The 82,657-nt window shown below is 60.1% G+C and carries 65 protein-coding genes and 1 pseudogene (1 of these 66 cut by a window edge); 25 read left to right on the forward strand and 41 right to left on the reverse strand.

Annotated features, from left to right (window positions below):
* Positions 1-357, reverse strand: the start of a protein-coding gene (argS, locus tag F8N44_RS08620) for an arginine--tRNA ligase (RefSeq protein WP_150650013.1). 1,380 nt of this gene lie to the left of the window's left edge; the window shows 357 of its 1,737 coding nt (coding positions 1-357); it begins with the start codon at positions 355-357; its stop codon lies off the left edge, out of view.
* On the opposite strand from argS, the gene F8N44_RS32035 reads away from it, so the two are divergent.
* Entirely contained in the window at positions 356-478 is a 123-nt protein-coding gene (locus F8N44_RS32035; RefSeq protein ID WP_256579857.1) for a hypothetical protein, read from the forward strand. The genes argS and F8N44_RS32035 overlap by 2 nt on opposite strands.
* A gap of 90 nt (positions 479-568) precedes the next feature.
* Here the strand turns inward: F8N44_RS32035 and F8N44_RS08625 are convergent, their stop codons facing one another.
* Complete coding sequence (locus F8N44_RS08625) at positions 569-2,788, reverse strand: primosomal protein N' (protein WP_150650014.1); 2,220 nt, start codon at positions 2,786-2,788, stop codon at positions 569-571.
* 287 nt (positions 2,789-3,075) lie between these two features.
* On the opposite strand from F8N44_RS08625, the gene rpmE reads away from it, so the two are divergent.
* From rpmE to F8N44_RS08640, 3 genes are all read left to right on the forward strand, one after another.
* Positions 3,076-3,303 carry a 50S ribosomal protein L31 gene (rpmE, locus tag F8N44_RS08630; protein ID WP_016984589.1) on the forward strand — a complete coding sequence of 76 codons (228 nt, stop codon included), beginning with the start codon at positions 3,076-3,078 and terminating at the stop codon, positions 3,301-3,303.
* A gap of 14 nt (positions 3,304-3,317) precedes the next feature.
* Positions 3,318-4,118 (forward strand): thermonuclease family protein, encoded by an 801-nt coding sequence (locus tag F8N44_RS08635; RefSeq protein ID WP_150650015.1) that lies wholly within the window; start codon positions 3,318-3,320, stop codon positions 4,116-4,118.
* Positions 4,119-4,301: 183 nt separating this feature from the next.
* Positions 4,302-5,570, forward strand: coding sequence for a malic enzyme-like NAD(P)-binding protein (locus F8N44_RS08640; RefSeq protein WP_007909407.1), 1,269 nt, complete (start codon positions 4,302-4,304; stop codon positions 5,568-5,570).
* Between the two features lie 645 nt (positions 5,571-6,215).
* Here the strand turns inward: F8N44_RS08640 and F8N44_RS08645 are convergent.
* A complete protein-coding gene (locus F8N44_RS08645; RefSeq protein WP_412071507.1) occupies positions 6,216-8,660 on the reverse strand; it encodes a penicillin-binding protein 1A in 2,445 nt (814 codons plus the stop codon).
* A 219-nt stretch (positions 8,661-8,879) separates the two neighbouring features.
* Here F8N44_RS08645 and F8N44_RS08650 point away from each other — a divergent pair, with 219 nt between their 5' ends.
* The 11 genes from F8N44_RS08650 to hemE all read left to right on the forward strand — a co-directional run bounded on the left by F8N44_RS08650 (position 8,880) and on the right by hemE (position 24,686).
* The gene (locus tag F8N44_RS08650) at positions 8,880-9,944 is read left to right on the forward strand and encodes a pilus assembly protein PilM (protein WP_150650017.1); all 1,065 of its coding nucleotides are present in this window, start codon (positions 8,880-8,882) and stop codon (positions 9,942-9,944) included.
* A complete protein-coding gene (locus F8N44_RS08655; RefSeq protein ID WP_150650018.1) occupies positions 9,944-10,510 on the forward strand; it encodes a PilN domain-containing protein in 567 nt (188 codons plus the stop codon). Before F8N44_RS08650 ends, F8N44_RS08655 begins: the two co-directional genes overlap by 1 nt.
* Complete coding sequence (gene pilO, locus F8N44_RS08660; protein ID WP_150650019.1) at positions 10,507-11,130, forward strand: type 4a pilus biogenesis protein PilO; 624 nt, start codon at positions 10,507-10,509, stop codon at positions 11,128-11,130. Before F8N44_RS08655 ends, pilO begins: the two co-directional genes overlap by 4 nt.
* Positions 11,127-11,654, forward strand: coding sequence for a pilus assembly protein PilP (locus F8N44_RS08665; RefSeq protein ID WP_150650020.1), 528 nt, complete (start codon positions 11,127-11,129; stop codon positions 11,652-11,654). The genes pilO and F8N44_RS08665 overlap by 4 nt, the downstream gene beginning before the upstream one ends.
* A 13-nt stretch (positions 11,655-11,667) precedes the next feature.
* Positions 11,668-13,740, forward strand: a complete 2,073-nt coding sequence (gene pilQ / locus F8N44_RS08670; RefSeq protein WP_150650021.1) for a type IV pilus secretin PilQ — start codon at positions 11,668-11,670, stop codon at positions 13,738-13,740.
* Between the two features lie 4 nt (positions 13,741-13,744).
* A complete protein-coding gene (gene aroK, locus F8N44_RS08675; RefSeq protein ID WP_045122915.1) occupies positions 13,745-14,263 on the forward strand; it encodes a shikimate kinase AroK in 519 nt (172 codons plus the stop codon).
* Between the two features lie 152 nt (positions 14,264-14,415).
* On the forward strand, positions 14,416-15,516 hold the full coding sequence (aroB, locus tag F8N44_RS08680) for a 3-dehydroquinate synthase (protein ID WP_150650022.1): 1,101 nt from the start codon (positions 14,416-14,418) through the stop codon (positions 15,514-15,516).
* 10 nt (positions 15,517-15,526) lie between these two features.
* Complete coding sequence (locus tag F8N44_RS08685) at positions 15,527-17,119, forward strand: AAA family ATPase (RefSeq protein ID WP_150650023.1); 1,593 nt, start codon at positions 15,527-15,529, stop codon at positions 17,117-17,119.
* A 349-nt stretch (positions 17,120-17,468) separates the two neighbouring features.
* Entirely contained in the window at positions 17,469-21,914 is a 4,446-nt protein-coding gene (gene gltB / locus F8N44_RS08695; RefSeq protein WP_150650024.1) for a glutamate synthase large subunit, read from the forward strand.
* A 33-nt stretch (positions 21,915-21,947) separates the two neighbouring features.
* Positions 21,948-23,366, forward strand: coding sequence for an FAD-dependent oxidoreductase (locus tag F8N44_RS08700; RefSeq protein WP_150650025.1), 1,419 nt, complete (start codon positions 21,948-21,950; stop codon positions 23,364-23,366).
* A 252-nt stretch (positions 23,367-23,618) separates the two neighbouring features.
* Complete coding sequence (gene hemE, locus F8N44_RS08705) at positions 23,619-24,686, forward strand: uroporphyrinogen decarboxylase (RefSeq protein WP_008077242.1); 1,068 nt, start codon at positions 23,619-23,621, stop codon at positions 24,684-24,686.
* 138 nt (positions 24,687-24,824) lie between these two features.
* Here hemE and F8N44_RS08710 read toward each other — a convergent pair whose 3' ends face one another.
* A complete protein-coding gene (locus tag F8N44_RS08710) occupies positions 24,825-26,099 on the reverse strand; it encodes an MFS transporter (RefSeq protein ID WP_150650026.1) in 1,275 nt (424 codons plus the stop codon).
* A gap of 118 nt (positions 26,100-26,217) precedes the next feature.
* Here F8N44_RS08710 and F8N44_RS08715 point away from each other — a divergent pair, with 118 nt between their 5' ends.
* Entirely contained in the window at positions 26,218-27,120 is a 903-nt protein-coding gene (locus F8N44_RS08715) for a LysR family transcriptional regulator (protein ID WP_150650027.1), read from the forward strand.
* A gap of 104 nt (positions 27,121-27,224) precedes the next feature.
* Here F8N44_RS08715 and F8N44_RS08720 read toward each other — a convergent pair whose 3' ends face one another.
* Positions 27,225-27,662: an excinuclease gene (locus F8N44_RS08720; RefSeq protein WP_150650028.1), complete on the reverse strand. Its 438-nt coding sequence runs from the start codon at positions 27,660-27,662 to the stop codon at positions 27,225-27,227.
* Between the two features lie 295 nt (positions 27,663-27,957).
* On the opposite strand from F8N44_RS08720, the gene F8N44_RS08725 reads away from it, so the two are divergent.
* Entirely contained in the window at positions 27,958-28,161 is a 204-nt protein-coding gene (locus F8N44_RS08725) for a transcriptional regulator (protein ID WP_224794755.1), read from the forward strand.
* 110 nt (positions 28,162-28,271) lie between these two features.
* Here F8N44_RS08725 and F8N44_RS08730 read toward each other — a convergent pair whose 3' ends face one another.
* From F8N44_RS08730 to F8N44_RS08830, 21 genes are all read right to left on the reverse strand, one after another.
* Positions 28,272-29,075, reverse strand: coding sequence for a hypothetical protein (locus tag F8N44_RS08730; RefSeq protein ID WP_038360091.1), 804 nt, complete (start codon positions 29,073-29,075; stop codon positions 28,272-28,274).
* 25 nt (positions 29,076-29,100) lie between these two features.
* On the reverse strand, positions 29,101-30,327 hold the full coding sequence (locus tag F8N44_RS08735; RefSeq protein ID WP_150650029.1) for a beta-ketoacyl-ACP synthase: 1,227 nt from the start codon (positions 30,325-30,327) through the stop codon (positions 29,101-29,103).
* Complete coding sequence (gene fabG / locus F8N44_RS08740) at positions 30,327-31,055, reverse strand: 3-oxoacyl-ACP reductase FabG (protein ID WP_150650030.1); 729 nt, start codon at positions 31,053-31,055, stop codon at positions 30,327-30,329. Before fabG ends, F8N44_RS08735 begins: the two co-directional genes overlap by 1 nt.
* Positions 31,048-31,512: a hotdog family protein gene (locus F8N44_RS08745; RefSeq protein WP_127925538.1), complete on the reverse strand. Its 465-nt coding sequence runs from the start codon at positions 31,510-31,512 to the stop codon at positions 31,048-31,050. Before F8N44_RS08745 ends, fabG begins: the two co-directional genes overlap by 8 nt.
* Entirely contained in the window at positions 31,509-32,705 is a 1,197-nt protein-coding gene (locus F8N44_RS08750; RefSeq protein ID WP_150650031.1) for a beta-ketoacyl-[acyl-carrier-protein] synthase family protein, read from the reverse strand. Before F8N44_RS08750 ends, F8N44_RS08745 begins: the two co-directional genes overlap by 4 nt.
* Positions 32,702-33,157 (reverse strand): hypothetical protein, encoded by a 456-nt coding sequence (locus F8N44_RS08755; RefSeq protein ID WP_412071505.1) that lies wholly within the window; start codon positions 33,155-33,157, stop codon positions 32,702-32,704. Before F8N44_RS08755 ends, F8N44_RS08750 begins: the two co-directional genes overlap by 4 nt.
* 140 nt (positions 33,158-33,297) lie before the next feature.
* Positions 33,298-34,023 (reverse strand): class I SAM-dependent methyltransferase, encoded by a 726-nt coding sequence (locus F8N44_RS08760; RefSeq protein WP_150650033.1) that lies wholly within the window; start codon positions 34,021-34,023, stop codon positions 33,298-33,300.
* The gene (locus tag F8N44_RS08765; RefSeq protein WP_150650034.1) at positions 34,020-35,267 is read right to left on the reverse strand and encodes an NAD(P)/FAD-dependent oxidoreductase; all 1,248 of its coding nucleotides are present in this window, start codon (positions 35,265-35,267) and stop codon (positions 34,020-34,022) included. The genes F8N44_RS08760 and F8N44_RS08765 overlap by 4 nt, the downstream gene beginning before the upstream one ends.
* Positions 35,254-36,417: a sodium:proton antiporter gene (locus F8N44_RS08770; protein WP_150650035.1), complete on the reverse strand. Its 1,164-nt coding sequence runs from the start codon at positions 36,415-36,417 to the stop codon at positions 35,254-35,256. The genes F8N44_RS08765 and F8N44_RS08770 overlap by 14 nt, the downstream gene beginning before the upstream one ends.
* Positions 36,414-38,753: an MMPL family transporter gene (locus tag F8N44_RS08775; protein WP_150650036.1), complete on the reverse strand. Its 2,340-nt coding sequence runs from the start codon at positions 38,751-38,753 to the stop codon at positions 36,414-36,416. The genes F8N44_RS08770 and F8N44_RS08775 overlap by 4 nt, the downstream gene beginning before the upstream one ends.
* Positions 38,737-39,339, reverse strand: a complete 603-nt coding sequence (locus tag F8N44_RS08780; protein ID WP_150650037.1) for an outer membrane lipoprotein carrier protein LolA — start codon at positions 39,337-39,339, stop codon at positions 38,737-38,739. Before F8N44_RS08780 ends, F8N44_RS08775 begins: the two co-directional genes overlap by 17 nt.
* Entirely contained in the window at positions 39,336-39,761 is a 426-nt protein-coding gene (locus F8N44_RS08785; protein WP_150650038.1) for an acyl-CoA thioesterase, read from the reverse strand. The genes F8N44_RS08780 and F8N44_RS08785 overlap by 4 nt, the downstream gene beginning before the upstream one ends.
* A complete protein-coding gene (locus F8N44_RS08790; protein ID WP_150650039.1) occupies positions 39,754-41,298 on the reverse strand; it encodes an HAL/PAL/TAL family ammonia-lyase in 1,545 nt (514 codons plus the stop codon). Before F8N44_RS08790 ends, F8N44_RS08785 begins: the two co-directional genes overlap by 8 nt.
* Positions 41,279-42,226 (reverse strand): glycosyl transferase, encoded by a 948-nt coding sequence (locus F8N44_RS08795; protein WP_150650040.1) that lies wholly within the window; start codon positions 42,224-42,226, stop codon positions 41,279-41,281. The genes F8N44_RS08790 and F8N44_RS08795 overlap by 20 nt, the downstream gene beginning before the upstream one ends.
* Entirely contained in the window at positions 42,223-42,957 is a 735-nt protein-coding gene (locus F8N44_RS08800; protein ID WP_150650041.1) for a glycosyltransferase family 2 protein, read from the reverse strand. Before F8N44_RS08800 ends, F8N44_RS08795 begins: the two co-directional genes overlap by 4 nt.
* 59 nt (positions 42,958-43,016) lie before the next feature.
* Positions 43,017-44,696 carry an acyl-CoA synthetase family protein gene (locus F8N44_RS08805; RefSeq protein ID WP_150650042.1) on the reverse strand — a complete coding sequence of 560 codons (1,680 nt, stop codon included), beginning with the start codon at positions 44,694-44,696 and terminating at the stop codon, positions 43,017-43,019.
* Positions 44,693-45,238: a hypothetical protein gene (locus F8N44_RS08810; protein WP_093430103.1), complete on the reverse strand. Its 546-nt coding sequence runs from the start codon at positions 45,236-45,238 to the stop codon at positions 44,693-44,695. Before F8N44_RS08810 ends, F8N44_RS08805 begins: the two co-directional genes overlap by 4 nt.
* Positions 45,235-45,489: an acyl carrier protein gene (locus F8N44_RS08815; RefSeq protein WP_064388843.1), complete on the reverse strand. Its 255-nt coding sequence runs from the start codon at positions 45,487-45,489 to the stop codon at positions 45,235-45,237. The genes F8N44_RS08810 and F8N44_RS08815 overlap by 4 nt, the downstream gene beginning before the upstream one ends.
* A 9-nt stretch (positions 45,490-45,498) precedes the next feature.
* Entirely contained in the window at positions 45,499-45,774 is a 276-nt protein-coding gene (locus tag F8N44_RS08820) for a phosphopantetheine-binding protein (protein ID WP_116029224.1), read from the reverse strand.
* Positions 45,752-46,564: a lysophospholipid acyltransferase family protein gene (locus F8N44_RS08825; protein WP_150650043.1), complete on the reverse strand. Its 813-nt coding sequence runs from the start codon at positions 46,562-46,564 to the stop codon at positions 45,752-45,754. Before F8N44_RS08825 ends, F8N44_RS08820 begins: the two co-directional genes overlap by 23 nt.
* A complete protein-coding gene (locus tag F8N44_RS08830; protein ID WP_150650044.1) occupies positions 46,540-47,265 on the reverse strand; it encodes a beta-ketoacyl synthase chain length factor in 726 nt (241 codons plus the stop codon). Before F8N44_RS08830 ends, F8N44_RS08825 begins: the two co-directional genes overlap by 25 nt.
* 356 nt (positions 47,266-47,621) lie before the next feature.
* On the opposite strand from F8N44_RS08830, the gene F8N44_RS08835 reads away from it, so the two are divergent.
* Complete coding sequence (locus F8N44_RS08835) at positions 47,622-48,392, forward strand: ParA family protein (protein WP_038360142.1); 771 nt, start codon at positions 47,622-47,624, stop codon at positions 48,390-48,392.
* A gap of 132 nt (positions 48,393-48,524) precedes the next feature.
* On the opposite strand, the gene trxC is transcribed toward F8N44_RS08835, so the two are convergent.
* From trxC to F8N44_RS32170, 6 genes and pseudogenes are all read right to left on the reverse strand, one after another.
* Positions 48,525-48,959, reverse strand: a complete 435-nt coding sequence (gene trxC, locus F8N44_RS08840) for a thioredoxin TrxC (RefSeq protein WP_150650045.1) — start codon at positions 48,957-48,959, stop codon at positions 48,525-48,527.
* An 80-nt stretch (positions 48,960-49,039) separates the two neighbouring features.
* Positions 49,040-50,503, reverse strand: a complete 1,464-nt coding sequence (gene selO / locus F8N44_RS08845) for a protein adenylyltransferase SelO (protein ID WP_150650046.1) — start codon at positions 50,501-50,503, stop codon at positions 49,040-49,042.
* Positions 50,504-50,551: 48 nt separating this feature from the next.
* Positions 50,552-53,905, reverse strand: coding sequence for a mechanosensitive channel MscK (gene mscK, locus F8N44_RS08850; protein WP_150650047.1), 3,354 nt, complete (start codon positions 53,903-53,905; stop codon positions 50,552-50,554).
* A 34-nt stretch (positions 53,906-53,939) separates the two neighbouring features.
* A complete protein-coding gene (locus F8N44_RS08855) occupies positions 53,940-55,682 on the reverse strand; it encodes a potassium/proton antiporter (RefSeq protein ID WP_016983888.1) in 1,743 nt (580 codons plus the stop codon).
* 662 nt (positions 55,683-56,344) lie between these two features.
* Positions 56,345-57,217: a methyl-accepting chemotaxis protein gene (locus tag F8N44_RS32165; protein WP_371042268.1), complete on the reverse strand. Its 873-nt coding sequence runs from the start codon at positions 57,215-57,217 to the stop codon at positions 56,345-56,347.
* A gap of 30 nt (positions 57,218-57,247) precedes the next feature.
* Positions 57,248-58,039, reverse strand: a pseudogene (locus F8N44_RS32170) (MCP four helix bundle domain-containing protein); the annotation flags it as partial.
* A 210-nt stretch (positions 58,040-58,249) separates the two neighbouring features.
* Between F8N44_RS32170 and F8N44_RS08865 the strand changes: the two are divergent.
* Both F8N44_RS08865 and F8N44_RS08870 read left to right on the forward strand, forming a co-directional pair.
* Positions 58,250-58,480: a hypothetical protein gene (locus F8N44_RS08865; RefSeq protein WP_007909525.1), complete on the forward strand. Its 231-nt coding sequence runs from the start codon at positions 58,250-58,252 to the stop codon at positions 58,478-58,480.
* The gene (locus tag F8N44_RS08870) at positions 58,477-58,779 is read left to right on the forward strand and encodes a cell division protein ZapA (RefSeq protein WP_150650049.1); all 303 of its coding nucleotides are present in this window, start codon (positions 58,477-58,479) and stop codon (positions 58,777-58,779) included. Before F8N44_RS08865 ends, F8N44_RS08870 begins: the two co-directional genes overlap by 4 nt.
* A 32-nt stretch (positions 58,780-58,811) precedes the next feature.
* Here the strand turns inward: F8N44_RS08870 and F8N44_RS08875 are convergent, their stop codons facing one another.
* Positions 58,812-59,144: a hypothetical protein gene (locus F8N44_RS08875; RefSeq protein ID WP_150650050.1), complete on the reverse strand. Its 333-nt coding sequence runs from the start codon at positions 59,142-59,144 to the stop codon at positions 58,812-58,814.
* A 208-nt stretch (positions 59,145-59,352) separates the two neighbouring features.
* Here F8N44_RS08875 and F8N44_RS08880 point away from each other — a divergent pair, with 208 nt between their 5' ends.
* Positions 59,353-61,290, forward strand: a complete 1,938-nt coding sequence (locus tag F8N44_RS08880; protein WP_150650051.1) for a methyl-accepting chemotaxis protein — start codon at positions 59,353-59,355, stop codon at positions 61,288-61,290.
* A 200-nt stretch (positions 61,291-61,490) separates the two neighbouring features.
* Here F8N44_RS08880 and F8N44_RS08885 read toward each other — a convergent pair whose 3' ends face one another.
* Positions 61,491-63,293 (reverse strand): acyl-CoA dehydrogenase, encoded by a 1,803-nt coding sequence (locus F8N44_RS08885; protein ID WP_150650052.1) that lies wholly within the window; start codon positions 63,291-63,293, stop codon positions 61,491-61,493.
* Positions 63,294-63,551: 258 nt separating this feature from the next.
* Entirely contained in the window at positions 63,552-67,505 is a 3,954-nt protein-coding gene (putA, locus tag F8N44_RS08895; protein WP_150650054.1) for a trifunctional transcriptional regulator/proline dehydrogenase/L-glutamate gamma-semialdehyde dehydrogenase, read from the reverse strand.
* Positions 67,506-67,962: 457 nt separating this feature from the next.
* Between putA and putP the strand changes: the two genes are divergently transcribed.
* From putP to F8N44_RS08915, 3 genes are all read left to right on the forward strand, one after another.
* Positions 67,963-69,447 carry a sodium/proline symporter PutP gene (putP, locus tag F8N44_RS08900; protein ID WP_038360175.1) on the forward strand — a complete coding sequence of 495 codons (1,485 nt, stop codon included), beginning with the start codon at positions 67,963-67,965 and terminating at the stop codon, positions 69,445-69,447.
* A 353-nt stretch (positions 69,448-69,800) separates the two neighbouring features.
* Positions 69,801-71,816 carry a type VI secretion system tip protein VgrG gene (locus tag F8N44_RS08910; protein WP_150650055.1) on the forward strand — a complete coding sequence of 672 codons (2,016 nt, stop codon included), beginning with the start codon at positions 69,801-69,803 and terminating at the stop codon, positions 71,814-71,816.
* Positions 71,806-72,519, forward strand: a complete 714-nt coding sequence (locus F8N44_RS08915; protein ID WP_150650056.1) for a DUF4123 domain-containing protein — start codon at positions 71,806-71,808, stop codon at positions 72,517-72,519. The genes F8N44_RS08910 and F8N44_RS08915 overlap by 11 nt, the downstream gene beginning before the upstream one ends.
* Before the next feature lie 167 nt (positions 72,520-72,686).
* Here F8N44_RS08915 and F8N44_RS08920 read toward each other — a convergent pair whose 3' ends face one another.
* Entirely contained in the window at positions 72,687-73,142 is a 456-nt protein-coding gene (locus F8N44_RS08920) for a hypothetical protein (RefSeq protein ID WP_150650057.1), read from the reverse strand.
* Positions 73,143-73,565: 423 nt separating this feature from the next.
* Here F8N44_RS08920 and F8N44_RS08925 point away from each other — a divergent pair, with 423 nt between their 5' ends.
* The gene (locus F8N44_RS08925; protein WP_150650058.1) at positions 73,566-74,405 is read left to right on the forward strand and encodes a 23S rRNA (adenine(2030)-N(6))-methyltransferase RlmJ; all 840 of its coding nucleotides are present in this window, start codon (positions 73,566-73,568) and stop codon (positions 74,403-74,405) included.
* A 126-nt stretch (positions 74,406-74,531) separates the two neighbouring features.
* Here the strand turns inward: F8N44_RS08925 and msrA are convergent, their stop codons facing one another.
* The 5 genes from msrA to F8N44_RS08950 form a co-directional block, all read right to left on the reverse strand.
* Positions 74,532-75,197: a peptide-methionine (S)-S-oxide reductase MsrA gene (msrA, locus tag F8N44_RS08930; protein ID WP_105705958.1), complete on the reverse strand. Its 666-nt coding sequence runs from the start codon at positions 75,195-75,197 to the stop codon at positions 74,532-74,534.
* Between the two features lie 152 nt (positions 75,198-75,349).
* Positions 75,350-78,046 carry a putative bifunctional diguanylate cyclase/phosphodiesterase gene (locus tag F8N44_RS08935; RefSeq protein ID WP_137219306.1) on the reverse strand — a complete coding sequence of 899 codons (2,697 nt, stop codon included), beginning with the start codon at positions 78,044-78,046 and terminating at the stop codon, positions 75,350-75,352.
* 242 nt (positions 78,047-78,288) lie between these two features.
* Entirely contained in the window at positions 78,289-79,686 is a 1,398-nt protein-coding gene (locus F8N44_RS08940; RefSeq protein ID WP_150650059.1) for an alkaline phosphatase D family protein, read from the reverse strand.
* 278 nt (positions 79,687-79,964) lie between these two features.
* A complete protein-coding gene (aceF, locus tag F8N44_RS08945) occupies positions 79,965-81,593 on the reverse strand; it encodes a dihydrolipoyllysine-residue acetyltransferase (protein ID WP_150650060.1) in 1,629 nt (542 codons plus the stop codon).
* Between the two features lie 11 nt (positions 81,594-81,604).
* Positions 81,605-82,657: transketolase-like TK C-terminal-containing protein (locus F8N44_RS08950; RefSeq protein ID WP_412071506.1), on the reverse strand; the 1,053-nt coding region annotated here is incomplete at its 5' end.

Below are 82,657 nucleotides of genomic sequence, written 5' to 3' on the forward strand. Positions count from 1 at the left end.
GCGCTGTACAGGACCAGCCTTGCGCACGCCAATGCGCTCGTCAGCCAAAGCGGCTTCGAGGCGATTGGCCAGCGCCTGAGTGTTCTGGAAGAAATTGATGAAGCCCGGGCCAGCGATTTCGGCTTTGGTGACGTTCTCGTCAGCCGGCAGTGCGGCGATGATTTTTTCCGCCAGATCCCGCGGTTTCATGCCCGCAGGCTTGGCCAGCATCATCGCGATGTTGCTGGCGAAGTCGCCGTGGGTCTTGTCACGGGCGTTCTCCACCTGAATCGCCGGCGACAGGCCTTCAGGCAACACACCTTCGTTGACGAGTTGGGTGAGGGCTTGTTGGATCAGCTGGCGAATGGTGTCTTTCATGGTCTTCTCTTTCGACCGCAAGCGCGGCGGGCGCATCGATGCGCGGGTGGAAAAACTGGGCATTATCCGTTGCGAAGACGGGCTTGCCAACCTTAGCAGGCAGCTTATGGATATGTGGTGACATTAAAGGCAAAAGATCGCAGCCTGCGGCAACTCCTACAGGTAAACGCGATTAACTCTGTAGGAACTGCAGGCTGCGATCTTTTGATCTTCAATACAAATCGACGGGATCGACATCCAGCGACCAGCGCACCGCCCGCCCGCTCGGCATCTGCTCCAGCACCAGCAACCAACTCGCCAGCAACCGATGCAGCGGCGCCCGCGCCGTTGCCTGCAACAAAAGTTGCGCGCGATAGCGTCCGGCGCGGCGTTCCATCGGCGCTGGCACTGGCCCGAGCAATTCAATCCCGTTCAGATTCTGTTCTGCCAACAAGCGCTCGGCCTCGCTGCACGCCTCATCGAGAAAGCCTTCCGCCTGTCCCGGCTTGTGCGCTTCGGCACGCAACAACGCCAGGTGCGCAAACGGCGGTAACCCGGCAGCCCGGCGCTCGCTCAAGGCCTGCTCAGCAAAGGCGAAATAGCCTTGTTCGGTGAGTTGCACCAATAAAGGATGGTCGGCGAGGTGCGTCTGAATGATCACCTTACCCGGCTCTTCCGCTCGCCCGGCACGCCCGGCCACCTGCACGATCAACTGCGCCATGCGCTCGCTGGCGCGGAAGTCACCGGAGAACAAGCCGCCGTCAGCATCGAGGATCGACACCAGTGTCACCCTTGGAAAATGGTGCCCCTTGGCCAACATCTGCGTGCCGACCAGAATGCACGGCTGACCCTTCTGAATCGTCGCGAACAACTGATTCATCGCGTCCTTGCGTGACGTGCTGTCGCGATCGACCCGTAGCACCGGGTAATCAGGGAACAGAATCGCCAGGCGTTCTTCTGCGCGTTCGGTGCCCGCGCCCACGGGGCGCAAATCGACCTTGTTGCACTTCGGACACTGGCGCGGCGTGCGTTCGACGTAGCCACAGTGGTGGCAACGCAGTTCACCGTAACGCTGGTGCACAGTCATCCGCGCATCGCAGCGCGAACACTCGGACATCCAGCCGCAGTCGTGGCAGAGCAACGTCGGTGCGAAACCGCGACGGTTGAGGAACACCAGCACCTGTTGGCCATTGGCGAGGGTCTGGCCGATGGCTTGTTGCATCGGCCCGGAAATACCGCTGTCCAGTGGACGGCTTTTTACGTCCAGACGCAGGAAACGTGGTTGCTTGGCACCGCCGGCACGCTCATTAAGGCGTAGGAGGCCATAACGACCTGTGTAGGCGTTGTGCAGGCTTTCCAGCGAGGGCGTCGCGGAGCCCAGCACGATCGGGATGTTTTCCTGCCGTGCACGCACCAGCGCCAGATCGCGAGCGTGGTAACGCAGGCCTTCCTGCTGTTTATAAGAACCGTCGTGCTCTTCATCAATGATGATCAGTCCGGGGTTTTTCATCGGCGTGAACAGCGCCGAGCGGGTACCGATAATGATGTCGGCCTCGCCATCGCGCGCTGCGAGCCAGGCATCGAGGCGCTCGCGGTCATTAACCGCCGAGTGCAGCAGGGCGATGCGCGCATTGAAACGCTGCTCGAAGCGCGCCAGGGTCTGCGGGCCGAGGTTGATCTCCGGGATCAGTACCAAGGCCTGCTTGCCGGCTTCGAGGGTTTCACGGATCAGCTGCAAATAGACTTCGGTCTTGCCGCTGCCGGTGACGCCGGCCAGCAGGAACGCGTGATAACTGTCGAAACCGGCGCGGATCGCCTCGTACGCGGCGCGTTGTTCGGTGTTGAGCGGTAATTCCGGTTGCGCCAGCCAATGTTCGTGGCGCGCGCCTGGGGCATGGCGGCGGATTTCCACTTGCACCAGGCCTTTGGCCAGCAGCAGATCGAGACTGTCTTTGCTCAATATCAGTTTGCTCAGCAACTGATGGGCGACGCCGTGCGGATGCTGAGCCAGAGTTGCCAGTGCCTCACGCTGGCGCGGTGCGCGGGCGATGCGCGGGTCATCAAGGCTGGCGCCGGGGACGGCTGACCAGAAGCGCTCTTGCCGAGCCTCGGCCAGTTCGCCCTGACGCAGCAGCACCGGCAACGCCCAGCTCAAGGTGTCGCCGAGGCTGTGCTGATAATACTGCGACGTCCACAGGCATAACTTGAACAGCGCTGGTGGCAGCGGCGGGGTGGCATCGAGCAGGGCCAGCGCCGGTTTGAGTTTCTCCACGGGTACTTCGCTGGTGTCGGTGACCTCGACCAGAATCCCGATCATCTCCCGCCGACCGAACGGCACCCGCAGGCGCATGCCCGGCTGCAATTGTTCACGCAGCACGCCGGCCGGGGCTCGATAGTCGAACAGGCGGCGCAAGGGTGAAGGCAGGGCGAGGCGCAGAATGGCGTCGGGCACGCGGGGGGATCTCTTTAAACGCAAGGGAAGGGCTGAGCGCAGATCAATTGTGGGAGCGAGCTTGCTCGCGAAGGCGGTGTATCAGGCGCTTGAACATTGACTGACACAACGCATTCGCGAGCAAGCTCGCTCCCACAGGGGAATGCGTTCAAGGCCGGGAGCCTAGCAGACGGTCGGTCTCGGTGACAGCTTGCGCGTTTGAAAAGGTCTGGTAGAATCCGCGGCCTAATTACGTGCGGTATTCAACAATAGTGTTGGGTGGCGGCACGCTAGCTGAGGAAGACACCATGAAAGCTGATATCCACCCGAATTACCCAGTCATCGCTGTTACCTGCAGCTGTGGCAACAAGTTCGAAACTCGTTCGACTTTCGGCAAAGCTCTGCCAATCGACGTTTGCAACGAATGCCACCCGTTCTACACCGGTAAGCAGAAGACTCTGGACACTGGCGGCCGCGTTCAGCGCTTCGCAGACCGTTTCGGTGCTTTCGGCAAGAAACCTGCTGCTGCAGAGTAAGGTTGAAGGGCCCGGTGGGCTTTTCCTCGTTGCTGAAAAAGGCGTCCCTCGCGGGCGCCTTTTTTGTGTCCGCGATTTGGCTTTCCGGCGCGCAAGCCTTTTGCCCGACGCCTGCTGGCCTGACCAGCGTCGCCGTGCAGCGTGTGGTCGATGGCGACACTTTGCGTTTGAGCGACGGCCGCAGCGTACGCATGATCGGCCTCAACACACCTGAACTGGGCAAGCAGGGCCGCAGCGATGAACCCTTCGCGGTGGCGGCACGCAAACGCCTGCAAGCGCTGGTCGATGCCAGCGGCGGACGTGTCGGTTTGCGCGTCGGCAAGCAAGCCAAAGACCATTACGGGCGTACGCTCGGGCACATTTACAGTGCCAGCGGCGCCAATCTCGAAGCGCAAATGCTCGCCGATGGCCTCGGTTTCCAGGTCGCGGTTGCGCCGAATGTCGATCTTGTTGCCTGCCAGCAAGCCGCCGAGCGCAGTGCAAGAACATCGGGACTGGGCCTCTGGCGGCAATCACCTGTACTGAAAGCGGAGCAGATCCAGCGCTCGGGTTTCGCCGTAGTCAGTGGGCGTGTGAGCAAGGTTCAGCGCAATCGCGGCGGAATCTGGATCGAGTTGCAGGACAAGCTTGTGTTGCGCGTTGCACCCAATTTGGTCGGACAATTCGACAATGCCCGTTTGCAGACTTTGAAAGGCATGCAGATCGAGGCTCGCGGCTGGATCGTTGATCGTTCCCGGCGCGGTGGATTGCAATCCGGTCAGTCACGCTGGCTACTTCCGTTGACGGATCCTTCGATGTTGCAAACACCGCGCTGAAGAAAAATTGTAGACATTTTTTCTGTCGATTGTGAACAGTCCAGCCCTTGTGCGCCGTGGCTCTTGGCCCAAAGTCGTAGGGCAGGGCGCTTGACAGGGGTGACCGCTCAGTCTTGTGGGGACTTTGCGAGGCGCGTATCCTCGCTGACCAGTCTGTCCAACAGTAAAAAGCGGAATGCCAAAATGTCTGATCTGAAAACTGCCGCTCTCGAATATCATGCCAATCCTCGTCCAGGGAAGCTGAGTGTCGAGCTCACCAAGGCCACTGCTACCGCTCGCGACTTGTCGCTGGCCTACAGCCCCGGCGTAGCTGAACCAGTGCGTGAGATCGCTCGCGATCCTGAACTGGCCTACAAATACACCGGCAAGGGCAACCTGGTTGCAGTCATTTCCGATGGCACCGCGATTCTCGGTCTGGGCAACCTCGGCCCATTGGCTTCCAAGCCAGTGATGGAAGGTAAAGGCGTACTGTTCAAGCGCTTCGCCGGCATCGACGTTTTCGACATCGAAGTCGACTCCGAAAGCCCGCAAGCCTTCATCGACACCGTAAAACGCATCTCCATCACCTTCGGTGGCATCAACCTGGAAGACATCAAGGCACCAGAGTGCTTTGAGATCGAACGTGCTCTGATCGAGCAGTGCGACATTCCAGTGTTCCACGATGACCAGCACGGCACTGCGATCGTGACCGCTGCGGGCATGATCAACGCCCTGGAAATCGCTGGCAAAACCCTGCCTGACGCGAAAATCGTCTGCCTGGGCGCCGGCGCTGCTGCCATCTCCTGCATGAAATTGCTGGTGAGCATGGGCGCACGCATCGAAAACATCTTCATGGTTGACCGTACCGGCGTGATCCACTCCGGCCGTGACGACCTGAACCAGTACAAAGCCGTGTTCGCTCACGCCACCGACAAGCGCACTCTGGCTGACGCACTGGCAGGCGCTGACGTGTTCGTCGGTCTGTCCGGCCCGAACCTGCTGAGCGCTGAAGGTCTGCTGTCGATGGCGGCCAACCCGATCGTGTTCGCGTGCTCGAACCCGGATCCGGAAATCTCCCCGGAACTGGCGCACGCCACCCGTAGCGATGTGATCATGGCTACCGGCCGTTCGGACTACCCGAACCAGGTCAACAACGTACTGGGCTTCCCGTTCATCTTCCGTGGTGCCCTGGACGTTCGCGCCAAGCGCATCAACGAAGAAATGAAAGTGGCTGCGGCCAACGCCCTGCGTGAACTGGCCAAACTGCCTGTTCCACAGGACGTGTGCGATGCCTACGGTGGCGCGCCGCTGGAATTCGGCCGTGAGTACATCATTCCGAAGCCAATGGACAAGCGTCTGATCACCCTGATCTCCGACGCTGTGGCCAAAGCCGCGATCGAGACTGGTGTGGCGACCCTGCCGTATCCGAAGAACTACCCGCTGAAGAGCGTGGATGACGTGTTCAACGGCTAAGCTGTTGTAGCGCTTCAAACAGAAGCCCCGGCTCGTGAGAGTCGGGGCTTTTTTTGTTTTCGGGAATTCTCAGGATCGCATTTCATATCAACAAAGGCCCTCACCCTAACCCTCTCCCAGGGGGAGAGGGGACTGATTGGGGGATGCTTGAGAGTTACGCCGACCTGAACTTATCGTGTTGAATCCATAGGCGCTGATGCACTTTCAGGTCGGTGTATCTCGTGAATTTTCTACGGTCAGTCCCCTCTCCCTACGGGCGGTCCGACGTTTCGGGAGGGCTAGGGTGAGGGGCTCTTGATCTTCAAACAAAAGCCCCGGCTCGTGAGAGTTGGGGCTTTTTTGTTTTCGGGAATTCTCAGGATCGCATTTCATATCGACAAGGGCCCTCACCCTAACCCTCTCCCAGGGGGAGAGGGGACTGATTGGGGGATGCTTGCGAGCTACGCCGACCTGAACGTATTGTTTTGAACCCATAATCGACCCCACACTTTCAGGTCGGTGCATGACCCCAGACAACTCGGTCAGTCCCCTCTCCCTACGGGCGGTCCGACGTTTCGGGAGGGCTAGGGTGAGGGGCTCTTGATCATCAGCCATAAAAAAGCCCCGCTCTTCTCACGAAGGCGGGGCTTTTTTTATGGCGCTGGATCAGAACAAGTCGATCGGCGCCTGCTCATCCGCCGGCAGCGGACTGCCCGGCGCTGTGCCATTGCCCAGTTCATTCACCGAAGGCGGTGTGTCTTCAGACTTGAACAGTTCGAAGTACGCGCCCGGCGTGCTCGGTGTCGCCGCGCGACCACTGACCGGATCCACGCGCAGGCTCAGCAAACCTTCCGGCTCAGGCTGAACATGCGGCGGCTTGTCCTTCAGCGCGGCCGACATGTAATTCATCCAGATCGGCAGCGCCACGGTGCCACCGAACTCGCGACGACCGAGGCTTTCCGGCTGGTCGAAGCCGGTCCACACCGTGGTCACGTAATCGGCGTTGTAACCGGAGAACCACGCATCTTTCGATTCGTTGGTGGTACCGGTTTTACCGGCGATATCGCTACGACCCATGGCCAGCGCCCGGCGACCAGTGCCGAGCTTGATCACGTCCTGCAACATGCTGTTGAGGATGTAGGTGGTACGACCGTCGACAATTCGCTCGGCCACGGCCGGTGCTTGCGGTACGGTAGCGTTGCCCGGCGCTTCACCCGGAACCGGCGCGGCATTGACCGTGAACGACTCAGTGCTCGGCGCAGCGATACCGTCCGTCGCCGAACCACCCTGAGGCACAGTCGGCGGGTTGGCGACGAACAGCGTGTCGCCGTTGCGGCTTTCGATCTTGTCGATGATGTACGGGGTGATCTTGTAGCCGCCGTTGGCGAACGTGCTCCAACCGGTGGCGATCTCCATCGGCGTCAGCGTTGCGGTGCCCAGCGCCAGCGACAGGTTCGGCGGCAGGTCCTGCTTGTTGAAGCCGAAACGGGTGATGTAGTCGATGGTCTTGCCCACGCCCATCGCCTGCAGCAAGCGGATCGATACGAGGTTGCGCGACTTGTACAGCGCCTCACGCAAGCGGATCGGGCCGAGGAAGGTGTTGGTGTCGTTCTTCGGGCGCCAGACCTTGTCCAGGTACTCGTCGACGAACACGATCGGCGCGTCATTGACCAAGGTGGCGGCGGTATAACCACTGTCCAGCGCAGCGCTGTAAACGAACGGCTTGAAGCTCGAACCCGGTTGACGCTTGGCCTGCATCGCGCGGTTGTAGTTGCTCTGCTCGAAGGCAAAACCGCCGACCAGCGAGCGAATCGCCCCGTTCTGCGGATCCAGCGACACCAGCGCACCTTGCGCTTGTGGGATCTGGCTGAATTTCAGCGAATTGTCTTTCTGACGCTGCACGCGAACCAGATCACCGACCGCCGCGACATCCGACGGCTGGCGCGGGTTGGCGCCCATGCTGTTGGTGTTGAGGAACGGACGCGCCCATTTCATGGTGTCCCAGGCAACGTGTTCCTCGCCAGTGCGGGTCAGCACTTGCAGGCCGTTTTTGTCGACCTGGGTGACGATGGCTGGCTCCAGGCTGCTGATCGTGCGTTGTTTGGTCAGCTCGCTGGCCCAGGCTTCGCGGGTCTTGCCCGGCAGGCGCGACTCGGGGCCGCGGTAGCCGTGACGCTGGTCATAGGTCATCAGGCCTTCGTGCAGTGCGGTGTTGGCCATTTCCTGCAGGTTGCTCGGCACCGTGGTGGTGACGCGGAAACCTTCCGTATAGGCATCGCTGCCATAGCGGCCGACCATTTCGGCGCGGGCCATCTCGGCGATGTATGGCGCGTTCACTTCCGGCGTCGGTACGTGGTAGCTGGCGTTCAGCGGTTCGTTGATCGCGGCGGTGTAGTCCGCTTCGGTGATCTTGCCGAGCTTGTACATGCGCCCGAGGATCCAGTCGCGGCGTTCTTTACTGCGCGCCGGGTTGGCCAGCGGGTTGAAGCGCGACGGGGCTTTCGGCAGGCCGGCGATCATCGCCATCTGCGCCAGGCTGACATCGCGGATCGACTTGCCGTAATACACCTGCGCCGCCGCTTCGATGCCGTAGGCGCGGTTGCCCAGATAGATCTTGTTCACGTACAGCTCAAGGATTTCGTCCTTGGTCAGCTGCCGTTCGATCTGCAGGGCCAGAAGAATTTCGGTGGTTTTGCGCGAGAAGCTGCGTTCGCTGGTCAGAAAGAAGTTCTTCGCCACCTGCATGGTGATGGTGCTGCCGCCGGACTGAATGTGTCCGCTTTTGACCAATTGGGTCGCGGCGCGCATCAGGCTGCTCGGATCGACGCCGTAGTGGTTGGCGAAATTGTCGTCTTCAGCACTTAGTAACGCATTAATGAAATTGGGGGGAATGTCGGCGAAACGGATCGGTGTACGGCGCATTTCGCCAAATTCTGCGATCAACTTGTTGTCGCTGGAGTAGACCCGCAGCGGAATCTGCAACTGAATGCTTCGCAGAGCCTCCACAGACGGCAAACCCGGACTAAGGTAAAGAAACGCGCCGCTGAGACCTAAAAGCAGTCCGCAGAAAACGGCGACGATGGACCAACCGAAAAATTTCAGCAGACGAATCAAGGCGTTTGGACATCCAGGGCAAAGAATGAATTTGGCGACGGGGCTCCGGCTACACACAGAACCATCCGCGCTTGCAGTAAAAAGCAGAAAAAAACGCTGGGCATTATAAGCACTTTTCTGCTGGGGGCGTCATTTGCGCTTCTGTCAAGACGGGGTGAAGGAACGCAATGCGTATTACAGAGTCCGTAACTCACGGAAAGTCATAGGGAATTGGTAGTGCTGGGACTCTTCAATAAAAAGGCCAATACGTTACTGGGGATCGACATCAGTTCCACGTCAGTGAAGCTGCTGGAACTGAGTCGCCAGGGTGATCGCTACCGGGTCGAGGCGTACGCGGTCGAGCCATTGCCGGCCAACGCCGTGGTCGAAAAGAACATCGCCGAACTCGAAGGCGTTGGCCAGGCCCTGAGCCGGGTGCTGGTCAAGGCGCGCACCGGGCTCAAGGGCGTGGCAGTTGCAGTGGCCGGTTCGGCGGTGATTACCAAAATCATCGAAATGGATGCCGGGCTGTCCGATGACGAACTGGAAAACCAGCTCAAGATCGAGGCCGACCAATACATTCCCTATCCATTGGACGAAGTTGCCATCGACTTCGAAGTCCAGGGCGTTTCGCCGCGCAACCCTGAACGGGTCAACGTGCTGCTGGCCGCCTGTCGCAAGGAAAACGTCGAAGTCCGTGAAGCGGCGCTGGCACTCGCCGGGCTGACTGCGCGGGTCGTCGATGTCGAAGCCTATGCGCTGGAACGCTCTTTCGGGTTGCTCGCCACGCAACTGGCGGCCACGCAAGAGCGGCTCACTGTCGCCGTCGTCGATATCGGCGCGACCATGACCACCCTCAGCGTTCTGCACAACGGCAAGATCATCTACACCCGCGAGCAATTGTTCGGCGGCCGGCAACTGACCGAAGAAATCCAGCGTCGTTATGGCCTGACCATCGAGCAGGCGGGGCTGGCGAAAAAGCAGGGCGGTTTGCCCGATGATTACATCAGCGAGGTCTTGCAGCCGTTTCGCGAGGCATTGGTGCAGCAGGTGTCGCGCTCGTTGCAGTTCTTCTTCGCCTCAGGGCAATACAACGCGGTCGACCACATTCTGCTGGCCGGTGGTACGGCGTCGGTGCCCGGGCTGGATCGGTTGATCGAGCAGCGCCTGAACACGCCGACGCAAGTGGCCAATCCGTTTTCCAATATGGCCTTGAGCAGCAAGGTCAATGCCGGTGCACTGGCCAGTGACGCGCCGGCCCTGATGATTGCCTGCGGGCTCGCGCTCAGGAGTTTCGACTGATGGCGCGGATCAACCTCCTGCCCTGGCGTGAAGAGCGCCGCGAAGAACGGCGCAAACGCTTCCTGCTGGCGTTGATCGGTGTCGTCGTCGGCTCGGTCGGTGCGGTGTTGATTGCCGATCAGGTCATCAGCACCGCCATTGCACGACAAGTGGCACGCAATGATTACATCGGCAAGCAGATTGCCGTGGTCGACGAACGGATCAAACAGATCAGCGATCTCAAGGCGCGTCGCCAGCAACTGGTCGAACGCATGCGCATCATCCAGGACTTGCAGGGCAACCGGCAGATCAGCGGACGAATCTTCGATCAACTGGCGCGTACGCTGCCGGACGGTGTGTATTTCACCGACGTGAAAATGGCTGGCAAAACCCTGTCGATCAGCGGTGCCGCTGAATCGAACAACCGGATTTCCGAGTTGATGCGCAATCTGGATGCCTCCGACTGGTTCGATGCCCCGGGCCTCAACGAGGTGAAGGCGACGACCGAGGGCCAGGTGGATCAGGCCAATACCTTTGAGCTGACGGTACGGCAGACCCAGCCCCGAACCGTGGAGGACGAGCAATGAAGCCGTCCGAATGGCTGGAAAGCTTGCGCGACATCGATTTCAACGACCTCGATACCAGCAATATCGGCTCGTGGCCGGGGGCAGTGAAAGCCATCGCCGGGGCGCTGTTGATGTTGCTGGTGTTGGCGCTTGGCTATAACTTTTTCATCAGTGATCTGGAAAGCCAGCTGGATGCCAAGCGCGAAGAGGAGGCCACGCTCAAGGAACAATTTGCCAGCAAGGCGCGCCTGTCAGCCAATCTTGAGCTGTACACCCAGCAAATGAAGGAGATGGAAAATACCTTCGGCGTATTGCTGCGGCAATTGCCCAGTGACACCGAAGTGCCGGGCCTGCTGGAAGACATCACTCGCACGGGTCTGGGCAGCGGCCTGGAGTTTGAAGAGATCAAACTGCTGCCGGAGGTCACACAGCAGTTTTATATAGAGCTGCCGATCCAGATCACCGTCACTGGTGCTTACCACGACCTCGCCACGTTCGTCAGTGGCGTGGCCGGGCTACCGCGCATCGTCACCCTGCATGATTTCGAACTCGCTCCCGCCAATAAAGACGGCGGGCCGAAGCTACGCATGAGCATCCTTGCCAAGACCTACCGGTACAACGACAAGGGGCTGCAGAAATGAGCCCGATTCGTTACATCGCGTTGGCGATGACGCTGCTCGCGCTGAACGGTTGTGGTGGCAGCAATGACTTCAGCGATCTCGACGCTTACATGAACGAAGTGCGCCTGCGCCCGGCGGGCAAGATTGAACCAACCCCGACATTCCGGTCTTACCCCACATTCACTTACAGCGCGGCCAACCTGCGCAGTCCGTTCTCGCGCCAGGTGCGGGTTGATCTGGCGGGGCAGAAACATGGTTCGCGCAACGTCAAACCCGACCCCAACCGGGTCAAGCAATACCTCGAAGGTTTCAACATCGAGCAGTTCGAGATGGTCGGCACGATCTCCAATGTTTCCGGCTCCTTTGCGCTGTTGCGCGGGGCGGGCGGGGTGCATCGGCTGAAAGTCGGCGATTACCTGGGGCGCAATGACGGTCGCATCGTTGCCATCAGCGCCACCCAGGTCGATGTCGTCGAAATCGTCCCCGACGGCGAAGGCGCCTGGCTGGAGCGTCCGCGCACCATTCCTTTGAAAGAGCACTCATAGTGGAAGTCGAACAATGAACAGGATTTTCTCCACCCTCGGTTTTTCGCTATGGATAGCGCTGATGTCGCCGATGGTACTCGCGGCCAATCTGAAGACGCTTGATGTGGCGGCGTTGCCGGGTGATCGCGTCGAGCTGAAGCTGTCGTTCGACGGCCCACCGCCACAGCCCAAGGGCTACACCACCGAATCACCGGCACGCATCGCCCTCGATTTGCCCGGTGTCGCCAGTCAATTGGCCAGCAAGAACCTTGATCTGGGCAGCGGCAATGCACGCACCGCTACGGTGGTCGAGGCCAAGGATCGCACGCGGCTGATCGTCAGTCTCACGCAACTGGCGCCTTACACCACGCGGGTCGCGGGCAACAATCTGTTCGTGGTGGTCGGGCAGGGCGCGCCGGCGGCAGCGCCGCGATCTGCTGTCGTTGCGCCACGCCCTGCGGCTGCGGCGTCGGCCAAGGCAGTTGTGCCGAAAAGCCGGGCTATTCGCGGCGTAGATTTCCAGCGGGGTACGGCAGGTGAAGGCAATGTAGTCATTGACCTGTCCGACCCGACCATCGCTCCGGATATCCAGGAGCATGACGGCAAGATCATCCTCAGCTTTTCCCGCACACAACTCCCGGAAAATTTGCGGGTACGCCTCGACGTGAAGGATTTCGCCACCCCGGTGCAGTTCGTCAATGCCGGAGTGACCGCTGATCGCACGGTTATTACCGTTGAACCCAGCGGCACTTATGAGTACTCGACCTTCCAGACCGACAACAAACTGACCATCAGCGTCCGCCCGATGACGGTCGATGACCTGCAAAAGCGTAATGCCGATCGTCAGGCTTACGTCGGCGAAAAGCTCTCGCTGAATTTTCAGGACATTGATGTGCGTTCAGTGCTGCAACTGATCGCCGACTTCACCAACCTCAACCTGGTCGCCAGCGACACGGTGCAGGGTGGTATCACCTTGCGCCTGCAGAACGTGCCGTGGGATCAGGCGCTGGATCTGGTGCTGAAAACCAAGGGCCTGGATAAACGCAAGATCGGCAATGTGCTGCTGGTTGCCCCGGCCGATGAAATCGCTGCCCGCGAACGTCAGGAACTGGAATCGCAGAAGCAGATCGCCGAACTGGCACCGCTGCGTCGCGAACTGTTGCAAGTGAACTACGCGAAGGCAGCGGACATAGCCAAGTTGTTCCAGTCGGTGACCAGTGCCGAGGCGAAAATCGACGAGCGCGGTTCGATTACGGTGGATGAGCGGACCAACAACATCATTGCCTATCAGACTCAGGATCGTCTCGACGAACTGCGGCGGATCGTGGCACAGCTGGATATTCCCGTGCGTCAGGTGATGATCGAGGCACGGATCGTCGAGGCCAACGTCGATTACGACAAAAGCCTGGGCGTGCGCTGGGGCGGTTCGATCCAGAACAAGGGCAACTGGAACGCCTCCGGGGTCAACGGTTCGTCGACCACCATTGGTACTCCCGGCAGCACCAGCACCAACTCGCCGTTCGTCGACATGGGCACCGTCAACAATACTTCAGGAATCGGCATCGCTTTCATCACCGACAACGTCTTGCTCGATCTTGAACTGACGGCGATGGAGAAAACCGGCAACGGTGAAATCGTCTCGCAGCCCAAGGTCGTCACTTCCGACAAGGAGACCGCGAAAATCCTCAAAGGCACCGAGATTCCGTATCAGGAAGCCAGCTCCAGTGGCGCCACGTCGGTGTCGTTCAAGGAGGCTTCGCTGTCGCTGGAAGTCACCCCGCAGATCACCCCAGACAATCGCATCATCATGGAGGTCAAGGTCACCAAGGACGAACCGGATTACCTGAACAAAGTGCAGGATGTACCGCCAATCAAGAAAAACGAGGTCAACGCCAAGGTGCTGGTCAACGACGGCGAAACCATCGTGATTGGGGGCGTTTTCTCAAATACTCAAAGCAAGGTCGTAGATAAGGTGCCATTTCTTGGCGATGTGCCGTATCTTGGCCGCCTTTTCCGGCGTGATGTGGTTTCGGAGAAAAAATCCGAGCTGCTGGTATTTCTCACACCACGTATCATGAATAACCAGGCGATTGCTGTGAGTCGTTGATTCTGTGCGAAATTTGATTCTTGTAGGACCGATGGGCGCTGGCAAAAGCACCATCGGCCGGTTGCTGGCCAAAGAGCTGCGTCTGCCGTTCAAAGATTCCGACAAGGAAATTGAACTGCGCACGGGCGCCAATATCCCGTGGATCTTCGACAAGGAAGGCGAGCCCGGCTTTCGTGATCGTGAGCAGGCGATGATTGCCGAGTTGTGCGCGTTCGACGGCGTGGTGTTGGCGACCGGCGGTGGCGCCGTCATGCGCGATGCCAATCGCAAGGCGCTGTATGAGGGTGGGCGAGTGGTGTATCTGCACGCCTCCGTTGAACAGCAGGTCGGCCGCACGTCGCGCGACCGCAATCGGCCGTTGCTGCGCACCGCCAATCCGGAGAAAACCCTGCGCGACCTGCTGGCGATTCGTGATCCGCTCTATCGGGAAATTGCCGATCTGGTGGTGGAAACCGACGAACGGCCGCCACGCATGGTCGTGCTCGATATTCTCGATCGTCTGGCGCAGCTGCCTCCCCGTTAAAGCATCGCTCGAAATGCGCTATCCTCGGCGTCCTGTCACCGCCCGCCGAGGTTGTGGCGGATGGCGGGCGAGCGGCGTCATACCCGCTATAGGCCGCAGATAACCAATAATTCAGGGCAGGACGCCTGCTTCCATCTTCACTGTGGGGACACATGCAGACACTCAAGGTCGATCTAGGCGAGCGCAGCTACCCGATTCATATTGGCGAAGGTTTGTTGGATCAGCCCGAGCTGCTGGCTCCGCATATCCATGGGCGGCAAGTGGCAATCATCTCCAACGAGACCGTTGCGCCGCTCTATCTAGAACGTCTGACCCGCAGCCTGGCGCAGTTCTCGGTTATCTCGGTGGTTTTGCCGGACGGCGAAGCCTTCAAGAACTGGGAAACCCTGCAACTGATCTTCGACGGTCTGCTGACCGCCCGTCATGACCGCCGCACCACCGTGATCGCCCTCGGCGGCGGTGTGATCGGCGACATGGCCGGTTTCGCTGCAGCCTGCTACCAGCGTGGCGTCGACTTCATCCAGATCCCTACAACATTGCTGTCCCAGGTCGATTCGTCGGTGGGCGGCAAGACCGGCATCAACCATCCGTTGGGCAAAAACATGGTCGGCGCGTTCTATCAGCCGAACGTCGTGCTGATCGATACCGCGTCCCTGAAAACCCTGCCAGAGCGCGAGCTGTCCGCCGGTCTGGCCGAAGTCATCAAGTACGGTCTGATCTGTGACGAGCCGTTCCTGACCTGGCTCGAAGACAACGTCGACGCCCTGCGCGCGCTGGATCAGAAAGCCCTGACTTATGCAATCGAGCGCTCCTGCGCAGCCAAGGCTGCGGTGGTGGGTGCCGATGAGAAAGAAACCGGCGTACGCGCCACGCTCAACCTCGGCCACACCTTCGGCCACGCCATCGAGACCCACATGGGCTATGGTGTCTGGTTGCACGGGGAAGCGGTTGCCGCTGGCACGGTGATGGCGCTGGAGATGTCCGCGCGTCTCGGCTGGATCAGTGACGCGGAGCGTGATCGCGGCATTCGGCTGTTCCAGCGCGCCGGTCTGCCGGTGGTGCCACCGACTGAAATGACCGAGGCCGATTTTCTTCAACACATGGCAATCGACAAAAAAGTGATCGACGGTCGTCTGCGCCTGGTGCTGCTGCGCCGGATGGGCGAAGCGGTAGTGACCGCCGATTATCCGAAAGAGGTTCTACAGGCCACGCTGGGAGCGGATTACCGCGCCCTGGCTCAGCTTAAAGGTTAATAAGATTCCGATGACTAGTTTGCATGCCGACGAGGCGTTCCTCGGCCATTTCCAGTTAAGTCACGACCCGTTCGCGCCACGCGTACCGGGCTTCAAGTTCTTTCCGGCCCAGCGCAAACCGGTGCTGGGTCAACTGCATCATCTGGCACGCTACAGCCAGTTGCTGCTGGTGGTCACTGGCCCGCAGGGCAGCGGCAAGACGCTGCTGCGTCAGGCGCTGGTCGCCAGCACCAACAAGCAGTCGGTACAGAGCGTGGTGGTTTCCGCCCGTGGCGCCGGCGATGCTGCCGGTGTGCTGCGTCAGGTCGCTCAGGCGTTGAACGTCGCTCAGGCCGACGTTGGCGCGATTCTGGATCAAGTCGTGCAGCTCGCGCTGACCGGCCAGGAAGTCTATCTGCTGGTGGATGACGCCGAGCAACTTGACGAATCCGCCCTCGAAGCGCTGATGGCGCTGGGTGCCGGCGCACCGGAAGGTCGCCCGCACGTGTTCCTGTTTGGCGAATCGTCGCTGATCGCGCAGCTTGAGGCCTTGCACCTTGAGGAAGAGCGCTTTCACGTCATCGAGTTGCAGCCGTACACCGAAGAAGAGACTCGCGAATATCTCGACCAGCGGCTTGAGGGCGCAGGCCGGGGTGTCGAACTTTTCACCGCAGATCAGATCTCTGATATTCACGAAAGTGCCGAGGGTTGGCCGGGCAACATCAACCAGGTCGCTCGCGATGCTCTGATCGAAGTCATGATTGCCAGCCGCTCAGCGGTCAAGCGTCCAAGTATGGGGTTCAACATGCCGAAGAAACACGTATTGGCGATTTCCGCCGTCGTTGTGGTCGCGGTCGCTGCCGCCTGGCTGATGCCGGGTCGCAACAAGGCGCCGACTACCGGTGCACCGGCCAATGAACAGGCGCAGTTGCCGTTGGGCCAGGGCGCAGCCAATGGCGGCGCACCGAACGTCGAGTTCGCCGGTAATACACAACCGATGCCGCTGCCGCTGGTCGGCAACTCGCAACCGGTGATGCGCGGCCCGCTGGCCGAGGCGGCCGGTGGCATTACCGAAGGCGACGATGGCGTGCCGCTGGAAGGTTCCAGCGATACCCCGCCGACCGTCACCACTTCCGCACCGCCTGCGGGCGTTCCCGCCGGCCCTGCGCCAACACCGGTTCCGTTGCCAGCGGCCAAGCCGACTCCGGCGCCGACGCAAGTGGCTACCGCCAAGCCTGCACCGGCAGCGCCAGTTGCCAAACCGGCCCCAGCGCCGGCCAAGCCTGTGGCTGCCGCCAAACCGGCCGAGAAGCCTGTTACCGTCGCCAAAGCCGCCGGTGGCAGCTGGTACGCGGGTCAACCGACCGGCAACTACGTGGTGCAGATCCTCGGCACCAGCTCCGAAACTGCCGCGCAAAACTTCGTCAAGGAGCAGGGTGGCGAGTACCGTTATTTCAAGAAAGTCCTCAACGGCAAGCCTCTCTACGTGATCACCTACGGCAACTTCGCCAATCGTGATGCGGCCGTTTCTGCCATCAAGGCCTTGCCAGCGAAGGTTCAGGCTGGTAAACCTTGGCCTCGCACTGTCGCCAGCGTCCAACAGGAACTGGCAACAACTCGCTGAAGATTCGGCGGCCTTACCCAGGCCGCCTCTCCAAGCACCTCAAAATTTCTACGAGTGCGCGCTTCCTTCCAGGTCGCGTGCCTTGTGGTGTCTGCGTCACAGTAGTCTTTGAGTCGTTGCGGTCAAAATTAAAAAAGTTTTGACTAGCACAGCAGATCGCTTTAAACCTTTCACAAATGCGACATGAATTTGCGACATTTCGTCGTCAAATTTGTGAGCCTCTGTGTCGCTGTGTACAATGACCACCCTTTTGCCCCTGCTAAGCTGGCGTACGTTCGGCGCGGGATGCAAGTGGTTGAATTGAAAAGAAATTTGCCTCGAAAAGAGGCAGCCTGGTGAGAAAGTGTCTATGAAAGCAGGTCTGTACCAACCAGATGAATTCAAGGATAACTGCGGTTTCGGCCTGATAGCCCATATGCAGGGCGAGCCCAGTCATACCCTTTTGCAAACGGCCATTGAGGCCCTGACCTGCATGACCCACCGCGGTGGGATTAATGCCGACGGCAAGACCGGTGACGGTTGCGGTCTGCTGATTCAGAAGCCTGACGCGTTCCTGCGAGCCATTGCCCAGGAAACCTTCAGCGTCGAGTTGCCCAAGCAATATGCGGTGGGCATGGTTTTCTTCAACCAGGACCCGGTCAAGGCCGAAGCCGCTCGCGAGAACATGAACCGCGAGATCCTCGCTGAAGGCCTGCAACTGATCGGCTGGCGCAAAGTGCCAATCGACACCAGCGTCCTCGGCCGCCTGGCCCTTGAGCGCCTGCCACAGATCGAGCAGGTGTACATCGGCGGCGAAGGCCTGAGCGATCAGGACATGGCCGTGAAGCTGTTCAGCGCACGTCGTCGTTCGTCGGTGACCAACGCCGTCGACTCCGACCACTACATCTGCAGCTTCTCGCACAAGACCATCATCTATAAAGGCCTGATGATGCCGGCCGACCTGGCCGCGTTCTATCCAGACCTGAGTGACGAGCGCCTGCAAACCGCGATCTGCGTGTTCCACCAGCGCTTCTCCACCAACACCCTGCCGAAATGGCCGCTGGCGCAGCCATTCCGCTTCCTCGCCCACAACGGCGAGATCAACACCATCACCGGCAACCGTAACTGGGCACAGGCCCGACGGACCAAGTTCAGCAACGATCTGATGGATCTGGAGGAACTCGGCCCGCTGGTCAACCGTGTTGGTTCCGACTCCTCGAGCATGGACAACATGCTCGAGCTGATGGTCACCGGTGGCATCGACCTGTTCCGTGGCGTGCGGATGATCATTCCGCCGGCGTGGCAGAACGTCGAAACCATGGACCCGGATCTGCGTGCGTTCTACGAGTACAACTCGATGCACATGGAGCCGTGGGACGGCCCGGCTGGTGTGGTGATGACTGATGGTCGTTACGCGGTGTGCCTGCTTGACCGTAACGGTCTGCGCCCGGCGCGCTGGGTCACCACCACCAACGGTTTCATCACCCTCGCCTCGGAAATCGGCGTGTGGGACTACAAGCCGGAAGACGTGATTGCCAAGGGCCGTGTCGGCCCTGGCCAGATCTTCGCGGTGGACACCGAAACCGGGCAGATCCTCGACACCGATGCGATCGACAACCGTCTGAAATCCCGTCATCCGTACAAGCAATGGCTGCGCAAGAATGCCCTGCGCATTCAGGCGACCATGGAAGACAACGACCACGGTTCGGCGTTCTACGACGTCGATCAGCTCAAGCAATACATGAAGATGTATCAGGTCACGTTCGAAGAGCGCGATCAGGTCCTGCGTCCGCTCGGCGAGCAAGGCTACGAAGCCGTTGGCTCGATGGGCGACGACACGCCGATGGCCGTGCTCTCGCAGCGCGTGCGCACGCCGTACGACTATTTCCGTCAGCAGTTCGCGCAGGTCACCAACCCGCCGATCGACCCGCTGCGTGAAGCGATCGTGATGTCGCTGGAAATCTGCCTCGGTGCCGAGCGCAACATTTTCCAGGAGTCGCCGGAACACGCCTCGCGCGTGATCCTCAGCTCGCCGGTCATCTCCCCGGCCAAGTGGCGCTCGCTGATGAACCTCGACCGTCCGGGTTTCGAACGGGCGATCATCGACCTCAACTACGACGAAAGCGTTGGCCTCGAAGCGGCGATCCGCAACGTTGCCGATCAGGCTGAAGAAGCCGTGCGCGCCGGTCGTACCCAGATCGTTCTGAGCGACCGTCATATCGCCCCGGGCAAGCTGCCGATCCACGCCTCGCTGGCGACCGGCGCGGTACACCACCGCCTGACCGAAAAAGGCCTGCGTTGCGATTCCAACATCCTCGTTGAAACCGCGACCGCCCGTGACCCGCATCACTTCGCCGTGCTGATCGGTTTCGGCGCCTCGGCGGTCTATCCGTTCCTGGCCTACGAAGTGCTGGGCGACCTGATCCGTACCGGGGAAGTGCTGGGCGACCTCTATGAGGTGTTCAAGAACTACCGCAAAGGCATCACCAAAGGTCTGCTGAAGATCCTCTCGAAGATGGGTATCTCGACCATCGCTTCGTACCGTGGCGCGCAGCTGTTCGAAGCCATCGGCCTGTCCGAAGAAGTCTGCGACTTGAGCTTCCGTGGCGTGCCGAGCCGCATCAAGGGCGCGCGTTTCGTCGACATCGAAGCCGAGCAGAAAGCGCTGGCTACCGAAGCCTGGAGTCCGCGCAAGCCGATCCAGCAGGGCGGTCTGCTGAAGTTCGTCCACGGTGGCGAATATCACGCGTACAACCCGGACGTGGTCAACACCCTGCAAGCCGCTGTGCAGCAGGGCGACTACGCCAAGTTCAAGGAATACACCTCGCTGGTGGACAACCGTCCGGTGTCGATGATCCGCGACCTGTTCAAGGTCAAGACCCTCGACAAGCCGCTGGACATCAGTGAAATCGAACCGCTGGAATCGGTGCTCAAGCGCTTCGACTCCGCCGGTATCTCGCTGGGCGCACTGTCGCCGGAAGCTCACGAAGCCTTGGCTGAAGCCATGAACCGCCTCGGTGCGCGCTCGAACTCCGGCGAAGGTGGTGAAGACCCGGCGCGTTACGGCACCATCAAGAGCTCGAAAATCAAGCAGGTCGCGACTGGCCGTTTCGGCGTGACCCCGGAATACCTGGTCAACGCCGAAGTGCTGCAGATCAAGGTCGCGCAAGGCGCCAAGCCGGGCGAGGGCGGGCAACTGCCGGGCGGTAAAGTCAACGGTCTGATCGCCAAGCTGCGTTATGCAGTGCCGGGCGTAACCCTGATTTCGCCGCCGCCGCACCACGACATCTATTCGATCGAAGACTTGTCGCAGCTGATTTTCGACCTGAAACAAGTCAATCCAAAAGCACTGGTTTCGGTGAAACTGGTAGCTGAAGCAGGCGTCGGTACCATCGCCGCCGGTGTGGCCAAGGCCTATGCGGATTTGATCACCATCTCCGGCTATGACGGTGGTACCGGTGCTTCGCCGCTGACCTCGATCAAATACGCCGGCGCACCGTGGGAACTCGGCCTCGCCGAAACCCACCAGACCCTGCGCGGCAACGACCTGCGCGGCAAAGTCCGGGTGCAGACCGACGGCGGCCTGAAAACCGGCCTCGACGTGATCAAGGCTGCGATTCTCGGCGCCGAAAGTTTCGGCTTCGGTACTGCGCCGATGATCGCGCTGGGCTGCAAATACCTGCGCATCTGCCACCTGAACAACTGCGCCACCGGCGTCGCGACCCAGAACGAGAAGCTGCGCAAGGATCACTACATCGGCACCGTCGACATGGTGGTGAATTTCTTCACCTACGTCGCCGAAGAAACCCGTGAGTGGCTGGCCAAGCTCGGCGTGCGCTCCCTCGAAGAGCTGATCGGTCGCACCGATCTGCTGGAAATCCTCGAAGGCCAGACCGCCAAGCAAAACCACCTGGACCTGACGCCGCTGTTGGGCAGTGATCACATCCCGGCGGACAAGCCACAGTTCTGCGGTGTTGAGCGCAACCCGCCGTTCGACCAAGGCCTGCTGGCCGAGAAAATGGTCGAGATGGCTTCGGCGGCGATCAACGACATGAGCGGCGCCGAGTTCGATCTGGACATCTGCAACTGCGACCGTTCGATCGGCGCGCGGATCTCCGGCGAAATCGCCCGCAAGCACGGCAACCAGGGCATGGCGAAAGCGCCAATCACCTTCCGCTTCAAAGGCACTGCCGGTCAGAGCTTCGGCGTGTGGAACGCTGGCGGTCTGAACATGTACCTCGAAGGCGACGCCAACGACTACGTCGGCAAGGGCATGACCGGTGGCAAGCTGACCATCGTGCCGCCGAAGGGCAGCGTTTACAAAACTCAGGACAGCGCCATCATCGGCAACACCTGCCTGTATGGCGCGACCGGCGGCAAGCTGTTCGCCGCCGGTACCGCAGGCGAGCGTTTCGCCGTGCGTAACTCCGGTGCCCACACGGTTGTGGAAGGCACTGGCGATCACTGCTGTGAGTACATGACCGGTGGTTTTGTCTGCGTTCTGGGCAAGACCGGTTACAACTTCGGCTCTGGCATGACCGGTGGTTTCGCCTACGTGCTCGATCAGGACAACACCTTCGTTGACCGGGTCAACCACGAACTGGTGGAAATCCAGCGGATCAGCGGCGAGGCGATGGAAGCCTATCGCAGCCACCTGCAAAACGTGCTGAACGAGTACGTCGCGGAAACCGACAGCGAGTGGGGTCGTGAACTCGCCGAAAACCTCGATGACTATCTGCGTCGTTTCTGGCTGGTCAAGCCCAAGGCTGCCAACCTGAAATCGTTGCTTTCCAGCACTCGTGCCAACCCGCAGTGATATGCGCCTGAAGAGTTTGATGAGGTTTTAACAATGGCTGAACGTCTGAATAACGACTTCCAGTTCATCGATGTCGGGCGCAAAGATCCGAAGAAGAAACTGTTGCGTCAACGCAAGAAAGAGTTCGTCGAGATCTACGAACCGTTCAAACCCCAGCAGTCGGCCGATCAGGCCCACCGCTGCCTGGGTTGCGGCAACCCGTATTGCGAATGGAAGTGCCCGGTGCACAACTTCATTCCCAACTGGCTCAAATTGGTGGCCGAAGGCAACATCCTTCAGGCCGCCGAGCTGTCGCACCAGACCAACACCTTGCCGGAAGTCTGCGGCCGGGTTTGTCCCCAGGATCGTCTGTGCGAGGGTGCCTGCACCCTTAACGACGGCTTTGGCGCGGTGACTATCGGTTCGGTCGAGAAATACATCACCGACACCGCGTTCGCCATGGGCTGGCGCCCGGACATGTCCAAGGTCAAATCGACCGGCAAACGTGTCGCGATCATCGGCGCGGGCCCGGCAGGTCTGGGCTGTGCCGACGTGCTGGTACGCGGCGGCGTGACCCCGGTGGTGTTCGACAAGAACCCGGAAATCGGTGGTTTGCTGACCTTCGGCATTCCCGAGTTCAAGCTTGAGAAGACCGTGCTGAGCAATCGTCGCGAAGTTTTCACCGGCATGGGCATCGAGTTCCGTCTGAATACCGAAGTCGGCAAAGACGTGACCATGGAGCAACTGCTCGCCGAATACGATGCGGTGTTCATGGGCATGGGCACTTACACCTACATGAAGGGCGGTTTTGCCGGTGAGGATCTGCCAGGCGTGTATGACGCACTGGATTTCCTCATCGCCAACGTCAATCGCAACCTGGGCTTTGAAAAGTCGCCGGAAGATTTCGTCGACATGAAAGGCAAGAAGGTCGTGGTGCTCGGCGGCGGCGACACGGCGATGGACTGCAACCGCACGTCGATTCGCCAGGGCGCGAAGTCGGTGACCTGCGCCTATCGTCGTGACGAAGCGAACATGCCCGGCTCGCGCAAAGAGGTGAAGAACGCCAAGGAAGAAGGCGTGAAATTCCTCTACAACCGCCAGCCGATCGCTATCGTCGGTGAGGACAAGGTCGAAGGCGTCAAAGTGGTCGAGACCCGTCTCGGCGAACCGGACGCCCGTGGCCGTCGCAGCCCCGAGCCGATCCCGGGTTCCGAAGAGATCATCCCGGCCGACGCCGTGGTTATCGCGTTCGGTTTCCGCCCGAGCCCGGCGCCGTGGTTCGAACAGTTCGAAATCCAGACCGACAGCCAGGGCCGCGTTGTTGCGCCTGAGCAAGGTCAGTACAAGCACCAGACCAGCAACCCGAAAATCTTTGCCGGTGGCGACATGGTGCGCGGTTCCGACCTGGTGGTGACGGCAATCTTCGAAGGCCGCAATGCTGCCGAAGGGATCCTTGATTACCTGGGCGTCTGATTACATTTCAAGCTGAAATGCGATCAAAAATGTGGGAGCGAGCTTGCTCGCGAAAGCGGTCTGTCAGCCAACTTAAATGTTGGATGTGCCGGCCTCTTCGCGAGCAGGCTCGCTCCCACAGTTGTTTTTGGGGGCTGCAAATTCTGCATTCCAGCGCAATAAATTGACCCGATAGACAAAAGGCTGACCTGCATCCGTGCCTTTTGCGTCGCGCTCTGAGAAAATGCCCGCACTTTTTTTCCGGATGCCGACATGACTGCCCTGAAGAACGACCGTTTCCTCCGCGCCCTGCTCAAGCAACCCGTTGACGTCACCCCGGTGTGGATGATGCGCCAGGCCGGCCGCTACCTGCCGGAATACCGCGCCAGCCGCGCCCAGGCCGGTGATTTCATGAGCCTGTGCATGAATCCGGAGTTCGCCTGTGAAGTCACGATGCAACCGCTCGACCGTTATCCACAACTGGACGCGGCGATCCTGTTTTCCGACATCCTCACCATCCCCGATGCCATGGGCCAAGGCTTGTACTTCGAGACCGGTGAAGGTCCGCGCTTCAAGAAAGTCGTCAGCACCCTAGCCGATATCGAGGCCCTGCCGATCCCGGATCCGCACAAAGACCTCGGCTACGTGATGGACGCGGTCAGCACCATCCGTCGCGAGCTGAACGGTCGTGTGCCGCTGATCGGCTTCTCCGGTAGCCCGTGGACCCTCGCAACCTACATGGTCGAAGGTGGCTCGTCGAAAGACTTCCGCAAGACCAAAGCGATGCTCTACGACAACCCTCAGGCCATGCACCTGCTGCTGGATAAACTGGCGCAGTCGGTGACCTCATACCTCAACGGCCAGATCATGGCTGGCGCGCAAGCGGTGCAGATCTTCGATACCTGGGGTGGCAACCTGTCGGCGGCGGCGTATCAGGAATTCTCGCTGGCCTACATGAAGAAAATCGTCAGCGGCTTGATCCGCGAGCACGACGGTCGCAAAGTGCCGGTGATCCTCTTCACCAAGAACGGCGGCCTGTGGCTGGAAAGCATCGCCGAGGCGGGTGCCGACGCCCTGGGTCTGGACTGGACTTGCGACATCGGCAACGCCCGCGCCCGTGTCGGCGACAAGGTTGCCCTGCAAGGCAACATGGATCCGACCGTGCTCTACGCCAAACCGGAAGCGATCCGCACCGAAGTCGGGCGCATTCTGGCCAGCTACGGCAAGGGCAGCGGTCATGTGTTCAACCTCGGCCATGGCATCACCCCTGAGGTTGATCCGGAGCACGCTGGCGCTTTCCTGCGTGCGGTGCATGAGTTGTCGGCGCAGTATCACGAGTGATCGCCACACAGCTCTAATAACAGAAAACAAAACGCCCGGCTTTTGCCGGGCTTTTTTTCAAGATCAAAAGATCGCAGCCTTCGGCAGCTCCTACATGGGATTAATGTAGGAGCTGCCGAAGGCTGCGATCTTTTGCTTTCAGGCTCTGACACCGCTGAGAGGCGGCAACTTCGCCAGTTTCAATGCGACCAGCAGCGCGATCAGCAACAGCGCGCCAATAAACAGACCGATGCCATTCCACCCGCCGAGATGCCAGAACACCCCACCCGCCGTGCCGGCAATGCTCGACCCGGCGTAATAGCTGAACAGATACAACGACGACGCTTGCCCCTTGGCTTTGGTCGCGCGACGGCCGATCCAGCTGCTCGCCACCGAATGCGCGCCGAAAAAACCAAAAGTGAAAATCAGCATGCCGACAATCACCAGCAACAGCGGCGTAAACATCGTCAACGCAAGACCGGCAAACATCAGCGCAATGGTCGCCCACAGCACTTTGCGTCGCCCTAGCTTGTCCGCCAGTGACCCAATCTTCGCCGAGCTGTAGATCCCCGACAGGTACACCACCGACAGCAGACCGACGAACACCTGATCGAGGTTGTACGGCGCTGCGAGCAAGCGATAACCGATGTAGTTGAACAGCGTGACGAACGCGCCCATCAGCACGAACGCTTCAAGAAACAGCAACGGTAGACCGGCGTCGCGAAAGTGCATGGTGAAACCGTCGAGCAGGCTGCGCGGGTGCAGTGAGCGCGAGCGGAAGTTGCGTGATTCCGGAAGGATCTTCCAGAACACCGCGGCGGCAATCATCGCCAGACCGCCGATCACCAGCATCGCCGTGTGCCAGCTGACAAAATCGATCAGCACACCGGTGATCAAGCGCCCGCTCATCCCGCCAATCGCGTTGCCGCCGATGTACAAACCCATCGCCAGACCAATGTGTTGCGGATGAATTTCTTCGCTCAGGTAAGTCATTGCCACCGCTGCCAGACCGCTCAGCGACAGCCCGATCAGCGCACGCATGATCAGCACACCCTCCCAGCTCGGCATCATTGCACTGGCCATCGTGCACAGCGCTGCCGCGAACAGCGCGGTCACCATCACCGGTTTGCGCCCGACCCGATCGGAAATCGGCCCGGTGATCAGCAGGCCGATGGCGAGCATGCCGGTGGCCACCGAGAGAATCAGGCTGCTCTGCGCCGCGTTGATTCCGTACTCGTGGGACAGCAGCGGCATCATCGGCTGTACGCAGTAGAGCAGGGCAAACGTCGCGAAGCCGCCGCTGAACAGCGCCAATACAGTGCGCATGAACATCGGCGTGCCTTTTTCGATGTAGATCTCTTTTAGCTCGGCGACGACATCGTCCGCTGCGGCGGGCGGGACTTCATGGGCTAGGGGCGCGACAGCAGTTTTCACTTCAGACCTCGGAGGGCACGGCCAGGCAGGCAATGAAAAAATCATATAGCTGGCTAATGTTTCTATCCAATATATTGTTCGACCTGTTTGATAGCTTTAACGACCTAATGGGGTTTCCATGGAATTGCGTCATCTGCGCTACTTCATCGCCGTCGCCGAGGAACTGCACTTCGGCCGCGCCGCACAAGTGCTGGGGATTTCTCAGCCACCGCTGAGCCAGCAGATTCAGGCGCTTGAGCAAGAGGTGGGCGCGCGGCTATTCGAGCGGACCAATCGTCGGGTCGAGCTGAGTGAGGCCGGGCGGTTGTTTCTGGAGGAGGCGCGGCTGGTGCTGGCGCAGGTTGATAAAGCGGCGGACGTCGCCCGGCGTGCGCAGCTCGGTGAATTGGGCGAGTTGAAGATTGGTTTCACCTCTTCGGCGCCGTTCAACTCGACCATTCCGCAGGCGATCTTTTCCTTCCGTCAGCGTTTTCCGGCGGTGCACCTCAACCTTCGCGAGATGAGTAGCACGCAGGTTGCCGAGGGCCTGGTGGACGAGTCGATCGAGGTCGGCATCATGCGTCCGTTGGGTTTGCCCGATTCGCTGAGTGTGGTTGAGTTGATGCGCGAGCCGCTGGTCGCCGTGCTCGGTTCCAAGCATCCATTGGCGCAGGGCAGTAAAGAAGGGCTGTTCCTCTCGGCGCTGGCGCTGGAGCCGTTCGTGTTCTTTCCGCGCAGTTACGGCAGCGGGCTGTATGCGCAATTGCTGAGTCTGGCGCGCGATGCCGGGTTCAGCCCGCACTTCGCCCAAGAGGCGGGGGAGGCGATGACCATCATCGGTCTGGTCGCAGCGGGGTTGGGGGTTTCGGTACTGCCAGCGTCTTATCAGCGGATGCGCATCGACGGCGTGGTCTATCGCCCGTTGCTCGATCCGGAGGCGGTGTCGGCGGTGTGGCTGGTGCAGCGCAAGGATCAGAAATCGCCGATGGCCAAGGCTTTCGTAGATTTGCTCACGCGCAAGGTCGAACCTTCAAAGGCGTGATTGCTGCGCAATCAAATCGGGAGCAGGCTCGCTCTCACAGGGGAACGCATTCCAAGGTGGGAGCGAGCCTGCTCGCGAAGGCGTCCGCTCAATCAACACAATGTTCAGGGCAACCGCACCAAATCCCCCTTCAACGCCACCCGCGTGACAAAAATCCCCGCCCGGCATTCATATGTATTCAAATCCTTGCGCACATGCTGGTCGTAGTAACTGACGATATTGACCACCGCATTCGCTCCGACCCGTTTGGCATCGGCCTGCAACTTGATCAGATTCGACTGCAATACCCACTCGCAGGAATCGTGGTCGCTCTTGTTGAAGCCGTTGGTCTTCAAATCACTGACCACCCCTCGGCGCAACAGCTGCTGCGTCCCCTGCGGGCTATTACCGAGCAGATAGAACTTCACACTGCCATCCAGCCGTCCGGCGCGAATCGCGTCCGACAGCACGGTTTCGAACGGCATGTACATCAGATTGGTGGCGTGGCTGGCGCTGGGCAGTAGCGCGAAAACCGCAGCGGCGATCAGGGCTTTCACTTGCATGGTCATCTCCTTGACGGTGAAAGAGAACCGCGAGTGGAGGGCTGATGGGCTCGCCGTTCCACCAGGCGCGGTGCGACGGCCTGTCCGGACGAGTGTAGAGCGGAAATGAGCAGGGCGCCGAATGGTGCCCTTGTGGCGAGAAAATTTATCCTCGCGTTATCGCGGATTTAAGGTGATTGCGATCTGGACTACGCAAGGTCAGTGCATTCCCTACGAAAACTTCAGAAGTGAGTGCCTTGTATGAATAACCTAAGGAAGCTAATTTTCTTAACGCCAGAAAACATCAAGAAAAAACATGATCGAAAAATTTACGAAATGGGACTCTATCGATTATTTGAAAACTGATGAGGGCTTGGTGACCTATCTTGAGGTTTGCCTGGATGAGGCAGGGGAAGATCTTCGGTTCATCGCCAAAGTGCACGGGACGCTTGCCCGTGCCCGCCTCAGGATGTTGGGCGACGCCCAAAAATGCTCCCGCAAGGGGCTTGTGAGACTCTGAGGATCCTGGGTGACCAGCCATCGCAGAGCCAGACAGGTAATCGGCGATGACACGCCAACCTGTTTGTGAAAGGGCGCCGAATGGCGCCCTTTGTCGTTTCTACAATCTCATCAATCCACGTGCGCCAGATCCCCGCGCAACGCCACGCTCGACACCACCAGTCCGGCACGGCACTGGAATTTTTCGGTGTCTTTGTACAGGTCACGCTGGTCGACGCTGGCGATGTTGATCACCGCGTTGGCGTCGGCTTTTTTTGCGGCGTTCTGCAGAGTCGCCAAGGCCGATTGCAGGGCCCAGAAGCAGGCGTCTTCGTCGGATTTGTTCGAGCCGTTGGTCTTGCGGCTGCTGCTCACGGTGTCGAGTTTGCGCACCTGTTTCGGCAGGGTTTCGCCGGCCAGATAGAACTTCACGCTGCCGTCGAGCAGGCCGGCGTCGGTGGCGCGTTTGACGCCTTCACGGAAGCTCAGGTAAGTCGGCTCGTCGGCACCTTGTTTGATGATGCCGAGGTTGTTGACGGCTTCGATGTCCGGGTTGATCGACAGTTCTTTGAGCACATTGTCGCGCAGACGGTTGACCCAGCGGTTGTAGTTGCCGTGGATCTTGCCGTCCTTGGCGTCGAGGCCGTAGCTGCTGCGGTAGTCGATTTCGAACGAGGTCGGGGTGAACGGGATGTCGACTTCGGCGTGATGACGACCGCGCACGGTGATCGCCGCTTTGATCATGCCCGGACGTACCGACTGCACGACCCACTGGCGATCGTTCAGCGCAGTGACGATCGCGCGGCTCATCTGTTGCTGGGTGAAGCCGAGGTTGGGCGAGAACTCTTCCTTGGCGTTGTAAACCGGTTTGCTGGTGCAACCGCCGAGCACAAAAGCCAGTGCCAACAGAGCGGCGATGCGGTGAAACTGAGTCATTCCCTTCACTCCAAAGGTGTTGCGGTCAGTGCCAGCGGCGGAAAATCAACGAGGTGTTGACGCCACCAAAAGCGAAATTGTTGTTCATCACGAAGTCGTGATGCATCTGGCGGAATTCGCCGCGCAGGTAATCGAGTTTGCCGCAGTGCGGATCGACCTCGTCGAGGTTGAACGTGTGCACGTACTGATCGCGGTTGAGCATCTCGATGCTGAACCACGACTCCAGTGCGCCGCAGGCCCCAAGGGTATGGCCGAGGAAACTCTTCTGCGAGCTGATCGGCATGCGTTCGCCAAACAAACTGCTGGTTGCCAGTGTTTCGGCAATGTCGCCCTGTTCTGTAGCGGTGCCGTGGCCATTTACATAGCCGATGGCATCCGGCGTCAGGCCGGCGTCTTCCAGCGCCAGTTCCATCGCGCGGCGCATGGTCACTTGTTCCGGGCGCGTGGTGTGCTGGCCGTCGGCGTTGCTGCCGAAGCCGACGATCTCGGCGTGGATGTGCGCACCGCGAGCGAGGGCGTGTTCCAGCTCTTCGAGCACGAGCATGCCGCCACCTTCACCGATCACCAAGCCATCGCGGCCCTTGTCGTATGGGCGCGGGCTGGTCTGCGGCGCATCGTTTTTCAGGCTGGTGGCGTAGAGCGCGTCGAAGACCATGGCTTCGGTCGGGCACAGCTCTTCGGCGCCGCCGGCGAGCATCAACGGCAGACGGCCGAACTTGATCGCCTCGTAGGCGTAACCGATGCCCTGGCTGCCGCTGGTGCAGGCGCTGGACGTCGGGATCAGCCGCCCGGTCAGGCCAAAGAAGATGCTGATGTTGGCGGCGGTAGTGTGCGGCATCATCCGCACGTAGGAGTTGGCGTTAAGGCCCTCGGCCACCGAGTTGAGCAGCATGTTGCCGAACGCTTTGATCTCATCGGTGCTGCCAGTGGACGAGCCGCACGCGACGCCCATGCGTCCGTCCTTGATCGACTCGTCACCGAGCAAACCGGCGTCAGCCAAGGCTTTTTCCGCCGCACGAACCGCCAGCCGTGACACCCGGCCCATGCTGCGCAGTTGTTTGCGCGTCCAGTGTGCGGGTACTTCGAAATCATCGATCGGCCCTGCCAGGCGCGTGTTGAGTTCGCTGAAACGATCCCACTCGTCCATCCGGCGAATGCCGCTGCGATTGGCCGCGAAGTTGCCGGCGATGGTCTCCCAGTCGCTGCCCAGTGAGGTGATGCCGGCCATGCCGGTGACGACGACGCGCTTCATCAGCACAAGCCTCCGTTGACCGCCAGCACTTGGCGGGTGATGTACGAGGCTTCCGCCGACATCAGGAAATTCACCGCACTGGCCACCTCTTCCGGGGTGCCCATGCGTTGCGCGGGGATCATTTTCATCAATTCTTCCACCGGCACGTTTTCATCGAGCATCGCGGTGTCGATCAGGCCCGGTGCGACGCAGTTAACCGTGATTTTGCGCTTGCCCAGCTCGATCGCCAACGCCTTTGCCGCGCCGATTACACCGGCCTTGGAAGCGCTGTAGTTGACCTGGCCACGGTTGCCGATCAGCCCCGACACCGAGGTGATGCAGACAATGCGACCAGCAGCACGGCGGCGGATCATCGGCATCATCACCGGGTGCAGAACGTTGTAGAAACCGTCGAGGTTGGTGCGCAACACCACGTCCCAATCGTCGTCAGTCAGAGCCGGGAACGCACCGTCGCGGGTCAGGCCAGCATTAAGCACCACGCCGTAATAGGCGCCGTGGCTTTCGACGTCGGCTTCCAGAATGGTTTTGCAGGTTGCGCGATCGGCAACGTCGAATTGCAGGATGCGCGCCTTGCGCCCCAAGGCTTCGATTTCAGCCTGAACGCCTTGCGCCTCAGTCACGCCGCTGCGGCAATGCAGGACGATATCGTGCCCGGCCTGCGCCAGACGCAAAGCAATGGCGCGGCCGATGCCACGGCTGGAGCCGGTGACCAGTACGGATTCAGTCATGGTTCGACTCCTGTGTCTGTTGCAGATATTGGGATGGCTGGGGCGGGCGGAACACGTTCAGCCGCGCGCTGGCATGGATGCCGGCGCCGTGGATATGACATTCGAATACGCCCATGCCGTTGTCGTCTTCCAGCGAGCGCAGACCATGAATGGTCAGATCGCTACCGGCGGGAAACGCTTCGACGTTGCATTCGAACTTGCGCGTGCCGAGCAGGAACCCCAGCTCCACCGGATTGCCTTTGAGTCGCGCGTGGCAACCGGCAAACGCCGCAACACTCTGTGCCATCAGTTCGACGCCGACCCACGCCGGCAGGCTGCCGTCGGGCAGGCTGAACAAGCCTTCGGGCTTGACCGTCAGGCGGGTGAAAATCTGCTCCTCGTCAAAGCTGAGGATGCTGTCGATCAGAATCATGTCGCCCGCATGGGGCAGCAGTTCGGCGAGCGGCCAGGCCGTCATGGGGCGTCTCCGATAATCAGGCTGACGTTGTTGCCGCCGAAGGCAAACGAGTTGCTCATCAGATAGCGGGGTGCAATGGACGTCAGGCGCTCGCTTGCGGTCACCCAGTTCAGTGGCGGCAGTGTGGGATCGGCCTGACCGTCCCAGACGTGCGGTGGCAAGGCGTTTTCGGGATTGTCGACGCTCAGGCTCAACCAGCAAAACGCCGCTTCCAGCGCACCGGCCGCGCCAAGGGTGTGACCGGTCATCGGTTTGGTCGATGAACAAGCCACGCCTTCAGGGAACAGCGTCGCAACCGCCAGGCTTTCCATGGCGTCATTGTGTTGGGTGGCGGTGCCGTGCAGGTTCAGGTAGTTGATCTGCGCTGCTTGCAGATGTGCGCGGCTCAAGGCTTTCTGCATGGCTTGCAGGGCACCGCGCCCGGTCGGCTCAGGGGCGGAAATGTGATGGGCGTCGGAACTGGCGCCGGCGCCGAGCAAGGCAATGGCCGGGCCGTCGCCCTGTTGTTTGCTCATCACGAATAGCACCGCCGCTTCGCCGATATTGATACCGCTGCGGTTGGCCGAGAACGGATTGCAGCGTTCGTCGGATATCGCTTCGAGTGACGAGAAACCGTTGAGGGTCAGTTTGCACAGGCTGTCGACGCCACCGCACAGCACCGCGTCGCACAGGCCTAGATCGAGCAAACGCTGAGCGCTCATCAGCGCCCGGGCGCTGGAGGTGCACGCCGTGGAGATCACATACGCCGGGCCGCTCAGTTGCAGCCAATCGGCGAGGAAGTTCGCCGGCGCGCCGAGTTCCTGTTGCCGATAGTCGTACTCGGCGGGGAACTGCTGCTCACGAATGTAATGCGCCAGACCCCGGCTGGCCTCGTCGATGCCCGAAGTGCTGGTGCCCAGCACCACGCCGATGCGCTCGCGGCCAAAGGTCTGGATGGCTTGTTCGATGTCATTGCGAATCTGCAACGCCGCTTCCAGCAACAGCTGATTATTACGGCTGCGCTGATCGGCGAGTTCTGCCGGGATCGGCGCCAGTTCGCCTTGCACGGCAGCGACTGGTAACACACGCTCGGGCACCCAACCGGACTCATGGCGCATGCCCGAGCAGTCGCCAGCGAACAAATTGCGCGCCACTTGTTGTTTGTCGCGACCCAGTGAACAGATCACGCCGAGGGCATTCAGGTAGGCGGTCATGGCGTCGGTTCACCCAGCGGTGCAACCCGATAGTGCGGGCCTTGGGGCAGGTTCAATTGAAAGCTCAACGGTTGTGAATAGTGAATATCCCAGCGCGCCGGCAGGGCGCGTTGCTGACCCTGTTGTTGCGCGGCAGGGTAATTGCGCAGCAGCTCACCGGACGGGGTCAGGGCGAATAACAGCGCGGCAAACAATTCCCGGGCTTCCGGGTTCGGCGGCAGCAGACCATCGGCTTGCCAGTGGCCGTCGATCAGTTGCTGACGCGCCTGGGGAATGCCCAGCGGGTCCATCATCGACCAGCGGATGCCGGGGCCTTCGCGCTGGATCACCAGCAGCCAGTCCTGGCGTTGTTCGGCTTGTTGGCGTTCGATGTGCAGTTGCAGCGGCAGGGGCAGCGTCGGGTTGCTCGCCGGTAGCGGCGCTTGGCTGGCGCAGGCACTCAACAGAAGCATCACGCCGACCACAAAAAGTCGCCACACCGCGGACCTTGTGGGAGCGAGCCTGCTCGCGAAGACGCCGGCACATTCAACAAAGAGGCTGGCTGACCCACCGCTTTCGCGAGCAGGCTCGCTCCCACAGGTTATGTGTCGCATCAACGATCACCTTCAAGCGGCTTGCGCGCGACAACGTTCACCAACGTCTCTTCGCGCTCACCAAACGGTTTCGGCTTGCGCACCCCAAACCGCTCCAGCAAACCGAAATCCTTCGACCGGCTCCACCACAGATACGGGTACGAGACATTCTTCTCGGCAAACTCGAAACCCTGCCCGCGAATCATCTGCAGATACTGCGCCGCACTCTTCTGCACATGCATCGGATGGCGGAACAACCAGCGAATCACCCACGTATCAATGTAAGCCTCGGTCGACTCGGCGAACAGCAGGTAGCCGCCCGGTTTGAGCACCCGATAAAACTCGGCCAGGGCCTTTTCCTGCTCGACCAGATGATGAAAAGTCTGATGGCAGAACAGCAGATCAACACTGGCGTCCGCCACCTTGAGCGTCGCGCAATCGCTGCCGATCAGTTCCACGTCCAGATCCAAACGCGCCGCTTCTGCGCCGCTCAATTCAAGGCTGTGCGGGTCGGCATCAACGCCGATCAAACGCTGTGGGGCGAAGGTCTGGCGCAGATGCCCGAACGACTTGCCCTGGCCGCAACCGGCGTCCAGCAGCACCGGATTTTCCGGCAGCGCGTCACTGAACAAACCGCGCAAATCATTGATCGCCACACGCAACACATGGTGCTGCCAGGTGTGGCTGCGCAGAAACCAGAAACCGAAGCGGGTTTCCTCGACGTAGCTGTCGCTCAGATAATTCATGTGGCGTCCTTTGCACAGAGTTCGGAAATCATCTTCAAGCGGCGACGCGCTTCGCTGACGAACGGATTGCGCTCATCCCAGGCGTAACCGGCGAGGATCGAGCAGATCATCCGACGGATTTCCGCCTGACTGTCTTCATAAAAAATCACGTCTTGAAAAGTGCCGGCGTACCAGCCTTCGACGTAGCAGCGGAAGGTGTCAACGCCGCGCTTGAGTGGCTCGGCAAATTCGCTTTGCCAGTCAACCGTTTCACCCAGCAACTGACGGTGCAGAACGGCAGCGGCCATGCTTGCCGAGCGCATGGCGATGGTCACGCCGGAGGAGAACACCGGGTCGAGAAATTCCGCCGCGTTGCCGAGCAGCGCGAAACCCGGACCGTGCAGGGTTTTCACATTGGCCGCGTAGCCGCCGAGGGTGCGCGCCGGGGTGTCCCACACGGCATTGTTCAGCACGCCGGCAAGGCTTGGGGTTTCGGCGATAAAGCTGCGCAGGCAGGCATCAAGATCGCTGTCACGACCCTTGAAATGTTCCTCGGCCGCGACCACACCCACCGAGCAGCGACCATTGCTGAACGGGATCGTCCAGAACCAGATATCGCGATGCTCAGGATGGGTGGTGACGAGGATCTTTTCGCGGTCGAACGCCGGGTTGTCGATGTGATCTTCGACGTGGGTGAACACCGCCTGACGCACCGGGAAATTCGACGGTGCTTCCAGGTCCAGCAAGCGTGACAGCACACGACCATAGCCGCTGGCATCCAGCACGAAATCGGCTTCGACTCGGTATTCGCTGCCGTCCTCGCGGCGCACGTCGAGCAAAGGTTTCGTCCGCTCGAAATCGACGCTGACGATGGCATCGCCGTAGCGGATTTCCGCGCCTTGCAGCGCCGCTTGATCGGCCAGCAATTTGTCGAAATCGGCGCGTTGCACCTGAAACGTGGTCGGTTTGCCGCCGGTAAAGGTCTCAGCGAAATCGAAGGCGCTGTAACGCTCGCCCCAGGCGAATGCGGCGCCGGTCTTGCGCTGGAATCCGGCGGCATTGACGGCGTCGAGCATGCCGGCCTCTTCGACGAAATCGAGGCAATGGCTGAGCAGGCTTTCACCGATCGAAAAGCGCGGAAAGTGCTGGCGCTCGATCACCAGCACATCGTGGCCCTTGCGCTTGAGCAACGCCGCAGCGATAGCGCCGGACGGGCCGGCGCCGATGATCACGACCTGACGGGATTCCATTTCAACGATTGGCACGTGAACTCCGGGGCAAAGGATGTTGCAGATTCAATGGCGCGCGATGCAGGCCGATCAGGGCCGGTAGCAGCGTCGCGATCAGGCCCATCAGCATCAGCGCGAAGTACAGCGCCGGGGTGATGAGTTGTTGTTGCAAGAGCAGATTGAGAAAGACGATTTCGCTGAGGCCGCGAATGTTCAGCAGCACACTTTCACGCCAGCGGCTGGCGCCTTCGAACGAAGCGCCGGCCCAGCCGAGGCCGAGCCAGTTGCCGAGCAGTTTACTGGCAATCGGCAACAGCAGCAGCGCCGCCCATTGCACCGCGCCGAGGCTGGCTAGGGCGCTGTGCACGTCGATCTGCACAATGCCGAAAGTGAGGATCAGCGGAATCGCCAGCCACGTCTGCAAACGGCTCATCCAGCGCGCCGGCAACGGCAGCACCAGTGGCACTTTCAATGCGGCCATGCACAGCAGATAACCGATGCCGAAGATCAACGCGTTGAGTTTGTAATGCTCGGCCATCACCAGCAACGCGAAAAAACCGAGGCTGTAGGTCAGTGGTCGGCGTACGCCGATGACGCGTAACAACAGCGGCACACACGCGAGTCCCAGTGGCAGCAGCAGACTGCTCAGATGCAGACTGCCCTGGGCGAGGCCGAATAGCGTCCAGCAGGTCAGATCGATGAGGATCGCGGTCTGCACCAATCGGCGCGTGGCGGCGGGCGGATAATCGATGTGGCGCAGATACAGGTACAGCACCGGGATCGCGGTAATCGCGAACACCAGGCCGATGGCCAGCGAGTTGAGCCACGGTTGCGCCGGCAGTAGCCAATAAGCCGCGGCAAGACCACAGGCGAACGGCACGGCGAAACTCGGCACGGCGATTTTCACGCTCTGGCGATCGAGTTTCAGATCGATCACGTCACTGAGGATATGCCCGAGCAGCAGGGCGAAACTCAGGCTGTAGAGGCTCATCAGCCAGCCTGGTGCGATCAGTTCTGCGCCGCTGAGCTGCCAGCCTGGCTCGATCCAGAAGTACATCAGCAACGGCAAGCCGAAGCTCGCCAGCAGCAACTGGCTGACAATCGGAATCAGACCGAAGTGGCGTCCGACGCGGGTGGCCACGGCAAACAACGCCAGCGCCATGAGCCAGAAGGCGAGGACCATCATGCTGCCGGCTCCGTGGCTGTCGCGGTGTGTTCGTGGCGTCCGGCCCACGGTGCGAGCATGAAGCTAAAGGCCAGACCGAGGCTTACCGACAGACCGAAATTGCTCACCGCCGGCGTGCTGGAAACCGCCAGCAAACCGAACGACAGCCACGTCGTCACCGCCGCCAGCAAGGTACCGAGCAGGCTCACCGCCGCGCCGCCGACTTGTTCACGCATGAGAATCGCGTAATCAACGCTGATCGCCGTGACCAGCAGCAGGCCGAACAGGCTGAACAGCGTCAGTGGCTGACCGAGCCAGCCAAGGCTGGCCAGACTGCACAGCGCAGCGAGCAACGGCAGGGCAACGATACGCAGCGCCCCGCCGAGACCGAACGGCAGCATCAGCACCAGTACGATCAGCGCGCAGGAGGCTAGTTTCAGTTCGGCAGCGCTGATCTGCGTCGCCGCAAACACTTCATTCAATTCACCGAGGCGATCGACCAGTATTACCCCCGGCAAGTCCAGCGCTTGTACGCGCAACAGCGCCGGGTTGTTCAAACCTTGCAGACTGGTCATTGCCGCTACGCCGTCTTCGCTCGGGCCGAGCCAGAGTGTGCGATATGGTTCGCCGAGCGGGCCGGCCAATGCCGCGTCGATGTCTTCAGCGGGCACGGTTTGCAGCTGCTGCAGTTCGCTTTGCAGCGCCGCGAGCGGTACGCCGAGGTCAAGCAGTGGCTGCCAGTATTGCGGCAGTTTGTTCAGCGCCTCGCGCACTTGCTCTTGCTGATTCGGCGGGCTGACCAGTTGATCGAGGGCCAGATAGCCTTGCAGCTTGTCGAGGTTGACCAGTTGCTGCAGACGCTCGCTCAGCGCGGCCTGACGTTCGAGCAATTGCTGCTGATTGTCGGCGCGTACGAGGAAAAACTGGCTGGTGGGCTGATAGCCGGTGATGCGCGCGATGGCCTGCGCTTCGTCAGTCAGATGTTGCGGTGCGCCGACCCATTGGCGGATGTCATTCTTGCTTTGCAGCTGTACCAGACCGCCAACGCAGAACGCGATCAGCAGCGCCAGCAACACCGGTGTGCGCACGCGCTCGAGAAGTTTTTCGCGCAGGTTGACCATGCGCTCGGCCAAATGCAGCGGCCACTGCGCGGGGCGCAGTTCGACGTTTTTCAACAGCGCCGGCAACAGGCATACCGCCGACAAATAGGCACCGAGCAATCCAGCGGCAGAGAACACGGCGATTTGCGTCAGTGCCGGGAACGGCGTCCACGCCAGCGCCAGATAACCGATAGCGCTGGTGATCAGACTCAGGGTCAATCCGGACAAGGTCAGGCGCAAGGCTGGCCAACTGCGCCACGGCTTCAGGCTCCAGCTCTTTGACAGATAATGCAGCGGATAATCCACGGCCACGCCGATCAGGCTGGAGCCGAGCACCAGCGTCATTACATGCATGTGGCCGAACAGCGCCACGCAGGCCACCGCCCCGAAGAGCATGCCGACCAGTACCGGCACGAACGCCAGCAGCACGCGCCAGCGGCGAAAAGCGAGCAACAGCAGCAACAGAATGCCGACCGTTGCACCACCGCCAACCCAGGTCATTTCGCGAGTCGCTTGCTGCTGACCGTTGGCCGCGTACAACAAACCGCTGGCAGCCAGCAGTTGCACGTCGGATTTCGCTGCCTGCTCACGGCTGGCTTCCAGCAGCGCGGCGACTTGCAGCGGCAAGTTCATGTCGAAGGCGTTGCCGGTGGTGCGCGCGCGAAGCAGCACCCAGCTCTTGCCGTCGGCATCGGCAATCAGCGCGCCGCTGCCGATGTCCAGTTGCACCGAACCGTGCTGCGGCTGGCTGTTCTGGATGCGCCCGGTCAGGCCGAGCCAGTCGTCCTGGCTCGGCACCAGAGTGAAACCGTTGAATGGGTCGAACAGGGCTTGTACGCGTTGCTGAATGAAGGCGTCGGGGTGTTCGACTAGCAGTTGCCGATCATCTGCTGACAACATCGCCAGCCGTCCTTGCAGCAGTTGCGTGCGCAGCGCTGGCAGGTCTGCTTGCAGGTTCCACTGCACTTTTTCGAACAGGCCGCTGGCCTGCCATTGTTCGCCCAGCGTCTGCGCCATGGCCACCGCTTGCTGGCGATCGGCGTGGCCGACCAGCACCAGCATTTCTCGGTTGAGCGGTTCCTGCATACGCTGCTCGGCGCGCAGTTCAAGGGCGTCAGGGTTGGTGCCGGGCACCAGCTCCATCAGGTTCGCCGACAGCGGCGCACCGTCGCGCCATTGCCAACCGGCCAGCGCGACGACCGCCAGCAGCAGGATCAGGAAAAACCAGGGCAGCCTGCGTTCACTCGGCAAAGTCATGTTGCTCCGCGTCGCTCAACGGTTGGCCAGCAGTGCTGTCCTGCATGCGCAGCACGGTGCTGTCGCCTTGGGTTTCCAGCAGTTCGATGGTTTGCACCAGCGCGCCGCCGTCGATGTTGATCTGGTTGAACACTTGCTTGAGCAACAGCGAGCGCGGGGTCAGCGTGAGTTTCCACTGTTGTGCATCGCCGCTCAGCGCCAATTCGAAATCCCGTTGCAGTCCGCTGCTGTCACCTTGCAGCACGGCGAGGAACAAGCGGTTCTGCTCGGCCCCGGCGCTCTTGTTCGGCAGCAACTGCCAGCCATTATCGTCGCGGCGGGAAATGCCTTTGCCGGTGATGCGGTAATCCTGTTTCAGCGGGGTTTTCAGCAGCCAGAGCAGACCGTGATTCTTCGCCAGAACGAAACTGCCCTTGCTGATCAGCGGCTGGGGCAGGGCGCGCAGGTGTTTTTCCTGGATAAACTGACCGTGGATCACGTCCGGTTTTGCCAGTTGTGCGCTGAGTTGTTGCAGGTCGAAGGCGTTGGCCAGCGCTGACAGCGTCAGCAGCGCCAATACGCTCAGGCTTTTAACCAAAACATTCATCGCAGCATCCTTTCCACGGCATCGGTGAAGACCTTCGGCGAAGCCAGTTGCATCTCGCGACTGCTGACTTCGACGGCGACCTGCACCGAGCTGGCGCGGGTCAGGCGTTCGCCGCTTTGCAGGTCGGTGATCAGGTAATTGATCTTCAGACGGTTTTCCCATTCGACCAGACTGGCGCGCACGTTCAGACGCTGACCGAATATCGCGCCGCGCACATAGCGCAGTTGCAGGTCGATGATCGGCCAGGCGAAGCCGGACTCGGCCATCTGCGTGTAGTTGTGGCCGATCATGTCCAGCAGCGCACAACGGGCGACTTCGAGGTATTTGACGTAATGGCCGTGCCAGACGACGTGCATGGTGTCGATGTCGAAGAACGGCACGAGGATTTCCGTGTCGGCGTGAAGCACTCCTGCGCTACGCATGCAGCCTCCAGTGTTGCGCGGCGATGCGTTGCAGGCACAGGCGCAATTCGCCTTCCAGTGCGCGGTCTTCGATCACCGGCGGGAAGTCCTTGGCCAATTCTTCGTGCATCGCCGCCAGCGATGGCGGCAACGGTCGGGCGTCTTCGGCCTGGGCGCGCAGCCACACGCCTTGGTTGGCGGCGAGCAGGGTGGCGGCGGCGACCTGTTCGGTCAGCTCCAGCACACGGATCGCATCGCGGGCGGCGATGGTGCCCATGCTCACTTTGTCCTGGTTGTGGCATTCGGTGGAGCGCGAGAACACGCTGGCCGGCATGGTGTTTTTCAGCGCTTCGGCGGTCCAGGCGCTGGTGCCGATCTGCACGGCTTTGAAGCCGTGATTGATCATCGCGCGATCCGCCGGCGAGCCGGAGAGATTGCTCGGCAGGCCGTGGTTGTAGCGCTCGTCGACCAGCAGCGCGAGTTGCCGGTCGAGCAGGTCGGCAACGTTGGCCACCAGGTTTTTCAGGCTGTCCATGGCAAACGCGATGTGCCCGCCATAGAAGTGCCCGCCGTGCAAAACGCGCTCGGCTTCGGCGTCGATGATCGGGTTGTCGTTGGCGCTGTTCAGTTCGGTTTCGATGTACGAACGCAGCCAGTTCAGGCTGTCGGCCAGTACGCCGAGCACGTGCGGGGCGCAACGCAACGAGTAGCGATCCTGCAGGCGATGCAGCGGAGCGGTCGGCGCGTCGATCGCCAGATCCTTGCGCAGCCACGCGGCGACCTGCATTTGCCCCGGATGCGGTTTGGCGGCGAACAGGCGCTCGTCGAAGTGCTCCGGGTTGCCTTGCAGTGCGACCACATTGAGCGCGGTGATGCGCGTGGCCAGTTGCAGCAAGTAATCAGCGCGAGCGAAAGCGAGGCAGGCCAAGCCAGTCATCACGGCCGTGCCGTTCATCAACGCCAGTGCTTCTTTCGGGCGCAACACCAAAGGCGTCCAACCGAGTTCGCGATGCACGTCAGCAGCCTGCCGGCGCTCACCACGGAACATCACTTCACGTTCGCCGGACAAGGTCGCGGCGACGTAAGACAGCGGCGTCAGATCGCCGCTGGCACCGACCGATCCTTCTTCGGGAATCAGCGGCAGGATGTCGTATTCGAGAAACGCGTGCAGGCGCTCCAGCAATTCCACGCGTACCCCGGACACGCCGTGGCACAACGACTGCAAACGTGCCGCGAGCACCGCGCGAGTGGCTTGCGCGTCGAGCAGTTTGCCCAGTCCGCAACCGTGGAAAGTGTAGAGGTGACGCGGCAACGCTTCGACGTGATGCAGCGGCACCGCGACCACGCAGGAGTCGCCGTAACCGGTGGTCACGCCGTAGATCACGCCTTCCTTGTCCAGCAGCGAATCGAGAAACCGCGCGCCTTTGGCGATGCGCTCGCGATAGTCGGCGTCGCTCTGCAACTGCACGGGCGCCTGACGGTTGGCCAGGGCCAGCACGTCTTCGATGCGCAAAGGGCGTTCGCCGAAGGTTACCGGCTCATGGGTTGGCGTCGTCATCGGTCTTCCAGAAAGGGTAAAAGTTGAACCATTGTTGCGGCGCTTCGAGGCAATAGTGACTCAGGCGCTGCGCATAGCGGGTGGCCCACTGATGAATGACCTGCTCGCGCTCGCTGCGCTTCCACACCACGGCGTCGGCGAAGGGCTCGAGGGTCAGGCGATAGTGACCGTCCGGTTGCTTGAGGCACATCAGCAGGTTGACCGGGCATTTCAGCAGACCGGCGAGCAGCCATGGGCCTTGCGGGAATGGCGCCGGGTGGCCGAGGAAGTCGACGGTGACGCTACGGCCGCCATGCAGCGGCACGCGGTCGCCGGCAATCGCCAGCCACTCGCCGCGCTCCAGCCGTTCGTGCAGTTGCAGCATGATCACCGGGTCGAGTTCGCTGACCTGAATCAGGCGCAGATTGGTCGCCCCGGCTTCACCGAGCAAACGGTTGAATTGTTCGGCGTGCTTGGTGTGCACCAGCACGTTCATGGTGACCTTTTCGCCGATCTCCGCCAGTGCGCGGCAGACTTCGAGATTGCCCAGGTGTGCACCGACCAGCAATTGCCCGCGACTGCCGCGTAACTGATTGCGCAGCAGCGCCGGGTCGATGATTTCGATTTGTTCGATACGCAGCTTGCCGTTCCATACGTCGAGCTTGTCGAGCATCGAATCGGCGAACGCCATGAACTGGCCGAACACCCGCCAATGCGTCGGGCGCAAATCGGCGCGCTGACTCCAGTCGGCAAGGCGCTGCTGGTATTGCCAGGCACTGCGCCGCGCGGTGCGGCCAAACAGGAAGAAGTACAGGACGATGCCATACAGCAACGGGCTGAGCAGGCGTCGCCCGAGGACCTTGGCGGCGAACGCGGTGAATTTCATCAGCAGGAAACTGCCGCGCTCTTCGCGGTCGGCCCAGTGCTTCTTGTCGGTCTCGCTGGTCATGCTCGCCACCGCCGCCAGAGGATCAGCGGAAAGCGCAGCAACATGCCGAGAAACAGCCGCGTATGCATGCTGGAAATCAGCGCGTTGTCGTGCAACAGACGGAAGTGCGACACACCGTCCAGCGGGTAATGCACGCTGGTTTGCAGCCAGCGCATCGGCTGGTTGCGCCACGACAGGCGTACGAGAATGTCCGAGTCGAAATCCATGCGTTTGCCGACTTTCGCCGAATCGATCACCGCCAGCGTCGGGGCCAGCGGATAGACGCGAAACCCGCACATCGAATCGCGGATCTGCAGCGACAGCGTGTTGATCCAGACCATCACGTGGGTCAGGTAGCGCGCGTACAAACGGCCTTTCGGCACGCTCTCGTCGAACAGCGGATAACCGCAGATCATCGCTTCGGGATGGGCGCGGGATTCCTCGACGAAACGCGCCACGTCGTGCAAGTCGTGCTGACCGTCGGCATCGACCTGCAATGCGTGGGTGAAGCCCAGCAGCGCGGCCTCGCGCAGGCCCGTCATCACCGCGCCGCCCTTGCCTTGGTTAGCGGTGAGGCGTACCAGATGCACGTTTTCGCGCTCGGCCAGAGTGTCGAGGACCCTGGCGCAAGATGGCGTGCTGGCGTCGTCCACCAGAATGCACGGCAGACCTTCCTCGAGCAGGGCGTCGACCACAGTGCCGATGGCAGTTTCGTGGTTATAAACCGGAATCACGGCGCAGGGGTTATGCATACCGACGATCCCTGTAGGAGTGAGCCTGCTCGCGATTGAGTGCGCAGCACTCACCAAGGTCAATCATGATCAACACCCAAAAGAATCCGCCCACTGGAGCAGGTCGCCGTGTCATTGCGATAGGCAAAATACAACTTGCGCCGCTCCGGGTCGAAACGCAGGTGCAACTGGATTTCATCACCGGGCCGAACCAGCTGCTGGAATTTCAGCACTTCCATCCCGGCAAACGGGCCGGTCAGGTTGAGCAATTGGCGACCCAGGTTCAGCGCCCATTCCACCTGCACCACACCCGGCAATACTGGGGCTTTGGGAAAGTGACCACTGAAATAAGCCAGATCCGGTGGCACGCTCAGTTGCAGACTCCATTCACCCTCGGTCTCGACCTGCGACAGCACTTGCGGCGCTTTCGCTCGCGGGGCAATCAGCAAGGCTTCGACATCGGCCTGCGGCAGCTTGCCTTGGCTGTTCAACGGCAATTGCCGCACCAGTCGCCAGCGGCGGGGCAAGGCCAGAGCTTCGCAGTGTTGGCGCAAATGCTGGCGCAGGGTTTCGGTCAGACTGCGGCGGCCGTGTTCACGCAAGGCAAACAGACCTGACTCGCTGAGCACCAGCAGAGCTCCGAGAGAGGCACGATTTTCCTGGACTACGCCCAAGCGCGCTTCGGCGACCCAAGCGTGGGCGACCAAGGCCTGTTCGAGCATCGGCAGAGAGATGCGTTTTTCTTCAAGTTTGACGATGCGATCCAGCCGCCCCAACAACTCAAATCGACCATCGGCGGCAATGCGCGCGGCATCGGCGGTGTGTTCGACATGGCCGGCAGGCAAATAAGGCGATGCGATCATCAGCGCGCCTTCGCTGTCCTGGCTCAATTCAACACCGGCGAACGGTTGCCACAGCTGTTCGCCCTGACGCCAGGCAATGCCGCCGGTTTCCGAGCTGCCGAGGATTTCCGTCGGCCATTGTTGCAAGCGTTGTTGCAGACTCTGCGCCGCTTCGAGCGGTAAGGCGCCGCCGGAGGAAAACACTCGCCGCACAGCGCTCAGGGCAGGCCAGTCGAGGTTGTCGCCCATACGCTTGAGCAGCGCCGGACTAGCGACCCAGGCAAAGGCCTGATGTTCGCGGCTGGCACGCTGCAAGTCTTCGGGGAACGCCAGTTGCTTGCGCACAAACGGGCGCCCGGCGCACAGCGGCCAGAGAACGCGAAAGAGCAAACCGTAAATATGTTGGGTAGCGACGCTGCCGATGATGCAGGCTTCACCGAGGTCCGCGCCCCACAGTTGCTCCAGCGCTTGGACTTCGTTGGCCAGTTGGCGCAGGGTCTTGTCGATGCGCTTGGGCTCGCCGCTGGAGCCGGACGTGCACAGGCTCAGACGGCATTGGTCGAGATCCAGTTCGGCGCCGGGCAGCGGCGACTGCTGAAAGTCGTTCAGATGCGCGTCATCGGCTTGATCCGTCAGCCACAGATCGACTTCAGCGGACCAGCGCTGGCGGGTTTGTGGTTGCAGATCCGAGGGCAGCAGCACACTGACGCCGGCACGCCATGCGCCCAGCAAGGCGATGGCCAGTTCGGCGGCATCTTCCAAGTGCACAGCCAGGCGCTTCACGCCTTGCGCTTGCAGACCGGCGGCGACGCTCAATGCCTGCTCGCACAGTTGCGCGTGTTCGAGGGCCGGTGCGTGGCTGATTGCCCGCGCCGGCACAGGCTTGAGCAACAGCTGCTCAAGTTTTATCCAGTTCATGTACGGCCTCTTACCCGTTGTCGTATCAGCCATTCAATGGCAAACATCAGGCCGATCAATCCATAGGAGATCAGGCCGGTGTACAACATCCACCAATTCAGCGGCGCCCACAGGGTCAGGAGAGCGGCGCACAAACCGTTGCAGAAGAAAAACACGCTCCAGGCCACCGTGACCTTGCGCGTATAGCGAATCGCGATGTCCGGTAGTTCTGGCTCACGCAAGCGTGCCAGGCGCTCGACCATCGGCGGGCCGTATTTCAGGCTCAGGCTGAACAGCACCAACATGAAGCCGCTGATCAGCACCGGGTACCAGCGCAGCAACAGCGGACTGTCGAACAGTGCGAGCAACAGGCAAAAGGCGATCGCTACACAGGCCATCCACAGACTGCCGGGCTTGCGTTCGCCGGTCAGCGCTCGCGCCAGCCACAGACTGCCCAACAGCAGGCCGAACTGCCACGGGGCAAAGTGCTCCATGCCGAAATACACCGCAAAGGGGTACAGCAGACCGGCCAGCAGCAGGCCGAGGCCGATCAGTCGGCTCATGCGGCCGGTTGAACCAGACGGTAGACCGCCTCGACCACGTCGCCGACCGTGCGCACCGATTTGAATTCTTCGGCGGCGATTTTCTTGCCAGTCTGGCGCTTGATGTGATCGATCAGATCGACTGCGTCGATGCTGTCGATTTCCAGATCCTGATACAGGTTGGAGTCCAGGCTTACACGGGCCGGATCCAGTTCGAACAGCTCGACCAAGGCATCGCGCAGGGTGTTGAAAATATCGTCACGAGTTTGCATGGTCCGGTCTCAAGCTGCCTGTTTTGCCGTGACGAAAGCCGCAAGGCTGGCCACGTTGGTGAAATGGTTGCGGGTGTCTTTGGCGTCGGCGTCGATTTTGATGCCGTACTTTTTCTGGATCGCCAGACCCAGTTCCAGCGCGTCGACGGAATCCAGGCCGAGGCCTTCGCCGAACAGGGTCTGCTCGTCGCCGATGTCGTCGGCGCTGATGTCTTCAAGGCCGAGGGCGTCGATGATCAGCAGTTTGATGTCACGCACCAGGCTAGGGGTGTTCAGATCGCTCATCTTCGGCGAGCTCCTTAATAAAGTAGGTGTGCAAATAATCGTTGAGCTTGCGCGAGGCTTGCGGGGCTGGCCCCTGCGCGGCGAAGGCTTGTGGGTCTATATCGGCCCCGACGCGAAAACTGAAGTGCACGCGGCGGCTGGGGATCCGATACCAGGGTTCGGCTTTGGTCAGCGTGGTCGGGCTGACCTTGATGATCACCGGCGTGACTATTTTCGCACCGCGCAGGGCAATTGCTGCCGCCCCGCGATGAAAGGCCGGCGCTTGACCTGGCTGGGTGCGGGTGCCTTCGGGAAAAATGATCAGGGTCTGGCCGTTTTGCAGCGACTGGGCGGCGGCATCGAGCATGTCCATGCTGCCGTCGTTGCTGATGTATTCGGTGCTGCGCAGCGGGCCACGGGTGAAGGGGTTTTCCCACAGGCTTTTCTTCACCACGCAATTGGCCTGGCGCACCAGGCCGATCAGAAACACCACGTCGATCAGCGACGGGTGGTTGGCAATGATCATCTGCCCAGGACGGCCAAGACGTTCGGCCCCTTGAATGTCATACGTCAGCACGCCGGTGCGGGCCATGAATCGCACGAAAAACCAGAACAGGCGGCTGACCGTCTGCCGCGCGCGCTGCCGATGTTTTAGCGCATCACCCGGCAGGCATCCGAGTAACGGAAATACCAGTACGCGCAGGCACAGCCCGCCCAGCCCGAACAGGGTGAAGCTTGCAGCGGTGGCCAGCAAGCGCCAGTAATAGGCGTCGCGGTTTTTTTCGGTCACGGGTTGCGTTGCCAGGTCCATACACGATTTTTCCAGGCATGTTGGCAATGGGGTTGCTGGCCGAGCAGGGTTCGCAGCAGATTCAGCGCGTGGGGCCAGTGCGTTTTTGACCGTGTTTCTGTGGTGCTGTTCAGGCTCAGCCGCCAGTCGGTACCGGGGGTCAGCAAAAGACCGACTGCGTAGGGAAACGGCACATCGTCGATCCACGCTGAATACGCTTCGGGCGGTTGTTCTTCGGTAATGATCAGCAGCACCGCCGGTGCGCCTTCATCGAGCAGCGCCGCGGCTTCGAGCATGCCGTGTTCGAGGCCGTCGCCGGCAGCGGCGAGGGCAGTCATTTCGCTGGTCTCGTCACGCATGATCGACCACAGGCCGATGATCGCGTTGTGCACCGAGAGGCTGAACTGGGTCGGTGACAACGGCTGCTCGCTCGCCAGATCGCTGAGAATCTCGTAAGTACGTGGGGTTTCGCCGTGTCGCGAGACAAACACCAGCGGCAGATTCTCCCGTCCGTCGGCCAGGGGCCAGCCCACGCTGAACGCCATGCGCGCAAGTCGACTGAGGCGGCGGCGCTGCATGGCCGGCAAAAACGACACATCGGGCGCGGCATCACTGCTCTGGAGCACGACCGGTTGTCGGCTCCAGGCCTGCCAGGCGTCCACGCTGTCGAGGCCAGGGGCCCACGCGCGCCATTGGGCGATGTTGAAGTTGATCACGGACATTCATCCCGCCCCTGCGGGCTTTCGTTGACGCGTTTAGTGGCCAAAGCCGCAGCAGACTTGACGTGGCGCTTGGCGCCGGGTGGCGCGCATTATCCCGGTGCGACGAGTGTGTAGCAAATGCTGGTTACATTTTGTGCAATGAAATGTACCGAGTGGTTCGCAAGAAAACTGTCACTTGGCCATTATCCAGATTGTGAGCGGCTTGTCTGTCGGGTTTCTCGCCGATCAGTGGTGGTTATCGCACTGTCTGTCCGCAGATATTTGCACCTGACTCTGTAGTCCATGTCCATGAAGGTAGCGAAGCGAGCGCGCGCGCATCTACACTCGGTCATTCTTTGATACACGGAGGTTTTGTCATGCGGCGCGTGGTGTTCAATCAGAAAGGTGGCGTAGGCAAGTCCAGTATTGCCTGCAATCTGGCGGCGGTCAGTGCCAGCGAGGGTTATCGCACGCTGTTGGTGGACCTCGATGCCCAGGCCAACTCCACTCAGTATCTGACCGGGCTCACCGGCAACGACATCCCGATGGGCATTGCCGACTTCTTCAAGCAGACGCTGTCCTCGGGGCCGTTCTCAAAGAAGAATCAGGCCGATATCTACGAAACCCCGTTCGACAACCTGCACATCATCACCGCGACCGCCGAGCTGGCCGATTTGCAGCCTAAGCTTGAGGCCAAACACAAGATCAACAAGCTGCGTAAGTTGCTCGATGAGCTGTCCGAGGATTACGACCGGATTTACCTCGATACGCCGCCGGCGTTGAATTTCTATGCGGTATCGGCGCTGATTGCCGCTGATCGTGTGCTGATCCCTTTCGATTGCGACAGCTTCTCGCGCCAGGCCCTGTATGGGCTGATTGCTGAAATCGAAGAGTTGAAGGATGACCACAATGAAGGCCTGGAAGTCGAAGGCATCGTGGTCAACCAGTTTCAGGCCCGGGCGAGCCTGCCACAGCAGATCCTTGATGAGTTGATTGCCGAAGGTCTGCCGGTATTGCCGGTGTACTTGACCAGTTCGGTGCGCATGCGCGAATCGCACCAGGCCAGCATGCCGCTGATCCACCTCGACCCGCGACATAAGCTGACCCAGCAATTCGTCGAACTGCACAATCTGCTCGAAGATCACTGATCTCCCGGATTGCACCCAACCTACCTGTGGGAGCGAGCCTGCTCGCGAAGAGGCCAGTACATTCAACATCTGTGTTGACTGACCGGACGCCTTCGCGAGCAGGCTCGCTCCCACAATTGGATTTGTGTGGTGTCAGATGCCTTGGCTACGCAGCCACGCCATCAACTGCGGCAACGGCAACGCGCCACTCTGCCGCGCCACTTCCTTGCCGTTCCTGAACAGAATCAGACTCGGAATCGAGCGAATCCCCAACTGCGCCGACAACTGCTGATTCGCCTCGCTATCAAGCTTGGCCAAGCGGCACTTGCCCGCCAACTGCGCCGCCGCCTGCTCGAATACCGGCGCAAACGACTTGCACGGCCCACACCAGTCCGCCCAGACATCCACCAGCAACGGCAGATCACCCTTGATCTGACTGGCGTAATCGCCTTGCTTGAGATCGAACGGCTTGTTCAGCAGCACGGCAGATTTGCAGCGCCCGCATTTTGGCTGGTCCGCGAGGCGCTCGGCGGGGATGCGGTTGAGGCCGTTGCAGGAGGGGCAGGGGATGAGGAGTGGTTCGGTCATATTCGGCTCGTTGGCGTTCAGCGTTTCGTACGACTTATCTGGAGCCGTACGAACTGTTTATCAAGATGAGGCATTGGCACTCAGGAAGAACAACTGATCTCCAAATGCTTGCCCCACTCCGGCGGCCGCTCGGCATAAGCCTCCATCCCCGGCTGCTGCTCAAACGGTTTGCTCAACACCGCGTGCAGCCGGCGTACCTCCGAGTAATCGCCTTGCTCAGCCGCATCGATGGCTTTTTGCGCCAGGTAATTGCGCAGGATGTACAGCGGATTGACTGCATGCATCCGCGCGCGGCGCTGCGTTTGATCAGCATCGCCGTCACGGGCAGCCCGGGCGACGTAGCGTTCGCCCCAAGCGTCGAAACCCTTGATGTCGACGAAGTCATCACGCAACTGGGCGACGGCCTGCTCGGCTGATCCTTCACCGAGTCGACGGAAGAACAGCGTGTAGTCGACGCCACTGTTCTGCATCAGTTGCAGCAGGTTTTCCAGCAGTGTTTGGTCGTCATCTTCAGCTGTGGTGAAGCCTAAACGGCGGCGCATCAGGTCGAGGTAGTGCGCCTGAAACAAGGGCAAATACAAGCCGAGGGTTTCGCGCAGGGCTTCGACGCTGATGAACGGTGTCAGTGCCTGAGCCAGCGCGCTGAGGTTCCACTGGCCTACCGGCACCTGATTGCTGAACGAGTAGCGGCCCTGATCATCGGAATGGTTGCAGATGAAGTTGGCGTCGAAATCGTCGAGAAAGGCGAACGGGCCGAAGTCGAAGGTGATGCCGAGGATCGACATGTTGTCGGTGTTCATCACACCGTGGCAGAAGCCGTAAGCCTGCCACTTGGCAATCAGTTCGGCGTTGCGCTCGACGATTTCGCGGAACATCGCCAGATACGGTTCCGGCTGCTCCAGGCACTCAGGGAAATGCATCGCCAGCACGTGTTCGCCGAGCTGCTTATGCTGTTCTGGGCGTTTTGTGTAGTAGAAATATTCGAAGTGGCCGAAGCGGATGTGGCTCGGCGCCAGACGCAGGACCATTGCTGCGCGTTCCTGCTTTTCGCGCCAGACCGGGGTGTCGGAACCGATCACGCACGCCGCGCGCGACGAGGGGATGTTCAGCGCGTATAGCGCCTCGGAAGCAAGGAACTCGCGGATCGACGAACGCAACACCGCACGACCATCACCCATGCGCGAAAACGGCGTTTGCCCGGCACCCTTGAGGTGCAAGTCCCAGTGCTCGCCGGCCGCGTTGTACACCTCACCCAGCAGCAGGCCGCGACCATCGCCCAGTTGCGGCGTGTAGCCGCCGAACTGATGCCCGGAATAGACCATCGCCCGCGGTTCCGCATCGGCCCACAGCTTGTGGCCGCCGAACAGTTCGGCAAATTCCTGGGTTTCAGCGGTCGCCGGGTCGAGATCGAGCAAGGCCAGGGCCGCCGGGCTGGCGACGACCAGACGCGGATTGTCGATCGGCTCGGGCAGCACGTGAGCAGAGAACGCATCGCCCAGGCGGGCGAAGCGATTGTCGAAGGTCAGTTCGTCGAGGGCTTTCAAGGGCCGGCTCCAGCAGAATGTCCGAGCATTCTGCTGGGATTAGAACGGTTAGTCGAGTTTGGCCGGCGGCGGCTCTTGCAGCGGTTTCTGATCGTCGGCGACTGGCACGATGGTTTTGGTTTCCGGCTCGATCGGCACCATCTTGTATTCCTGACCGTGAAGGTTCTTCAGGTAGACCTCCATCTGGCGGAACGAGATGTTGATGTGCTGCTTCTTGAACTCGCGGTTGATGAAGCGGTTGACCTCATCGAGCACCGGGTTACGGTCACCGAGGTCGCGCACGTGCATGCGCAACTCGTGGTCGAGGGTGCTTTCGCCGAAGTTGAGGAAGTACACGTGCGGCTCGGGTTCCTTGAGCACGCGCGGGTTCTCGCGGGCAGCCTTGAGCAGCAGTTCCTTGACCAGATCCAGATCGGAGCCGTAATCGACGCCGAGTTTCAGCGTGACGCGGGTGATGGTGTCGGTCAGCGACCAGTTGATCAGTTGCCCGGTGATGAACGTCTTGTTCGGGACAATGATGTCCTTGCGGTCGAAGTCGGTGATGGTCGTGGCGCGGATGCGGATCTTGCTCACCGTGCCCGACAGGTTGCCGATGGTGATGGTGTCACCGATCCGTACCGGGCGTTCGAAGAGGATCATGATGCCGGAGATGAAGTTGGCGAAGATCTCCTGCATGCCGAAACCGAGGCCGACCGACAGCGCCGCCACCAGCCATTGCAACTTGTCCCAACTCACGCCGAGGGTCGACAGGGTCGAGACGAAGCCGACGCCAGCGATCACGTACGACAACAACGTGGTGGTCGCGTAGGCACTGCCCTGAGCCAGATTGAGCTTGGACAGCACAAACACTTCGAGCAAGCCGGGCAAGTTGCGCGCGAGGGCAAAGGTGATGCCGATGATGATCAGCGCGCCGAGCATGTCGCCGATGCTGATCGGCACCATGCTCATGTTGGCGCCGGTGCCGCTGGTGTATTCGTAGAGGGTGATGTTGTCGAGGTACGAGAACACCGAAATCAGGTCCGACCAGACCCAGTACAGCGCGGCGATGAAGCCGCCGAGCAGGGCCAGGCGGATCAGGCGCAGGGACTGTTCGTTGACCTTTTCGATGTCCAGCGTCGGCTCTTCGATCACCGCTTCGCCATCGCCGGCTTCTTTTGCTGCCTGACGTTTGGCCAAGGCACGCTGATAGGCCAGACGCCGTGCGGCAACGCTCAGACCACGGACGAACGTGGCTTCGATCACCAGCCAGAACATCAGCAGGTACAGGGTATTGATCAGTCGGTCGCTGAGTTTCAGCGCGGTGTAGTAGTAGCCGAAGCACACCGCCACGAACAACGCGATCGGCAGCAGGGTGAACATCACGCCGACGGCTTTGCGGAACAGCGAAGTGTTCTCGTGGGCTGGGCTGCTGATCAGCAAACGGCTGAGCAGCCATGCCATCAGGGCGTAGCAGGTCAACACCACCGGCATGCCGAGCACATCATCGGCCAGGGCCGCCGGTTGCAATTCGGCGACGGCAACAATGGTCACCAGCGCCATGACCACCAGACCCAGTCGACGAATCCAGCCTTGCAGGAATTCGACCTGAGGCTTTTCCCAACGGAAGTGCAGTTCCGCCACACCACCCGGCGCGAGAATCCGGTACGCGGTGTAGAACACCAGCCACGCCTGACCCATTTGCAGAAGAGCCGCGCCCATGTTGGCGTTCTGCCCGCGAGCATCGATCTGCAACGCCAGACCACACAAGGCCAGGCCCAACGCGACCGGCATCGCCAGCAGAATATTGATCAGGATTGCCTGCGGCGTGTGCCACTGGCTGTCGCGTTTGAAGTGACCGATGTCCTGGTGAACCTTGTTCAGCCGCGCGTACAGATTCTTGCGCCGCCACAGCAGTGCACCGATCAGCAGCGCCAGCGGCAGGAACAGCAACGGACGCTGGGTCAGGCCGTCGGTCAGTTCGCTGAGGCTGGAGGCCCACGGCAGGGTGTCGACCTGGCGTTTCAGGCGCTCCGGCACCGCGCGCATCCATTCCAGGTCCAGCGGTTTGTTGCTGGGGATCCAGAACATCTGCTCATCGAGCGTCGCACGCAGACCTTGCGCGGTGCTCAGCAGTTGTTTCTGGTTGAGTTGCAGGGTGATCGACTCGTTGAGCATGGCGCTCAGTTCGCGATTCAGACGTTCCAGCAGGTCGGCGCGGGTGTTGGCCAGATCCAGCAGGTTTTTGCGCAATTGCGGCGTGACCTGCTCCGGCGGCTGAGTGGCCAGCAGGTTATCGACATAGGCGGCCGGATTACTCAGTTGCTCACGCTGCTGGCTGACGTCGAATTGCCACAGGCGAATGTCGGCGATCTGATCCGCCAGATCGCGGTCGACCTTGAGCCGCGGCAGGGCTTGTTTCTGTTTATAGAGAATCTTCGACAGCAGCAGGCTGCCCTTGAGCACGCTGATCTGCTCGTCCAGCGCTGAATCGCTTTGGGTCAGGCTGTCGAGCTGTTGTTTGGTCTGCAGATTCTGTTGGGTGACTTCGTTGAGGCGGTCAGTGCTTTTGAGCAGGTAGTCGGAGAGCTTGAGGTTGGCCGTGCTTTCGATGGCCAGCAGACTGCTGCTACCGGCCTTCTGCGCTTCGATCGACTGCTGGGTAACGGTTTCCTGCGACTGTGCCAGACGTTTCTGGTTGATCAGGGTTTGCAGTTCCTGAATCTCGCGGTCGAGGCGGTCGGACTTCTCCGAGAGCAAGTCATGCTGGGCATTGCCCAAGTCCTGCAACTGGCTGTTGCCGGCCAGCTCCTGACGGCGCAGCGGGATCAGCGCATTCAACGCCGCCAGTTCGGCATTCAACTGGTCGCGCTGCTCGGCGGTGACGGTTTTGCCCGCATCCTTGCCGGACTTGAGAATGTTGTTGATCTGCTGGATGCGCGTCTGGCTGGCGGAAATCTCTGCCTGAGCACGTTCGGGGCGCGTCTGTGCGGTGATGATCAGACTGTTGGCTTCGGCCAGCGCTTTTTGCAGATCACTTTGCTGAGTCGAGCGATCGGTGAGGATCTGCTCCAGCTGTTGGATCGACTCTTTGGGAAAGCGCTGTGCCACCGGCACCACGGCCGTAGCCTTGAGGCGCGTCAGTTCGCGGGTGTTTTCAATGGTCTGCTTGGGTGCAGTTGCCAGTTGCTGCTTGAGATCGATCAGTCTCTGTTCGTAATCACGCTGATTGTTCAGCTGAGTCAGCGTGCTCTGCAAGGTGGTTTGCAGGGCCTTTTTATCGGCATCCGGCAGTTTGCTGTCGGCGAGCTTGTCGAGGCTGGCCTGCACGGCGTCGCTGGACGGTGGTTCGGCAGCGTACAGCGGGCCGACAGTAAGACTCAGGCCCAGCAGGGCCGCGGCGAAAAAGGAGCGCAGGGTAGGCATAGAGACCGGTCAAGCAAGTGAGAGTGGACGCAGTTTAGAGGAAGAGCCCGGGGCCCGGGCGACTTCCTTCGGGGAATCTGACGCCCACTTTGCCGATCTTGTTCCCGTCCATGACCGCAACCGTCCAGTGGGTGTTGTTCCACTCCACCTGGTCACCGACGATGGGTGCACCACCGACTTTCTGGGCGATGAAGGCGCCCAGGGTCATGTCCGGATCGATGCCCTCGGCCGGCAACCCGTAGAGCGCTGCAACCGCTTTAAGCTGGGCGTCTCCTTCGAGCACGAAGTCACCGAAGAAGCGCAAATCGAGGCCGCGTTGCGGTGCCTGGCTGAACAGTTTTCCGAGGGCGCCGAGGTTGTGTTCATGGCCGATAACGCACAGCAAATCATCGACTTCCAGCACCGTACTACCCGACGGATGGAGCAGTTGCTGGCCACGAAACAGTGCCGCGATACGTGTGCCTTCGGGCATTTTCAGTTCGCGCAGGGGCGAACCGATGCACCACTTCTCTGCACCGAGCTTGTAAACGAACAGCTCCCACTCGCTGGTGACGTGGACTTCCAGCGCCGCCCGGGAAATCGGCGCGGGCTCTGGAGGTACCGTTACTTTCAGCAGCTTGGCCACCCATGGCAGGCTTGTGCCTTGCACTAGCAGCGACACCAGCACGATAAAGAACGCGAGGTTGAAGTACAGCTGCGCATTCGGCAGCCCGGCCATCAGCGGGAACACCGCCAGAATGATCGGTACCGCGCCGCGCAGGCCGACCCAGGAGATAAAGGCTTTCTCGCGGCCATGGAACGCTTTGAACGGCAGCAGGCCGACCATGACCGACAGTGGCCGCGCAAACAGAATCATCCACAGCGCCAGACCGAGGGCGGGCAGGGCGATCGGCAGCAAATCGTGCGGCGTGACCAGCAATCCCAGCACGAGGAACATGCCGATCTGCGCCAGCCACGCCATGCCGTCGAGCATGTGCAGAATGCCGTGGCGGCTGCGCACCGGGCGGTTGCCAATGACCAGACCGCACAGGTAAACGGCGAGGAAGCCGCTGCCGTGCAGGGCGTTGGTCAGGGCGAACACCACCAGACCGCCGGCGATGACCAGAATCGGATACAGACCGGCCGCCAGATTGATCCGGTTGACCAGTTGCAGCATCAGCCAGCCTCCGCCGAGACCGATCACGCCGCCGATGCCGAACTCGCGGATCAGGTGCGTCAGCAGACTCCAGTGCAGACCGGTCTGGCCACTGGCGAGCATGTCGATCAGGGTCACGGTGAGAAACACCGCCATCGGGTCGTTGCTGCCGGATTCGATCTCCAGACTGGCGGTGACCCGTTCGTTCAGGCCTTTGCCGCCGAGCAGCGAGAACACCGCCGCGGCGTCGGTCGAGCCAACGATGGCGCCGATCAACAAGCCTTGAATCAGATTGAGGTCGAACAGCCACGCGGCGGCCATGCCGGTCAGCCCGGTGGTGATCAACACCCCGACCGTGGCCAGCGATAGCGCCGGCCATAACGCCACGCGGAAACTCGACACCCGTGTACGCAAGCCGCCGTCGAGGAGGATCACTGCCAGTGCGAGGTTGCCGACCAGATAGGCCGTCGGGTAGTTATCGAAAATGATCCCGCCGCCATCGACCCCGGCGGCCATGCCGACCGCGAGAATAATGACCAGAATCGGGATGCCGAGACGGGAAGAAAGAGAACTGACAAGAATGCTTGCGCCTACCAGCAACGCGCCGATCAAGAACAGGCTGTTGATGGTCGTCGCATTCAAAGGCAGTACTCCAGAAGCGTAAAGACGGGCACAAACTGACCATGCAGTCTGCGTGCCAGCGATTCTAACCTGTTGAAATGTGATGCTGTCAAAAAGGTTTTTACGCTGGCGTGTTCGGGATTTTGGTTCGGCTGAAGATTGCAGCCCTCACCCTAGCCCTCTCCCAGGGGGAGAGGGGACTGATCGCGGTGTTTGTGCGAGGTACATCGACCTGAAAATTCTGAGTCGAACTCAGGTTTGAAAAGCACAAAGATCTGCTCCCTTTCCCCTCTCCCGAGGGTAGAGGGGACTGATCGCGGTGTTTGTGCGAGGTACATCGACTGAAAATTCTGAATCGAACTCAGCTTTGAAAAGCACAAAGATCTGCTCCCTTTCCCCTCTCCCGAGGGTAGAGGGGACTGATCGCGGTGTTTGTGCGAGGTACGCCGACCTGAAATTCCGAGTCGAACTCAGACTTTGAAAAGCATGAAGATTTGCTCCCTTTCTCCCTCTCCCGGGGTGAGAGGGGGACCGACCGCGGTGTTCGTTCAAGTTACACCGACCTGAAATTCCGAGTCGAACTCAGACTTTGAAAAGCATGAAAATCTGCCCCCTTTCCCCCCTCTCCCTCTGGGAGAGGGCTGGGGTGAGGGCGCTTTTGATCTTGATCTTGATTTACTGAATTACAGGCTGAACCGCCCAACCATGTTGTTCAGGTCCAGTGCCAACCGCGACAGTTCATTACTCGCCGCACTGGTCTGATTCGCCCCGGTCGCCGACTGCACCGACAAATCACGAATATTCACCAGATTACGATCCACTTCCCGCGCCACCTGCGCCTGCTCTTCGGCGGCGCTGGCGATTACCAGGTTGCGCTCGTTGATCTCGACGATGGCGGTGTTGATGGTGTCCAGCGACATGCCGGCACCACGGGCGATGTTCAGGGTCGACTCAGCACGCTCGGTACTGTTGCGCATCGAATCCACGGCGTGTTCGGTGCCGCTCTGAATGCTGCCGATCATCCGCTCGATTTCACTGGTCGACTGCTGAGTGCGATGCGCCAGGGCACGGACTTCATCCGCCACCACGGCAAAACCACGACCGGCTTCACCGGCACGCGCCGCTTCAATCGCTGCGTTCAGTGCCAGCAGATTGGTTTGATCGGCCAGACCACGAATCACATCCAGCACTTTGCCGATATCGCGGGATTCATTGGCCAGATCGCCGATCAGCGACGCAGTGCTCTGCACATCGGCGCTCATGCGTTCGATGGCGCTGACGGTTTCCTGCACCAGATCACGACCGTCACCGGCCGAGGTGGTGGCGTTCTTCGAGGCTTCCGAAGTGCTCACGGCGTTGCGTGCGACTTCTTCCACAGCACTGGTCATCTCGTTGACCGCAGTGGCTGCTTGTTCGATTTCGTTGTTCTGCTGAGTCAGGCCACGCGCGCTTTCGTCGGTGACGCTGTTCAGTTCTTCGGCGGCCGAAGCGAGCTGAGTGGCCGAGCCGGAAATACGCTGCAGAGTGTCACGCAGCTTCGATTGCATCTTGGCCATGGCCGCGAGCAGGCGTCCTGCCTCGTCTTCACCGTCAACGTGGATCGGCTGGGTCAGGTTGCCTTCGGCGATGGTTTCCGCAGCTTCCAATGCTTTGGAGATCGGCTTGGTAATGCTCACGGTCAGCAGCCAGGCGAAGAGGAACGTCAGGCCAGTGGCGATCACCAACAGCGTGACCACAAGGTTGAAAGACATCGAAAACTGATCGCTCGCGCCCTTATCCGTGTCGGCGATTTGCTGGGTGTTGATCTCCAGCAGGCGCGCCAGGGCGCTGTTCACCGCTTCCGAGTTGCTCAGCAAGTCCGAGTTGAGCATCTGCCGCAGTTCATCGATCTGATTGTTGCGCGACAGGGTTTTCATCCGCTCTTCAAGCTGGCGGTACTGCGCGAGCAACTGCACGTATTGATCATAAGCCGCACGTTCTTGCGGGCCGTCGATCAACGGTTCGTAGGCGCGCTGGGCGTCGGCGATCTGCTTGTTGCGCAGCTCGAACAGTTCGACAGTCTTTTGTTGAACGTCCGGTTCACGGTTGATCAGCAACCGATACGACAAAACGCGCAGGCGCAGGGTCAGTTGGGTGAATTCGTCGAGGGCCTTGATCGAAGGCACGCTGGCCGTGGCGATGTCTTCGCCCGCCGCGCGGATTTTGCTCATCTGATTCAGCGCGAACACGCCGAGAATCAGCATCAGGCCGCCGATCAGAGCGAAGCCGGTAAACGCCCGTGGGGCGATATTCATATTGCGAAGGGACATGGGGCGGATACCAAGAGAGGGCCGCTTCCATGCGGGCTGAGACTGCTGTATGGATGACTTATCGGTCATACGACTAAAGTCTTGAGGCGGTGTGCGTATTTGTCGCACAAGGGCTTGGGCGACGAAGTGCAGGAACCAGATCGGCAGATCACAGTCTTTAAAACTCGCGAGAACGGTCGGCCACCAGGAAAATCAAGGCCTTGCGCCGGTTTAACCCTGGCATCCGTGGTGACTTTTCTTTATCGTACGCGCCCTTTGAAAAACGCTTGGAAGATCAAAATGTTGGAAGCATCCCTCAGCCAATTGGAACAGCTCGTCAGCGACCTGGTGCAACAGAACCAGACTCTCGCGCAAACCAACCAGACCCTGTCCACGGAACTGGCTCAGGCCAAGGATGAAAACGAAAGCCTGCAACTGAACCTGATGGAGCAGGAAGAAAAACACGGCGCCACTGCTGCACGCATTCAGGCACTGGTTGATCGCGTCAATGCCGGTCCTGTCAGCGCATGAACCACCACACAGCAGGGGTAAAAGTCGTCTCCATTCTCGGGGAGGACTATTCGATCAAGGCACCGGCCGGGGAAGAACAGACCCTGCTGGACGCGGCAATGATGCTCAAGGTTGCCCTGGACGACACCAAACGCAAATACCCGACGCTGATCGGTGATCGCTTGCTGGTGTTGGCGGCGATGAATCTGTGCTCGCAGCAGATTGAAATGAAAAAGCAACACCAGGAAGAACTCGACCGTTACCAAGAGCAAGTCAGCGCCACGGTCGACACTATCGCCAAGACCATTAACCAAGGCTGACAGCTGGACAATGGGTTATTCAGGTGGCGGCTCTATATCACTGTGATGAAATATCTGTCACCTCCATTGTAAAAATATCCTTTATAAGCAATAGGATAGTCATCTAATAGATCACCGATCTCTACGAACTCTAAGAAATCGTCCCAACTGATCAATTCCTTTGATGGGTAGGTTTTTGTTCCAGTCGTAACTTCGATTCGAAATTTATCATCGACTGAAATGAACGATTTTGAAGTGACGAGCGAATCGTCAGTAAAGCTGTCTCCGATTTGAATGCGCTGCAGCATTTCTTCAAAGGTAAAAAAACGGGTTTGGGGCGATTGTTTTTCACGTTTTGCACGTTCTTGCAAAGCCTTACTGTTCATGGCGGAATCCATTGAGATTGATTGGAGATTAAAACCTTACGCGCCTTTGAATGAGCTGAAACCTGTAATAGTTGACAGTTGACAACAGCATATTGATCTGAGATTTCCATTTTAGTGTATGCAAGTTTTGCTAGATCTTGCGAGATCAATGTATACAGTCGGCACAACAGTTGCAGTGTTTCAGCCTCTTATTCTTTGGGGGTGCTCCATGCAGTTGTGGCGACGCAGTATTCAATGGCAGCTGATTCTCAGCATGGGCACCGCCCTGCTGGTCAGTATCCTGATCGTGGTTGGCATTTATACCCTGGTGGTCAACCGCCTCGCCCAGAGCTATCTGGTCGAACAAGCACTGCCGTCGAGCATCGAAGCGACGCGCAACGATATCGAACGCATCCTTGTGCAACCGCTGACAGCGGCCAAGGATATTGCCAGCAACACGATGGTCCGCGATTGGCTCGCCTCGGGTGAAGACAGCAGCAAAACAGCGGGCTTTGCGCAGTATCTGGAAGGCATCCGCGCCGAACATAAAGCTTTCACCGCTTTGATCATCGGCACCGAATCAAATCACTACATCACCGAAAAAGGTCTGGATCGCACCCTCAGTCGCACCAAACCGGCTGACGCGTGGTTCTATTCTTTCCTCGACAGCAATCAGCCGCGCACCCTCAATATCGACAACGACGGGGCTACGGGAGAGTTGGCGCTGTTCATCGATTTGAAGGTCGAGCAGGCCGGCAAAGTGGTTGGTGTGGCCGGGCTCGGTTTAAGCATGAAAGAGCTGTCGGAGCTGATTCACAACTTCAGCTTTGGTGAGCGCGGCAAGGTCTATCTCGTGCGTTCCGACGGTTTGATCCAGGTGCATCCCGAGGCGCAGTTCAGCGGCAAACGCACCTTGAGCGAGCAGATTGGCGCCAATGCGGCGCAGTCCGTCATGGGCCAGAAAACGGCGATCAGCAGCAGCTTCCAGAGGGATGGCGAAGACTTCCTCGCCTTCAGCCTGCCATTGCGCGATTTGGGCTGGACTCTGGTGGCCGAAGTGCCGCAGTCGCAGATCTACGCCGAAGCCCGTAAAGCAATGTGGATGAGCGGCGGCATTGGTCTGGCCGTGGCACTGGTGTGCCTCGCTTTGGTGGTGTGGCTGGCGCAAGGTTTGGTGCGGCCGATTCGCCAAGTAACAGCTGCGTTGGTAGCAATCGGTAGCGGTGGGGGAGATTTGACCCACCGGTTAGATTCCAGTCGCGCCGATGAGTTGGGCGACCTCGCGCGCGGCTTCAATCGTTTCCTCGACAGCCAGCGCGGCATGATCGCTGAAGTGCTGACCACCAGCGAACGTCTGCGCACGGCTGTGGGGCAAGTGGCGAAAGTGGTGGAAAACACTGCCGAGCGTTCCGGCCGTCAGCAGGAAATGACCGACATGGTTGCGACGGCGGTTCACGAGATGGGCCTGACGGTTCAGGAGATTGCGCAGAACGCCGGTAATGCGGCGCTGGCCTCGCAGACCGCACGAGATGAAGCAATGCAGGCGCGGGAAGTGGTCGGCGGCTCGATTCGGCATATTGAAAGCATGTCGGATGAGATTGGCGTCGCGGCGGGTGCGGTCGGTGAGTTGGCGCATCAAGTGGCGTCGATCGACTCTGTGCTAGCAGTGATTCGCGGCGTTTCCGAACAGACCAATTTGCTGGCACTCAACGCTGCCATCGAAGCGGCGCGCGCCGGCGACATGGGACGCGGCTTTGCAGTTGTCGCCGATGAAGTGCGCACCTTGGCACGACGCACGCAGGCCTCCACCGACGAAATTCAACAGATGATCGGCAGCCTCAAGCAGGGGGCGGAAAACGCCGTGTCGTCGATGCGCACCGGGCAAGCGGCAACCGGCACCGGGGTTGAGTCCAGCCAGCGCACCGGGGCGTCGTTGACGGCGATTACCGGTCAGGTCGAGCGCATCAGTGACATGAACCATCAGGTGGCGACGGCGACGGAAGAGCAGTCGGCGGTGACGGAGGAAATCAACCGTAACGTGCAGGGCATTTCCGATCTGGCGCGGGCGACGGCGGGGGAGGTTCGGGCGTGTCGTGAGGATTGTCAGATGTTGCAGAGGCTGGCGGATGATCTGGCGCGGCAGATGGGTGGGTTCAAGTTGAGCTGAGTGCTGAAGCAGAAAAGCCCCCACCCTAACCCTCTCCCGGAGGGAGAGGGGACTGATCGTGGGATGCTTGAGTAATACGCCGACCTGGGAGTGCAGTACCGAATCCATAATAGACGCGGTGTTTCAGGTCGATGTATAGCGCCAGACATCTCGGTCGGCTCCCTCTCCCTTTGGGAGAGGGCTGGGGTGAGGGTAGCGTTTCAGAACCAGGCATCCTGCATCGCCAGACACGTATCATCCCGCGCCTCCAGCAACGCCAGTTCATGGTGGCACCCCGGCACTTCCCACGTCAGAAAATACCGCGCCGCCTGCAACTTGCCCTTATAGAAGTCGACATCCGCCGCATTACCTTTCAGCAACCCTTCCTCAGCACGAATCGCCTGCTCCAGCCAGCGCCAGCCAATCACTGCGTGTCCGAACACCTTCAGGTACAACGCCGAATTCGCCAGGCTGCTGTTGACCTTGCCCTGTGCCAGATCGGTCAGTAAACCAATGGTCACGGTTTGCAGGCGCGCCACCAGTTTCTCCAATGGCTCACGCAGGGCGGTCAGTGATTCATACGCCGTTGCGCGCTCTGCCGTGGTGGCGATCAGTCGAATCAATTGCTTCAATCCCGCGCCACCGTTCTGCGCCAATTTACGCCCGAGCAAATCCAGCGACTGAATGCCGTGAGTGCCTTCGTGGATCGGGTTCAAGCGGTTATCGCGGTAGTACTGCTCCACCGGGTATTCGCGGGTGTAGCCGTGACCGCCAAGAATCTGGATCGCCAGTTCGTTGGCCTTGAGGCAGAACTCCGACGGCCAGGATTTGACGATTGGTGTCAGCAGATCCAGCAACTCATGCGCCTGCTTGCGCTCGGCTTCGGTCTCAAGCGTCGTGGTGTCATCGAATAGCCGCGCTGCATAGAGGCCGAGGTCAAATGCCCCTTCGACGTAGGATTTTTGCGTCAGCAGCATGCGTCGTACATCCGCGTGCTGAATGATCGCCACTGGTGCCGTTGTCGGATCCTTGCTGTCCGGCACGCGACCCTGCGGACGCTCGCGGGCGTATTCCAGCGAATACAGATACCCGGCATAACCGAGCATCACCGCGCCCATGCCGACGCCGATCCGCGCTTCGTTCATCATCTGGAACATGTAGCTCAAACCGCGATGCGGCTCGCCCACCAGATAGCCGACGCACTCACCGTTATCGCCGAAGTTCAGCGCTGTGGAGGTGGTACCACGCCAGCCCATTTTGTGGAACAGTCCGGCCAGCAGTACGTCATTGCGCTGGCCGAGGCTGCCGTCATCGTTGACCAAAAACTTTGGCACGATAAACAGCGAGATGCCTTTAACGCCCGCAGGCGCGTCCGGCAGTTTGGCCAGGACCATGTGCACGATGTTTTCCGAGAGTGGATGATCGCCGCCGGAGATGAAGATCTTGTTGCCCTTGAGGCGATAGGTGCCGTCGGACGCAGGCTCGGCGCGCGTACGAATATCCGACAGTGACGAACCGGCGTGCGGCTCGGTCAGCGCCATGGTGCCGAAGAAGCGGCCATCGATCATGGGCTGCAGGAAGCGCTGTTTCTGTTCCTCCGTGCCGAAGCTTTCAATCAGGTTCGCCGCGCCCATGGTCAGGAACGGGTATGACGTCGAAGCGGCGTTGGCAGACTGGAAATGCGCGAAGCAGGCTTGAGATAAAAGCGTAGGAAGTTGCATCCCACCAGCGTCGAAACTTCTCGCGGCGTTGAGGAATCCGGCCTCAAGGAAGGCATCCACCGCCGGTTTCACTTCCGGAATCAGAATCGCCTGACCGTCTTCGTAGCGCGGTTCGTTCTCGTCGCCCTTGCGGTTGTGCGGCGCAAAGTACTTCTCGGCGATGCTGCGCGCGGTGCCGATGGCGGCGTCGAAGGTCTCGCGGTTGTGCTCGGCAAAGCGCTCACGCCGGGTCAGGCCCTCGGCATCGAGGACTTCATACAGCTCGAAAGCCAGATTGCGGGAACTGAGCAGCGTCTCGGACATGGCGGCCTACCTGAAATTGGGGTTGGGCCGAGTCTAGGCGTGCTGATAAAGGCTGAACAGGATGATTGATAAGCGTGATGTTGGAGCCGCGCAGCAACTTTGCAAACACCACAAACCACTGTGGGAGCGAGCTTGCTCGCGAAGAGGTCGGCACATTCAACAGATGAGTTGACTGGCAAACCGCTTTCGCGAGCAAGCTCGCTCCCACAGGGATTGTTGCTATGCCGGGCACCTATGCAGGTGCCCGGTTTATCGGTATTAGCCGATAGTCATCAAGCTCGCATTACCACCCGCCGCAGCAGTGTTAACACTCAACGCCCGTTCAATCACCAGACGCTCCAGGGCAATGTTGGTCTCGCCCTGGGACAAGCCCTGAACCCCAACAATCGCGCCGGCACGCTTGGCAATCTGCTGGCAAACGCCGCGCAGCTGGTCGGAATGGCCGTGATGCAGAACCGCATCGAACACCACGTCGTCTTTATTCCAGTCGGCAACCAGTTTGATCCGCGCCTGAATGTCCTTCGGCAGGCGTGCGAACAATGCCTTGCTGATGTCGGATTCCGGCCATACCGCCGAACCGCCCACGGCCAATACCGCAGCCAGTTGCGTCAGCAGATCACCTTCAACTTCCGCCAGGCACAGCACGTGCTCACGCGGCAGGATCGCGTAGCTGTTCTTCTCACCGGTCGGGCCGGCTAGCGTACGGGTAATGCCGCTCTGCGATTGCGCAGCGTACTGCACGCACAGCGTGCTCAGGTCGGCGTACTTGTTGCTTTCAGCCCAGGCTTTCAGCGCGTTCAGCGGTTTGCTCATGGCATCGCGCAGGCGAACGTCCGGGGCGACAACAGCATCACCGCGAGCGAAGGATTGTTCGATGGCGTCGGTAGGACGCGTCGACAGCAAGCGGTACAGGTACAGCGGGCCACCGGCTTTCGGGCCAGTACCCGACAGACCTTCGCCGCCGAATGGCTGCACGCCGACCACGGCACCGACGATGTTGCGGTTAACGTAGACGTTACCGGCGTTGACGTTGTCGATCACCTTGGCGATGGTCTCGTCGATCCGGGTGTGCACGCCCAGCGTCAGGCCGTAGCCGGAAGCGTTGATCTGGCCGATCAGTTGATCGATCTCTTTGCGCTTGTAGCGCACCACGTGCAGCACCGGACCGAAGATCTCGCGTTGCAGTTCGTCGAAGCTTTCCAGCTCGATCAGCGTCGGCATGACGAAGGTGCCGCGTTTGACTTCTTCGGTATCGGCAATCGCCACCTGGTACACATTGCGACCTTTGTCGCGCATGCCCTGAATGTGCTTGTCGATGCCCGCCTTGGCTTCGGCGTCGATCACCGGGCCGATGTCCACGGACAGACGCTCCGGGTTGCCGAGACGGCTTTCGGCCATAGCCCCTTTGAGCATTTCGATGACACGATCGGCGGAATCTTCCTGCAGGCACAGTACGCGCAGCGCCGAGCAACGCTGACCAGCGCTGTCGAAGGCCGAGGAAACGACGTCGATCACCACTTGCTCGGTCAGAGCCGACGAATCGACGATCATCGCGTTCTGGCCACCGGTTTCGGCGATCAGTGGAATCGGACGGCCCTGATTGTCGAGACGGCCGGCGATGTTGCGTTGCAGCAGACGCGCGACCTCGGTGGAACCGGTGAACATCACGCCTTTGACGCGCTCGTCACCCACCAGACCGGCACCAACGGTTTCACCGCGACCCGGCAGCAGTTGCAGCACGCCTTCCGGAATCCCGGCTTCGAGCAGCAAGCGCACGGCTTGCGCGGCGACCAGCGGGGTTTGCTCCGCAGGTTTGGCCAGTACCGGGTTGCCGGCAGCCAATGCCGCAGCGACCTGGCCGCTGAAGATCGCCAGCGGGAAGTTCCACGGGCTGATACATACGACCGGACCCAGTGGGCGGTGGGCGTCGTTGCTGAAATCGTTGCGCGCCTGCACTGCGTAATAACGCAGGAAATCGACCGCTTCGCGGACTTCGGCGATGGCGTTGGCGAAAGTCTTGCCGGCTTCGCGAGCCAGCAGGCCCATCAGCGGCTGGATTTCACCTTCCATCAAGTCAGCGGCACGTTCCAGAATCGCTGCACGTTCGGCCGGCGGCGTGGCCTGCCAGATCGGCGCTGCGTTCAGCGCGCACTGAATGGCGTTGTCGACGTCTTCGACGGTGGCTTCCTGCACGTGACCGACCACATCACGGTGATCGGACGGGTTCAGCACCGCTGCTGGCGTTTCATTGCTGGAAGCGCAACCGAGCATCGGCGCGGCTTTCCAGTCGTTGTGCGCAGTGGCGAGCAGAGCGCAGGACAGCGAAGCCAGACGATGTTCGTTGGCCATGTCGATGCCGCTGGAGTTGGCGCGTTCGGCACCGTACAGGTCACGCGGCAGCGGAATGCGCGGGTGCGGCAGGCCGAAACCACCTTCCACGGTCGCCATCTGCTCGATCTGCGCCACCGGATCGGCCACCAATTCCTGAATCGAAATTGACTGGTCGGCGATGCGGTTGACGAACGAAGTGTTCGCGCCGTTTTCCAGCAGTCGACGTACCAGATACGCCAACAGGGTTTCGTGAGTGCCGACCGGTGCATACACGCGGCACGGACGGTTCAGCTTGCCTTCGGAAACTTTACCTACAACCTGTTCGTAGAGCGGTTCGCCCATGCCGTGCAGACACTGGAATTCGTACTGGCCGGGGTAATAGTTCTGACCGGCAATGTGGTAAATCGCCGACAGGGTGTGGGCGTTGTGTGTGGCGAACTGCGGGTAGATGACTTCCGGCACCGACAGCAGTTTACGTGCGCAAGCAATGTAAGAAACGTCGGTGTACACCTTGCGGGTATAGACCGGATAGCCTTCCAGGCCTTCGACTTGGGCGCGCTTGATTTCGCTGTCCCAGTAGGCGCCCTTCACCAGACGGATCATCAGGCGATGACGGCTGCGACGAGCCAGATCGATCACATAGTCGATCACGTACGGGCAACGCTTCTGGTAGGCCTGGATGACGAAACCGATACCGTTCCAGCCAGTCAGTTGCGGCTCGAAGCACAGGCGCTCAAGCAGATCCAGCGACAGTTCGAGACGGTCGGCTTCTTCGGCGTCGATGTTCAGGCCGATGTCGTATTGCTTGGCCAGCAGGGTCAGTGACAGCAGGCGCGGGTACAGCTCGTCCATCACACGTTCGTACTGCGCACGGCTGTAACGCGGGTGCAGTGCCGACAGCTTGATCGAGATGCCCGGGCCTTCATAAATCCCACGGCCGTGGGACGCTTTGCCGATCGAGTGGATCGCTTGTTCGTACGACGCCAGGTACTTCTGCGCGTCGTGTTCGGTGAGGGCCGCTTCACCGAGCATGTCGTAGGAATAGCGGAAGCCCTTGGCTTCGAACTTGCTCGCATTGGCGAGCGCTTCGGCGATGGTTTCGCCGGTGACGAACTGCTCGCCCATCAGGCGCATGGCCATGTCGACGCCCTTGCGGATCATCGGTTCGCCGCTCTTGCCGATGATGCGGCTCAACGACGAGGTCAGGCCGGCTTCGTTGTGGGTCGAGACCAGTTTGCCGGTCAGCAGCAAGCCCCAAGTGGCGGCGTTGACGAACAGCGACGGACTGTTGCCCAGGTGCGGATGCCAGTTGCCGGTGCTGATCTTGTCGCGGATCAGCGCATCGCGAGTGCCTTTGTCCGGGATACGCAGCAGCGCTTCGGCGAGGCACATCAGTGCCACGCCTTCCTGGGACGACAGAGAAAACTCCTGCAGCAGACCCTGAACAATACCTGCACGACCGCCGGCACTTTTCTGATTACGCAGTTTTTCCGCGATGGAGGCGGCGAGTTTGTTGGTGGCTTCAGCCATCGGTGCTGGCAGGCGAGCCTGCTCGATCAGCATCGGCACTACTTCCGGCTCGGGGCGGCGGTAAGCGGCGGTGATGGAAGCGCGCAGAACGGACTGCGGCAGGATGCTTTCGGCAAATTCAAGGAAGCACTGGTGGGCGTGGTCGGTGTGGACTTCGCCCGCCTCATCGGCGTCCTTGGCGGTCAAACCGTTCAGCTCGGTCAGGGTTGCACCACCCTCGAGTTTTTCCAGGTAATTGAAAATTGCCTGCTTGATCAGCCAGTGCGGTGTGCGATCAATCGAGGTCGCGGCGGCCTTCAGGCGCTCGCGGGTCGGGTCATCGAGTTTGACCCCAAGGGTGGTGGTAGCCATATTTTTATCCTCATGGTTGCCACAGTTGCGTGGCATCAGCTGGCGGCAAGATTAGCCGTGCGCCGAAAGAGGTGCAACCGGGTGCAACCCTTTTTTTGTCGGAAAAATAAACGCTTCGTCAGGAATTATTTTCTGGTACGGAAGTGCCGCACTTGCTTGGTGCTTTTGCTTCTAGCAATGCGCTCGGACTGCGCTAAAAGGGAGCAAAAACCGCCTGTTTCCCGGAATATCCGACTAGGTGCAACTAATTCTCACGAAACTGGTTGCACCTTTTTTACTTTGTTGCATAGCATTCGCGCCCTAGGTGCAACCGGGATAACCCGGTGCATCGGCTGGTGGCTTTCCTGGGGAAACATCAGTCCTAAATGCGCGGGATCTGAAATCGTCTGCCAAACGTCGTCGTTTGCGCGCGGTTCATCACCGCTGCTACATAAAAACAAAGCCAGGGCGTAACTTAATGAGCGTAAGCAATCCAACACTGATCACGTTCGTGATCTACATCGCAGCAATGGTGCTGATCGGCTTCATGGCCTATCGCTCCACCAACAACCTTTCTGACTATATTCTCGGTGGTCGCAGCCTCGGCAGCGTCGTCACCGCGCTGTCTGCCGGTGCTTCCGATATGAGCGGCTGGTTGTTGATGGGCCTGCCGGGCGCCATTTACATGTCCGGTCTGTCCGAGAGCTGGATCGCCATCGGCCTGATCGTCGGTGCCTATCTGAACTGGCTATTCGTCGCCGGCCGTCTGCGTGTGCAGACCGAGCACAACGGCGATGCCCTGACCCTGCCGGACTACTTCTCCAGCCGTTTCGAAGACAAAAGCGGCCTGCTGCGCATCATTTCGGCGATCGTGATCCTGGTGTTCTTCACCATCTATTGCGCTTCCGGCATCGTGGCTGGCGCCCGTCTGTTCGAAAGCACCTTCGGCATGTCCTACGAGACAGCGCTGTGGGCCGGTGCTGCGGCGACGATTGCCTACACCTTCGTTGGCGGTTTCCTCGCCGTGAGCTGGACTGACACCGTACAAGCCACGCTGATGATTTTCGCGCTGATCCTTACGCCGATCATCGTCCTGCTGGCCACTGGCGGCGTCGACACCACGTTCCTCGCCATCGAAGCCAACGATCCAAGCAACTTTGACATGCTCAAAGGCACCACCTTCATCGGCATCATCTCGCTGATGGGCTGGGGTCTGGGTTACTTCGGTCAGCCGCACATCCTCGCGCGTTTCATGGCGGCGGATTCGGTGAAGTCGATCGCCAACGCCCGTCGCATCTCCATGACCTGGATGATCCTGTGCCTGGGCGGCACCGTGGCCGTGGGCTTCTTCGGTATTGCTTACTTCTCGGCACACCCGGAAGTTGCCGGCCCAGTCACCGAGAACCACGAGCGTGTGTTCATCGAACTGGCCAAAATCCTCTTCAACCCATGGATTGCCGGTGTGTTGCTGTCGGCCATTCTGGCGGCTGTGATGAGCACCCTGAGCTGCCAGTTGCTGGTGTGCTCGAGCGCCCTGACCGAAGACTTCTACAAAACCTTCCTGCGTAAATCCGCTTCTCAGGTTGAGCTGGTCTGGGTCGGCCGCGCCATGGTGCTGTTGGTTGCACTGATCGCGATCGCTATGGCCGCCAACCCGGAAAACCGCGTGCTGGGCCTGGTGTCCTACGCCTGGGCCGGTTTCGGTGCAGCGTTCGGTCCGGTGGTGCTGATCTCGGTGATCTGGAAAGGCATGACCCGCGACGGCGCACTGGCCGGTATTCTGGTCGGCGCGATCACCGTAGTGGTCTGGAAGCATTTCGAACTGCTGGGTCTGTACGAAATCATTCCGGGCTTTATCTTCGCCAGCCTCGCTATCCTGATCGTCAGCAAGCTCGGCGCGCCGACTGCAGGCATGGTGCAGCGCTTCGAAGCGGCGGAAAAAGATTTCCACCTGAACAAGTAATGCCCTGAGCTTCGGCTCACACGAAAACGGCCCGTTTCCTACAGGAGACGGGCCGTTTTTTTGTGCCTGCGATTTCTCGAGTCCTGTGGAGATCCAATGTGGGAGCGAGCCTGCTCGCGAATGCGGTTGATCACTCAATGAATGTGTCGACTGACATGCCGCCTTCGCGAGCAGGCTCGCTCCCACAGGGTTCGGTGGTGGGCTTGAGGGATTTGTCTGTAGTTGAAGGCGCTGCTTTTTGCAGGGGTTTTCGTCAATGAAAGTAGGGCAAGTCTGATTTTCCCGTCACCCAGTCATCACCCCTTGCCCCTCATGCAGAATCGCCCGCCCTTCATTTTGCAGAGAGACATCGGATGTTCGCGCCTGCCAATCAACCGCGTTTCACGTTGACCCTCGAAGGCGCCCAACCTGACCTCAAAGTCCTTGAGTTCACGGGCAAGGAAGCCATCAGCCAACCCTTTCGTTTCGAGCTGGAACTGGTCAGTGAGCGGGCAGATCTGGATCTCGAAAGCCTGCTGCACTGTCAGGCGTTTCTGAGTCTGGATACTCAGGGTTCCGGTATCCACGGTCAGATTTATCAGGTCGGGCAGGGCGATTCCGGGAAGCGTCTGACGCGTTATCACCTGAGCCTGGTCCCGCGTCTGACGTATCTGGGACACCGCATCAATCAGCGGATTTTCCAGCATCAAACGATTCCGCAGATTGTCGCGCGAGTGCTCAAGGATCATTCGATCCTGCGTGACGCCTTCGAATTTCGCCTCGGCAGTGAATACCCGGTGCGCGAGTATTGCGTGCAGTACGCCGAGAGCGATCTGGCGTTTATCCAGCGCTTGTGCGCCGAAGTGGGGATTCATTACCACTTTCAGCACAGTCCTGAAGGTCACCTGCTGTTGTTCGGCGATGATCAGACGGTATTCCCGCGTCTGCCCGAGCCAACGGTTTATCTGCCGGGAAGTGGCATGTCCGCTGGGGCGCCGGCAATACAGCGTTTCAACGTTCGCGTGGAAACCCGCACCAGCGTGGTTACCCGGCGCGACTACAACTTCGAAAAGCCCCGCCTGCACCTGCAAAGTCGTATCGACGGCGAGCAGCGCCCGGTGCTCGAAGACTATCGCTTCCCCGGTCAATTCAATGATCGCGAAACCGGCAAGCATCTCGCCCAGCGAGCACTTGAGCGACATGTCGCCGATTACCGGCAGGCCGAAGGCATCAGCGACGAATCCGCACTGGTTTGCGGACATTTCCTGCAACTGACTGAGCATCCGCGCCACGACTGGAATGACCTGTGGCTGCTGACCGCCGTTGAACACCATGGCCGCCAGCCGCAAGTGCTGGAGGAATCGGTGACCAGTGATGGGGAAGGATTCCAGGGTTACCGTAATACTTTTCTCGCCACGCCGTGGGACGTGTTCTTCCGCCCGATGCTGGGGCCGGAAAAACCACGCATGCCCGGATATCAACCAGCGGTTGTGACCGGGCCGAAAGACAGCGAAATCCACTGCGACGAGTACGGCAGGGTCAAGGTGCAACTGGCTTGGGATCGCGACGGAGAATTGAACGAACATTCCAGTTGCTGGCTGCGTGTTGCCACTAATTGGGCGCACGACCGTTACGGCAGCGTGCTGATTCCGCGAGTCGGCATGGAAGTGCTGGTCGGCTTCATCGATGCCGACGCCGACAAACCCCTGGTCGTGGGCTGCCTGCCCAACGCCGCGACGCCGATCCCGCTGAACCTGCCGGCGGACAAGACCCGCAGCATTTTTCGCAGTCAGAGCAGCCCCGGTGGGGGCGGCTACAACGAACTGCGCATCGAGGATCGCAAAGGCGCCGAGGAAATCTACCTGCGCGCCCAGCGCAACTGGACGCAGCATGTGTTGAATGATCAACAGGTGCAGGTGGATAACCAGCGCAGCATCGTCGTCACCGGCACCGCTCGCCATGAGTTAAAGGCTGATGAACAGCGCATTACCCACGGACAGCGACAGACCGAGGTGAAGCAGGACGATCATCTGAGCGTCACCGGTAGCCGACATATCAAGGTGACCAATCAGGCAACCAGCGCCAGTGGGCAATTCCACGTCAGCGCCGGTCAGCAAGTGGTCATTGATGGCGGGGCGAGTGCGACGATTCAGGCCGGCGGGCAGTGGATCAATATCGGCCCGGGCGGGATTTTCAGCAGCGTGCCGATTGTCGTGGGCGGTGCACCGATGGCCGCGATGAGTGCCGCGCCGGTTGTACCGGGATTACCGGAGAAACTGGTCGCTGCGCCGGCAGCCATGCTGACTGCTGCACAAATCATGAGTTTCAAGGGTGACGCGCCATTCTGCGAAGAGTGCGAGCGTTGCAAGGACGGTCTCTGTGCAGCCTGATTTTCTTTTGCCAGCCGATTGGTTGGCGCGGGAGCCGTTGAAAGCGTCCGAGCAATTGTTCGCGGTGTTCAGCAATGCCAGCGAGGCGAAGCCGCTTGAGGGTTGGCCAGGCATGGCGAGTCCGATCTGGGCCGAGACGATCTATGCCGAGTGGGATGCGGTGATGCCTTACGTGGGAATTGTCGCCGCCGACAGTGAGTTTCTGCATTGGGTCGCAACCAACGAGTCGCAGGATTGGGGTTGGCTCGCGGTGTCATCGGCAAGCCTTAAGGAGGTGGTGGCGCACTTTCGCAGCCTGACCCAAGTGCTGATGCCGGACGGCAAAACGGTGTTTTTTCGTTTTTGGGACGGGCGGTTTCTGTTGCCGATTCTTCAGACCGATGAGGTGGATGCGGCACAACTGTTTCCGCTGATCGGGCGTTGTTTGATCAATGGTCAGGCGCTGGAAATCGGTGGCAGAGCGCAGGTTTCGGGAAGGGCATTGCCGTGGTGGCAGGTGCCAGCTTCGGTGCTGGCGCAGCAGGGCAATGACGTTCGAACAGCCAATGCGTTGCAGTGGTTAAGCGAAGAACATCCGACCATTTTCGAGGCTTTTCCCGAGGCGGTTTTGCGTTGCAAGGTGAGGCGGTTTTTTCAGGTTTCAATGTCGGAAGAATCGTCGCAATCGGCGTTGCTGGCGTTTTTGCTGGCAGAGTCAGAGTGAGTTTTCGGGGCGAAGGTCTCGGACGATTCCTTCAAGTTGCGGCGGTTTTCATGAACGGGTGGGCGGTGGGTTGCTGGGATAGTCTTTTCGTTGTCACTGCGAGAGTGGTGGCAGGGTGAAAGATCAAAAGATCGCAGCCTTCGGCAGCTCTTGCACGGGATACGCATTCACTCTGCAGGAGTTGCCGAAGGCTGCGATCTTTTGACTTTGATGGGTGGAATGTACGCATCCTGAGTGTTGATAAAACTGTTGAACGCCTCGGAGTTGTAGACCTTCAGGCAGCCAAAAAACACTACTTTTTCATTCGAGTATTTGCTGTTTGAAGGTGTCTGCTCGTAAGCCGTCAATACGTAGTTTCGGGTTTCTTTATAGGGGTCGTGCAGCACTTGCAGTGTGTCTTCATTTTGCAGGATGGAATGCATGCCTGTGCCCATGAACGAATAGGCATTGGCGGACAGTGCAATGTCTTTTTTCAGCGCGGAGCGTTCGTTGAACGACGCCAGAATGCAGTGGCTCAGGCCATAGTTTTTGAGTGTCTGGCGTGCCTGTTCAATGTGGGTTTCGTCGGCAAGGGCGAGGTATGGGCTAAGCAGGTTGAATAAGCAGATGATCAGATATCGCATGAGCTTTTGACTTCCTGTCGTTCATGGTTAGCCAGTTTAACGCCATAAAAGCAAAGCCCCTCACCCTAACCCTCTCCCAGAGGGAGAGGGGACTGACCGAGTTGTCTGGGCGGTGTACGCCGACTTGCGACTTCAGTGGTGAACTTGGCTTGGCCAAGCCTGGATGGTGGTGTTTTTCGGGGGGGCTGACCGAGTTGTCTGGATGATGTACGCCGACCTGCGACTTCAGTGGTGAACTTCGCTTGGCCAAGCCTGAGATCACGCCGATTATTCAGGTCGATGTATCTCGCAAGATCACCACCGTCAGCCCTCTCTCCCTCCGGGAGAGGGTTAGGGTGAGGGCAGGCTTTTGTCCGCTCGGCTGCGAACCCCTGACTTGCCGCGCGGTAAAAGGTAAACTTTGCGCCCTTCGCAGGAGCAGCCATGAATTATCGTCACGCCTTCCATGCCGGCAATCACGCCGATGTGTTCAAACACCTGACCTTGACCCGCCTCATCGCCCTGATGTCGCGCAAGGAGCAGCCGTTTGCCTATCTCGACACACACGCCGGCATCGGTCTGTATGACTTGCAGGGTGATCAGGCCAACCGTACCGGTGAGTACCTGGAAGGCATCGCGCGCTTGTGGGATCAGCCGGATCTGCCGGCGCTGACCGCCGACTACATGAAGGTGTTGCACGAGATGAACCCGGATGGCCAGCTGCGCTACTACCCGGGTTCGCCGGAGCTGGCGCGGCGCCTGACCCGGCCGCAGGATCGGGTGATGCTCAACGAGAAGCACCCGGAAGACGGCGTGCTACTCAAGGACAACATGGCCGGTGACCGTCGGGTGAAAGTGCATCTGGGCGAGGGCTGGCATGTGGCGCGGGCAATGCTGCCGGTGCAGGAGAAGCGCGCGGTGATGTTGATTGACCCGCCGTTCGAGCAGCTCGACGAGATGCAGCGTTGCGCGGCGTCGTTGAAAGAAGCGATTGGCCGCATGCGCCAAACCGTAGCGGCGATCTGGTATCCGGTGAAGGATCAGCGCGTGTTGCGCCGTTTCTATCAGGATCTGGCCGGCACGGGTGCACCGAAGTTGCTGCGTGTGGAGCTGCTGGTGCATCCGCTGGATACGCCGAACAGCCTGAACGGCTCGGGCATGGCGATTGCCAATCCGCCGTGGGGGCTGGAAGAGGAGTTGCGTGAGCTGCTGCCGTGGTTGTCGAAGAAGCTTGGGCAGACCCAAGGTGGCTGGCAGATGGATTGGTTGATTGCCGAGAGTTAATCAGTTGCTTTGATGGTGTCTGGACGGACGCCTTCGCGGGCAAGCCCGCTCCCACAGGTTTAGCGCCGAATTCAAAAATAGCGCATGACCCTGTGGGAGCGGGCTTGCCCGCGATGCTTTTGGGGTTTAATTACCCGCCAGGCTCGGTGGCATGCACACGCCGGTGCCGCCAATCCCGCAGTAACCTTCAGGATTCTTCGCCAGATACTGCTGGTGATACGTCTCGGCGAAGTACACGGTCGGCGCCTGTTCGATCTCGGTGCTGATTTCACCCAGACCCGCTTTCGACAGTTCAGCCTGGTAGGTCGCTTTGCTTTTCAGCGCCGCATCCAGATGCTCAGGCGAGGTCGCGTAGATCACCGAGCGGTACTGCGTGCCGATGTCGTTGCCCTGACGCATGCCCTGCGTCGGGTTGTGCAGCTCCCAGAACATCGCCAGCAGCTCTTCGTAGCTGACTTTGGCCTTGTCATACACCACCAGCACCACTTCCGCGTGGCCGGTCAGGCCCGAGCAGACTTCTTCGTAAGTCGGGTTCGGCGTGAAACCGCCGGCATAACCGACGACCGTGCTGACCACGCCTTCGCGCTGCCAGAAGCGGCGCTCGGCGCCCCAGAAGCAACCCAGACCGAAGATCGCAAAATCGACGTCCTGGAAAAACGGGCCAAGCAGTGGGGTTTCTTCGAAAACGAAGTGCTTTTCAGGCAGGGTCATCGCGGTTTCGCGGCCGGGCAGAGCTTGTTCTTTGGTCGGGAGCACGTTTTTGTTCACCAGAATTTCCGAGCGCAGAACCATGATCGTTCCTCTCAGGCAGGTTGGATGTAAAAAGTCAGACCGCCAGTGTGCCGAATGATGCCCGGTTAATCACTACCCAAAGTGTGCGGGTACTCGACTGCCTTTTGTAGGCCATCGCGAGCAGGCGAAGGCCTACAAGGGATTTGCGGTGTTTACAGGCAGAGCGGGCCGCGCGGGTAGCGCTTCAGGGCCTGGATCAGTTCGCCACCGGGGATCGGCCGGTCGAACAGGTAGCCCTGGCCGACGTCGCAACGATGCCGACGCAGGAACGCCAGTTGTTCGGCAGTCTCGATGCCTTCGGCCACGACCTTGAGTTTCAGGTTGTGCGCCATGGCGATCACCGCCGAGGTGATTTCCATGTCGTCCTGGTTGTCGGGGATTTCGTGGATGAAGCTGCGATCGATCTTGATGATGTCGATCGGGAATTTCTTCAGATAGCTCAGCGACGAGTAACCGGTGCCGAAGTCGTCCATGGCCAGCGTCAACCCGAGGCGCTTGAGCTGGTCGAGCTGCAAGTGCGTGTCTTCGGTGGCTTCCAGCAACAGGCCTTCAGTCAGCTCCAGTTCAAGCAGATTGGCCGGCAGCGCTTCTTCCTTGAGGATGTTGGCGATGGAGGCGACCAGATCCGGGTCGGAGAACTGTTTCGGCGACAAGTTGATCGCCACTTGCAAGTTGCCCATGCCAGCGGCGGTCAGGGCTTTGCTCATGCGGCAGGCCTGGCGCGCGATCCACTTGCCGATCGGAATGATCAGGCCGGTTTCTTCGGCGACGCTGATGAACTGGTCCGGGCGAATCATCCCGCGTTCCGGGTGGTTCCAGCGCAACAGCGCTTCCATGCCCAGCAGACGCCCGCTGCGCAGGCACAGCTTGGGCTGATAGAACACGTCCAGCTCGTTCTGCGTCAGAGCACGGCGCAGGTTGTTCTCAACGAACAGTTTGTAACTGGCCTCGGCATTCAGCGCTTCGGTGAAGACTTGTACCTGATGTTTGCCGTTGGCCTTGGCCTTGTGCAGCGCCAGGCCGGCGTTACGCATCAGGGTTTGCGGGTCGCGACCGTGCAGCGGTGCGCACGCCAGGCCGACCGAGCCGGTAACGCTGATCAACTGGTTGTCGACGAACATCGGTTTATCCAGCGTCGCCAACAATTGGTTGGCGATCTGCTGGCCGGTCGCTAGATCGGTATCGTCGAGCAGCACCGCAAACTCGTTACTGGCGAAGCGCGCGAGGCTGCCGCTCGGGCTCAGACTATTGCGCAGACGCCGGGCCAGACTGATCAGCAGCTTGTCGCCGGTCTGGTGACCGAGGCTGTCGTTGATCCGTTTGAAGTTGTCGATGTCCACCAGCAACAGGCTGATCGGGGTATCGCTATCGCGGGCGAAGCGTTCGTCGAGATTGCGGATAAACGCCGGTCGGTTGCCGAGATTGGTCAGGTTGTCGGTGTACGCCAGGCGCTCGATGCGCTGCTGCGCCAGTTTGGTCTGGGTGATGTCTTCGTAGATGCCGATGTAGTGCGTCAGCTCACGGTTGTCGCCGTAAACCTTGGAGATCGATAGCTGTCCCCAGTAGGGTTCGAGGTTCTTGCGGCGGCTCTTGAATTCGCCCTGCCAGCTGTTGCTCTTGGCCAGCGCCGAGGGCGCGTCGAACAACAGTTCACTGAGGTTTTCCAGCGCCGGCAGCTCGGACAAGCGCTGACCGTGGACTTCCTCGGTGGTGTACTGGGTGATGGCGGTAAAACTCGGATTGACGTACTCGACCACGCCGTCGCAATTGACCAGCAAAAACGCGTTGGCGCTTTGCTCGACCGCACGCTGGAACAGGTGCAGGGCGCTGGTGGCGGTGCGGCGGTTGTGGTTGTTGATAACTTGCGCGAACTGGTCGGCCAGTTCCCCGGCAAAGGCGATTTCGTCGGACTGCCAGGCGCGGGTGACGCCGGTTTGCTCCAGGCACAGCACGCCGACGACCTGGCCGTCGACGCGGATGCTGGCATCGAGCATCGCGTTGACGTCGCGCGGGCGCAAGGCTTCGGCCATCTCACGGGTGCGCGGGTCGCGCATCGCGTTGTGCGCATCGATGGCGCGGCTGCCGTGCAGGGCGTCCATGTAGTCGGGAAAGCCGCTGATGTCGATCACGTCCGGGAGAATGTACTCCTGGGTCGCGCGGTGATACGCGGAGATCGGCACCAGATGCTGGCCTTCGAGGTTCCACAGGCTGGCGCAGTCGATTTCATAGATATCGCAGGCACAGCGGGTGATCAGTTCGGCGGCTTCCTGCAGCGAGTTGTGCGTGCTGTAGCGCTGGCGCGCGAGCAGCAGAATCAGGTCCTGCTGGGCGCGTACGCGCTCCAGGTGCTGCAGTTGTTCCTGCTGGGCGCGCTGGTTGAGTTCCAGGGCGATCTGCAGGCGGGAGTTCTGGGTTTCGAGGTCAACGGAGGGTAGTGGCGGCGCTTCGTCGAAGACGTGATCGACCGCCAGCAGATAGCCGCGCAGCAGATGACGGTTGTGTTGTTTGTAGGCTTCGCCCAGTTCCAGAATGCTCAGCGCACCGGCTGCAGTGTGCAGGGTGTAACGCACCAGATAATGCGGGCTGGCGGTCAGCTGTTGCTGGATCGCGTCATGCAGTTGATAACGCGCTTCGGGTTCCATCAGGCTGGCGTAGGGGGAGCCGACCAGCGCGCAAAGCTCGACAGCCGGCTGACCGAACTGGCGTTCACAGTTGGGATCGAGAAACAGCATGGCCCAACTGGCTTCATTCAAGCGCTCGAAACGCAGCATGCCGAGCCGCGAGGGCACAGGCAACTGCGTCACTACCTCGGCCGCCATACGGCTGGCGGCATCGGGTTGGCTCTTCATGAAGGGAACTCGCTTGGAAATATGCTGAACGCGCCGGGCTCTCGCCCTCTTTACTGTTGCCTGCGGCAAGGTTGCATCATTGCGGCACCGACTGACAAGAGACATGAAGGCCAAGTGCTATAAGAATATGTCGGCTGCACTGAACATTTCTCCAGCGTGCGCTGAAAAGTAATCCTGTTGAATTGAAAGAATGCCGTTCCAGAGCGGTTCGTGCCCCGCAACGGCGTCCTTTGCCTGGAAACTCAACGCAGAGGAATGCTGATCGATTGCATGCGTTTGCCATCGCGGTCGTGGTAATTGACCAGAATCTGCCCGACCTCGACCACCATGTGGGCGAAATTGTCTTCACTGACCACCGTGCTGGTCAGCTCATGCCGGTAATCGCCCGCCGCTGTGCGCACCAGCGGCTGATTCAGAATGAACGTGGACGCCTTGGCGTAAGGCAGCAGTTTGCTGTTGCACAACGGCGAGGACACCACGGTGTGGACTTCGAAGTCCGGGTCTTCGCTGTGACTCAGGCGTGCGGTCAGTGAGCCATGCACGTCCCCGGAGATGAACACGACATTCTTGATCCGCCGGGTGCGGATAGTTTCCAGCAGGCGCAGGCGCTGTTCCGGGAAGGCTTTCCAGGCATCGTCACCGTGGAGTTTGCGATCCGGATAGAACATCACGCTGGTGACCACGAACCTGACCCGCGCAGTGCTGTTGATCAGCCATTTGAGCAGAGCCTGTTCCTGTGCCTCGTCGAGTATTCGTCTATCGTCGGCTGACAAGTTGCGGCGGGTCCGACTGTCAGTCACAAACCATTCGATATCGCCGTCGCTGAATTGATACCAGTAATGCTCAAGTGTCGAGTGATCTACTTCACCGTTAGTTGTCAGCGGATGTGCCGGACTATGACTGGCCTGATACAGCTCATAAGCAGCCATGGCGTTACGGTATAAGTCTTCGTCGGATTTGCTGGCATTGGCGGGCCAGTTATCTTCGATTTCGTGATCGTCGAGAATCATGTAAGTCGAAGTGCCCGACATCAAGCGTTGAATGTTCGGTTGGGAAAACGCGGTGCGGTACTTGCTGAGGATATCTTTGTATTCACGATCCGGTGCGATCAGATTCAAGTCGTCCACATAAATCTGGTCGCCGGTCATCATTACCGCGCTGATCGGCGGTTGTATGCCTTCGATCATCTGGTTGATGGACGCAAAGATCCGGTCGCCCAGTTGTGGCAGGGAAGCGATGCCTGCGGTCGTGCGCAGATAGCGACAGGAGCCGACGATATAGGCTCTGGGCTGGCGGACTTTGCTGGAACGAGTGCGCAGGCGATAAATCTCGCGGGGCCATTGCAGCGGTAGTTCGGCGACGCTGTCCGGGGTATGTACGGGACTCATCGGACTGAACCAGCCGGCCTGATATTCATACTCGGTGTCGCTACTCAAGTTGTTGATTGCGAACACATGCGACATATCACGCAACTCACTCAGGCGTGCAAAGTTACCTTTTGACCACTGTTGTGCACCGGCGGCGCGATAACGTACCCCAGCAAATACCAATGCATTGTTCTGTCGGTCGCCCCGCATGAATAGACGTACGTGATTAGTTGTAGTGTGGCCGATAATCGGGCCAATAGTTGGTTTTAACATGTCGAATCCATTCGAATGAATTTGAATAAATATGTAAGTTTTCAAGTGTTGCTTAGTTAAATTTGTTGCGCCTAGGTTAGTTGCGTATTGAATAAAAAAGATCGGGGCCAAGTCGACCAGGGCTGTGGCCGAAATCAGCGCAGCTTGTGGGAAAAAGACGAGAAAGGATTTTCTTCAGGCAAAAAAAAGCCCCGCCAAACTGACGGGGTTGAGGTACGAGCGTGTGGCGCTCGAAAGGGTGCAGCAATCGGCCCTCCGTCGCCGGAGGGCCGATCGAGTTACAGCAGGATAGTGCGAATGTCCGCCAGCAGGCTGCCCAGACGCTGGGTGAAGCGTGCGGCAGCGGCGCCGTTGATCACACGGTGATCGTAGGACAGCGACAGCGGCAGCATCAGTTTCGGCTGGAAGGCTTTGCCGTCCCAGACTGGCTGGATGGTTGCCTTGGAAACACCGAGGATCGCCACTTCCGGCGCGTTGACGATCGGCGTGAAGCCGGTGCCGCCAATGTGGCCGAGGCTGGAAATGGTGAAGCAGGCGCCTTGCATGTCGTCAGCGGTGAGCTTCTTGTCGCGGGCTTTGGCGGCCAGCGCAGCGGCTTCGGCTGCCAGTTGCAACAGGCTCTTCTGGTCGACGTTCTTGATGACCGGTACCAGCAGGCCATCCGGGGTGTCGACGGCGAAGCCGATGTTCACGTATTTCTTGCGGATGATCGCTTTGCCGCTTGGCGCCAGCGAACTGTTGAAGTCCGGCAGCTCCTTGAGCATGTGCGCGCACGACTTGAGCAGCAGCGGCAGAATGGTCAGCTTGACGCCAGCCTTCTCTGCAACGGCTTTCTGCGCTACGCGGAACGCTTCCAGCTCGGTGATATCAGCCGAATCGAACTGAGTCACGTGCGGGATGTTCAGCCAGCTGCGGTGCAGGCTCGACGCACCGATTTGCATCAGGCGAGTCATCGGCACTTCTTCGATTTCGCCGAAACGGCTGAAGTCGACGACCGGAATCGGCGGGATGCCCGCGCCACCGGTTGCGCCAGCAGCAGCGGCCGGTGCTTCCTTGGCCTTCTGCATCATCGCTTTGACGTAAACCTGCACGTCTTCTTTCAAGATACGACCGTGCGGGCCGCTGGCGCCGACGGCGTTCAGCTCGACGCCGAACTCACGGGCCAGTTGACGCACAGCTGGGCCGGCGTGAACTTTCGCGCCGGGCTTGGCCGGTGCGGCGGCTGGAGCGGCAGCAGGTGCAGCGGCAGCCGGAGCAGCAGCGGCAGGTGCCGGAGCGCTCGGAGCAGCAGCGGCGGCAGCTGGAGCCGGGGCAGCAGCAGGCGCAGCGCCTTTGACTTTCAGCTTCAGAATCAGGTCGCCGGTACCGACTTCGTCATCCAGCTTGATGGAAACGCTTTCCACCACGCCAGCGGCAGGCGATGGAATTTCCATGCTCGCCTTGTCGGATTCCAGAGTGATCAGCGATTGATCAGCTTCGACGGTATCGCCGACCTTGACCTGAATCTCGATGATCTGCGCCTTGCCCGCCGAACCGATGTCCGGCACGTGTACTTGCTGAACCGAAGCGGCAGCAGGGGCAGCGGCAGGCGCGGCAGCAGCCGGAGCGGCAGCCGGTTTTTCTTCAGCCTTTTTAGCCGGTGCAGCAGCCGGAGCAGGGGCCGCTTCAGCGGCGCCCTCGACTTCCAGCTCAAGCAGTTCGTCGCCTTCTTTCAGACGGTCGCCCAGCTTCACTTTCAGGCTCTTGATGACGCCGGCTTTCGGGGCCGGCACTTCCATGCTGGCCTTGTCCGATTCCAGGGTCAGGATGCTCTGGTCGGCTTCGATACGGTCGCCGACCTTCACAAACAGTTCAATTACTTCACCTTCACCGCTGCCGATGTCAGGTACGCGAATGAGTTCGCTCACAAAATGTCTCCTCAGCAGTCCAGTGGGTTGCGTTTTTCCGGGTCGATGCCGAACTTGACGATGGCCTCAGCCACCACCTTAGGTTCGATATCACCACGGTCAGCCAGTGCTTCCAGGGCTGCCAACACCACGAAATGACGGTCAACTTCGAAGAAATGACGCAGTTTCTTGCGGCTGTCGCTGCGGCCGAAACCGTCGGTGCCGAGGACTTTGAACTCCTTGGACGGTACCCACTGACGGATCTGCTCGGCGAACAGTTTCATGTAGTCGGTAGAGGCGATGACCGGACCTTTACGGCCGTTCAGGCACTCTTCGACGTAGCTCAGCTTAGGCTTCTGGCCCGGCTTCAGACGGTTGCTGCGCTCTACAGCGAGGCCGTCGCGACGCAGTTCGTTGAAGCTGGTAACGCTCCACACGTCAGCGCCAACGTTGAACTCTTCACGCAGGATCTTCGCCGCTTCACGGACTTCACGCAGGATGGTGCCGGAGCCCATCAGCTGTACGTGGTGCGCCGCATCGCGGGTGTCTTCTTCGAGCAGGTACATGCCTTTCTTGATGCCTTCTTCGGCACCGGCCGGCATGGCTGGCTGCTGGTACGACTCGTTCATCACGGTGATGTAGTAGAAGATGTCCTGTTGCTCTTCGGTCATCTTCTTCATGCCGTCCTGAATGATCACCGCCAGCTCGTAGCCGTAGGTCGGATCGTAGGTGCGGCAGTTCGGGATGGTCGCGGCCAGCAGGTGGCTGTGACCGTCTTCGTGTTGCAGACCTTCACCGTTCAGGGTGGTACGGCCGGCGGTGCCGCCGATCAGGAAGCCACGGGTACGGCTGTCGCCAGCGGCCCAGGCCAGGTCGCCAATACGCTGGAAGCCGAACATCGAGTAGAAGATGTAGAACGGCAGCATCGGCCGGTTGTGGCTGGAGTACGAAGTACCGGCAGCGATGAACGAGCTCATGGCGCCTGCTTCGTTGATGCCTTCTTCAAGGATCTGACCTTTCTGGTCTTCCTTGTAGAACATCACCTGGTCTTTATCGACCGGCTCGTAGAGCTGGCCGACGGACGA

It is taken from the genome of Pseudomonas fluorescens, assembly GCF_902497745.1.
GTDB lineage: Bacteria > Pseudomonadota > Gammaproteobacteria > Pseudomonadales > Pseudomonadaceae > Aquipseudomonas > Aquipseudomonas fluorescens_BM.

Bases quoted from the DNA above. Each gene is read 5' to 3' on its own strand.
- F8N44_RS32035 (WP_256579857.1), top strand. From the start codon at position 356: ATGGTCTTCTCTTTCGACCGCAAGCGCGGCGGGCGCATCGATGCGCGG.
- rpmE (WP_016984589.1), top strand. From the start codon at position 3,076: ATGAAAGCTGATATCCACCCGAATTACCCAGTCATCGCTGTTACCTGC.
- F8N44_RS08640 (WP_007909407.1), top strand. From the start codon at position 4,302: ATGTCTGATCTGAAAACTGCCGCTCTCGAATATCATGCCAATCCTCGT.
- F8N44_RS08655 (WP_150650018.1), top strand. From the start codon at position 9,944: ATGGCGCGGATCAACCTCCTGCCCTGGCGTGAAGAGCGCCGCGAAGAA.
- pilO (WP_150650019.1), top strand. From the start codon at position 10,507: ATGAAGCCGTCCGAATGGCTGGAAAGCTTGCGCGACATCGATTTCAAC.
- F8N44_RS08665 (WP_150650020.1), top strand. From the start codon at position 11,127: ATGAGCCCGATTCGTTACATCGCGTTGGCGATGACGCTGCTCGCGCTG.
- pilQ (WP_150650021.1), top strand. From the start codon at position 11,668: ATGAACAGGATTTTCTCCACCCTCGGTTTTTCGCTATGGATAGCGCTG.
- aroB (WP_150650022.1), top strand. From the start codon at position 14,416: ATGCAGACACTCAAGGTCGATCTAGGCGAGCGCAGCTACCCGATTCAT.
- F8N44_RS08685 (WP_150650023.1), top strand. From the start codon at position 15,527: ATGACTAGTTTGCATGCCGACGAGGCGTTCCTCGGCCATTTCCAGTTA.
- gltB (WP_150650024.1), top strand. From the start codon at position 17,469: ATGAAAGCAGGTCTGTACCAACCAGATGAATTCAAGGATAACTGCGGT.
- F8N44_RS08700 (WP_150650025.1), top strand. From the start codon at position 21,948: ATGGCTGAACGTCTGAATAACGACTTCCAGTTCATCGATGTCGGGCGC.
- hemE (WP_008077242.1), top strand. From the start codon at position 23,619: ATGACTGCCCTGAAGAACGACCGTTTCCTCCGCGCCCTGCTCAAGCAA.
- F8N44_RS08715 (WP_150650027.1), top strand. From the start codon at position 26,218: ATGGAATTGCGTCATCTGCGCTACTTCATCGCCGTCGCCGAGGAACTG.
- F8N44_RS08720 (WP_150650028.1), bottom strand. From the start codon at position 27,662: ATGCAAGTGAAAGCCCTGATCGCCGCTGCGGTTTTCGCGCTACTGCCC.
- F8N44_RS08725 (WP_224794755.1), top strand. From the start codon at position 27,958: ATGATCGAAAAATTTACGAAATGGGACTCTATCGATTATTTGAAAACT.
- F8N44_RS08730 (WP_038360091.1), bottom strand. From the start codon at position 29,075: ATGACTCAGTTTCACCGCATCGCCGCTCTGTTGGCACTGGCTTTTGTG.
- F8N44_RS08735 (WP_150650029.1), bottom strand. From the start codon at position 30,327: ATGAAGCGCGTCGTCGTCACCGGCATGGCCGGCATCACCTCACTGGGC.
- fabG (WP_150650030.1), bottom strand. From the start codon at position 31,055: ATGACTGAATCCGTACTGGTCACCGGCTCCAGCCGTGGCATCGGCCGC.
- F8N44_RS08745 (WP_127925538.1), bottom strand. From the start codon at position 31,512: ATGACGGCCTGGCCGCTCGCCGAACTGCTGCCCCATGCGGGCGACATG.
- F8N44_RS08750 (WP_150650031.1), bottom strand. From the start codon at position 32,705: ATGACCGCCTACCTGAATGCCCTCGGCGTGATCTGTTCACTGGGTCGC.
- F8N44_RS08755 (WP_412071505.1), bottom strand. From the start codon at position 33,157: ATGCTTCTGTTGAGTGCCTGCGCCAGCCAAGCGCCGCTACCGGCGAGC.
- F8N44_RS08760 (WP_150650033.1), bottom strand. From the start codon at position 34,023: ATGAATTATCTGAGCGACAGCTACGTCGAGGAAACCCGCTTCGGTTTC.
- F8N44_RS08770 (WP_150650035.1), bottom strand. From the start codon at position 36,417: ATGATGGTCCTCGCCTTCTGGCTCATGGCGCTGGCGTTGTTTGCCGTG.
- F8N44_RS08775 (WP_150650036.1), bottom strand. From the start codon at position 38,753: ATGACTTTGCCGAGTGAACGCAGGCTGCCCTGGTTTTTCCTGATCCTG.
- F8N44_RS08780 (WP_150650037.1), bottom strand. From the start codon at position 39,339: ATGAATGTTTTGGTTAAAAGCCTGAGCGTATTGGCGCTGCTGACGCTG.
- F8N44_RS08785 (WP_150650038.1), bottom strand. From the start codon at position 39,761: ATGCGTAGCGCAGGAGTGCTTCACGCCGACACGGAAATCCTCGTGCCG.
- F8N44_RS08790 (WP_150650039.1), bottom strand. From the start codon at position 41,298: ATGACGACGCCAACCCATGAGCCGGTAACCTTCGGCGAACGCCCTTTG.
- F8N44_RS08795 (WP_150650040.1), bottom strand. From the start codon at position 42,226: ATGACCAGCGAGACCGACAAGAAGCACTGGGCCGACCGCGAAGAGCGC.
- F8N44_RS08800 (WP_150650041.1), bottom strand. From the start codon at position 42,957: ATGCATAACCCCTGCGCCGTGATTCCGGTTTATAACCACGAAACTGCC.
- F8N44_RS08805 (WP_150650042.1), bottom strand. From the start codon at position 44,696: ATGAACTGGATAAAACTTGAGCAGCTGTTGCTCAAGCCTGTGCCGGCG.
- F8N44_RS08810 (WP_093430103.1), bottom strand. From the start codon at position 45,238: ATGAGCCGACTGATCGGCCTCGGCCTGCTGCTGGCCGGTCTGCTGTAC.
- F8N44_RS08815 (WP_064388843.1), bottom strand. From the start codon at position 45,489: ATGCAAACTCGTGACGATATTTTCAACACCCTGCGCGATGCCTTGGTC.
- F8N44_RS08820 (WP_116029224.1), bottom strand. From the start codon at position 45,774: ATGAGCGATCTGAACACCCCTAGCCTGGTGCGTGACATCAAACTGCTG.
- F8N44_RS08825 (WP_150650043.1), bottom strand. From the start codon at position 46,564: ATGGACCTGGCAACGCAACCCGTGACCGAAAAAAACCGCGACGCCTAT.
- F8N44_RS08830 (WP_150650044.1), bottom strand. From the start codon at position 47,265: ATGTCCGTGATCAACTTCAACATCGCCCAATGGCGCGCGTGGGCCCCT.
- F8N44_RS08835 (WP_038360142.1), top strand. From the start codon at position 47,622: ATGCGGCGCGTGGTGTTCAATCAGAAAGGTGGCGTAGGCAAGTCCAGT.
- trxC (WP_150650045.1), bottom strand. From the start codon at position 48,959: ATGACCGAACCACTCCTCATCCCCTGCCCCTCCTGCAACGGCCTCAAC.
- mscK (WP_150650047.1), bottom strand. From the start codon at position 53,905: ATGCCTACCCTGCGCTCCTTTTTCGCCGCGGCCCTGCTGGGCCTGAGT.
- F8N44_RS32165 (WP_371042268.1), bottom strand. From the start codon at position 57,217: ATGGCCAAGATGCAATCGAAGCTGCGTGACACTCTGCAGCGTATTTCC.
- F8N44_RS08865 (WP_007909525.1), top strand. From the start codon at position 58,250: ATGTTGGAAGCATCCCTCAGCCAATTGGAACAGCTCGTCAGCGACCTG.
- F8N44_RS08870 (WP_150650049.1), top strand. From the start codon at position 58,477: ATGAACCACCACACAGCAGGGGTAAAAGTCGTCTCCATTCTCGGGGAG.
- F8N44_RS08875 (WP_150650050.1), bottom strand. From the start codon at position 59,144: ATGAACAGTAAGGCTTTGCAAGAACGTGCAAAACGTGAAAAACAATCG.
- F8N44_RS08880 (WP_150650051.1), top strand. From the start codon at position 59,353: ATGCAGTTGTGGCGACGCAGTATTCAATGGCAGCTGATTCTCAGCATG.
- F8N44_RS08885 (WP_150650052.1), bottom strand. From the start codon at position 63,293: ATGTCCGAGACGCTGCTCAGTTCCCGCAATCTGGCTTTCGAGCTGTAT.
- putA (WP_150650054.1), bottom strand. From the start codon at position 67,505: ATGGCTACCACCACCCTTGGGGTCAAACTCGATGACCCGACCCGCGAG.
- putP (WP_038360175.1), top strand. From the start codon at position 67,963: ATGAGCGTAAGCAATCCAACACTGATCACGTTCGTGATCTACATCGCA.
- F8N44_RS08910 (WP_150650055.1), top strand. From the start codon at position 69,801: ATGTTCGCGCCTGCCAATCAACCGCGTTTCACGTTGACCCTCGAAGGC.
- F8N44_RS08920 (WP_150650057.1), bottom strand. From the start codon at position 73,142: ATGCGATATCTGATCATCTGCTTATTCAACCTGCTTAGCCCATACCTC.
- F8N44_RS08925 (WP_150650058.1), top strand. From the start codon at position 73,566: ATGAATTATCGTCACGCCTTCCATGCCGGCAATCACGCCGATGTGTTC.
- msrA (WP_105705958.1), bottom strand. From the start codon at position 75,197: ATGGTTCTGCGCTCGGAAATTCTGGTGAACAAAAACGTGCTCCCGACC.
- F8N44_RS08935 (WP_137219306.1), bottom strand. From the start codon at position 78,046: ATGAAGAGCCAACCCGATGCCGCCAGCCGTATGGCGGCCGAGGTAGTG.
- F8N44_RS08940 (WP_150650059.1), bottom strand. From the start codon at position 79,686: ATGTTAAAACCAACTATTGGCCCGATTATCGGCCACACTACAACTAAT.